Annotated in this window: 99 protein-coding genes, 1 rRNA gene, 3 pseudogenes, 1 riboswitch and 1 other annotated feature; of the genes and pseudogenes, 34 read left to right on the top strand and 69 right to left on the bottom strand. The window is 64.4% G+C overall.

The window, feature by feature from the left end; translation table 11 throughout:
- Positions 1 to 205: hypothetical protein (locus B5G12_RS14770; protein WP_204245660.1), on the top strand; the 205-nt coding region annotated here is incomplete at its 5' end.
- 249 nt (positions 206 to 454) lie between these two features.
- Positions 455 to 2,686: a glycoside hydrolase family 2 protein gene (locus tag B5G12_RS05595; protein WP_087324210.1), complete on the top strand. Its 2,232-nt coding sequence runs from the start codon at positions 455 to 457 to the stop codon at positions 2,684 to 2,686.
- 166 nt (positions 2,687 to 2,852) lie between these two features.
- On the opposite strand, the gene B5G12_RS05600 is transcribed toward B5G12_RS05595, so the two are convergent.
- The 10 genes from B5G12_RS05600 to B5G12_RS05645 all read right to left on the bottom strand — a co-directional run bounded on the left by B5G12_RS05600 (position 2,853) and on the right by B5G12_RS05645 (position 12,452).
- Positions 2,853 to 4,121 carry a cell envelope biogenesis protein TolA gene (locus B5G12_RS05600; protein ID WP_087228255.1) on the bottom strand — a complete coding sequence of 423 codons (1,269 nt, stop codon included), beginning with the start codon at positions 4,119 to 4,121 and terminating at the stop codon, positions 2,853 to 2,855.
- Between the two features lie 15 nt (positions 4,122 to 4,136).
- The gene (locus B5G12_RS05605; protein WP_087228256.1) at positions 4,137 to 4,337 is read right to left on the bottom strand and encodes a hypothetical protein; all 201 of its coding nucleotides are present in this window, start codon (positions 4,335 to 4,337) and stop codon (positions 4,137 to 4,139) included.
- A gap of 17 nt (positions 4,338 to 4,354) precedes the next feature.
- Positions 4,355 to 6,226, bottom strand: a complete 1,872-nt coding sequence (locus B5G12_RS05610) for a hypothetical protein (protein ID WP_087324211.1) — start codon at positions 6,224 to 6,226, stop codon at positions 4,355 to 4,357.
- Between the two features lie 12 nt (positions 6,227 to 6,238).
- Positions 6,239 to 6,619 carry a hypothetical protein gene (locus tag B5G12_RS05615; RefSeq protein WP_087324212.1) on the bottom strand — a complete coding sequence of 127 codons (381 nt, stop codon included), beginning with the start codon at positions 6,617 to 6,619 and terminating at the stop codon, positions 6,239 to 6,241.
- A gap of 65 nt (positions 6,620 to 6,684) precedes the next feature.
- A complete protein-coding gene (locus tag B5G12_RS05620; RefSeq protein WP_087228259.1) occupies positions 6,685 to 6,900 on the bottom strand; it encodes a hypothetical protein in 216 nt (71 codons plus the stop codon).
- 15 nt (positions 6,901 to 6,915) lie between these two features.
- The gene (locus B5G12_RS05625; RefSeq protein ID WP_087228260.1) at positions 6,916 to 7,962 is read right to left on the bottom strand and encodes a N4-gp56 family major capsid protein; all 1,047 of its coding nucleotides are present in this window, start codon (positions 7,960 to 7,962) and stop codon (positions 6,916 to 6,918) included.
- Between the two features lie 59 nt (positions 7,963 to 8,021).
- Entirely contained in the window at positions 8,022 to 8,942 is a 921-nt protein-coding gene (locus B5G12_RS05630; protein ID WP_087324213.1) for a ribosomal-processing cysteine protease Prp, read from the bottom strand.
- Positions 8,939 to 10,726 carry a portal protein gene (locus B5G12_RS05635; protein WP_087324214.1) on the bottom strand — a complete coding sequence of 596 codons (1,788 nt, stop codon included), beginning with the start codon at positions 10,724 to 10,726 and terminating at the stop codon, positions 8,939 to 8,941. Before B5G12_RS05635 ends, B5G12_RS05630 begins: the two co-directional genes overlap by 4 nt.
- A gap of 11 nt (positions 10,727 to 10,737) precedes the next feature.
- Positions 10,738 to 12,129 carry a phage terminase large subunit gene (locus tag B5G12_RS05640; protein WP_242955958.1) on the bottom strand — a complete coding sequence of 464 codons (1,392 nt, stop codon included), beginning with the start codon at positions 12,127 to 12,129 and terminating at the stop codon, positions 10,738 to 10,740.
- 53 nt (positions 12,130 to 12,182) lie between these two features.
- Positions 12,183 to 12,452 carry a hypothetical protein gene (locus B5G12_RS05645; RefSeq protein WP_087324215.1) on the bottom strand — a complete coding sequence of 90 codons (270 nt, stop codon included), beginning with the start codon at positions 12,450 to 12,452 and terminating at the stop codon, positions 12,183 to 12,185.
- Positions 12,453 to 12,671: 219 nt separating this feature from the next.
- Here B5G12_RS05645 and B5G12_RS05650 point away from each other — a divergent pair, with 219 nt between their 5' ends.
- Both B5G12_RS05650 and B5G12_RS05655 read left to right on the top strand, forming a co-directional pair.
- Entirely contained in the window at positions 12,672 to 13,307 is a 636-nt protein-coding gene (locus tag B5G12_RS05650; protein WP_087324216.1) for a DUF3267 domain-containing protein, read from the top strand.
- A 21-nt stretch (positions 13,308 to 13,328) separates the two neighbouring features.
- Positions 13,329 to 14,069, top strand: coding sequence for a histidine phosphatase family protein (locus B5G12_RS05655; RefSeq protein WP_087324217.1), 741 nt, complete (start codon positions 13,329 to 13,331; stop codon positions 14,067 to 14,069).
- Positions 14,070 to 14,159: 90 nt separating this feature from the next.
- Here B5G12_RS05655 and B5G12_RS05660 read toward each other — a convergent pair whose 3' ends face one another.
- From B5G12_RS05660 to B5G12_RS05685, 6 genes and pseudogenes are all read right to left on the bottom strand, one after another.
- Positions 14,160 to 14,714, bottom strand: coding sequence for a hypothetical protein (locus B5G12_RS05660; RefSeq protein WP_144064102.1), 555 nt, complete (start codon positions 14,712 to 14,714; stop codon positions 14,160 to 14,162).
- Between the two features lie 159 nt (positions 14,715 to 14,873).
- Positions 14,874 to 15,881, bottom strand: a complete 1,008-nt coding sequence (locus B5G12_RS14775; RefSeq protein ID WP_204245661.1) for a hypothetical protein — start codon at positions 15,879 to 15,881, stop codon at positions 14,874 to 14,876.
- Between the two features lie 200 nt (positions 15,882 to 16,081).
- Positions 16,082 to 17,323 carry a histidine kinase dimerization/phospho-acceptor domain-containing protein gene (locus B5G12_RS05670; RefSeq protein WP_144064103.1) on the bottom strand — a complete coding sequence of 414 codons (1,242 nt, stop codon included), beginning with the start codon at positions 17,321 to 17,323 and terminating at the stop codon, positions 16,082 to 16,084.
- 72 nt (positions 17,324 to 17,395) lie between these two features.
- Positions 17,396 to 17,576, bottom strand: a pseudogene (locus B5G12_RS05675) (winged helix-turn-helix domain-containing protein); the annotation flags it as partial.
- Positions 17,563 to 17,865 carry a LacI family DNA-binding transcriptional regulator gene (locus B5G12_RS05680; protein ID WP_087324220.1) on the bottom strand — a complete coding sequence of 101 codons (303 nt, stop codon included), beginning with the start codon at positions 17,863 to 17,865 and terminating at the stop codon, positions 17,563 to 17,565. The pseudogene B5G12_RS05675 and the gene B5G12_RS05680, both read right to left, overlap by 14 nt.
- 174 nt (positions 17,866 to 18,039) lie before the next feature.
- Entirely contained in the window at positions 18,040 to 20,823 is a 2,784-nt protein-coding gene (locus B5G12_RS05685; RefSeq protein WP_087324221.1) for an insulinase family protein, read from the bottom strand.
- 365 nt (positions 20,824 to 21,188) lie between these two features.
- Here B5G12_RS05685 and B5G12_RS05690 point away from each other — a divergent pair, with 365 nt between their 5' ends.
- The 8 genes from B5G12_RS05690 (at position 21,189) to B5G12_RS05725 (ending at position 31,242) form a co-directional block, all read left to right on the top strand.
- Positions 21,189 to 22,583, top strand: a complete 1,395-nt coding sequence (locus B5G12_RS05690; protein WP_087324222.1) for an MFS transporter — start codon at positions 21,189 to 21,191, stop codon at positions 22,581 to 22,583.
- Between the two features lie 211 nt (positions 22,584 to 22,794).
- Positions 22,795 to 23,820 carry a glycerophosphodiester phosphodiesterase gene (locus B5G12_RS05695; RefSeq protein WP_158099682.1) on the top strand — a complete coding sequence of 342 codons (1,026 nt, stop codon included), beginning with the start codon at positions 22,795 to 22,797 and terminating at the stop codon, positions 23,818 to 23,820.
- Positions 23,821 to 24,030: 210 nt separating this feature from the next.
- Entirely contained in the window at positions 24,031 to 24,528 is a 498-nt protein-coding gene (locus B5G12_RS05700; protein ID WP_087228275.1) for a MarR family winged helix-turn-helix transcriptional regulator, read from the top strand.
- Positions 24,529 to 24,778: 250 nt separating this feature from the next.
- Positions 24,779 to 26,530, top strand: coding sequence for an ABC transporter ATP-binding protein (locus tag B5G12_RS05705; protein WP_087228276.1), 1,752 nt, complete (start codon positions 24,779 to 24,781; stop codon positions 26,528 to 26,530).
- Positions 26,530 to 28,455 (top strand): ABC transporter ATP-binding protein, encoded by a 1,926-nt coding sequence (locus tag B5G12_RS05710; RefSeq protein ID WP_087324224.1) that lies wholly within the window; start codon positions 26,530 to 26,532, stop codon positions 28,453 to 28,455. The genes B5G12_RS05705 and B5G12_RS05710 overlap by 1 nt, the downstream gene beginning before the upstream one ends.
- 173 nt (positions 28,456 to 28,628) lie before the next feature.
- Positions 28,629 to 29,456 (top strand): Cof-type HAD-IIB family hydrolase, encoded by an 828-nt coding sequence (locus B5G12_RS05715; protein ID WP_087228278.1) that lies wholly within the window; start codon positions 28,629 to 28,631, stop codon positions 29,454 to 29,456.
- A gap of 20 nt (positions 29,457 to 29,476) precedes the next feature.
- Entirely contained in the window at positions 29,477 to 30,481 is a 1,005-nt protein-coding gene (locus B5G12_RS05720) for a 3'-5' exonuclease (RefSeq protein ID WP_087228279.1), read from the top strand.
- Between the two features lie 158 nt (positions 30,482 to 30,639).
- Positions 30,640 to 31,242, top strand: a complete 603-nt coding sequence (locus B5G12_RS05725) for a TVP38/TMEM64 family protein (RefSeq protein WP_087324225.1) — start codon at positions 30,640 to 30,642, stop codon at positions 31,240 to 31,242.
- 50 nt (positions 31,243 to 31,292) lie between these two features.
- Here the strand turns inward: B5G12_RS05725 and B5G12_RS05730 are convergent, their stop codons facing one another.
- The 5 genes from B5G12_RS05730 to B5G12_RS05750 form a co-directional block, all read right to left on the bottom strand.
- Complete coding sequence (locus tag B5G12_RS05730) at positions 31,293 to 32,837, bottom strand: AAA family ATPase (RefSeq protein WP_087324226.1); 1,545 nt, start codon at positions 32,835 to 32,837, stop codon at positions 31,293 to 31,295.
- An 11-nt stretch (positions 32,838 to 32,848) separates the two neighbouring features.
- Positions 32,849 to 34,276, bottom strand: coding sequence for a vWA domain-containing protein (locus B5G12_RS05735; protein WP_087324227.1), 1,428 nt, complete (start codon positions 34,274 to 34,276; stop codon positions 32,849 to 32,851).
- A 29-nt stretch (positions 34,277 to 34,305) separates the two neighbouring features.
- Positions 34,306 to 35,313, bottom strand: a complete 1,008-nt coding sequence (locus tag B5G12_RS05740; protein ID WP_242955951.1) for a leucine-rich repeat protein — start codon at positions 35,311 to 35,313, stop codon at positions 34,306 to 34,308.
- A 75-nt stretch (positions 35,314 to 35,388) separates the two neighbouring features.
- The gene (locus B5G12_RS05745; RefSeq protein WP_087228284.1) at positions 35,389 to 35,790 is read right to left on the bottom strand and encodes an FMN-binding protein; all 402 of its coding nucleotides are present in this window, start codon (positions 35,788 to 35,790) and stop codon (positions 35,389 to 35,391) included.
- Between the two features lie 33 nt (positions 35,791 to 35,823).
- Positions 35,824 to 37,515: a glutamine--tRNA ligase/YqeY domain fusion protein gene (locus B5G12_RS05750; protein WP_087324229.1), complete on the bottom strand. Its 1,692-nt coding sequence runs from the start codon at positions 37,513 to 37,515 to the stop codon at positions 35,824 to 35,826.
- 281 nt (positions 37,516 to 37,796) lie between these two features.
- On the opposite strand from B5G12_RS05750, the gene B5G12_RS05755 reads away from it, so the two are divergent.
- A complete protein-coding gene (locus B5G12_RS05755; protein ID WP_242955953.1) occupies positions 37,797 to 38,681 on the top strand; it encodes a YitT family protein in 885 nt (294 codons plus the stop codon).
- 196 nt (positions 38,682 to 38,877) lie between these two features.
- Entirely contained in the window at positions 38,878 to 39,747 is an 870-nt protein-coding gene (locus B5G12_RS05760) for a phosphoribosylaminoimidazolesuccinocarboxamide synthase (RefSeq protein ID WP_087228286.1), read from the top strand.
- A gap of 81 nt (positions 39,748 to 39,828) precedes the next feature.
- On the opposite strand, the gene B5G12_RS05765 is transcribed toward B5G12_RS05760, so the two are convergent.
- The 3 genes from B5G12_RS05765 to B5G12_RS05775 form a co-directional block, all read right to left on the bottom strand.
- Positions 39,829 to 40,290, bottom strand: a complete 462-nt coding sequence (locus tag B5G12_RS05765; protein ID WP_087324230.1) for an Hsp20/alpha crystallin family protein — start codon at positions 40,288 to 40,290, stop codon at positions 39,829 to 39,831.
- A gap of 351 nt (positions 40,291 to 40,641) precedes the next feature.
- On the bottom strand, positions 40,642 to 41,106 hold the full coding sequence (locus tag B5G12_RS05770) for an Hsp20/alpha crystallin family protein (RefSeq protein ID WP_087228287.1): 465 nt from the start codon (positions 41,104 to 41,106) through the stop codon (positions 40,642 to 40,644).
- Between the two features lie 261 nt (positions 41,107 to 41,367).
- The gene (locus tag B5G12_RS05775; RefSeq protein ID WP_087324231.1) at positions 41,368 to 41,790 is read right to left on the bottom strand and encodes a BlaI/MecI/CopY family transcriptional regulator; all 423 of its coding nucleotides are present in this window, start codon (positions 41,788 to 41,790) and stop codon (positions 41,368 to 41,370) included.
- Positions 41,791 to 42,101: 311 nt separating this feature from the next.
- Between B5G12_RS05775 and serC the strand changes: the two genes are divergently transcribed.
- Entirely contained in the window at positions 42,102 to 43,184 is a 1,083-nt protein-coding gene (gene serC / locus B5G12_RS05780) for a 3-phosphoserine/phosphohydroxythreonine transaminase (protein WP_087324232.1), read from the top strand.
- A gap of 18 nt (positions 43,185 to 43,202) precedes the next feature.
- Positions 43,203 to 44,363: a phosphoglycerate dehydrogenase gene (locus B5G12_RS05785; protein WP_087324233.1), complete on the top strand. Its 1,161-nt coding sequence runs from the start codon at positions 43,203 to 43,205 to the stop codon at positions 44,361 to 44,363.
- Positions 44,364 to 44,438: 75 nt separating this feature from the next.
- Here the strand turns inward: B5G12_RS05785 and B5G12_RS05790 are convergent, their stop codons facing one another.
- The 13 genes from B5G12_RS05790 to B5G12_RS15085 all read right to left on the bottom strand — a co-directional run bounded on the left by B5G12_RS05790 (position 44,439) and on the right by B5G12_RS15085 (position 58,435).
- Complete coding sequence (locus tag B5G12_RS05790; protein WP_087324234.1) at positions 44,439 to 45,917, bottom strand: UDP-N-acetylmuramoyl-L-alanyl-D-glutamate--2,6-diaminopimelate ligase; 1,479 nt, start codon at positions 45,915 to 45,917, stop codon at positions 44,439 to 44,441.
- Between the two features lie 6 nt (positions 45,918 to 45,923).
- Positions 45,924 to 47,318 carry a cell division protein FtsQ/DivIB gene (locus B5G12_RS05795; RefSeq protein ID WP_087324235.1) on the bottom strand — a complete coding sequence of 465 codons (1,395 nt, stop codon included), beginning with the start codon at positions 47,316 to 47,318 and terminating at the stop codon, positions 45,924 to 45,926.
- A 37-nt stretch (positions 47,319 to 47,355) separates the two neighbouring features.
- The gene (gene murG / locus B5G12_RS05800; RefSeq protein WP_087228293.1) at positions 47,356 to 48,483 is read right to left on the bottom strand and encodes an undecaprenyldiphospho-muramoylpentapeptide beta-N-acetylglucosaminyltransferase; all 1,128 of its coding nucleotides are present in this window, start codon (positions 48,481 to 48,483) and stop codon (positions 47,356 to 47,358) included.
- A gap of 30 nt (positions 48,484 to 48,513) precedes the next feature.
- A complete protein-coding gene (locus B5G12_RS05805; RefSeq protein WP_087228294.1) occupies positions 48,514 to 49,839 on the bottom strand; it encodes an FtsW/RodA/SpoVE family cell cycle protein in 1,326 nt (441 codons plus the stop codon).
- A gap of 27 nt (positions 49,840 to 49,866) precedes the next feature.
- Entirely contained in the window at positions 49,867 to 50,889 is a 1,023-nt protein-coding gene (locus B5G12_RS05810) for an MraY family glycosyltransferase (protein WP_087228295.1), read from the bottom strand.
- A gap of 25 nt (positions 50,890 to 50,914) precedes the next feature.
- Positions 50,915 to 52,327 (bottom strand): UDP-N-acetylmuramoyl-tripeptide--D-alanyl-D-alanine ligase, encoded by a 1,413-nt coding sequence (locus B5G12_RS05815; RefSeq protein ID WP_087228296.1) that lies wholly within the window; start codon positions 52,325 to 52,327, stop codon positions 50,915 to 50,917.
- Positions 52,328 to 52,438: 111 nt separating this feature from the next.
- Entirely contained in the window at positions 52,439 to 54,928 is a 2,490-nt protein-coding gene (locus tag B5G12_RS05820; RefSeq protein ID WP_087324236.1) for a peptidoglycan D,D-transpeptidase FtsI family protein, read from the bottom strand.
- 126 nt (positions 54,929 to 55,054) lie between these two features.
- On the bottom strand, positions 55,055 to 55,561 hold the full coding sequence (locus B5G12_RS05825) for a cell division protein FtsL (RefSeq protein WP_087324237.1): 507 nt from the start codon (positions 55,559 to 55,561) through the stop codon (positions 55,055 to 55,057).
- 45 nt (positions 55,562 to 55,606) lie between these two features.
- Complete coding sequence (gene rsmH / locus B5G12_RS05830) at positions 55,607 to 56,575, bottom strand: 16S rRNA (cytosine(1402)-N(4))-methyltransferase RsmH (RefSeq protein WP_087228299.1); 969 nt, start codon at positions 56,573 to 56,575, stop codon at positions 55,607 to 55,609.
- 50 nt (positions 56,576 to 56,625) lie between these two features.
- On the bottom strand, positions 56,626 to 57,045 hold the full coding sequence (mraZ, locus tag B5G12_RS05835; protein ID WP_087228300.1) for a division/cell wall cluster transcriptional repressor MraZ: 420 nt from the start codon (positions 57,043 to 57,045) through the stop codon (positions 56,626 to 56,628).
- A 244-nt stretch (positions 57,046 to 57,289) separates the two neighbouring features.
- Positions 57,290 to 57,751, bottom strand: a complete 462-nt coding sequence (locus B5G12_RS05840) for an ATP synthase subunit B family protein (RefSeq protein WP_087228301.1) — start codon at positions 57,749 to 57,751, stop codon at positions 57,290 to 57,292.
- Positions 57,748 to 58,326: a 16S rRNA (guanine(966)-N(2))-methyltransferase RsmD gene (gene rsmD, locus B5G12_RS05845; RefSeq protein ID WP_087228302.1), complete on the bottom strand. Its 579-nt coding sequence runs from the start codon at positions 58,324 to 58,326 to the stop codon at positions 57,748 to 57,750. The genes B5G12_RS05840 and rsmD overlap by 4 nt, the downstream gene beginning before the upstream one ends.
- Positions 58,307 to 58,435 (bottom strand): hypothetical protein, encoded by a 129-nt coding sequence (locus tag B5G12_RS15085; protein ID WP_275532638.1) that lies wholly within the window; start codon positions 58,433 to 58,435, stop codon positions 58,307 to 58,309. The genes rsmD and B5G12_RS15085 overlap by 20 nt, the downstream gene beginning before the upstream one ends.
- A gap of 116 nt (positions 58,436 to 58,551) precedes the next feature.
- On the opposite strand from B5G12_RS15085, the gene B5G12_RS05850 reads away from it, so the two are divergent.
- The 5 genes from B5G12_RS05850 to B5G12_RS05870 all read left to right on the top strand — a co-directional run bounded on the left by B5G12_RS05850 (position 58,552) and on the right by B5G12_RS05870 (position 63,897).
- Entirely contained in the window at positions 58,552 to 60,960 is a 2,409-nt protein-coding gene (locus tag B5G12_RS05850) for a glycoside hydrolase family 2 protein (RefSeq protein WP_087324238.1), read from the top strand.
- A gap of 139 nt (positions 60,961 to 61,099) precedes the next feature.
- On the top strand, positions 61,100 to 61,495 hold the full coding sequence (locus tag B5G12_RS05855) for a hypothetical protein (RefSeq protein ID WP_087324239.1): 396 nt from the start codon (positions 61,100 to 61,102) through the stop codon (positions 61,493 to 61,495).
- A gap of 3 nt (positions 61,496 to 61,498) precedes the next feature.
- Positions 61,499 to 62,332, top strand: coding sequence for a DUF5685 family protein (locus B5G12_RS05860; RefSeq protein WP_087324240.1), 834 nt, complete (start codon positions 61,499 to 61,501; stop codon positions 62,330 to 62,332).
- Positions 62,333 to 62,444: 112 nt separating this feature from the next.
- Positions 62,445 to 63,191 carry a J domain-containing protein gene (locus B5G12_RS05865; RefSeq protein ID WP_087324241.1) on the top strand — a complete coding sequence of 249 codons (747 nt, stop codon included), beginning with the start codon at positions 62,445 to 62,447 and terminating at the stop codon, positions 63,189 to 63,191.
- A 208-nt stretch (positions 63,192 to 63,399) separates the two neighbouring features.
- Complete coding sequence (locus B5G12_RS05870; RefSeq protein ID WP_087228307.1) at positions 63,400 to 63,897, top strand: pilin; 498 nt, start codon at positions 63,400 to 63,402, stop codon at positions 63,895 to 63,897.
- A 63-nt stretch (positions 63,898 to 63,960) separates the two neighbouring features.
- On the opposite strand, the gene B5G12_RS05875 is transcribed toward B5G12_RS05870, so the two are convergent.
- On the bottom strand, positions 63,961 to 64,164 hold the full coding sequence (locus B5G12_RS05875) for a hypothetical protein (protein ID WP_087324242.1): 204 nt from the start codon (positions 64,162 to 64,164) through the stop codon (positions 63,961 to 63,963).
- Between the two features lie 315 nt (positions 64,165 to 64,479).
- Between B5G12_RS05875 and B5G12_RS05880 the strand changes: the two genes are divergently transcribed.
- The 7 genes and pseudogenes from B5G12_RS05880 to B5G12_RS15215 form a co-directional block, all read left to right on the top strand.
- Entirely contained in the window at positions 64,480 to 65,319 is an 840-nt protein-coding gene (locus tag B5G12_RS05880) for a bifunctional hydroxymethylpyrimidine kinase/phosphomethylpyrimidine kinase (protein ID WP_087324243.1), read from the top strand.
- Positions 65,320 to 65,332: 13 nt separating this feature from the next.
- A complete protein-coding gene (locus B5G12_RS05885; RefSeq protein ID WP_087228328.1) occupies positions 65,333 to 65,839 on the top strand; it encodes a tRNA (cytidine(34)-2'-O)-methyltransferase in 507 nt (168 codons plus the stop codon).
- 10 nt (positions 65,840 to 65,849) lie between these two features.
- Positions 65,850 to 66,719: a DegV family protein gene (locus B5G12_RS05890; protein WP_087324244.1), complete on the top strand. Its 870-nt coding sequence runs from the start codon at positions 65,850 to 65,852 to the stop codon at positions 66,717 to 66,719.
- A gap of 159 nt (positions 66,720 to 66,878) precedes the next feature.
- Positions 66,879 to 66,974, top strand: a riboswitch (PreQ1-III riboswitch).
- Positions 66,975 to 66,982: 8 nt separating this feature from the next.
- A complete protein-coding gene (locus B5G12_RS05895) occupies positions 66,983 to 67,522 on the top strand; it encodes a QueT transporter family protein (RefSeq protein ID WP_242955954.1) in 540 nt (179 codons plus the stop codon).
- A gap of 21 nt (positions 67,523 to 67,543) precedes the next feature.
- Positions 67,544 to 68,185, top strand: coding sequence for an HAD family hydrolase (locus B5G12_RS05900; RefSeq protein WP_087324245.1), 642 nt, complete (start codon positions 67,544 to 67,546; stop codon positions 68,183 to 68,185).
- A 220-nt stretch (positions 68,186 to 68,405) separates the two neighbouring features.
- A pseudogene (secA, locus tag B5G12_RS05905) lies at positions 68,406 to 71,016 on the top strand (preprotein translocase subunit SecA); the annotation flags it as partial.
- 185 nt (positions 71,017 to 71,201) lie between these two features.
- Positions 71,202 to 71,366: pseudogene (locus B5G12_RS15215) on the top strand (SEC-C metal-binding domain-containing protein); the annotation flags it as partial.
- 63 nt (positions 71,367 to 71,429) lie between these two features.
- Here the strand turns inward: B5G12_RS15215 and B5G12_RS05910 are convergent.
- Entirely contained in the window at positions 71,430 to 72,608 is a 1,179-nt protein-coding gene (locus tag B5G12_RS05910) for a phosphopentomutase (protein WP_087324247.1), read from the bottom strand.
- A 295-nt stretch (positions 72,609 to 72,903) separates the two neighbouring features.
- Here B5G12_RS05910 and pyk point away from each other — a divergent pair, with 295 nt between their 5' ends.
- The 3 genes from pyk (at position 72,904) to B5G12_RS05925 (ending at position 75,766) form a co-directional block, all read left to right on the top strand.
- Positions 72,904 to 74,670 (top strand): pyruvate kinase, encoded by a 1,767-nt coding sequence (gene pyk / locus B5G12_RS05915; protein ID WP_087228314.1) that lies wholly within the window; start codon positions 72,904 to 72,906, stop codon positions 74,668 to 74,670.
- A 12-nt stretch (positions 74,671 to 74,682) separates the two neighbouring features.
- Positions 74,683 to 75,135 (top strand): S-ribosylhomocysteine lyase, encoded by a 453-nt coding sequence (locus tag B5G12_RS05920; protein ID WP_087228315.1) that lies wholly within the window; start codon positions 74,683 to 74,685, stop codon positions 75,133 to 75,135.
- Positions 75,136 to 75,274: 139 nt separating this feature from the next.
- Complete coding sequence (locus B5G12_RS05925; RefSeq protein ID WP_158099683.1) at positions 75,275 to 75,766, top strand: leucine-rich repeat domain-containing protein; 492 nt, start codon at positions 75,275 to 75,277, stop codon at positions 75,764 to 75,766.
- A gap of 110 nt (positions 75,767 to 75,876) precedes the next feature.
- Here B5G12_RS05925 and leuB read toward each other — a convergent pair whose 3' ends face one another.
- Genes leuB through B5G12_RS05945 form a run of 4 tightly spaced genes read right to left on the bottom strand, consistent with a single transcriptional unit; the run spans position 75,877 to position 80,425 of the window.
- The gene (leuB, locus tag B5G12_RS05930) at positions 75,877 to 76,953 is read right to left on the bottom strand and encodes a 3-isopropylmalate dehydrogenase (RefSeq protein WP_087232409.1); all 1,077 of its coding nucleotides are present in this window, start codon (positions 76,951 to 76,953) and stop codon (positions 75,877 to 75,879) included.
- 13 nt (positions 76,954 to 76,966) lie between these two features.
- Entirely contained in the window at positions 76,967 to 77,458 is a 492-nt protein-coding gene (gene leuD, locus B5G12_RS05935) for a 3-isopropylmalate dehydratase small subunit (protein ID WP_087324249.1), read from the bottom strand.
- An 18-nt stretch (positions 77,459 to 77,476) separates the two neighbouring features.
- Positions 77,477 to 78,736 (bottom strand): 3-isopropylmalate dehydratase large subunit, encoded by a 1,260-nt coding sequence (gene leuC, locus B5G12_RS05940; RefSeq protein WP_087324250.1) that lies wholly within the window; start codon positions 78,734 to 78,736, stop codon positions 77,477 to 77,479.
- Positions 78,737 to 78,772: 36 nt separating this feature from the next.
- The gene (locus B5G12_RS05945) at positions 78,773 to 80,425 is read right to left on the bottom strand and encodes a 2-isopropylmalate synthase (RefSeq protein ID WP_087232400.1); all 1,653 of its coding nucleotides are present in this window, start codon (positions 80,423 to 80,425) and stop codon (positions 78,773 to 78,775) included.
- A 69-nt stretch (positions 80,426 to 80,494) separates the two neighbouring features.
- Positions 80,495 to 80,761 (bottom strand) — a binding site (T-box leader).
- A 231-nt stretch (positions 80,762 to 80,992) separates the two neighbouring features.
- Here B5G12_RS05945 and B5G12_RS05950 point away from each other — a divergent pair.
- From B5G12_RS05950 to B5G12_RS05960, 3 genes are all read left to right on the top strand, one after another.
- Positions 80,993 to 81,697, top strand: a complete 705-nt coding sequence (locus B5G12_RS05950) for an ABC transporter ATP-binding protein (protein WP_087324251.1) — start codon at positions 80,993 to 80,995, stop codon at positions 81,695 to 81,697.
- Positions 81,698 to 81,703: 6 nt separating this feature from the next.
- Entirely contained in the window at positions 81,704 to 84,967 is a 3,264-nt protein-coding gene (locus tag B5G12_RS05955; RefSeq protein WP_242955955.1) for an FtsX-like permease family protein, read from the top strand.
- Between the two features lie 369 nt (positions 84,968 to 85,336).
- Positions 85,337 to 85,627 carry a hypothetical protein gene (locus tag B5G12_RS05960; RefSeq protein WP_087232394.1) on the top strand — a complete coding sequence of 97 codons (291 nt, stop codon included), beginning with the start codon at positions 85,337 to 85,339 and terminating at the stop codon, positions 85,625 to 85,627.
- 77 nt (positions 85,628 to 85,704) lie between these two features.
- Here B5G12_RS05960 and B5G12_RS05965 read toward each other — a convergent pair whose 3' ends face one another.
- The 26 genes from B5G12_RS05965 to rrf form a co-directional block, all read right to left on the bottom strand.
- Entirely contained in the window at positions 85,705 to 86,247 is a 543-nt protein-coding gene (locus tag B5G12_RS05965; RefSeq protein WP_087232391.1) for a CD1247 N-terminal domain-containing protein, read from the bottom strand.
- Between the two features lie 98 nt (positions 86,248 to 86,345).
- Complete coding sequence (gene efp / locus B5G12_RS05970; protein ID WP_087232388.1) at positions 86,346 to 86,903, bottom strand: elongation factor P; 558 nt, start codon at positions 86,901 to 86,903, stop codon at positions 86,346 to 86,348.
- A gap of 114 nt (positions 86,904 to 87,017) precedes the next feature.
- On the bottom strand, positions 87,018 to 87,854 hold the full coding sequence (locus B5G12_RS05975) for a TIM barrel protein (protein WP_164474876.1): 837 nt from the start codon (positions 87,852 to 87,854) through the stop codon (positions 87,018 to 87,020).
- 32 nt (positions 87,855 to 87,886) lie between these two features.
- Positions 87,887 to 88,390: a YqeG family HAD IIIA-type phosphatase gene (locus B5G12_RS05980; protein WP_087232383.1), complete on the bottom strand. Its 504-nt coding sequence runs from the start codon at positions 88,388 to 88,390 to the stop codon at positions 87,887 to 87,889.
- Positions 88,391 to 88,493: 103 nt separating this feature from the next.
- Positions 88,494 to 88,670 (bottom strand): 30S ribosomal protein S21, encoded by a 177-nt coding sequence (gene rpsU / locus B5G12_RS05985; RefSeq protein ID WP_087170910.1) that lies wholly within the window; start codon positions 88,668 to 88,670, stop codon positions 88,494 to 88,496.
- Positions 88,671 to 88,833: 163 nt separating this feature from the next.
- Positions 88,834 to 91,383 (bottom strand): leucine--tRNA ligase, encoded by a 2,550-nt coding sequence (gene leuS / locus B5G12_RS05990; RefSeq protein WP_087324253.1) that lies wholly within the window; start codon positions 91,381 to 91,383, stop codon positions 88,834 to 88,836.
- A 52-nt stretch (positions 91,384 to 91,435) separates the two neighbouring features.
- The gene (gene rsfS / locus B5G12_RS05995; protein ID WP_087324254.1) at positions 91,436 to 91,840 is read right to left on the bottom strand and encodes a ribosome silencing factor; all 405 of its coding nucleotides are present in this window, start codon (positions 91,838 to 91,840) and stop codon (positions 91,436 to 91,438) included.
- A 36-nt stretch (positions 91,841 to 91,876) separates the two neighbouring features.
- On the bottom strand, positions 91,877 to 93,364 hold the full coding sequence (locus B5G12_RS06000) for an LCP family protein (protein WP_242955956.1): 1,488 nt from the start codon (positions 93,362 to 93,364) through the stop codon (positions 91,877 to 91,879).
- 115 nt (positions 93,365 to 93,479) lie between these two features.
- On the bottom strand, positions 93,480 to 94,070 hold the full coding sequence (gene yqeK / locus B5G12_RS06005; RefSeq protein WP_087324255.1) for a bis(5'-nucleosyl)-tetraphosphatase (symmetrical) YqeK: 591 nt from the start codon (positions 94,068 to 94,070) through the stop codon (positions 93,480 to 93,482).
- A 37-nt stretch (positions 94,071 to 94,107) separates the two neighbouring features.
- A complete protein-coding gene (gene nadD / locus B5G12_RS06010; protein WP_087324256.1) occupies positions 94,108 to 94,776 on the bottom strand; it encodes a nicotinate (nicotinamide) nucleotide adenylyltransferase in 669 nt (222 codons plus the stop codon).
- Entirely contained in the window at positions 94,773 to 95,069 is a 297-nt protein-coding gene (locus B5G12_RS06015) for a YhbY family RNA-binding protein (protein ID WP_087232368.1), read from the bottom strand. The genes nadD and B5G12_RS06015 overlap by 4 nt, the downstream gene beginning before the upstream one ends.
- Before the next feature lie 13 nt (positions 95,070 to 95,082).
- Positions 95,083 to 95,721: an RdgB/HAM1 family non-canonical purine NTP pyrophosphatase gene (gene rdgB / locus B5G12_RS06020; RefSeq protein WP_087232448.1), complete on the bottom strand. Its 639-nt coding sequence runs from the start codon at positions 95,719 to 95,721 to the stop codon at positions 95,083 to 95,085.
- A gap of 2 nt (positions 95,722 to 95,723) precedes the next feature.
- The gene (gene ftsY / locus B5G12_RS06025; RefSeq protein WP_087324257.1) at positions 95,724 to 96,671 is read right to left on the bottom strand and encodes a signal recognition particle-docking protein FtsY; all 948 of its coding nucleotides are present in this window, start codon (positions 96,669 to 96,671) and stop codon (positions 95,724 to 95,726) included.
- Positions 96,672 to 96,709: 38 nt separating this feature from the next.
- On the bottom strand, positions 96,710 to 100,267 hold the full coding sequence (gene smc / locus B5G12_RS06030; protein ID WP_087324258.1) for a chromosome segregation protein SMC: 3,558 nt from the start codon (positions 100,265 to 100,267) through the stop codon (positions 96,710 to 96,712).
- Between the two features lie 3 nt (positions 100,268 to 100,270).
- Complete coding sequence (rnc, locus tag B5G12_RS06035) at positions 100,271 to 100,945, bottom strand: ribonuclease III (protein WP_087232359.1); 675 nt, start codon at positions 100,943 to 100,945, stop codon at positions 100,271 to 100,273.
- A 20-nt stretch (positions 100,946 to 100,965) separates the two neighbouring features.
- Positions 100,966 to 102,003 (bottom strand): phosphate acyltransferase PlsX, encoded by a 1,038-nt coding sequence (gene plsX / locus B5G12_RS06040; protein ID WP_087324259.1) that lies wholly within the window; start codon positions 102,001 to 102,003, stop codon positions 100,966 to 100,968.
- 30 nt (positions 102,004 to 102,033) lie between these two features.
- Complete coding sequence (gene trmFO, locus B5G12_RS06045) at positions 102,034 to 103,395, bottom strand: methylenetetrahydrofolate--tRNA-(uracil(54)-C(5))-methyltransferase (FADH(2)-oxidizing) TrmFO (protein ID WP_087324260.1); 1,362 nt, start codon at positions 103,393 to 103,395, stop codon at positions 102,034 to 102,036.
- An 11-nt stretch (positions 103,396 to 103,406) separates the two neighbouring features.
- The gene (gene topA / locus B5G12_RS06050; RefSeq protein ID WP_087324261.1) at positions 103,407 to 105,491 is read right to left on the bottom strand and encodes a type I DNA topoisomerase; all 2,085 of its coding nucleotides are present in this window, start codon (positions 105,489 to 105,491) and stop codon (positions 103,407 to 103,409) included.
- A 61-nt stretch (positions 105,492 to 105,552) separates the two neighbouring features.
- Entirely contained in the window at positions 105,553 to 106,734 is a 1,182-nt protein-coding gene (dprA, locus tag B5G12_RS06055; RefSeq protein WP_087324262.1) for a DNA-processing protein DprA, read from the bottom strand.
- Positions 106,731 to 107,513, bottom strand: a complete 783-nt coding sequence (locus tag B5G12_RS06060; protein WP_087324263.1) for a TrmH family RNA methyltransferase — start codon at positions 107,511 to 107,513, stop codon at positions 106,731 to 106,733. Before B5G12_RS06060 ends, dprA begins: the two co-directional genes overlap by 4 nt.
- A gap of 164 nt (positions 107,514 to 107,677) precedes the next feature.
- A complete protein-coding gene (gene rplT, locus B5G12_RS06065; protein ID WP_087232341.1) occupies positions 107,678 to 108,028 on the bottom strand; it encodes a 50S ribosomal protein L20 in 351 nt (116 codons plus the stop codon).
- Positions 108,029 to 108,090: 62 nt separating this feature from the next.
- The gene (rpmI, locus tag B5G12_RS06070) at positions 108,091 to 108,294 is read right to left on the bottom strand and encodes a 50S ribosomal protein L35 (RefSeq protein WP_087232338.1); all 204 of its coding nucleotides are present in this window, start codon (positions 108,292 to 108,294) and stop codon (positions 108,091 to 108,093) included.
- A gap of 19 nt (positions 108,295 to 108,313) precedes the next feature.
- On the bottom strand, positions 108,314 to 108,865 hold the full coding sequence (infC, locus tag B5G12_RS06075; protein WP_087232335.1) for a translation initiation factor IF-3: 552 nt from the start codon (positions 108,863 to 108,865) through the stop codon (positions 108,314 to 108,316).
- 900 nt (positions 108,866 to 109,765) lie between these two features.
- Positions 109,766 to 110,434, bottom strand: coding sequence for a P-II family nitrogen regulator (locus B5G12_RS06080; RefSeq protein ID WP_087324264.1), 669 nt, complete (start codon positions 110,432 to 110,434; stop codon positions 109,766 to 109,768).
- Positions 110,435 to 111,967, bottom strand: a complete 1,533-nt coding sequence (locus tag B5G12_RS06085; protein WP_087324265.1) for a DUF1538 domain-containing protein — start codon at positions 111,965 to 111,967, stop codon at positions 110,435 to 110,437. It abuts the gene before it with no gap.
- A 733-nt stretch (positions 111,968 to 112,700) separates the two neighbouring features.
- A 5S ribosomal RNA gene (gene rrf, locus B5G12_RS06090) occupies positions 112,701 to 112,817 on the bottom strand.
- Positions 112,818 to 112,980 lie beyond the last annotated feature (163 nt).

Genomic DNA, 112,980 nt, shown 5'->3' on the forward strand with positions numbered 1-112,980 from the left:
GTATAATTTTTCAAACATAGACCCTAATGCATTTAATGGTGCCGGCTCCAATAGTAAAACGATCAACATTTACAGCAACCTGACCAATGCTGATCAAGAAACTTTTAAATTCTACTTTGACAACCCAGACAAAGTTCAATTCCACCCCTACGAGCAGTGGAACCCCTCTCTCCTGAACCTCCCCGCCCTGCCAAGCCTGTTGTGACGCATACCCCCGGCTCTCGCCTGAAAGCCGGGGGTTTTTGTTTTTTGAATTTTTTATGAACATCATCTAGAATTTCACACCTTGTAAGCAAAGATTATACAGAATTTTCCTAAAATTTTCCTACCTTCCCGCCGCCCAAAGTGATATACTTGTTGCAGCAAAAGTACACACGCTGTCTGGGGGCGGGGCCTTCCCGCTCCCTTCTGTTTCACCGCCTGACACCGCTCAAAGCTGAAAGGAGCATCCCTCATGCGCACTACCACTCTGCTCACCTGTGCACGCTTTGCCAAGGAGGGCGAAGCCTTCGCCCCCGTCTCCCTCCCCCATACCTGGAACGCCAAAGACGGCCAGGACGGCGGCAACGACTACTGGCGGGGCGTAGGCACCTACCAGATCGATCTGCCCGACCCCACCGACGGCAAGCGCCAGTTCATTGAGTTCAAGGGCGCCAATCATGTGGCCACTGTCTACTGCAACGGCCGTCTGCTGGGCCAGCACAAGGGCGGCTTTTCCACCTTCCGCTTTGACCTGACCGCCGCCATGCGGCCCACCGGCAACGTGCTGCGGGTGGACGTGTCCAACGCGCCCTCCGACATCTACCCCCAGACCGCCGACTTCACCTTCTTTGGCGGCCTGTACCGCGAGGTCAGCTTCATCGAGACCGCCCCCGCCCACTTCGACCTGCTCAAGACCGGCACCAGCGCCGTTTTTGTCACCCCCATGGTATCGGGCACCACCCGCCTGGACCTGTTCCCGGTGGACGCCGGCGGCTGCACCGTCTCGGTGGACCTGAAAGACGCCTCCGGCGCCGTGGTGGCCTCCGCCTCCGCCCCCGCCGAGGCCCATACCGTCCTGACCCTTTCGGTCAAGGCGCCCCATCTGTGGAACGGCATGGCCGACCCTTACTGCTATACCGCCGAGGCTTCCCTTCTGCGGGGGGATGAAGTGCTGGACACCGTGGCGGTGGATTACGGTTACCGCTCCTTCCATGTGGACCCCAACACCGGCTTCTGGCTCAACGGCAAAAACACCCCGCTGCACGGCGTGGCCCGCCATCAGGACCGCCTGGACAAGGGCTGGGCCATCAGCCGCGCCGACCACGAGGAGGATATCGCCCTCATCAAGGAGGTGGGCGCCAACACCGTCCGTCTGGCCCACTACCAGCACGACCAATATTTCTACGACCTGTGCGACCATACCGGCTTTGTGGTCTGGGCCGAGATCCCCTTCATCAGCCGCTTTATCCCCGGCCAGGAGGCCCACGACAACACCCTCAGCCAGATGACCGAGCTGGTGGCCCAGAACTACAACCACCCCTCCATCTTCTTCTGGGGCATCTCCAATGAGATCCTCATCGGCAAAGACCGCGAGGACCTGCGCCAGAACCTCCGCGAGGTCAACGCCCTGGCCAAGCGCCTGGACCCCAGCCGCATGACCACCATGGCTCAGGTCACCATGACCCCCATGGAGAGCGAGCACAACATCATCACCGACGTCGAAAGCTACAACCACTATTTCGGCTGGTACTTCGGTGAGGCCGCCGACAACGGCCCCTGGCTGGATCAGTTCCACGCCATGTATCCCGACCGCTGCCTGGGCGTCTCCGAGTACGGCGCTGAGGCCATCCTCAAGTGGCACTCCGCCTACCCCGAAAACCACGACTATACCGAGGAATACGCCTGCGAGTATCACCACGATATGCTCAAGACCTTCGCCGCACGTCCCTATCTGTGGGCCACCCATCTGTGGAATATGTTCGACTTTGCCGCCGACGGCCGCGATGAGGGCGGCGTCCAGGGCCGCAACAACAAGGGCCTTGTCACCTACGACCGCAAGACCAAAAAGGACGCCTTCTACCTCTACAAAGCCTATTGGACCACCGAGCCCATGCTCCATGTCCGCGGCGCCCGCTTTGTGGACCGCGCCCCCGGCGAGCGTGACGTCACCGTCTACACCAACTGCCCCTCGGTCACCCTGATCCTCAACGGCGCCGAGGTGGCCACCCTGGAGGCCGTGGACCACGCCGCCGTCTTTAAGGACGTGCCCCTGAAGGACGGTCCCAATACCGTCAGCGCCCGGTGCGGCGACGTCGCTTCCAATACCATCATCCTCAACGGCGTGGCCGAGCACAACTACGCCTACGACCTGCCCGAGGGCAACGACGCCGCCAACTGGTTCGATGACCCCAAGGCCCGCGAGGCCCGCAAGCCCCTCAACTATCCCGAGGGCTTCTACTCCATCAAGGATAAGGTCACCGACCTGCTGGCCAACAGCGAAACGGCCGCCATCATTCACGACGCCATGGAGGTCTTTTCCAAGAGCAGCATGATGAGCATGATGGGCAGCAGCAAGGAGGACGGCGCCGGCGGCATCATGGGCACCATGCGCCTGACCGATATGATGAAGATGGCGGGCAAGTCCTTCTCCGCCGACATCAAGCGCCAGATCAACGACGCCCTCACCAAGATCCGGAAAGGCTGACCTTTCCCTTCCCTTCTGATTTCCTCTCCATTTTCACATTCCTTTCTTTTCCAACCCTCGCGAAAAGGGGCGCACCCGCAAAGGTGCGTCCCTTTTCAGTATGCCGCAAAACGGCCGCGTTCCCGCACACGCGGTCGGAAATCCCTTCCCCCGGCTGCGCTGCCTCTCACCGGTTCTGCCGCATCACGTCGAACATCTCCTTGATCTCGCTGATGGTATACCCGCGCTCCCGCATGGTCCGTGCAAAGTCGGTGTAATCCATGTCGCTGCCTGCGGTGGGCAGGACGGTGCTCTGGGAGCCGCTGCTCTTGCCGGCGCTCTGGCTGCGGCTGCCCGTGCCCTTTGTGCCGCTGCTGCGGCTGGCCGCCCGCATACTGGCCGCGGCCGCCTCCTGCTGCGCCTGGGACCGCTTGAACGCCCATTCCTCCTGGGCCAGGGCCAGCTTCTGGCTCGTGATGTCGTTGTCGAACCGCTGCTGGGCCAAAGCGTCCTGATACTGCCGCTCGGCGCTCTGGGATTCGTAGGCCTGCTGGGCCAGACCGTCCTGGCGCAGCTGCTCCTGCATCTGCCGCTCCCACGCGGCGTCGGCCTGGGCCGCCTCGTAATCCCGGTTGTCGGCATACATGCTGTATCCGGTCTGTGCCAGTCCGCTCAGCAGCGAACCCAGACCCGTGGTGCCGCTGATGGCCAGCTGCGCGATGTTGCCGATCAGCCCCAGCACGCTCATCACATTGTTGAATCCCTGCTGCTTGCGCGCTGCCTGCTCCTGCTCCTCCTGGCTGTAATAGCCGTACAGGGTGTCCAGACTGGACAGGTAATCGTTGTAGCGGGCGTAGTCCTGGGCCTGGGCGGATTCGTAGGCGTCCTGCTTTTGCTCCAGCTGGGTGTAGTAGTCGTCCAGCTGCCGCTGGTACAGATCCTGCGCGTTCTGTTCCTGCTGGTTCAGGGCGTCCAGCTGATCCATCAGCAGATCCCCTTCGCTGGTATAACTGTCCAGCGCCAGGTTGTACAGGGTGGGGATGATGCTGTTCAGCCCGTTCATCTGCTGCTGGTAGGCCTGCTGGGCGGCGCTGGTGGCGTAGCTGGAACCATAGCCCCCGGTCAGGGCGGCCGCCTGGGCCGCGGCGTCCGTGCTGGCGTCGTGGGCGTTCTGGCGGTAGCTCTGGGCGTACTGACGGTAAATGGGGTCGGCCGCGTGGTCGTAGCTGAAGGTTTTCTGGCTCAGCGCCTTGTCCAGCAGCCCGTCGATCTGCCCCTGGTACTGGCTCTGGTAGGCCCCGGGCCGGCTGGACTGCCACTGCTCCAGGGCGTCGGCAGCCTGGGTCACCGTCTCGCTGGGACGGTACTGGGCCGCGGCCAGGGCATTCTGCACCGCGTCCTTGCTGTTCAGGCCGCTGGTGCTGTATTGGATGGTGGTTTTCTTTTTGGTCGCCATCGGGCTCCTCCTTTCTCATTCGGCGCCGGCGTCCGTCCCCTCCAGGCGGCTGCGCAGCCCCTCCGAAAGGTTCTCGGTGTCGATGTTGCTCAATACGTACTGCAGCTGTTCCTGCATCTGATACAGATAGTTTCGTATCACCCGGGCGTCCTCCGGGTCCATCCGGCTGCTCAGCCGGGGCAGGCCCAGTTTGCTCAGCCCTGCAATGCTTGCCATAGCTTTCCTCCTTTCTCTCACAGGCCGCCCCTGGCCACGGCAAAGGTGCGGCTGGCGCTGCGCAGGGTCAGCTGGCCGGCGCCGGTCAGCCGCAGGCGCATCGTGTCATGCCGCCGGGGCGTCAGGGGGATGTACAGCTTTTCCTTGGCGGTGCGGGCAGCCGCGCTGGCCAGCTTTTCCCAGGGGCCGCCGTCGCAGCTGGCCCACACCGTCAGCGTGGAACCGGGCTGCGCGTCCAGCCGCAGGGTCAGCCTGCACAGGTACTGGTCCTCGTTTTCCTCCAGGCCGATGTCCCCTGTCTCCAGGGCAAAGGGGATGCTCTCCTCGGCCTCTCCCGCCCCGCCCGCCAGGACGGCGTCCTCCTCCCGGGCCGGACCGGCCGCCCACAGGGACTGCCCATCCCAGAGATACAGCTGCCGCCCGCTGGACAGCAGCTCCAGCTGGCCGCTGGGTCCGGGGTCCTCCTGGTGCCACAGCCCCTTTTCGGTGTCGTACACCAGCAGCCGGGCGCCGCTGTCCCGGGCCAGGTAGAGATAATACCGCCCGTCCAGCCAGCCGCCGGCGGCCCGCTGGGCGCCCGCCAGACCGCTGGGGTCCAGCATCCCCGACACCTTCACCGGCAGGCTGCCGTCCCAGGCCATCACCCCTTCCGGGGAGAGATAGTACAGCGTCTCGTTGATGACGCACAGGCTCTCGGCCGCGTATTTGGCCACGCCCCGGCACCGCAGGGAGCTGAGCTGGAAATCGGAGGGCTTGGAGCCGCACAGCTTGTGCAGGGTGTTCTCCTTGAAGAACAGCACCGAGCCCATACAGGTGGCCGCGCCGGTAAAGCTGCCGTCGCTGCCCACCGTCACCGCATAGCTGTCGGCGGCGGTGTTCCGGTAGGAAAACCAGTTGGTGGGGTCCCCCAGCTTGCAGGCGTAGATCACATTTTCGCCGCTGCTGCAGCCCCACACCCGGTTGTCGCACTCGGTCAGATAGTCCAGGTCGGGCACCCGCCGGGTGCAGCTCACCGCCTGCTCCGCCGTATAGGTCAGGGTGCTTTTGCCGTCCAGACTGCTCCAGGAGGCCGACTGCCCGGTCTGGACGATGCGGCCATAGAAGTGCTCCCCGCCCGGGGTGATCCGCACCATCAGCCAGTCCTCTCCCGCATCGTAGAGCACCTTTTCCCCGTCCAGGTCATCGCACAGGCCCGCCGCAGCGGCCGCCGTCCCCTGTATCGTCACGGTGTCCCACACGGCAAACGCTTCACCGATGCCGTCGGAGCGGATCTTGCAGTGATCCAGGGTCACCGCCGTCCACCGCTCCAGCGAACCGCTGTATACTTCCAGGGTGCCGTCGGCGTTCCACGGGCTGGACTGGCTCACCACCTTCAGGAACACTTCCCCGTCCTGGGGGTCTTCGGGTTCCTGGGTGCCCCAGCTGCCCACCGTGTAGGTGTTGCCCTCTCCGTCGCAGGGCACCATCTCCACCGACGCCCCGCCGCCGCTCCAGGCCGCGCCCAGGGGCTTCAGGGTGCCGCCGGCTGTGTCAAAGGCCGCCTTGTCCGGGAAGATCAGCACCCGGGTGCCAAGGCCCACCAGGGTCTTTTTCCCCTCCGACAGCACCCCGGTCAAGACGGTGGGTTCCTCCCCGCTGTCGGGGATGTAGGTCAGGCCACCGCCGCTCACCAGCACAAAGCCGTTCAGATGGTACATCCCGTCCACGTTGGCCAGGGTCCGCAGCTTCCGCCGGGGCGTCCGGGTGGACAGAGCCGGAAAGTCCCGGCTGGAGAAGTTCTCCCCCGCCGCGTATTCCGCCTCGCTGCACCCGAAAGTCTCGTTCAGCCCTCCGAACACCCGCAGCTGCCGGCGGCTGTTTTTGAGGTCGGGCAATTCGGGCAGATACATCCTCTCACCTCCTCACCAGCGCATCCGCCGCACCGGGGGCGGACAGCTGCGCCGCAGCCACGCCGCAAACTCCCCCAGGATCGCGTTGCACCGGGTCATCGCACCCGCATAGCGGTCGTTTTCCCCCAAAGCCGCGTCGATCATGGCGCACAGGTAGTGGGGATACATCCCGTCAAAGGGGAAGGGCACCAGCAGTACGGCGCTGTCCTCAAGCCCTTCTGCCCACAGCCTGTCTGCGCCCACTTCCCCGTAGTCCGCCGCGCCGCCGGGCTCCACCACCCGCGCCCGGATCTCTCCGTCCTGCCGGCGCAGCCATTCCTTCATCTCGTTTTCGCCCACGCTGCAGCCGGGGCGCAGGGCCCTGGCCCGGGCCACCGCTTCGCCTGCCGTCATCTGCAAGCCTCCTTTCTCTGTCATAAAAGGCCCGGCGCTCAGGCCGCTGAACGCCGGGCCGCCGGTCACTTGCCCGCTGCGCCCTCAGCCGCCGCGATGCGGGCCGCAGTCAGGTCGTCCTGCTGCTGGCTGTGCTCCAGCACCTCGGCCACCGAGCGGGGCACTTCCACCTCCACGCCCCTGCGGATCTTGTAATTGACGCCGTTCACGCTGACGAACAGGTCGCTTTTGTAGCGCCCGTTGTCCTTGAACAGCCGGATACGGACCTTTTCTTCTTCCATCTTCCTGCTCCTTTCTCAGTTGGCTGCGGCCGAGGCCGAGTAGCTCGACAGGCTCTCGATCCGCACCATGTACTGCTCCACCAGCCGCTCGGCGGCGCGCATTCCCTTCCAGCCCACGCTGGCGCGCTGGTTCAGGGGGTCGTCGCCATAGCCCAGCTGCTTGACGATGTGCTCCAGGCCCCCGCCCTCCAGCTCGGTGACGCCGTAGGCATGGGCGCCCAGCACCAGGGTGCCAAACACCGCATAGTAGCCGTCGCCGTTGGCCGGGCAGGTCTCGTCCTTCCAGATCTTGGCCTCGCTGGTCTCGATGAAGCGGATGTTGCCCAGTTTGCCGATCTCGCCCCGGTACATGGCCTCGGGGTCGGCGTACTTGTGCACCTCGATCCACTCCTTGCAGGTCTTGAGGTCATAGGCGGCGTAGGGGTGGATGATGGCCACATAGCTGTCCCCCAGGGTGTCGGCGTTCATGGCGCCCAGCTGAGCTGCCGCCTGGAAAAACAGTTTGGGGGTCAGCTTGCAGTCAAGGGTCAGGGCGGTGCGGCTGGTCACCGCCGTCTCGGCGCCGTCCGCCCCCACCTTGGGCGCATAGATCACGTTGGTGCCGCCCGCCAGCACGTCCCGGGTCAGGGAGTCCAGGGTGCGGCCCGCCTGGCTGGCCAGGATGCGGGTGGCCTGCACCACGTTGTTGTCGATGGCGGTCATCTGCAGCACGTCGGTCAGGGGGGTCCAGCCGCCGTACTGGTGCAGATCCGCCGTGATGGTGGAGACGGTCAGGGCCTGGCCGTCGGGGGTCACGCCCTCCTGCAGGGGGACGGTGGCCTTGGGCAGGCTGTCGTACTTGCGGAACTCGATGGTCTTGCCGCCGCCCACCGGCATGGGGTAGTAGTCCGCAAACTGGTCGTGCACCAGCCGGGGCTCGGCCTGGTCGATGAGGCGCTTCTCATAAAAGACCTTCATCTCGTTGGTCATGGTGCCGGTGGTGTTCAGCAGTTTGCTGTCCGTGCCCGAAGCGCCGTCCTCCGCAAACAGCTGCAAGTCAAAGATGGCCTTGTAATCTTTCATCTGTCCTGTTCCTTTCTCTTGTGTATGTGGTTCCGGCCCGCAGGCCGGCCGTACCTTGTTCACAGCCGGATCTTGGCGCCCCGCATCACTTCCCGCTCGATGGCTTCCCTCTGGGCCCGGCTCATCCGGCTGACATCGGGACTGGTGGTGGCCGCGCCGGTGGGGCGCAGGCCGTTTTCGGCCGGACGGACGCCCCGCTCCCGGACCCGGTTCACGACGCCCCGTTCCACGGCCCGGGCGGTGCTCTCCATCAGCCGGTCGTAGTTGGCCGCCCGGTAGGCGTCCCGCATCCGCATCCCCGGCATCCGCATCATCCGGCGCATATCGGGGCTTTTCAGCGCCTCCCGGAAGGAATACCCCGGGTCATACCGGCGCATCTCCGCCTCCTCCCGGGCCCATCTGCGGTGCAGCTCGTGGATCATCCGCAAAAAGGCGCCTGCCTCCCCGATGCCCAGCATGGGAGCGGGCCGCGGCTCCGGGGCCTCCTGTTTTTCTTTTGCTCCGGCCGGCTCCGGAGCCGCAGGTTCCGGGCTGCGCCGCCCGCGGCGTCCCATGGTCCCTTCCGCCATCGCCTGGCGCTTCTGCTCCCGGCTCAGGGCGGGGCCCTGCCCGAACATCTGCAGATCCACCATGCAGGCTTCGCCCTCCCGGCTGGTGTCCGCATAGCGCAGGTTGTCGGGGTAGCGCTCGGCCAGCAGGGCCAGGCCCGCCTTGACCAGGGCAAAGCCCCCTGCCACTTCCGGTCCTTCGGCCCCGGGGCCGGCTGTCACCGACACCCGCGGCCCGTCCGGCCCGTCGGACGCGGCGCTCTCCACACCGGCCCGGTCCGCCGTCATCCACACCAGGGCCTGCATCAGGATGCTGGCGCCGGCGCAGACGATGTCCTGCCCTGCGGGGGCGTAGTTGGCGTGGCCCTTCACGCTCAGCCGGCGGGTCACGCCGTCCGGGCTTTCCAGCTCACTGTAAACTGCTTTGATCATACTTGCTGCCTCCTTGTGTTGGTGTTCATGGCCCGGCGTGCCGCGGCGTCGGGAGCGGCGGGCCTTGCAGCCCGCACCGGCTCCGGCAGGCCCTTCCGGGCCCTCGCCAGCTGCGCCAAACGGGCCAGCTGCTGCTGGGCCGCCTGCAGCTGCCTGGCGAGGGTGCCGTTCTGCCGCACCCGCTGGCGCACCTTCTCGATCCCTTCAAAGTCCATCATCTCCAGAGCCGCCAGGGCGGCGTCCGCGTTGGCGGGGTTGAAGAAACCCAGCTGATAGCACTCCTTGGCCGTCTCGTTCTGGGTCAAGCGGCTGAAGGTGGATTTTTTGGCCGCCGAGATGGTGATGTCGAACACCGGCTCCCGGCTGCCCAGTTCCACCCCGGCCAGGTCTTTCACCGGCACAGGCCGCAGCATGGCGGCGCTGAAGGGCAGGTAGACATTCTGCCCTCTCTCCCCTGTGATCCGGAAGACCCGCTCCTCATCGTAGAACTGCCGCATCAGGTCGATGACCAGGTAACACTCCTGGGCAAAGGCCCGGTAGGCGCTCTTGATCATATCCCGGCTCAGCTTGCTGCCCGCCTCCTGCAGGGCCGCGATGGCCGAAGCCGCCGTCACGCCCCCCGAAGTGCCGCCCTGGCTGATGTCCCGGTTGCCGCTGATCTCCTTCAGCTCGTCCACACGGCTGTTGCGGTAGGTGATGGAGCTGGGCTGCAGCCCGGCGGTCTGCAGCTGGTGGAAACTGTCGTCGCTCAGCCGCCCCGACACATGGATGATGTCCCTGCTCAGGTCGGCCAGCTCATCCTCGTTCACCCCCGCCCCGTCGCTGAGGACATACCGCTGCTTGGAAGCCAGCAGCACGTTCTCGTCCATGGCCTGGTTGATCCGGTCGATGGAGTTCTGGCAGTCCTTCATCACGTCGATGTACCCGAACCCCGCCGGGCTGTCCTCCTCCTGGAACAGCACGTCGAACACAAAGGGATACTTGCCGTGGTCATAAAAGCCGCGCCGAGCCAGCCGGGGATCGTTCTCGCTGGCGTACAGGGGCACCCCGTTGCAGAACTTGCAGTAGTGCACCAGCATCCGGCCGCCCGGACCCGGCTTTTTGTAATACCAGTCCACCACCACGCTCTTGTGGGTGGTGTCGATGCTGTCGTCGTGGATGTACCGCGCCGCGTCGATGGTGCCGCCGGTGCGTCCTTTCAGCTGGGGCCAGCGCTGGGCCAGCTGGTCCGAGTCCTCCAGACTCAGGCTGAAAAAGTGGGGGCTGTCCTGGATGTCCATGACGCCCGGCTCCCAGTACAGCATCAGGATGTTCATCGAGCGGATGGCGATCTCTCCCAGGCCCCCCTGGGCCGAGGGGTCCCAGAAGATCCCCTTGACCCCCGTGCCCTGCTTGAGCTTGCGCCACCAGCTGTCCGAATAGACCTGCTCGTAGCCCGCCTGCTCCAGCACCACCGGCAGCACGCTGGACAGGGTGCGCGCGGCGGTCTCGTCGTCGGCGGCCCGGGGCATCACATTGGGTTCGGGGTAGTTGTCCATGGCGTCGGCATGCTTGCTGGCGATGGAGTTGAACAGCCACCCGCTGGAGGGCTGGGGCTTTGCTTCCATCATCCGGTTTTTGTACTGCTTCCAGTGCGCCATCCTGAACCACAGCTCATTGTCGATCAGCCGCCGGTCCAAAGCAGCCTTGCCCGCCTTGTAGCGGTGCAGCGTGCGCTCGGCCTGGGCCACCTGTTCCGTCCCGATGGCCGGCGCCGGCTGCAAAATATCTTCCTGTTCGCGCATTTTCTTTCACCTCAGATCCTGTAAAATACCGCTTTCCTGCCGGGCCGCAGGTCCAGCGGGTCGTCGGGCGCCGCCGCCGGGCAGGGCCGCGCCGGCGGCGTGATGGGGTTTTCCATCAGGACATACCGGCACTCGTCGTAGATGTGATCCTCCTGCCGGGTATCCACGTCCTCCACATTGCTTTCGTCGTACACCAGCGCCGGGATGGTCCGCACAAAGTGCTTGCAGGTGCGGAACACCTGGAACATGGGCCGGCCCTCCCCGTCAAAGGCCAGGCGGTAATGCAGCTGCATCTTGCCGGCCAGGCGGGTGTTGTCCGCCGCCGTCCAGTGCAGGCGGCCGGGGCTGCGGGCCATCATGTCCGCGATGCTTTCCCCCCGGCTCTCGTCAAAGATGGCCGGGTCCGCCACCCCGCGGATCACCCGTCCCCGCAGCTGGGGGTCGTTCTGCTCCGCCTCCCGGATCCGCCGGGCCTGCTCCACCGGGTCCAGACGCAGCCCTTCGTTGGGCCTGCCGGTGCTGCCGTACAGCTCCTTGATCCGGTAGATCCGCCCTTCCTCGTCCACCGCGTACCACCCCACCGAGAAGGGCCTGGAAAATCCGAAGTCGTAGCCGCGCCAGATCCGCCAGTGGGCCGGGATGGCAAAGGGTTCGATCACATGGGTCCAGCGCTGGTCCCGGTAGTGTTCGGGGTCGTTGCGCCACTCGGTGAACACCTGCCCCGAAAAGCTGTCCCAGCTGCCATACAGAAGCGCCTGCTTTTCCGCTTCGGGCAGGGCCGCCAGGTTGGCCAGATAGTCCGGGTCGTTGGCCAGCAGGGCCGGGTTATCGAACACGGTGGACTGGATGAACACCCTGGCCCGGGTGTAGGTGCGCTGGGTGCCGTCCGGCATCCTCACCTTATACTCCTCCAGGATGGGAGTGCCCGGCGGGGCCGGTGTGATGAACCGCTCCTTCACCCAGCCGTGCCCCACCCCGCCGGGGTTGGTGGTGGCGCGCAGGTAGACCCGCGTGCCGGGCCCTGTGGGACGGTTGCGGCTCATCATGTAGCTGTACTCCTCCCACGCAAAGTGGGTCAGCTCGTCAAAGCCGATGAAGTCGAAGGCTTTGCCCTGGTAGTTGGTGCGGTCCTTGGTGTACTGCATGGCGCCAAAGTAGATCTTGGCCCCGCTGGGGAACACCCACACATGGGCGGTGGCGTTGTACTGCGCCCCCGGGAAGGCCCGCGGATAATAGTTCATGCTCTTGTCCACCAGGTCCGTCAGCTGGGGGAAGGTCTTGCGCAGGATCAGCCCCCGGTAATGGGGGATGTGGGCCTGCCGCAGCGCCTCCACCACCAGCGCGTCGCTCTTGCCGCCTCCCGCCGCGCCTCCATACAGGGCTTCGGGTTCGCTGCGGGCCATGAAAGCCCTCTGCCGGGGCTGGGGCTTCCAGATCACCGGCGCGTGCCGGTCTGTCAATCCGATTCCTCCTTTCCTGCGCAGGCTTCGGGCAAAAGCACGACGCCGCATTCTTTCTGGCCCTCCTCCGGGCTCTGTTCGCCCAGACTCCTGGCCACGGCTGCCAGATCTTTCAGCACGGCGGTGATCTCCTTCAGGGCCTTGATGTCGCCGCCCTGCGTCTTGCGCCGGCCGGCCAGGTCTTTTGCCTCCTGGGCCACAAGGCCGCTCAAAAGGTCGGTGGCCCGCTGCAATTCCGCCAGGCCGCCGCTTTTCTTCCTCGCCATCCCTTTCCTCCTTTCTGCCGTTTCCCGGCTGCCTGGCCACAGGATACCATCTTTTGGCGGCCGGGCACAGTGTGTCCTTTCGGGACATTTTCTCTGCGCCAAAACCCACTCTTTTCTTTTCCAAAAGCGCAGATCCCGCCCCCACTTTCCTCTTTGGCTCTGTTGTGCTACAATAGATTCAAAGCACCCCCACCTTTTTTGATAAGGAGGCTCCTTTCCATGTCCCATCGCGAACGCAGGCTCACCCCTGCTGAACAAAAGCGCAGATCCGCCTTCGAGGCCCTCTGCGCCCAAATGGCCCGCACCGGCTACCGGCAGAAAGATTTTTTGATCGGCATCCTCCAGGCCAACACCCTCTCGATCCTGATCATGCTCCCTTTTCTGGCCCTGGCCGCATGGCTCTATTCTCCTTTCCTTGCCGCGGGGAACAGCTTTTTCCCGGACGCGCAGTTTTTCCTGCTGTTTCTGGCCGTACTGGTCCTGCTGGTGATCCATGAATGCCTCCACGGCCTGACCTGGGCCCTTTTCGCTCCCCGGCACTTTGCCTCCATCTCCTTCGGCGTCATCTGGAAGGCCCTGACCCCCTACTGCACCTGCAGCGCCCCGCTCCGGCGCTGGCAGTACGCTCTGGGCACGGCCATGCCCACCCTGGTGCTGGGGCCCGGCCTCATCCTTGCGGCTGCCGCATTGCATCAGAACTCGCTGTTCCTGCTGGCCGAGATCATGATCCTGGGCGGCGGGGGCGATTTTCTCATCCTTCTCCAGCTGCTCCGCTACCGTCCCGCTTCCCCCGACGTCCTCTGCCTGGACCATCCCTACGAATGCGGCTTTGTCGCCTTTGAAAAGGCCGTCTGATCATCCTGGAGGTATACCGCTATGAAACTGCTCATCATCCGCCACGGCGAACCCGATTACGTCCACGACACCCTCACCGAAAAAGGCTGGCGGGAAGTCCGTCTGCTGGCCCGGCGCATCGCCCCCATGGACGTCAAACAGTATTACGTTTCCCCGTTGGGCCGCGCCCAGGACACCGCCCGCCCCACCCTGGAGCTGGCGGGCCGCACCGCCATCACCTGCGACTGGCTGCGGGAGTTCACCGGCAAGGTGGAAAAGCCCAACCTTCCCGGCCAGCAATCCATCGCCTGGGACTGGCTGCCCCAGGACTGGACCCGGGACGAGCGCTTTTTCTCGGACACCGCCTGGCTGGACAACGAGGTGATGGCCGCCGGCAACGTCCGGCAGGCCTACGAGAACGTCATCACCCACTTCGATGACCTGCTGGCGCAGCACGGCTATGTCCGGCAGGGCCGCCTCTACCATGCCGTCCGCCCCAACAACGACACATTGGTGTTCTTCTGCCACTTCGCCCTGGAATGCGTGCTGCTCAGCCGCCTGCTCAACGCCTCTCCCATGGTGCTGTGGCACGGTTTGTGCGCCGCCCCCTCCTCGGTGACCACCGTGGTGACCGAGGAACGCCGCCCCGGCATCGCCTGTTTCCGGATGCTGCAATTCGGGGATGTGTCCCATCTCCTGGCCCACGGCGAACAGCCTTCCTTCATGGCCCGCTTCTGTGAGTGCTATGGCAATGAGGGCGAGATCGCCGACGACAACGACTGACTGTACAGCAGCAAAAGACCGCCGCGCCAGAAAGCTCTGACGCGGCGGTCTTTCTATTTCTTTATTTCCGTTTTATGCCGGATGCGGCTGTCACTGCTGCACCATCCGGATGACGGCGGCGCCGTCCTGCATGTTCACATCGATGCGGGCCCAGTCCTCGCTGCCGTAGGGCTCGATCTCGGTCTCGGTGCCGTCGCTGTTGATGAGGTACAGGTCATACCCGGCGATGTCCTCCCGGGGGAGCATGACGCTGGCCGTGACCCCCTTCATGGCAGAGACGCCGCTGCTGATGCAGGAGACGGTCATCACCTTCACCCCGTTATCCAGGGTGCCCATGTGGACATAGGTGTCACTGAAGTTGGAGGAGGTGTCGTCCAGCTCGGTAAGGACGCTCTCCCCGTTCACATCTCCGCACTCGGCGCAGATCACATAGTCCTTGGTCTCGCCGTAGGGGCTGGTGAACCGCACCGTCATCTGGGCGTCGTCACTGCCCTCGCAGTCGCTGTACTGGTGGTCCAGCACCTGGGCGGTGTAGCGGGACGTGCCGTCGGTCCCGGCGGCAAAGCTGGACAGGGCGCCTCCCGCCAGCATACAGGCGGACAGGCTGAGCATAGCGGCGGTCTTGATCCAATTCGATTTCATCATAATTCTCACCTTTCTCCCTTTTGGGGTCGTAATACGAACGTTGTTTGTGATGTTGGGTGTCTTTATCTCCAGAGGCATCGCCTCCTTGGGGCTTGCTGCAAGGATACCATCTCCAGCTTGAGCCAGCCTTAACGGCGCCTTGATTTTTCCTGGAACTTTTCAGTCCTTTTTCACCGCCACCAGCACCCGCACCTTGCCTCCGGCGGCGCAGCCCATGCTGTCGTACCAGCCGATCAGGTGGTAGTTCTCGGCGTCCACCTTGGCCAGGGTGGTGGGGTAATACTGGCCCTTGTACCACAGGTACACCTGCATATCGTCGGCGGTCTCGTAGCGGTCCTCCCCGCTCTTTACCCAGGCGGCCCCCAGCTGGTCCACCATCACCGGCATCAGCTGGGTCATGCTGGTCACATCGCCCGAGGCATTGGTGCCCACGGTGATCTCCACCAGCCACCCGGCCGGGAAGTTGAGGCTTTTGTCCACGTGGACCGTCCGGGTCACCCCGTCGGTACAGGCCACAGCCACGCTCTGCTGTACATCGGCGCCGTTGTCCTCGGTCAGGCTGCGGGATGCGCTTTGCACCACCCCGTAAAAGACCGCGTCGGCCTGGTCGCCGGTCAGCACCCGCACCACCTGGTCATCCATCCCCAGCAGCAGGGTCACCACCTGGCCCACTCCGCCGCCGTTGAGGGAGGAGATCTGCGCGGCGGCGGAAGCGGTGCCAATGGTGTATTCCGTCCCCGCCACCGTCACGGCGGTGGGAGCGCTGGCCGAGGGGGACACCGCGGTGATCCGGCCTGCGGCCCGGGTGTCATAGATCCACACGGTGCGTGTGTTCTCGTTGTAATAGTAGACGTCGTACTGCTCCAGCCGGGTCGAGGCCGCAGCCTCATCGTTGCGGTAGACCGCGGCGGGCTCAAAGGGCAGCTGGGTGCTCTCCCCCGCCACGAAGGGGCCTTCCAGGCTGGCAGTCTGGCCCGAGGCCAGGCCGCCCAGCACCACTGCCGTCTGCACAGCGGCGTTGGAACCGCTGGCCGAGGCGGGCGCCGCCAGCATGGAGCACAGCGCGCACACCGCCAGCAGCTTCCATCTGCGCCGGAGCAGGCTGCCCTTGCCGCCTGCGGCGGCCTTTGGGCTGTCCCTGTCCTCCTGTGGCTTTTGCTTGAACATTGTTGCCCCTCCTTTTTGGTTTGCAGCAGAGCCTCTGTTTGGCCCTCCTGACAGAATGCAGTATACAGGGCATTTCTTAAGCTTCCTCCTGAAGAAATCATTAAGACTCCTTTAAGGCGGGTGAACTTTTTATGAATGCCCCCGCGCAGAAAAACGGCGCGGCAGGCAGAAAAACTCCACCTGCCGCGCCGCGGCGTTTCTTATTCCTGTGTGATGGGGAACAGCAGGGTGATGCGGTAATGCCCCGGCTCCCGTTCCACCCGGACATCGGCCTGCATCCGCGCCATCATGGCCTGCACGCTCTCAAAACCCACCCGCGTCCTGTCGGTCCCGGGGGCCTCGGGCAGCGCCTGGTTGGCAAAGGAAAGCCCGGCCCGCGTCTCATCCCGCACATAATCCACTTCCACCGGCTGGGACGGGTCCGCGTACTTGAGCAGGTTGGAGGTGATGTTGTCCAGCACCCGGCGCACATACTGCCCCCGCACCGTCAGCACCACATCCTCGCCGCCCAGCCGGAGGGCGCAGGCAAAGCCGTGCTGCTGCAGCTGTTCGGCCATATCCGCAAGCGGCTCCTCAAAGATCTGGGAAAACCGGGCGGGCGGGTCCATGTCCGCCGGCGCGTCCCGGGTCACCAGCGCATATTCAAACAGGTTGTCCGACATCTGCTTGATCTGCCGGGCCTTGGTGTCGATCTTGGCCAGGTATTCCTGCAGCTGGGCCTGCCCGTCGTACCGGCCTTCCCGCACGATCTCGGTATAGAGCAGCAGGGTGGTCAGGGGGGTGCGCAGGTCGTGGGACATCTCGGTGATCAGGTTTTTGACCCGGGCGTCCGCCTCGGCCTTTTCCTGGTGCTGGCGGTTGAGGGTCTTGCGCATCGAGTCCAGACAGGAGGCCAGGGTGGTCAGCTCGTCCGCCCCCTGCACCGTCACCGGGTGGTCCAGATCGCCCCCCTCCATGGCCTGGATCTCCTCGCTGAGCAGGCAGATGTACCGTACGATCCGCCTGCACCCCAGCAGAAACACCCCCAGGAACAGCGCGATGCACCCCAGCGTCAGCATCCGGGTGGCCAGCATCGCATTGGCCCGCAGCACATCGCAGTAGAGCACCGCGTCCAGCTGTCCGTCGGTAAAGAACACCGGGGCCCGGGGAGTCCAGTCGTAAAAGGGGGCCGCCTGGCCCTCGTGGTTCAGGTCCTGGCGCTCGGGCACAAAGGAGCTGTATACCAGCACGTGGTCCTGATAGAGTTCCAGCAGGGTGAAGTCGTGCTCATCCACCCACCGGGTGATGCCTTCCACGTCGGAGGCGGCCAGCTGTTCCTCGGTCACATAGCTCTGGAAGTCCTCCAGCAGCCGGACCGTCTCCTTCTGGCGCAGGTCGGTCTGTTGGGCGTAAGTCTCCAAAGCCGCCAGCACTACCACCCGCAGCACCATAAACAGCAGCACGCACCCCGCCCCGGTCACCACCAGCAGCCGGATGAACTGGGCCGTCAGCCCTTTGCTCTCAGCCCTTTGCTCTTAGACATCTTCCCCCTCCCCGCCTCCGAAGTGGTAGCCCTTGCCCCACACGGTGCACACGCGCTTGGGGGTTCTGGGGGTCTTTTTCGATCTTGACCCGCAGGTTGCGTATGTGCACCATCACCGTGCCGTTGGACACATAAAAATAGGGCTCGTTCCACACCTTCTCATACAGCGCCTGCAGCGGTATTGACCAGCAGCAGCTGGTAGCCGCTCTCCTCCAGGATGGCCGAGATCCCCTCCACCATCCGGGCGCAGCTCTCACTGGACAGCTTGGGCAGGATCACCAGCACCTGCCGGGTGCGCCGGGTGCGCAGCATCTGGGCCTGGAGGCTGGGCCGGTAACCGGTGGCCGCAGCCGCAGCCTCGATGCGGGCCCGCTTTTCCTCGCTGAGATAGCCGCCGTTGAAATAGCGGCTGACCGCCGCCTTGGATACCCCGGCATAGGCGGCAAACTCGGTGATGTTCATGGACGGCCTCCCCTCCTTTTGGTATCGATCTCACCTTATCTCCAGTATAGCGCGGGCAGCCGGCATAGGCAAGGGTTCGAACCGTCCAGCCCTGCCGCCCTTCATCCGCGGCGGCTTTCCAGGGCGTACAGCCGGTACAGTTTCTGGGCCAGGCCGCCCGCCATCACCGCGCCTTTAGGTCGCGCTCAGGTCCTCCACGGCGTCAAACAGATCCCCGGCCCGCTGGATGGCCTCGCGGCTGCCAAAGGTGCAGCGGACGCCCCGGGCCATCTGCCCGGCCAGGCTGCCGGCCTGCTGCCGCAGCCACTCTGCGGTGACGCCGCACATGGCGGCCCGGTCGGCAGCGGCGATCGGACCGGTGACCCCGCAGAAATACCGGCGGTCCGCCTCCAGTGCCTGCTGGCGGGGCTTGCGGGGCGAATCCACCTGGGCGACCGTGCCCACGATGCACTCGCTCAGGCTCTCGGGGGTGTACTCTTTGGCGGCCAGGACTGCCGGCCCCTGGGCAAACTTCCGGTAGCTGCCTGCGGCATGGGGGTCGCGGTAGGTGTAGATCAGTTCAAATTCCGCCCTGCTGAGCATACCGGCCCCATAGGCGCCGCCCTGCTCCCGGATGGCCTGCCACAGATATTCATAGCTCATCACCCGGCTCAGCACCTTGCGGGCGGCGTCGCCGTTCATCGGCCAGGCCAGTACGTCATAGTTCACCCCGCCCTGGATCAGGAACGCCTCGTTCCGGGCCGGGGGCAGCGGTTCACTGTAAGGCCGGGCCGGGGCGCGGCCCTGGCCGGCAAAGACGCTGCCGGGCAGCAGCTCACGCAGCCGCTGGCAGGCGGCGGCGCTGCCATGGCAGCAGACCGTCAGGCTGCAGCGGCGCAGCAGCTTGTTCCGCACCGCCTCCAGCCGAGCCAGTAGGGCCGGCCAGTCCCGCTGCTCCAGCAGCCTGCATACAAAGCGGTACATATCCACGCCGCCGGTCCGCTCCGCCAAAGCAATATCCACCGAAAAGCTGCGGCCGGCCCGCAGGATGGCATAATCGTGCCCGCTCTGGATGAAATCGTGCTCGAAATCCAGCTTGAGCTGCTCCAAGGTCCGGGCGAGGGCCGTCTCGGCCTGGGCCCCCTCCAGCCTGGTGTCGTACAGCAGTTCGCCCAGCAGCTCCACCGCCTTGTCCAGGTTGCGCTCCAGCAGGCTGGCCCGCGCCTCGAATTTCGCGATGCAGGGCTTCTCCGCCTGGCGTCCCACCCAGTGGTCGATGGTCACAAAGCTCTCGCCCAGCCAGGTGTTCCGCAGGGTGGTCAGCTGGATGGCCGTGTGACTGCCGCTGTCCAGCTCACCCAGCAGGCTGAGCAGCAGGGCGGCATCGCTGACCTCCTCGGGGTCCAGGGCGCCCATATCGTAGTAGAAATTCAGATACAGGCTGCCCGCCGTGGGCCGGGTGACCAAAGTCAGGCCGGCCAGCTGTTCTTCCTCCGCATCCGGGAAGTGGAGCGGTTCGGCCAGGTCGGCCACCGTCAGGGGGTGGTCCAGCTGCAGCTTGCCTTCCTGCCGGGCCGAGGGCCCGTCCTCCGGCTGGGGTTTCTGGGGAACCAGGGTGACTTCCACCGGGTCGGCCTCCAGCAGCTGGGCCAGCAGGCCGGTATACCAGTCGGTGCCCACCTTCTCCCGCAGGAACGCAAAGATCTCCTCCACCCGCAGGTCCGCCATGGGATCCCCTGTGTGCAGCCAGCCGGTCACCGCCTCAATGGCGGCCATCACGCCGTCGGGCAGGTTGCCCGGGCGCTCGGTCACCTGGAACTCCAGGCTATTGATGGAGGCGGTCAGAAGCTCCTGGGGGATGCCCTCGGCGCAGATCTTTTCCACACCGGCCCTGACTGCCGGTGCAAAACGGGCCGCCCGCTCCTGGTCGGTCCCCTTGAGCAGCAGCTCGATCACCGGCTGCTGCACCGAACTGTCAAAGACCACCTGGATATCGGTCCCCAGGCCCTGCTCCAGCAGGTACTTTTTCAGGGGGGACTGGTTGGTGGACAGCAGGGCGTCCAGCAGGATGCTGACGGCCGTCTGCTTTTCCTGCTCCTCAAAACGGCCGGTGTACCAGCCCAGAGCGCACTCCACCGGCACCGTGCCGGGGGTGTCGGTGTAGTAGGGCACCAGCCGCCGGACCCCTGTCTGAGGGACCTGCAGGGGGGTGCGGGGCCGGGGCCCGCTCCGGGGCATTTTGCTCAGATAGTGCTGGTCCAGAAAAGCCAGCTTGTCCGCCATGTCCATCCGGCCATACAGGGTGATGCAGCAGTTATCGGGGCGGTAATGGCGGCGGTAGATCTTGACGTACTGCTCATAGGTCAGCCCCGGGATGGCGGCAGGGTCGCCCCCCGACACAAAGCCGTAGCCGTTGTCCGGGAAAAGGGCCGCGTCCATGGCCGCATCCAGCCGGGCCTCGGGGGAGGCCAGGGCCCCCTGCATCTCATTGTAGACCACCCCGCTGAAGGAGCCGTCCTCCTCCCGGTGCCAGCCCTCCTGCTCAAAGACGCTGCGCTCCTTCATCGCCAGGGGGCAGAACACCGCGTTGAGGTAGACGTCCATCAGGTTGCGGAAGTCGGCCTCATTGGGGGTGGCAAAGGGGTATACCGTCTTGTCCCCAAAGGTCATGGCGTTGAGGAACGATGCCATGCTGCTCTTGACCAGCTGCAGGAAGGGCGATGTGACCGGGTATTTCTCCGATCCTGCCAGCACCGAGTGCTCCAGGATATGGAACACGCCCGTATCGTCGCTGGGGAAGGTGCCGAACCCGATGCCGAAGGCTTTGTTCTCGTCCTGGTTCTCGATCACCAGCACGGCGGCGCCGCTCACATCGTGGGTCAGGGTGGTGGCTGTCCCGTGGAAAAGCTCGCTCTGCTCGGTCTTTATGGTGGTATAGCCGGGCCACTGCCGGCCCGAAAGGCTGTTGGGTTCCTTCATGGCTTTTTCTCCTTGTGTTTTTTCTTTATTGTATCATTCCCGGCCGGGAAAGGCAATCGCCCCGTTTTTCGCCCCATTTCCTGCCTGCAAAGGGGCCATTTCTCTCAAAATAGTGCATCTTGCACAAATACGCAGACGTAATTTCGGCGTCTTTAAACAGGAGGACCATTAAAATGTAGGGATACAGCACAAAATATTTCTAGTTTCTTTTTCCACATTGTGATATACTACGTTACACGGTAACCAATATTCCGCAGCTTTGTACAGTTGTGACTGTGCAAAGTGACGCAATCCACCCGGGCTGTCCCACACAGGGCAGGCGGTACCCTGCCGGCAGCCCCCAGCCAACAAAGGAGTAATCATTTATGGCAAACACCGGAACCACGGCCGTGCGCCCCTTTGGTATGAGGGACAAACTCGGCTACATGTTCGGTGATTTCGGCAACGACTTCACCTTCATGCTATCCTCCAGCTTTATGATGGTGTTCTACACCGATATCATGGGCGTGCCCGCAGCCATCGTCGGCCTGCTGATGATGGTAGCCCGCTTTGTGGACGCCTTCACCGATGTGGCCATGGGCCAGATCGTAGACCGCGCCAAGCCCACCAAGGACGGCCGTTTCCGTCCCTGGATCAAGCGGATGTGCGGACCGGTGGCCATCGCCTCGTTCCTGATCTACCAGTCCGAGTTCGCCGGTATGCCCATGGCCTTCAAGGTGGTGTGGATGTTCGTCACCTACCTGCTGTGGGGCTCCATTTTCTACACCTCCATCAACATCCCCTACGGCTCGATGGCTTCCGCCATTTCGCCCGAGGCCAACGACCGCACCCAGTTGTCCACCTTCCGCAGCATCGGCGCCACCCTGGCCAACCTGGTCATCGGCACCGCCACCCCGCTGCTGGCCTATGAGACCGTCAACGGCACTCCCGTCCTGAGCGGCAGCCGTATGCTGGTCATGGCAGGCCTGTTCAGCGTCTGCGCCATCGTCTGCTATCTGCTGTGCTTCAACCTGACCACCGAGCGTGTCGTCATCCCCGCCAAGACCGAGAAGTTCGAGCCCGTGGTCCTGCTCAAGCGCATCTTCACCAGCCGTTCCCTGCTGGGCATCATCCTGGCGGCCCTGTGCCTGCTGCTGACCATGCTCACCATGACCGGCATGAACCCCTACATCTTCCCCTACTACTTCAAGAACACCGCCGCACAGTCCGCGGTCGCCATGTGCTCCTCCATCGCCTCCCTGGTGGTGGTCGCTCCCCTGGCCACCATGCTGGCTTCCAAGATCGGCAAAAAGGAGACCGCCATCGCCGGCTCCCTGTTCGGCGCCATCGTCTACCTGATCTGCTTCATCCTCCATCCTGAAAGCGGCTGGGTCTACCTGGGCTTCTATACCGTGGCTTATGCCGGCCTGGGCCTGTTCAACACCATCGTCTGGGCTATGATCACCGACGTCATCGACGACAGCGAAGTCAAGAATGGCGTCCGCGAGGACGGCACCATCTACTCGGTGTACTCCTTCGCCCGGAAACTGGGCCAGGCCTTCTCTGCCGGCCTGATCGGCGCTCTGCTGAGCATCATCGGTTACTCCACCGCCACCCAGCAGGACCCCAACGTCCTGAACGGCATCTACACCATCGCCTGCATGGCTCCCATCATCGGCTTTGCCGTCATCGCCCTCGTGCTGTGGTTCGTCTACCCGCTGAGCAAAAAGCGTGTGGATCAGAACGTCGAGACTCTGAAGGCCCGCCGCGCAGGCAAGTAAACCGCCAGCTCATGTTCCTCTCCTGATCGAGAGTAACTCCAAACCTCCTAGCCATAAAACCAGAGGGGCCCCCAGCTGCAAAGCCGGGGGCTTTTCTGCTTCTTCCGCGCCATTTTTGAACCCGCCGGAAACTTTTTGTGAAAACGCTTGCCAATCTTCTCCCGGGCCGCTATACTGATAGACTGAACGTCAAAAAACAGGAGAAACGATTGTGAGGCCCAAAGTCATCGCACACCGGGGCGCATCCCACCTCGCGCCCGAAAATACATTGACCGCCTTCCGGCTGGCCGCCAGCCTGGGGGTGGACGGCATCGAATTTGATACTCTGCTGACCGCAGACGGTCATCTGGTGGTCCATCACGAATACATCACCGACCTGCACGCCGACCAGAAAAAGGTCATCCCCTGGTGTACCCTGGAGCAGCTGCGCGCCCTGGATTTCGGCAGCTGGAAGGACCCCCGTTTCGCCGGGGAAAAGATCCCCACCTTTGCCGAGGCCCTGGAGGCCTGCAGCACGGTGGAGACCATCCAGGTGGAGTTCAAGTCCCCTCTGGGAGCCAACAACACCACCGATCAGGACGCCTTTGCGGAGCTGATCCTGGAGGAGGTGGAAAGCTCCGGCCTGGCGGACAAGATCGTGGTCACCTCGTTCAACCACGGCATCCTGAGCCGGGTGAAAAAGCTGTCTCCCTGCCAGCGGGTGGGGGTGCTGACCCTCAACTCCCTGGACAGCTACCTGTTCCCCCCGCCGGCCCTGCTGCAGGCCATCGGGCTGGAAAACGGCATGGAAGCCGGCCTGCCCAGGGAGGAGGAAGCCACCCAGGCCCTGATGGCCCTCTCCCAGGGACAGCCCCTGGACGAGGAAAACATCACCGCCCGCTGGGTGATGGACCGCATCTGGGCCCTTACCTCCGACCACCCCGGCGAGAACCTGTTCCAGCTGCTGCTGAGTCTGCTGGCCCAGCACGACCTGCCCGCCTATCTGGCCGGCCTGGACTTTGTTCCCGAGGTGGTCAGCTGCCAGTACAACACCTGCTTCCGGGACCGGGACCTTGTGCAGCGGGTGCAGGCCATGGGGATGGAGGCCGCCCCCTGGCCGGTGGACAGCAAGCTGGATCTGCAGAGCATCCTGGATATGCAGCCGGTCTCCATCGTCACCAACCGCCCCGAGCGGCTGCTGCATATGCTGGACCCCGCCTATACCCTTCCTCCCGAGGCCCAGGCCATCCTGGCATGAACCTTTCCCAGCGCTCCCGCGCCCGCCCCAGCCGGCGGTCCGGGGGCGCTTTTTGCGCACCAAATTGTCACCATTTTGCCCTTGACAAAGGAGCTTTGGCGCTCGATAATAGTTTTGTATCGAATTGTTCTTGTCCAGACAGTCCAGGGTGTAAATTGTTCAGCACCCTGCCGACCGGCAAGACAGCCAGCGCAAAGGAGTGCTTCTGTTATGTCCATCAATCCCACACACCTTTCCCCCGACGTCGAGCAGGCTCTGCTGAGCAGACCCGTCAAAGACCTGCCCCAGGTCATCCCGGCTCAGATGCGCCGGGTCAACAACCTCATCTCCCGCCGGGTGAATTATTACAGCCGTCTGAACGGGGTGGAGGATGTCACCGCCATGCATGGGTGGATCCTCGCCTATCTTTACAACTGCCGGGACCGGGAGGTCTTTCAGCGGGATATCGAGCGGGCCTTCTCCATCACCCGCTCCACCGTCACCAACATCCTGCAGCTGATGGAAAAGAAGGGCTATATCCGCCGCATGAGCGTCCCCCAGGACGCCCGCCTCAAGCGCCTGGTCCTCACCGACGCCGGCGCCCTGGCCCACCAGCAGATCATGCTCAGCCTCCGCCAGACCGACCAGTATATCTCCGGCCTGCTGACCGAGGAGGAGAACGCAGAGCTGCTGCGGCTGCTCAACAAACTGCGCGCCGGTCTGGAATAATCCAACGCTGAAATTTCTATGAACAAAATCTGAAACCTTGCCCATACAGGTTGACATCGAACATTTTTTTGGATAGAATGTTCGACGTTGAACAAATTTGTACGCAACCCAACAATAAGAGCTGCGCGTATCCAAAAGCCCAAAGCGCCGACCCCTTTGCCCAAGCGTTCCCATGCCCCGCGGCCGGTGCGTTTGCCGGCAGGCAGACCGGGCCGGAAGGCTTCCCGATACGCCATAGGAGGTATGACCCATGATCAAAAAGCTGGCCTCCCATCTCGGCGAGTACAAGCGCGCCGCGATCATCACGCCGCTTCTGTCGGCGCTGGAAGCCATCATGGACGTCCTTCTCCCGCTGCTGATGTCCTACATCATCGACCAGGGCATCGAAAAGGGAGATATGGACGCCGTCATCAAGTATGGCCTGCTCACCTTCCTGGTGGCGGCCATCGCTCTGGTTCTGGGCCTGTCCGCCGGCCGCTTTGCCGCCAAGGCATCCGCCGGCTACGCAGGCAACCTGCGCGACGCCATGTTTGAGCGCATCCAGCACTATTCCTTCACCAACATCGACAAGTTCTCCACGGCGGGCCTGGTCACCCGTATGACCACCGACGTCACCAACGTGCAGAACGCCTTCCAGATGCTGATGCGGATGTGCGTGCGCGCTCCGGTGCATCTGGTCTTTGCCCTCATCATGTCGGTGATGATCAACCCGCATCTCACCGGCATCTTCCTGGTGGCCATGCTCTTTCTGCTGGTGGTGCTGGGCTGCATCATGCTGCCCACCACCAAGATCTTCGACCGGGTGTTCCGCAACTACGACAACCTGAACGCCTCGGTGCAGGAGAACGTCACCGCCATCCGGGTGGTCAAGAGTTTCGTGCGCGAAAAGCATGAGGACGACAAGTACACCAGGGCCTGCCAGGACCTGTACAACCAGTTCGTCAAGGCGGAAAGCCGCCTCAGCTTCAACAACCCCTCCATGCTGGTGGCCATCTACGGCTGCAACCTGGCCCTGTCCTGGTTCGGCGCCCATTTCGTGCTGGACGGCGTGATCACCACCGGCCAGCTGAACGCCCTGTTCGGCTACGTCATGAACATCCTGGCCTCCCTGATGATGCTGAGCATGGTGTTCGTCATGCTCAGTATGTCGGTGGCCTCCTGCCGCCGCATCATCGAGGTGCTGGACGAAAAGACCGACCTGCCCCCCGCCCAGAAGCCCGTGGATCAGGTGCAGGACGGCAGCGTGGAGTTCGACCACGTCACTTTCAAGTATAAGCACGGCACCGGCAGCCCGGTGCTCAGCGATATCACCTTCCGCATCCGGCCCGGTGAGACGCTGGGCGTCATCGGCGGCACCGGCAGCGCCAAATCCAGCCTGGTGCAACTGATCCCCCGGCTGTACGACGTGGACAGCGGCGCCGTCCGGGTGGGCGGCGTGGATGTGCGCGACTACAACCTGGATGTGCTGCGCCAGGAGGTCTCGATGGTGCTGCAAAAGAACGTCCTGTTCTCAGGCACCATCCTGGACAACCTGCGCTGGGGCGATGAGAACGCCACCGAGGAGGAGTGCATGGAAGCCTGCCGCCTGGCCTGCGCCGACGAGTTCATCCAGCGCTTCCCCGACAAGTACAATACATGGATCGAGCAGGGCGGCACCAACGTCTCGGGCGGCCAGAAACAGCGTCTGTGCATCGCCCGCGCCCTCCTGCGCAAACCCAAGATCCTGATCCTGGACGATTCCACCAGCGCGGTGGACACCGCCACCGACGCCAAGATCCGCCAGGCCTTCCGGGAAAAGCTGCCCGGCACCACCCGCATCATCATCGCCCAGCGCATTTCTTCTGTGCAGGACGCTGACCGCATCCTGGTGCTGGACAACGGCCGGATCGACGGCCTGGGCACCCATGAGGAGCTGCTCGCCACCAACAAGATCTATCAGGAGGTCTACAACAGCCAGACCCAGGGCGGCGGCGACTTCGACAAGCAGGGAGGTGAAGACTGATGGCTGAACAGAACGTGAGAACCATCCATGGCCCCGGCCGCCGCGGCGGTATGGGCCCCCGGCCCAAGGTGGCCAACCCCGGCAAGCTGCTCAAGCGGGTCCTGGGTGAGGTGCTGCGGCACTACACCCCCCACTGCATCGTGGTGCTGATCTGCATTTTCCTCAGCGCCTTTGCCAATGTGCAGGCCAGCCTGTTTTTGCAGACCCTCATCGACGACTACATCGCGCCCATGCTCCAGCAGCAGGACCCCGACTTCGGCCCCCTGATCGGCGCCCTGGCACGGATCGGCTGCATCTATCTGGTGGGCATCCTGGCCGCCTGGGGCAACGCCCGCATCATGGTCAATGTGACCCAGGGCACCATGCGGAACATCCGCATCGAGCTGTTCACCCACATGGAGAGCCTGCCCATCAGCTACTTTGACACCCACCCCCACGGCGACATCATGTCGGTGTATACCAACGACGTGGATACCCTCCGCCAGATGATCAGCCAGAGCATCCCCCAGCTGGTGTCCAGCGTCATCACCATCCTGTCGGTGTTCGTCAGCATGTGCATCCTGGATATCCCCATGACCGTCCTGACCATCTGCATGGTGGCCCTGATGCTGTTCTGCTCCAAAAAGATCAGCGCCCAAAGCGGCAAGTACTTCATCTCCCAGCAGCGGGACCTGGGCGCCGTCAACGGCTACATCGAGGAGATGCTCCAGGGCCAGAAGGTGGTCAAAGTCTTTACCCATGAGGAAAAGACCCTGCAGGGCTTCCGCGAGCTGAACGGCAAGCTGAAGGAAAGCTCCATCCGGGCCAACGGCTACGCCAACATCATGATGCCCGTCAACGCCCAGCTGGGCAACGTCAGCTACGCTTTGTGCGCCCTTCTGGGCGCGGCCCTGGCGGTCAACGGCATCGGCGGGGTCACCCTGGGCACCGTCATGGCCTTCCTGGCCCTGAACAAGAGCTTCAATATGCCCATCAGCCAGGTGTCCATGCAGGCCAACAGCGTCATCATGGCGCTGGCCGGCGCCGAGCGCATCTACGCCATGATGGACGCCCCCAGCGAGACCGACGACGGCTACGTCACCCTGGTCAACGCCAAATACGACAAGGACAACAACCTGGTGGAGAGCGACTCCCGCACCGGCATCTGGGCCTGGAAGCACCCTCACCACGACGGCACTCTGACCTACACCAAGCTGGAGGGCGACATCCGCTTCTTTGACGTGGACTTCGGCTACAATCCCGAAAAGACCGTCCTCCACGACATCAACCTCTACGGCCTGCCCGGCCAGAAGATCGCCTTTGTGGGCTCCACCGGCGCCGGCAAGACCACCATCACCAACCTGATCAACCGCTTCTACGACATCCAGGACGGCAAGATCCGCTACGACGGCATCAACATCCGCAAGATCAAGAAGTCGGACCTGCGGGCCAGCCTGGGCATCGTGCTGCAGGATACCCACCTGTTCACCGGCACCGTCATGGACAACATCCGCTATGGACGCCTGGACGCCACCGACGAGGAGTGTGTGGTGGCCGCCAAGCTGGCCAACGCCGACGGCTTCATCCGCCGCCTGCCCGACGGCTACAACACCATGCTGACCGGCGACGGCGCCAACCTCAGCCAGGGCCAGCGGCAGCTGCTGGCCATCGCCCGGGCGGCCGTGGCCGACCCGCCGGTGCTGATCCTGGACGAAGCCACCAGCTCCATCGACACCCGCACCGAGGCGCTGGTGCAGGCGGGCATGGACGGCCTGATGTATGGCCGCACCACCTTTGTCATCGCCCACCGGCTGTCCACCGTGCGCAACGCCGACTGCATCATCGTGCTGGAACAGGGCCGCATCATCGAGCGCGGCAGCCACGACGAGCTGATCGCCAAGAAAGGCAAATACTACCAGCTGTACACCGGCAACCTGGCCGAGTGACCGCCGGATAACCCCCTTTTCCCCGCCCCCGTCTTTCGTTGGGGCGGGGTTTTTATTCTTTTTCGTGAAAAACCGATTTTTTCTCTTTAAACCTGCGCTCTTTTATTGTACAATAGAAAGTAAGACTGTGAAGGCGGCGCAAGGCTGCCTGGAAGAAGGAGAAACGCTTTTCTATGGCGAAACCGAATATCAAGGTGCTGGCACTGGATCTGGACGGCACCCTCACCAACGACGACAAGCAGATCACCCCCCGCACCCGCGCCGCCCTGGACCAGGCCCTGGCCAAAGGGGTGATGGTGGTGCTGGCTTCCGGCCGCCCCACCGAGGGGGTCACCCCTGTGGCGCGGGATCTTGCCCTGGGCCAGAACGGCCGGGCGGGGGCCATCCTCTCGTACAACGGCGGTGCCATCGTGGACTGCGGCCCCGGGGCCCGCATCCTGTGGCAGCAGGTGCTGCCGGCCCCCATGGTGCCCGCCCTGTGCAGCTTTGCGGCGCAGCAGAACGTGGCCATCGTCACATACAGCCCGGAGGGCATCGTCACCGAGCGTCCCCAGGACCCCTGGGCCATGCGGGAGGGCTTCACCAACAAGCTGCCCATGGTCGGCGTGCCCGACCTGCCCGCCTACGTCAATTACCCGGTCAACAAAATGCTCATCACCCTCGACCCCATCCGGCTGCGGCCGGTGCTGCAGGCCGGCCTGGACCGCTTTGCCGGGCAGATCGACCTGTACCCCTCCAGCCCCTTCTTCATTGAGGCGGTGCCTCTGGGGGTGGCCAAGGACCGCAGCCTGGCGGCCCTGCTGGACCGGATGGGCCTGACCCGGGACAACCTGATGGCCTGCGGCGACGGGATGAACGACCGCTCGATGATCCACTACGCCGGCGTGGGCGTGGCCATGGCCAATGCCGAAGGCCCCGTCAAGGCACAGGCGGACTATATCACGGCAGCGGACAACAACCACGACGGCGTCGCAGAAGCCATCGAGCGCTTTATTTTATAAGAATGGGGAATCATACGATCATGCCTCAGCGAAATTTGGTCATTTTTGATTTGGAATGGAACATCGGCTACCATCCCTATACCTTCAACTACCACGGGGTGGAGCAGACTTTGCGGGGGGAGATCATCGAGATCGGCGCCGCTAGGGTGGATGAGGCGGGCAACGTCCTGGACACCTTCTCGATCCATCTGCGGCCCCGCATCTTCCGCAAACTGCAGCACCACATCGCCAAGGTCACCGGCCTGACCCAGGCCGACCTGGACCGGGGCGAGCCCATCCTGCAGGGGCTGCGCCGGTTCATGAAGTGGTGCGGTCCCGACGCTGAATTTGCCGAGTGGGGTCTGGATGACGTGCCGGTGCTCAAGCAGAACCTCTTTTTATGCAACCTGGACGAGAGCCGCCCCACCGTCTGGTACAACCTGCAGCAGATCTTTCTCAGCCAATACCCCCGCAAGGAGGGGGACGGCCTCACGTTGGAGAGCGTGGTCACCCGGCTGGGGCTGCCCACCGAGCGCCCCTTCCACGACGCGCTGTCCGACGCCCTGTACACCGCCGATATCTGCCGCTGCATCGACCTGGAGCGCGGCCTGGCCGAGTATCCCACCGAGGCCGAATCGCTGCGCCAGAGCCTCTGCCCCGAGCCCGGCGACTACCGGGATTTCCGCCTGTGGGAGGGCAACGTGGAGCAGTTTGCCTGGCGCAACGACCCCCGCATCCTCAGCGCGGCCTGCCCGGTGTGCGGCGCCGCCCTTGTCCCCGATGATATCTGGCTGAAAAAGGGCAGCAACAGCTGGTATACCCTGGCCCAGTGCCCCTGCTGCGCCGGCACCGACAGCGAAGCCGGCCAGGGGGTCTTTCAGCGGTACAAGCTGGCCCGCCGGGACGGCCTGCACTGGACCTATGCCCGGTGCCTCCAGATGCCCACACCCGACCTGCTGGCCCGCTGGCACAAGCAGCGCCGCCAGCAGCTGGAACGGCTGCACGCCGCCGAGGCCCGCGCCGCTGCCGCCAAAGAGGAGGGCTGAGCCCCGCCGCTTTTTGACCCTTCCACCCACAACTTGACAGATCGTTCACCGCTTTGTCATAATGGGAGGGTATACTATAAGCTAGATCCGGAAGATCCAAAGCGGTCTTTGTTCCGGACAAGACCTGAAACCATCCAAGTACGATAGGAGGACGGCGCATGGAAGACATGCTTCAGTATTGGAGCACTCAGATCACATCCCTGGATTTCTGGAAGAACCTGCTGGACAGCTTTGAGGGGCTCGGACCCCTGGTGCCGGTCCTGCTGGCCATGGTGGAATCCTTTGTGCCGCCCCTGCCCCTCATCGCCATCGTGGCGCTCAACGTGGCCGCCCACGGCCCTGTGATGGGTTTTCTGTACAGCTGGTGCGGCGTGGTGGTGGGAGGTGCCATCATGTTCACCTTCTGGCGCAGGGTGGTCAAGCGGTTTTTCTGGCGGTTCGCCAGCCGGTTCGAGCCCATCCGCAAGGCCGAAAAGTGGGTCAGCCACTGCGATGTCCCCACCCTGTTCACCCTGGCCATGCTGCCCTTCACCCCCACCTCCTTTCTGCATCTGGCCTTTGGCATCTCCGACTTTGATTCCCGCCGCTACATCCTGACTTTGCTGGCCGGCAAGGCCGTCATGATCGCCATGATGGCCCTTTTTGGCCAGTCCCTCACCAATGCGCTGGAGAATCCCCTCTACCTGGTGCTGGCCGTCCTTCTGTGGGTGGGGATGTACTTTGCCTCCAAGCTTTTCTGTCAGAAACATCACCTGGACTAAAAATATACAAGGCCCGCACGGATGCTCCGTGCGGGCCTTTTTCTTTGTACTTAACCTTTTGGTCCGCCGTGGCGCAGTTCCTCGGCCGCCAGTTCCCGGTCGAGGGCCGCCTTGCGGTTATCCAGCAGCAGATTCTTGTTGTAGCGGAAGTACCGCTCACAGCCGTTCTCGGCGATGAACGCGTGGGCCGACGGGGAAACGGTCAGCTCGGTGACGAACACCACCATCTCCTGGCTCTCCCCAAACGCCTGCTCCATAAAGTCGAAGGCTGCCTCCAGGGCCGCAGAAGCCTCCTCCTGGCGCTTTTCGCGGTCTGCGGCCAGGGTCTCAAAGTATCCCCGCAGCAGGTCGAAGGCCTCCTGGGTGCCCGCAGCGTGGGCCCGGCGCAAACGTCCTGCCCAGTCCCGCAGGGCGGCCGCCACCCCCAGGCGGCGGGCCAGTCCCTCTTTGTCCAGGGCGCCGGCCGTGCGCTGGCGGGCCGTCTCGGCCTCATAGTCCCCGATCTGCTGCTGGAGCAGGTCCTCCGGATCGGTGGGCTCGGGGTCAGGCAGGGCGGCCAGATCCTGCTTGAGCTGCCGCAGCAGGGCATAGCAGGTGTCGGCCACATCGTTCTCCCGGCAGGAATCCCCAAACCGCGCTTTCAGCCCCGCCAGCAGCAGGCTGACCAGGGACAGCCGCTCGTCAAAGGGAGCCTGCAGCAGCCGCGCAAAGGCCTCCGGCCGGGGCCGCCCGGCCAGGATCTCCTCGACCCCGTAGTCGTCCCGGTACTTATAGTACAGGTCCAGGTAAGAGGCAAAGTCCTCCGCAATGGTCCTGTGCTGCAGATACTGGCGGATGACTTCCTCATCGGCCTGCATCCCCAGCTTTTCGTAGGTGTCCAGCAGATTGGACAGATCCTCCCAGCCCCGGGCCGTGACGAACTGGGCGCCCTCCACGTCGGCGTTGATCTGATAGAAATTCTGGGGATGCAGCTCCAGATAGCTGAGGATGGCCCCATGGACCCCCACCTTGCGGGCATATTCCCGCCAGGCGGGCAGGTCGGGCTGAATGTCCATCCGGCGCACCCGGTCCAGGGTGACGATGTCAAAATCCCGGACCGACTTGTTGTATTCGGGGGGATTGCCCGCCGCCACGATGACCCACCCCGCCGGCACGGCCTGGTTGCCAAAGGTCTTGCACTGCAAAAATTGCAGCATAGTGGGGGCCAGCGTCTCGGACACGCAGTTGATCTCGTCGATGAACAGGATGCCCTCCTGCAGGCCGGTGGCCTCCATCTTCTCATAGATCGAGGCGATGATCTCGCTCATGGTATACTCGGTCACCGACACGTCCCGGTCCCCGTAGTGCTTCTGCCGGATGAAGGGCAAACCCACGGCGCTCTGGCGGGTGTGGTGGGTGATGGTGTAGGCCACCAGCGCCACCCCGCACTCCCGGGCGGCCTGCTCCATGATCTGGGTCTTGCCGATGCCCGGAGGGCCCATCAGCAGGATGGGCCGCTGACGCACCGCCGGGATGGCGTATTCCCCCAGGGCATCCTTGGCCAGATAGGCCCGCACCGTGCGCTCGATCTCTTCCTTTGCACGTTTGATATTCATAGGCTCTCTCCTCACGAATTGTTCAGATCCCGATAGAGATCCTGTTCCTCCTCCAGGGCGGCGGCCAGCCCCTGCGCAGGGGCTGCTTCAGGCCCGGCGAACTCCTCCTCATCCAGCACCACCTTCATGGCCCAGGGAGGCACGCCCGCGTCGTCGAACCGGTCCCCCAAAAAGAGGAAGGCCGCGTCGTAGGGGGGCCGCCGGGTGGGATAGGTCCCCATGCCATCGGTGAAATACAGCAGTCCCCGCAGGTTGTGGAACTTCTTCTCCTCGCACAGCCTGGTCACATAGTCGAAGGCAGGGCGGAAATCGGTGCCGCCGCCCCCCGCCAGCTCAAAGTGATCCATCAGGTCGATCAGTTCCTCCTCGGTGGTGACCAGGTGGTCCCGCTGGACCTTGTTGTCTGCCTGGATGATGTGCAGGTTCATCCGGCGGAAGAAGCTCTCCCGCTGCTTGAGCATGGCGTATGTTTCGGACAAAAAGCTGCGCACCAGGGCCCCCGAGGTGGAATAACTGGTGTCGATCACCAGGGCGATCTCCTCGATCTTTTTGTTCTCCCGCGTCTCCACCGGCTCGATCAGAGGCATATTGCCGTAGACCGACAGGCCGTAGGTGTAAAAGTTCAGATCGAAGGTGTCGGGGTCGAGATGGGGTTCTTCCCGCAGCACGCAGAACCGGCGCAGGAACTCCCGGTAGCTGCTGCGGCTGCGGTTGGCCGCCTTGACTGCCTGGGCCAGGTTCCCCCCGTCCTCCCCGGCTTCCCGGTCGTGCAGCTCCAGCTGGGTCTCCATCCGGTGCCCGATCTTCTGCCAGTCCTTCTGGGCCTGGGGCTGGGGGACCGGCTGGTTGGGCTTGCCGGGCCGGGGCCACAGCCTGTGGTCGTCGGCGTAGAATTCCCGGGCCAGCTGCTTTTGCACCCCGGGGGTCTGGGCCAGCAGCCAGCGGTAGGCCGGGGCTGCCGCCGCCACATGGCCGCCCTCGGTCAGGGCTTCATAGGCCCGGCGGCGGACGTAGGTCAGGGGCCGGGTGATGCTCCTGCGCCCCAGCCCGTCGATGACGTTCTCCACCGCGATGTCGCAGGCGGTGTGCCACAACACCGGGTCGCGTTTCCCCTGCATCCACAGATGGCGAAATACGCAGTGGAATATCGTGTGCAGATACAACCGCTTGAGATACTTCTGGTTCTCCCGGTAGAGCCGCAGCAGGGCGCTGGGCTGGTAGAACAGGCTGACCCCGTCGGTGGCCAGCACCCCGCACCGCTCGTCGGGCACAGGGGTCAGGGCGCCCAGGGCCTGGTCCAAAAAGCGGAAGTCCAGATACAGCTCGCTGCGCAGCACCGCAAGCACCTCGCCGCCCATCCGGGCCTGCCATTCCTCCTGGGTCTCGGGCCGCGCCGACTGAAAGGGCGCGTTGAAGTCAACGGGCGCCTTGCGCGCCATGCAGATCACCTCCGTACAGGATCATCGGCTCAAATATCGTCGAATGTATAGCGCCGCTTGGGCTTTGGCGGGGCAGCCTGGTACTCCGCGTCGGCCAGCAGGGCCGCCGCCTGGGCGTTGCCCGCCTGCCTAGCGCTGGCCGATGCCTGCGCCAGGGCCGGCCCGTCCAGCACCCCCAGATCCAGCAGGGCGCGCAGCCCCTCCTGGTCCTGGGCGCGGATCAGCCCGGCGGCCACCACAGCCCCCTGCTGGGCCAGGAAAGCCCGGTAGCGGCCCGCGGCCTCACCATCCAGCTGCCAGGGATACCGCAGCCGGTCCAAACAGAGCAGGGCCATATAGGCCGGGTCGTCCCCGCCGTGGCCCTGGGCAAAGACGGCGTCGTACTCGCCGCAGAGCAGCCGCCCGTCCCGGAAGCACTGGCGGTAGTGGTATCCCTGCCCCGAGAAGGTGTGCAGCAGGATGTGGGCGGGGGTCTCCTCGATGTCCTCCCAGTATTCGGGGTAGCGGAACGCCCCCTGCACAGCGTCCCCTGCGCGGAACACCGCCCGCAGGTTGCTGGAGATGTTGTTCACCAGGGCAGACAGTCCGGTAGCCTCGTCGGGCGAGGCCTCCAGCACCACCTCGGCCAATTCAAAGCAGTTCAGAAAGACATCGCTGCCCACGGCCAGCGGCCCGCTCCCCACCGTGATCCGGCGCAGGGCCCTGCAATTGTAAAAAGCGCAGCTGCCGATCTCCCGCAGGGTGCCGGGCAGGACGACCTCCTCCAGGAAGCGTCCCGCGGCGGGGTGCAGGTCCTGCCCTTCCTCCGCCGGCACAGCCCGCAGGCTGCCGTCCCGTTCCCGGACACAGCGCAGCAGGGGGCCTTTGGGCTTGTCCCGCACCGTCTCGGCAAAGCAGTAGCCCCCCAGCCCGGCCAGCGGCAGAGGCCCTTTGGGCCCCGGCAGCGTCTGGGGCAGGCAGAGGACGGGACTGTCTCCATAGGCCCTGGCCAGGACCGCCCCGCCCGGGCCCAGGGTGTAGTCAAAGGTATCCAGCATAGGGCCCTCCATCCAAAACAAAGCGCCCCCGCAGCGTCAGTTCTGCCGCCCGGAAGCGCTCTGTGGTTTGTTTCGTCAGCCTGCGGCCGCCTGGGTCAGGCAGTCCTGCATCCCATCCAGGACAGCCTGGCTGGTGTAGGTGCTGCCCGCCACCACGTCCACCCGGTCGGCCGAGCCGGCCTGGGCCAGCTCCTCCGCCAGCTGCGCGGCAGCCACGCCCCCCAGTGCGGGGGTCTCTCCCGAGGCGTCGGCCTGTACGTCCGATACCATCCCGCTGGAGATGGTCACCGTCACCGTCACCTCACTGATGTAGCCCTGCTGCACCGAGGTATACACCCCGTCGTGGAGCAGGACACTGTTCGGGTTCTCTCCTCCGGGCACGGGTCCCGAGCTGCGGATATAAAACAGCAGGCCCACCGCCATCAAAAAGGTGACGACCGCCATCAACAGAGCATTGCGCCAGATCCGTTTGGGCATAAGCGCAAAGCGCCTCCTTTCGTTTTGTCGTTTTTACTGAGGACAGGCAGGCGCCTGTGCGGGCTTGAAGCTGTCCCGCAGGGTGACCACCCGGTTGAACACCCCGGGGTGCTTGGAATCCGGGGTGAAGAAGCCGTTGCGGACGAACTGGAACTTGTCCCCGGGCTTGGCGCCTTCCAGGGCCATCTCCAGCTTGGCCCCCGTGCAAACGGTGACGCTGTCGGGGTTGAGGTAGTCCTTGTAGGTGGTGCCTTCGGGGAGGTTGTTCATGTTCTCGCGGGTGAACAGCTTGTCGTACAGCCGCACCTCCGCCTCGATGCAGTGGTCGGCGCTGACCCAGTGGATGGTGCCCTTCACCTTGCGGCCGTCGGCGGGGCAGCCGCAGCCGGTCTCCAGGTCTGCGGTGCAGTGGATGGCGGTGATCCGGCCCGCCTCATCCTTGTCCACGCCGGTGCAGCGTACGATGTAGGCGCCCATCAGGCGCACTTCGCTGCCCACCGTCAGCCGCTTGAACTTGGGAGGCGGCACCTCGGCAAAGTCCTCCTCCTCGATCCACAGCTCCCGGCTGAAGACTACCTGCCGGGTGGAGCTGTCGCAGGCCTCCCGGTTGGGGTTGTTGGCCAGGGCAAACGTCTCGGTCTGGCCGGCGGGGTAGTTGTCCACCACCAGCTTGACCGGGTGCAGCACCGCCACACGGCGCTGGGCGCACAGGTCCAGCTCACTGCGGACGCAGGCCTCCAGCTGGCGCACATCGATCAGGTTGTCGCACTTGGCGATGCCCGCCTCCCGCACAAAGGTGAAGATGGAGCTGGGGGTATAGCCGCGGCGGCGCAGGCCGCAGAGGGTGGGCATCCGGGGATCGTCCCAGCCGTCCACCATGCCGGTCTCCACCAGTTCGCGCAGATACCGCTTACTCATCACCGTATTGGTGACGTTCAGCCGGGCGAACTCCCGCTGCTTGGGGAACTCGGTGCCAAACAGGTTGGTGATCACCCACTCATACAGGGGGCGGTGGTTCTCAAACTCCAGGCTGCACATGCTGTGGGTGATCCCCTCGATGGCGTCCTGGATGGGGTGGGCAAAGTCGTACATGGGGTAGATGCACCACTTGTCCCCCTGGCGGTGATGGGACTCATACTTGATGCGGTAGATGGCCGGGTCCCGCATATTCATGTTGGGGCTGGCCAGGTCGATCTTGGCGCGCAGGGTCTTTTCCCCTTCCTTGAACTCCCCTGCCCGCATCCGGCGGAACAGGTCCAGGTTCTCCTCGGGGGTACGGTCCCGCCAGGGGGAGGGACGGCTGGGCTTGCCTGCGTCCGAGCCGCGGTACTCCCGCATCTCGTCCCGCGTCAGGTCGTCCACATAGGCCTTGCCTTCCAGGATCAGCTTCTCGGCATAGGCGTAGCACTGCTCAAAGTAGTCGCTGCCATAAAAGACGCCGCCGTTGGGGTCGGCCCCCAGCCAGTGCAGGTCCTCCAGGATGCTGTTCACATACTCCACGTCCTCCCGGGCGGGGTTGGTATCGTCCAGGCGGAGGTTGAACTTGCCCCCATAGGCCTTGGCGATGGACCAGTTGATATAGATCGCCTTGGCGCTGCCAATGTGCAGATAGCCGTTGGGCTCGGGCGGGAATCGGGTATGGATCTCGCTGACCTTGCCCTCGGCCAGGTCGGCGTCAATGATATCGGTCAAAAAGTTTTTGTCTGCCATCTTGTTCTCCCTCATACTGCTCTGTAACGCCTTTGGCCCCAAAGCCGCAGGCAGGCGCGCGGTCAGAATACGCCCCTATAATGGTATATCATACAACATTTTCGCCTTTCCTGCAAGAAGGACCGGCGCAGTTTTCCCTTTTTATTCACCTTCCGTAATTTTTCTGCCGTCCATTCGTGCAGAATGCTTGACATCCGGGGCGAAGTATCGTATAGTTCTGCTTGGTATAAGAAATTCGCGCTTCGGGCTGTCTGTACATTGCAACCCAAAGCACAGGCAAATGAGGAAAAGGAATTATGATAGACCTGGTCAAAAACGCCTTTAAAAAGGAAACCATGCTTGCAAACGTCCGCTTTTTCATCCTGCTCAACCTGGGTCTGGTGCTGACCGCGCTGGGCATCGTCTGGTTCAAGACCCCCAACCACTTTGCCTTCGGGGGCACCTCGGGCCTGTCGGTGCTGCTGTCGGCCCTGTTCCCCCAGTTCAACGTGGGCTTTTTCATGTGGGTGCTGAACATAGCCCTGGTGGTCCTGGGCTTTTTCACCCTGGGCATCAGCTGTATGGGCTGGACCGTCTACTCCTCGATGGCCCTCTCCTTCTACGTCTCCCTGTGTGAAGCCATCTGGCCCATGACCGCCCCCTTCACCAACGACACCCTGCTGGAGCTGATCTTTGCGGTGCTGCTGCCCGCCATCGGCAGCGCCATCGTGTTCAACATCGGCGCTTCCACAGGCGGCACCGATATTGTTGCCCTCATCCTGACCAAACATTCCTCCCTGAACATCGGCACCGCCCTGATGGCCAGCGATATCCTGATCGTCAGCGGCGCGGCCCTCATCTTTGGCGTCCAGACCGGCCTGTACTGTATCCTGGGCCTGATCGGCAAGTCCTTTGTGGTGGACGGCGTCATCGAGAGCATCAACCAGCGCAAGGTGTGCACGGTGGTCACCTCCAACCCCGAGGACGTCACCGACTTCATCCTGGACGAGCTGCACCGCTCGGCCACGGTGGAGGAGGCCCAGGGCGCCTACACCGGCAAGAGCATGACCGTCATCATGACGGTGCTCACCCGCCGGGAGGCCACCCATCTGCGCAACTTTTTGCGGATGAACGACAACCACGCCTTCATCACCATCGTCAACTCCAGCGAGATCATCGGCAAGGGCTTCCGGGCCGTGTGATGATAAGTCATACTTATTCCAAATCTGCCGCCCGAAAGGGCGGCTTTTTTGGGGTTTTTACCAGAATTTGACCCACGCCGGGCAGCAACTCCCCCATTCTGGCGGTAGGAAAATGCCGGCGGATATGATACAATACCCATGGAACCGAAGGCCGCGGCCCCCAGCCGCCCCATGAGAGAAGAAGGAGTGTTTTCTGATGACTGAGTACAAGCCTTTCAAAGAGGGCAAGGTGCGCGAGATCTATGACGTGGGCGATGCCCTGGTCATGGTGGCCACCGACCGTATCTCCGCCTTTGACGTGATCCTCAAGAACAAGATCACCAAAAAGGGCGCCGTCCTGACCCAGATGAGCAAGTTCTGGTTCGACTATACCAAAGACCTGCTGCCCAACCATATGATCTCGGTGGATACCGCCGATATGCCCGCCTTTTTCCGCCAGCCCCAGTTCGAGGGCAACAGCATGCTCTGCCGCAAGCTGACCATGCTGCCCATCGAGTGCATCGTCCGCGGCTACATCACCGGCAGCGGCTGGGCCAGCTACCAGAAGACCGGCAAGGTGTGCGGCATCACCCTGCCCGAGGGCCTGCGGGAGTCGGACAAGCTGCCCGAGCCCATCTACACCCCCAGCACCAAGGCAGATCTGGGCGACCATGACGAGAACATCTCCTACGAGCAGAGCATCGATGTGCTGGAAAAGCACTTCCCCGGCAAGGGCGCAGAGTACGCCCAGAAGCTGCGGGACTACACCGTGGCCCTGTACAAGAAGTGCGCCGACTACGCTTTGAGCCGCGGCATCATCATTGCCGACACCAAGTTTGAGTTCGGCCTGGACGAAGCGGGCAACATCGTGCTGGGCGACGAGATGCTCACCCCCGATTCCTCCCGCTTCTGGCCCCTGGAGGGCTACGAGCCGGGCCACGGCCAGCCCTCCTTCGACAAGCAGTTCGTCCGCGACTGGCTGAAGGCCCATCCCGACAGCGACTACCTGCTGCCCCAGGACGTCATCGACAAGACCATCGCCAAGTACCTGGAAGCTTACCAGCTGCTGACCGGCAAGGAACTGTAATTTTTTGAGTGCAAAAAACGCCCCCGAGAGGTTTTCGCGCCTCTCGGGGGCGTATCGTTTCTGCGTTTTGTGTGCGGGACTTTACTCAATGTCGATGAGGTTGGGATTCACTTTGGGCAGTTCCTTCCTGACCTCGGCGCGGGGCAGGGTGATCTTCAGCACACCGTCCTCAAACTTGGCGTGGATATCCTCCTTCTTGACCGCTTCGCCCACATAGAAGCTGCGGGCGCAGGTGCCCGAGAAAGTCTCACGGCGGACATAGCGGCCGTTCCGGCTCTCATCGTTGGTGTGGCTGCGGACCGCCTGGATGGTCAGGTAACCGTCCTGCAGCTGCATCTGGACATCCTCTTTCTTGCAGCCCGGCAGGTCTACATCCATCTCGTAGCCGCCCTCGACTTCCTTGACGTCGGTCTTCATCATGTTGGCCGCGCGCTTGCCAAAGGTGTTGCGGGTCTCGCGGTTCAGCTCACGGTCCAGCCCTTCAAAGAACGGGTCGAACCAGTCATCGAACAAATTCTCATGAAAAACAGCAGGCAGCAACATACATCAAAACCTCCAATCACAGCCCCTTGCAGGGCCGGTCAATCCATTTCAGCTGCCCAGGCCGGCGGACCTCTGCGGGACTGCTGCGCCCCGCTGCCCTTTCCTCCTGAGCACGGCTTTAGTATAACACCAACTTTTAGCACTGTCAAGTATAGAGTGCTAAAATTAAACAATTGTTCATATTTCATGCAGCCTTTCCGATTTTCAAGCGCTGTACAGTTCTATTGCCAATGTTTGCAGCATTCAGCCAGCGCTCATCGACCGGATCTGCAAAACACAAAATGCCCCCGGGAGGCTTTTCGTCTCCCGGGGGCATCCATTTAAGACGCGCTTTTGGGGGCGCAGCCGCCGTTACTCGATCTCAATGAGATTGGTGTTGGCGGCAGGCAGTTCTTTCTCGGTCTGGGGATGAGGCAGGGTGATCTTCAGCACACCATCCTCAAATTTGGCGCGGACGTCCTCTTTCTTGACGTCCTCACCGACGTAGAAACTGCGGGCGCAGGTACCGGAGAAGCTCTCACGGCGCACATAGCGGCCTTGCTTGTCTTTCTCCTCGTTGCTGTGCGAACGGACCGCCTGGATGGTCAGATAGCCGTTGTTCAGCTCCATCTGGACGTCCTCTTTCTTGCAGCCCGGCAGATCGACGGCCACTTCATAGGTGGTGCCGGTATCCTTGACGTCGGTCTTCATCATGTTCGCGCCGCGCTTACCAAAAACCTGGCGGGACCCGCGGTCCAGCTCCCGATCCATATCCTCAAAGAACGGATCAAACCAATCATCGAACAGATTCTCATGAAAAACAGCAGGCAGAAGCATAAGTCAAACCTCCAATCGCTGCCCTTGCGGGCCGATACTTTACCGCCGGTGTGGAAGGGCCCGGATGCTTTTTACATCCCATCGCCCTTTCTCCTGAGCACGGCTTTAGTATAGCACCAACTTTTAGCACTGTCAAGCACAGAGTGCTAAAATTAATTTTTCTATCACACTCTGTCCATCTTTCATGCAATTTTCCGCGTTTTCAAACGTAGCATCGCAGTTTCAAAAATCCATATCTCTGTCCACAAGTTGCGTCCGCACTCAGAAAAAGGCGTCGTAGCTGTCGTACTCCTCCGCCTCGGCCCGCTTTTCCTCCAGTACGGCGGCAGCCTGCTCCAGCTGGCCGGGGGTCGCCCCGCACTCGCTGACCAGCGCCCGCACCGCCGCTGCCAGATCCCCGCCAAACAGGGTGTCCAGCCGCTCCCGCATACAATAGACCCCATAGGCCCGCCGCGTGACGGTGGGGGTGTAGACATTGCGGTTCGACTCCTTTGTCACCTGCACCCAGCCCTTGGCCTCCAGTCTGCTCAAAAAACTCAGCAGGGTGCCGTCGGCCCAGCCCCGGCTCTCCAGCTGCCGGCCGATCTGCTGCCGTGTGGCCGGGGGCGACGCCTGCCAAAGCGCCAGCAGCACCTGTTCCTCCGCCCCGGACAGGGGTCTGCATCGCTGCGGGATCCCGTACATACGCCCGCTCTCCTTTCTTTTTCTTATACATTTGTCTTGGTTTTATCCATTATACCAGCTTCCGGCCCGGCGCACAAGGGCGCATTCTCCTGTTTTCTTCCCGTTTTTCGCTTATCTTTTACATTTGCATTAGATATTGTATTTGCATGACGTACATTTGTGTGTTCTGCGCCATCACAGCCCCTTTGTGCCGGCCTTTTTGTGCAAAAGAGCTCTTGTTTTTGCCGCCGCAAAACCTTTATACTGTTTTATGTCGATCGCATCTGTTCCGCCGGACACCGGCGGGTTTGGATAGGACGGAGGAATGTACTATGGCACGAGTTTACAATTTCAGCGCCGGTCCCAGCATGCTGCCCGAGCCGGTCCTCAGGAAAGCCCAGGCGGAGCTTCTGGACTACCACGGCAGCGGCCAGAGCGTCATGGAGATGAGCCACCGCAGCAAGTGGTTCGAGCAGATCATCCAGGACACCGAGGCCTCCCTGCGCCGGCTGATGCAGATCCCCGACAACTACAAGGTCGGCTTCTTCCAGGGCGGCGCCACCCAGCAGTTCGCCATGGTGCCCCTCAACTTCATGACCACCGGCAAGGCCGACTACATCGTCACCGGCAACTTCTCCAACCTGGCCGCCAAAGAGGCCGCCAAGTTCGGACAGGTGAACGTGGTGGCCTCCAGCAAGGACAAAAACTTCACCTACATCCCCGACGTCAGCGCCATCCCCTATGACGCCGATGCCAGCTACATCCACATCTGCCAGAACAACACCATCTTCGGCACCCAGTATGTGGAGCTGCCCCAGGTGGACGGCATCCCCCTGGTGGCCGACATGAGCTCGATGATCCTGTCCCGCCCGGTGGATGTCACCCGGTACGGCTGCATCTACTTCGGCGTGCAGAAAAACGTGGCCCCCGCCGGCATGGCCATCGCCATCATCCGGGAGGATCTGCTGGGCCACGCCGCCGACACCGTCCCCACCATGATGAACTACACCACCCTCATCAACAAGGACAGCATGTACAACACCCCGCCCTGCTGGTGCATCTATATGACCGGCCTGGTGCTGGATTACCTCGAGCACGAGGTGGGCGGCCTTGCGGCCATGCAGCAGATCAACGAGGCCAAGGCCAAGGTGCTGTATGACTATCTGGACAGCCAGGACTTCTACCGCAACCCGGTGGAGCACCGCTACCGCAGCACCATGAACGTCACCTTCACCAGCCCCGACCCCGACACCGACAAAAAGTTCTGCGCCCAAGCCGCCGAGGCCGGCCTGGTCAATCTGAAGGGCCATCGCCTGGTGGGCGGTATGCGGGCTTCCATCTACAACGCCATGCCCCCTGCCGGCATCGACAAGCTGGTGGAATTCATGGAAGCGTTCCGCAAGGCCAACGCTTGAGCACAGGAGGGACAGGAAATGTTTACCATTCAGACACTCAACGCCATCAGCCCGGTGGGGCTGGCAAAGCTGCCCAAAAACCTGTTTGAGGTGGCGGTGGACACCGACGCCCCCGACGGCATCCTGGTGCGCAGCGCCGACCTGCTGAACACTGAGTTCAAACCCAATCTGCTGGCCATCGCCCGGGCCGGGGCCGGGGTGAACAACATCCCCCTGGACCGGTGCAGCGAGCAGGGCATCGTGGTGTTCAACACCCCCGGCGCCAACGCCAACGCCGTGGCCGAGCTGGTGGTGGGGATGCTGATCGCAGGCAGCCGCAACGTGCCCGCGGCCTCCGGCTGGGCGCAGGGCCTGGCCGGCGACCCCAACCTGAAAAAGGATGTGGAAAAAGGCAAAAAGCAATTTGTGGGCAATGAGATCGCGGGCAAGACCCTGGGCGTCATCGGTCTGGGCGCCATCGGTTCCCGGGTGGCCAACTGCGCCCTGTCCCTGGGGATGGACGTCTACGGCTACGACCCCTATATTTCCATCGACGCCGCCTGGAACCTCAGCAGCCAGGTGCACCACTGCGTCAACCTGAACGATATGTTGCCCCTGTGCGACTATCTGACCATCCATGTGCCCTATCTGCCCACCACACGGGACACCATCAACGCCCAGACCCTGACCCTGTGCAAGGACGGCGTCAAGCTGCTCAACTACGCCCGGGGCGAGCTGGTGAACAACGCCGCCCTGCTGGAGGCCCTGGAGAGCGGCAAGGTGTCCGTTTATATGACCGACTTCCCCGCCGAGGAACTGCTGGGCAGGCCGGGAGTCATCTGCACCCCCCATCTGGGCGCCTCCACCCCCGAGGCCGAGGACAACTGCGCCATCATGGCCGCCCAGGAGCTGAGCGACTACCTGCGCAACGGCAACATCACCCATTCGGTCAACCTGCCCGATGTGCAGCAGCCCCGGGCCGGGGGCCGGCGGATCTGCGTCATCCACCGCAACGAGCCGGGCATCATCAGCCAGATCACCGCCCTGACCACCGCCGCCAGCCTGAACATCGAGAACATGGTCAACAAGAGCAAAAAGAACATGGCTTACACCATGCTGGATGTCACCGGCGCCATGACCGGCGAGCTGAAGGAAAAGCTTTCCGCCATCCCCGCCGTCATCCGGGTCCGCATCCTGTGACCGCCTGATCCACAAAAATGCCCCCGGGCCTGTCTGCACACCGCAGCGGCCCGGGGGCTTTTTCTCTTGTTTTAATCACTCCAGGCCGGTCTGCCGGGCGTATTCCTCCAGCAGTTCCCGCTCCAGGAAGGGCGTCTTGACCCCCATCCGGTCCCGGTAGGTCTCGTGGCCCTTCCCAATGACAGCGATCAGGTCGCCGGGCTGGGCGTGGTCCACCGCGTAGTGCAGCGCGTCCAGACGGTCGGGGATCTCCACGAACCGGGCGTCGGGGTTGCCCCGCAGCATCCCCTGACGGATGTCGGCCAGGATGTCCTCCACCTTTTCAAAGCGGTTGTTGTCCTCGGTCAGGATGGAGAAATCGGCCATCCGGGCACAGATCTCTCCCATGCCGTACCGCCGCAGTTTGGAGCGGTTGCCGCCGCAGCCAAACACCACCACCAGCCGGTGGGGGTCGTACGCACGCAGGGTGGTCAGCAGGCTCTCGGTGGACACCTCGTTGTGGGCGTAATCCAGCAGGACGGTGAACTTTTTGCTGATGGGCACCAGCTCCACCCGGCCCTTGACCACACAGCGGCCCAGACCGTCGTGGATGGCCTGGTCGGGCAGGTCCAGCACCTTGCCCACCGCCAGGGCCGCCAGGGCGTTGTAGACGCTGAACTGGCCCGGCATATTCACCTTGACGTCCATTTCATCCCGGCCGCTGACGTGGAAGGTCACCCCCAAAAAGTCGTGGGTGCGCAGCAGCTGGCAGTCGCTGGCCCGGTAGTCGGCCCGGCTGTCCATCCCGTAGGTCACCAGGGCGCAGGTATGGCCTTCCAGCAGCGCCTGCGTGTTGGGATCATCGATGTTCACCACGCCCACATCGCACCGCCGGAACAGCTGGCCTTTCCAGCTGCGGTACTCCTCAAAGCTGGCGTGCTCCCCCGGGCCGATGTGGTCGGGAGAGAGGTTGGTGAACACGCCCACCTGGTAGTGGATGCCCGCCACCCGGTCCATCATCAGCCCCTGGCTGGATACCTCCATCACCACCGTGTCGCAGCCCGCGTCCACAAAGGTGCGGAAGTATCTTTGCAGCTCATAGCTCTCGGGGGTGGTGTTGGCGGTCTCCTCGTGGCGGCCCATATAATAGACCCCGTTGGTGCCGATCATCCCCACCTTGCGTCCCGCCGCCTCCAGCACGCTGCGGATCATGTGGGCGGTGGTGGTCTTGCCCTTGGTGCCGGTCACGCCTATCATGGTCATCCGGCGGGCGGGGTTGCCGAACAGGTTGGCGCTCATCAGGGCCATGGCCCGGCGGCTGTTGTCCACTTTCAGCACCGTCACTCCCGCAAGGCCGCTCAGGTCGATGTCGTGCTGGATGACGACGGCCGCCGCCCCTTTGGCCGCGCAGTCGGCGGCAAAGTCGTGGCTGTCCCGCTGGGTGCCCACGATGCAAACGAACAATACCCCCGGGGCTGCCTTCCGGCTGTCATAGACGATGTCGGTGATGTTGGTATCCAGGCTGCCCTGCACCAGCGTACAGGCCACCCCCTGGGTCAACGCGGATAGCTTCATACTGTGTCACTCCTCATTGGTCGTCCCCTCCAGGGGGGCGTCTGTGCCTTCTTGTCCGGCCTCCTGCCCAGCCGTGCCCGGCTGGCCGTCCTGCGGCTGGCCGGACGCTGCCTCGGCGCCATCCTCCGGCGCTGCGGCTGCCGTCTGTTCCGGCGGCAGATAGCCCGAGGGCAGGTCGGGCGTGCCCTGAGCAAAGATGGCCTGCAAGGTGCCGTCGGTCCGCACATGGCTGCAATCCAGCTGGCCGGTGTCGGTCTCGGCGCAGCCCTTGCCCTCTTTGTTCAGCAGCATATATTCGGCGTAGTCCATCTTGTAGTCCAGCTCGTTCAGGGTGCCCAGCAGCACGCTGATCCGGTCCTGATAGAGGAAGGCCAGCTGTTCCACATCGGCGTATTCGATCCGGGTCACGTCCTCCAGCAGGCCGTGCTCCTCCAGCGCCCCCAGCAGGGTCTCCAGGGCCCTCATGCGGCTGTCCGCCGTCTGGCCCGTCTGGCTGTCCGCCGCCTGGCTGGAGGTCTCTCCCTCCGGCGGCGCGGCATAGGCCAGCTGGTCGCCGGGGGTCACGCTCACCGGGTCCCCGCCGTACAGCACCGGCAGCCCCTCGGGCTGCACCGGCTCCGCCGCCAGGATCTTGAGCCCCGCCGACAGGCTGATCCATCCGGTGGGGGTCTGCATGGCATAGGCAGGGGCTGCGGGGGTCACCTGCACCACCACCGTACTGGGGTATACCCGCTGCACCTGGATCTGTTCCAGCAGGGGGAACTCTTTTTCCAGCTGGGCGGCCTTGGCCTCGGGGTCAAAGCTGAAGATGTTCTCCTCCACCTGCACCCCCAAAGCATCCAGGATCTGGCTGCTGGTGTAGGGGCCTGCCTGGGCGATATCTGCCCCGTCGGGGCCGGCCACCCGTATGGCGTTGATCTTGAACAGCATGGTCATGGTCAGGTAGATGCCCGCCCCCGCCACGCACAGCACCAGAAAAGCCGCGGTCAGCCGCCGCATCATCCGGCGGCGGCGCAGCATCTTGCGGGTCACCCGGCGGCGTCTGCGGGCCTCCTGGCGGGGCGGAGCGGGCCGGGCCGGCCGCGCGGCCTGGGGACGTCTGTCCCGGGCGGGACGAGCCGTCTGGGGCCTGCGGCTGTCGCCGCGGGGCGGCCGGGCCCGTCCCCCTGTGGGGAACTGCACCGTATTGTCCCGGCGGGGCGGATGCTCATAAAAGAAGCTGTCCTCCACCCGCTGGCCCGGGCCGCGGCTTTCAAACCGTATCCCTTCGGTATATTGTCCCGGCGTGCGATACGGATCGTTATTCACCGGCCGGCTGGGGGCCGGGCGTCTTGCCTGCCCCTGGGTGCGGCGCGGGACGGCCTGCCCGGCCGGCCTGCGTCTGCGCTGCTTTGCGGGCATACCGCCCCGCCTCCTTTCTCACAAAGTCTGCGGGTCCTTACGGCTCCCGCAGCAGGTCCTGCAGCCGCCGGACGATCTGGTCCAGGCTGTCGTCCACCGACAGGGTGCGGGCATTGCGGCCCATCCGGGCCAGTCTGCCCTCCTCGGCCAGCAGCTGCCGTACCTCGGCCACCAGCTTTTCGCCGGTCAGGTCCTTTTCTTCGATGACCACCGCCGCGTCCACCTTGGCCAGCTCCAGCGCGTTGTAATACTGGTGGTTCTCGGCCACGTTGGGACTGGGGATCAGCACGGAAGCCCGGCCTGCGGCCTCCAGTTCGGCCAGGGTCAGCGCGCCGGCCCGGCTGATCACCAGGTCTGCCGCTGCCAGCAGCTCGGGCATATTGTCGATGTATTCCCGCACCACCAGGTTTTCGCCCCGGGCAAAGCCCTTCTGCTTTTCCAGGTCCCGGAACAACTGCACGCCGTACTGGCCGGTGGCGTGCAGGTGCAGGATGTCCCTGTGCTCCTTCTGCTCCCAGGCGCACAGGTCGGCCACCACCTCATTGATCCGCCTGGCCCCCAGGCTGCCCCCAAAGGACAGGATGACGGTGCGGTCCCCGGCGTGCAGCTTGGCGCGGGCTTCGGCCCGGCGGGCCGCCCATCCAAAGACCTCGGGGCGGACAGGGTTGCCCACCACCACCGTCTTGCCGGGGGCGCCCAGACGGTCCGCCCCGGCCTGCACGGCGGCAAAGACCACATCCACCTCGGGGGCCAGCAGCTTGTTGGTCACCCCGGGGAAGGCGTTCTGTTCGTGAATCGCGGTCTTGATGCCGTGTTTGGCGGCGGCCCGTACCACCGGGCCCGACACATACCCGCCGCAGCCGATCACCAGATCGGGCTGCACCTCTTTGAGGATGGCCCTGCAGCGGGGGCCTGAGCGGGCCAGGTTCCACACCGTGACCAGGTTGCGGCGCAGGTTCTCCAGGGAAGGCCGCCGCTGGAAACCGGTCACCTCGATGTGGTGGAAGGGATAGCCCGCCTGGGTCACCAGACGGTATTCCATCCCCTCTTGCCGGCCCGCAAAATGGATCTCGGCGGCGGGGTCCGCCCTCCGCAGGGCCCCCGCGATGGCCAGAGCCGGGTTGATATGGCCGGCCGTGCCGCCGGCTGCGATCAGTACACGCATATGGATGATTCCTCCTGTCTGCCGGGCTGTTTACAGCTGTGCCCGGTGCTGTGCGCCGGAGCGGCGCAGATTGCCCAGTACGATGGGCGGGCGGGCCGTGGTCTGCCGCACCTGCTCCATCCGGGCGGCCCGGCGTGCCTCGGCGGCCTGGGCGCCGTTGCGCCCGATGTGGATCATGACCCCCATCTCAGCCATCAAAAGCAGCAGGCTGGTGCCGCCCGAGGAAAAGAAGGGCAGGCTGATGCCGGTATTGGGCAGGGTGTTGGTGACGACGGCCACATTGCAGAACACCTGCCAGCCCACCTGGGCCATGATGCCCACCCCCACCAGGGTGCTGAACCGGTCGGACGCCTGGAAGGCGATCAGGAACCCCTGCACCAGCAGCAGCACGAACAGCAGGATGACCACCACGGCCCCCACAAAGCCCAGTTCCTCGCACACCACGCTGAAGATGAAGTCGTTGGTGCACTCGGGCAGCCAGAGCTGCTTTTCCACACTGTTGCCCAGGCCCAGGCCGGTCAGACCGCCCGAGCCGATGGCGTACAGGCTCTGGAGGGTCTGATCGGTCATCTTGTTGAGGTCCTGGGTCCAGCCGTCCAGTCGGTCCTGCAGGTAGGGGATGGAGTCGATGTGGGAGAGGATGGTCTCCAGCAGCAGCACGGCGGCCGCCGCGCCCCCGTAGGTGATGATGCCGCCGCTGCCATTCAGCAGCAGGATGCTGCCCACGATGGCGCACATCAGCACGATGCCCGACATATGGGGTTCCAGCGCCAGCAGCACCACCACCGGCAGCAAAGGCGCCAGGGGAACGGCCAGCTCCCGCACCACCTTCTGGAACAGCCACTGGCCAAAGTTCCCCACAGTCCGCCTGGCCGAAGGATCTCCCTGGGGCCTGGGATGGGGGGTGCGGCTGGCCAGGTGCGCGGTGAGCAGGATCATCTCAAACTTGACCAGCTCGGACACCTGCAGTGTGGGCAGGCCCTTGAAATTCAGCCACCGGCGGCAGCCGTTCAGGGGTTCGCAGAACAGCACCACGATCAGCAGCAGGATGCTGACCAGATACCCCGCCCATACGAATTTGCGGATGAACCGCAAGTCGAAATACGAAAACAGGAACATCACCCCCATGCCGATCAGGGCATAGAGGGCCTGCGATTTGATGTAGTGATAGCTGTCCCCCATGCGGAGGTAGCCCGTGGTATAGCTGGCGCTGAACAGCATCACCAGCCCGAAGATCACGATCAGGATCAGGGTCGCCAGCCAGCTGATCAGCAGCGGGGTCCACGGCCCGGGGTCCCGCTGAAAGACCACCACCGGCCCCCGCGGGTCGGGGTGTCTTCTGTGTGCAACCGCCATAGAAAACCTGCCTTTCTCTCTGCGCGTTCAAAACTGCGCCGTACGCAAAGCGGCCAGGGTGCCTGCCAGCGCCAGAGCGCAAAAGACATAGAAAGCGGCCACCGGGCCGCCCTTTCGGCGCAGCCAGGCGTCCAGGCTGCCCGCCTTGAACAGGGGCCGGCCCCGCATCCGGCGCCACAGCCCCTGCAGCACCGCCGCCAGCCCCTCCGCCCAGAAGGGCAGGCCCAAAGCCAGGGCGATATCCGCCCGTCCGATGGACAGGGGGATCCCCCCCACCGCCCCGGCCAGGAACAGGCAGCCCACCGCCCCGGGCATCAGCCGGGCGGGGTAAAAGTTCCACAGCAGGAACGCCATCAGCGCCCCCGCCAGGGCCGCAGGCAGCACCGCCAGCGGGAAAAATCCCAGGATGGTCTCGGCCCCCATCAGGCCCAGCATGGCCACAAAGGCGGCCCCCGCCACAGCCCCGTCGGTGGGGCCGGCCAGCCGGGCCGATTCGGCCAGGGCCACCAGCATCGCCGCCCACAGGGGCGCCGCAGCGGCCCCCAGCTCGACGTAGCCCGCCAGGGGCACCGTCAGGCCGGTGGGCATATATTCGCCGGCCCACAGAGCGGCCACCGTCACAGCGGCGGCAGCCCCCTCCAAAGCCAGCCGGGGCCCTGTCCGCAGCCCCAGTACCTGCCGGGGCCGCAGCCGGACCAGATCGTCCGCAAGGCCCGCCGCGCCCAGCAGGAAGCCGGCGCTCAGCCCCAGCATCAGACGGCCGGTCAGGCCGCCGCCCAGCAGTTCAGGCTGCACTAGGCAGACCACCACCCAGCCCACGCCCACCGCGGCCAGGGTGCCGATGATGAAGCACAGCCCGCCCATGGTGGGCAGGCCCCGGGGCGGCTGGGGCTGTGGTTCCTCCTTGTCCTTGCTTTGCGGCTGGCCGCCGGGGCCAGTCTCCTTCTCGGGCGGGACGAGGGCCCGCAGCAGCGGGACCAGCAGGTTCCCGACCGCGGTCGTCAGCGCAAACCCCAGCACCGACGCCACGATCAAGGCAAAACGTATCATGTCAGGTTATCTCCGATCGGTCGATTTAGTCTCCGTTCTCTTTCGGACCGTCCTGGGCGGCGGCTGCGGCGTCCTGCAGCTCCTTCATCCGCTCCACGGCGTTTTCCAGGGCCATGGCGCGGCTCCCTTTGAACAGCACCGCATCCCCCGGCTGGGCCGCCTTGGCCAAAAAGCCCGCGATCTCCTCGTAGTTGTTGGCGTGGATGGTGCGGACCCCCTTGGCGGCCGCCACCGTGGCGGTGCGGCGGGCCAGTTCGCCGTAGGTCATCAGCAGGTCGATGTTGCTCCGGGCCACCAGGCGGCCCAGCTCCTCATGGGCGGCACGGGCCTGATCCCCCAGCTCCAGCATATCGGCCAGCACCGCGAAGCGCCGCTTGCAGGGGTACTCCTTGAACATCTCCAGCGCCGCCTGCATACTGTTGGGGTTGGCGTTGTAGCAGTCCTGGATGATCCGCACCCCGTGGCTGTCCATCATCTGCTGGCGCATACCGGTCTGGCGGAACTCCTTCATCAGGCGGATGGCCTCCTTGGGGGTCAGCCCCAGCTGGCTGGCGGCGCAGTAGGCCGCCAGGGCGTTGGCCACATTGTGGCGGCCCAGAGCGGGGATGTGCACCATAAAGCAGCCGTTCTCGGCGTCATCCAGCAAAAAGCTCATCCCGTCGTTTTCCTGCCGGATGGCGGAGGCATACACGTCGGCCTCCTGGCTGGTCATGCTGTACCACACCGGGCGCACATGGGCGGGCAGTTCCGCCTTGCGCAGGAACGGGTCATCGTAGTTGAGGACCAGCGGCGCGCCCTCGGGCATCCCGTCGCAGATCTCCAGCTTGGCCTTGCAGATGTTCTCCTGGCTGCCCAGGTTGCCGATGTGGGACAGGCCGATGCAGGTGATGACCCCCACATCGGGCCGGGCGCAGCGGGACAGCCGGCTGATCTCCCCTGCATGGTTCATCCCCATCTCGATCACCGCATATTGGGTGCTGCCGTCGATCTGGAACAGGGTGCGGGGCAGGCCCAGCTCGTTGTTCTGGTTGCCCTCGGTCTTGATGGTTTGGCCCAGCCCGCTGAGGGCGACGGCGCAGAATTCCTTGGTGGTGGTCTTGCCCACACTGCCGGTCACGCCCACCACTTTGGGGGCGAACTGGGCGCGGTAGTTGGCGCCCATCTGCATCATGGCCTGGTAACTGTCGGGACAGAGGATGGTCTTTTCTTCGGGCACCCCCTCCACCGGGTGGTTCAGCACCACCCAGGCGGCGCCGGCCTCCAGGGCCCGGGCCGCAAAGTCATGCCCGTCAAAGTGCTCTCCAGGGAAAGCCACAAAGACGCACCCGGAGATCACCTCCCGGCTGTCGGTGGTCACCAGGGTGATGTCCTGCCCGTCGGCAAGGCGCTGGGCAGGGACCAGCCCTGCCAGAAGGGTCTTTGCTGCGATGTGTTCCATTCGTTCCTATCCCCTTTCATAATGGTTCTTACAGGATTGCCGCTTTTATTATAAAGCCCTGCGGCAGGCTCTGGCAAGCCGGACGGCCTGCTTTTCGCCCATCCTTCACTTTTAGCCGCAGGTGATGGTGACGATGGTGCCCAGCTGCACCCGGTCGCCGGGGGCGGCGCTCTGGCTCTGTACCAGGCCCTGGCTGTCCCCTTCGATGGTGCAGTTCAGTCCGGCGGCCAGCAGCATCTGCCGGGCAAAGTCGGCGCTCTTGCCGGTCAGGTCGGGCACCTCGGTGGTCTGTCCGCCGTAGCCCTCCGTGTACAGATAGACGGTGGTACCGCTGGGCACGGTGGTGCCCGCCGTGGGATACTGCCAGGTGACCGGGGCGGCGGTGTTGTCGGTGGTGCTCTCCACCAGATGGTGGGCCAGGCCCCGGATGTTCAGGGACACCTGGGCGTTGCTCCACTCGGTGCCCACCAGATTGGGCACCTTGACGGTGGTGCCGCTGCGGTCGATGCCGTCGGTGGCGATGCCCAGATAGGGGGCGATCTCACTGATGATGTTGCCCACCACCGGCGCGGCCAGCACCGAGGAATAGTCGCTGTTGACGTTGTTGGGGTCGTCCAGCATCACATAGACCAGGATCTCCGGGTCGTCTGCCGGCAGCACCGCCACGAAGGAGGCCGCCTTTTTGTAGTCGCCGTCGGCGCGGCGGTCCATGTTCAGCAGCTCGGAGGTGCCCGACTTGCCCCCGATGCGGTAGCCGGCCACATAGGCGCGGTAGCCGCCGCTCTGGGTGGTGCCGTCCCCCACTTCGTACTCCATGATCTGGCGGATGGTCTCGCTGGCCGTCTCGCTGATCACCTGACGGCGGACATTGGCCCCGATCTGCTGCACCACGTTGCCGTTGGCGTCCACGATCTGGTCCACCACATGGGGGGTCACCAGGTATCCCCCGTTGACCGACGCCGCAATAGCGGTGCACACCTGCAGGGGGGTGACCGCCATGGACTGGCCGAAGGCCGAGGACGCCAGCTCCACCTCGCCCATGTTCTGGTCGGTGTAGTACTGCATATAGGACGTCTCGTTGGGCAGGTCCACGCCGGTGCGCTCGGTGAAGCCGAAGGCCTGGAAATAGTCATAGAAGGTCTGCGCACCCAGGCGCTGGCCCAGCTGGATGAAATAGATGTTGCAGCTGTTGCGCAAAGCGTCGGCCAGGTTCTGCATCCCGTGGCTGTGGCGTCCGGCGCAGTGGTAGGTCTGTTTGGCCACGGCATAGGCGCCGGAGCAGTTGAGGGTGGTATTGTAAGAGGCTTTGCCCGAGTCCAGGCCCATGGCGGCGGTGATGACCTTGAACACGCTGCCGGGGTAGTAGAGCTCGGTGATGGTCTTGTTTTTCCACATGATGTCCCGGAAGTAGCCCGAGTAGTCCGCCTCGGGGTCCAGGATGCGGTTGCCCTCCTCGTCGGTGACGTAGCTGCCGTCCTCGTTTTGGAGGTAGATGCCGTACAGTTCGGGTTCCGCCCGCACCAGTTCTTCCAGGTAGGCCTGGTTGGCGGTGTAATTGTTGGGGTCGTTGGGGTCGAAGTCCGGCTTGGAGGCCATGGCCAGGATCCCGCCGGTGTTCACGTCCATGACGATGGCGCAGCCCCGGTTCTCCACCGTGTTGGCCGCCACCGCCTCCACCAGGTATTTCTCCACCACTTCCTGGATGGTGCTGTCCAGCGTCAGCACCAGGCTGTTGCCGTCTTTGGCGTCGTAGGTGACGGCGCTGCTGTCCGCGATGGCGTTGCCCCGGGCGTTGCGGATGGTGATGGTGCGTCCGTCGGTTCCCGACAGCACGTCGTCGTAGGACTTCTCCAGCCCATAGGCCCCGTCGCCGTCCGCGTTGGTGAAGCCCAGCACCGCCGCCGCGAACGCCCCATAGGGGTAGTTGCGCTGGTAGGTGCGGGAGGAGGACACCGACAGCCGACCGGTGCCCTGGGCCGCATTGCGGGTGCTGACGTATTCCTCGATGGATTCCTTCACCGCGTTGTTGGCCTTCTCGGCCAGCACCTGGTAGGAGGAATCGATGCTGCTGAGGGCCGCATACACTTTCTCATACTGCTGGGTGTACTCCGCCGAGGCCGTGTTGACGGAATCCAGGCTGACGCCGTCCCCCGACAGCAGCCGCAGGGTGATCTCCCGGCTGATCTCGGCGCAGGCCGCGGCGTCCAGGGTGCGGACGGTGCTCTCGGTCTCCTGGCCGGCTTCGTCGGTGCCGGTGAGGGTCTGGCTGTTGTACAGTGCGCTGGAATAGCTGGGGTCGCACCAGATGTCCCACACCACGCTGGTGGAGGCCAGCACCTTGCCGGTGGCGTCGTAGATCTCCCCGCGGGTGGCCTGGATGGTGCTGTCCAGCAGCTGCTGGTCGCTGGCGTACCGGCTGAACATCTCGCCGTTGCGGATCTGTATGTTGTACAGGCTGCCCACCACGATGGCGGTCGCCAGCGCCACCGCCCCGATCGAGACGGCCAGCCCCACCTTCCGGGTCCGGGAAGGGATGGGCGCATAATCTGGGTCGCGGCGGAGGGAGCTGCCTTTCCGCCTGCGGTCGTTTGGTTGGTTCATCTGCTTCTCCTGACGGCGGCCCCCGGGCCCCAAAGCTCAAAGGCCGCCTGAAACCGAAAAAGCGTGCGCAGCGGCACGCTTCCCCGGGTGATATGCCTCCCGGTCGCCCTGGGAGGCTCTGCTTTTTTACTGTGCGTCTGCCGGCGGCTCGATGGTGCGCAGCAGGCTGGACATGCCTGCCTGCAGGGTATCGGTCCACTTCTCCACGGCACTCTCGCGGCGGGTCAGAACGCTCTGGTCGTCCAGGCGGATGTAGGTGATCTGGCTGTCGTCGATCTTCATCAGGCCCAGCCGGCCCGCCGCATCCTCGACGCGGTTGATGCTGGACTGGACGTTGATGGTGGTGGTGTAGTAATCATTCTGGCTCTGGGCCGAGACAAGGGCGGCCTTGGCCTGCCGGATGTCCCCGCTCAGCTCTACGATGCGGGCTTCGCTGAACAGCAGCGCCACCGACAGCCCGGCCAGAAGCCCCAGCGCAAGGATCTGCACGCCGTGCTGCATCATGGCCCGGAGGGGTGAAAGACTGCGCTTGCCCCCCTGTTCGACCCGCAGATCTACCCGCCGGCCGGGCTGGGGCGCCGGGCGGCGGACCGTCTGTGCACTGTAATTGTAATCATATGCAGGCTGACCCATGATGTATCCTCTTCCCTTCTGCGCTCGCCCCTGGGGGGCGGCGCCTTACAATTTTTCCAAAACACGCAAATGGGCCGAACGGCTGCGCCGGTTGCCGGCCAGCTCGTCGGGCTTCGCTTCGATGGGTTTGCGGGTGATCAATTTCGCCTTGGCCCTGCCGCCGCAGACACAGACAGGGAACTCAGGCGGGCAGGTGCAGGCGGTCGCCCAGCGGCGGAACTTGTTCTTCACCAGCCTGTCCTCCAAAGAGTGGAAGGTGATGACGCACAGCCTCCCGCCCGGGGCCAGCGCCCCGAAGATGGCCTCCAGTCCGTCATCCAGCGCGTCCAGCTCGTGGTTGACCGCTATGCGCAGCGCCTGAAAGCTGCGCCGGGCCGGGTTCTTATCCTTGCGGCGCACCGCAGGGGGCACGGCCGACGCCACCAGCCCCGCCAGCTGGAGGGTGGTCTGGATGGGGGCCTGGGCACGGGCCTCCTCGATGCGGCCCGCGATCTGCCAGGCATAGGGTTCCTCGCCGTAATCCCGCAGGATGCGGGCCAGCTCCTCCCGGGGGAGGGTGTTCACCAGGTCGGCCGCGCTGGTGCCTTCCTGGCTCATCCGCATATCCAGCGGCGCGTCGGCCCGGTAGGAGAACCCGCGCTCCGCGTCGTCCAGCTGGTGACTGGATACGCCCAGATCCAGCAGGGCGCCGTCGATCTGAGGGATGCCCAGATCGGCCAGAGCCTGCGCCGCATAGCGGAAATTGATCTGCACCACCGTGGCGGGCAGCCCCGCCAGACGCTGGCGTGCGGTCTGCACCGCGTCGGGGTCCTGGTCCAGAGCCACCAGCCTGCCTCCGGCCGCTGCGTCCAGCCGGCTGGCGATGGCCCGGGAATGGCCCGCGCCCCCCGCCGTGCCGTCCAGATAGATGCCGCCGGGCCGGATGGCCAGCCCTTCCAGGCATTCCTCCAGCAGCACCGGCACATGGGCAAACGAGGCCGGGTCAAAAGCCTGCTGTTCCTGTTCCGTGGCCATTGGCCTCGCCCCCTTTCGATCCAAAATCAAAACTACAGCCCGCCCCGGGATCAGATGTGCAGCTCCCGCAGGCGGGCGGCGCGCTGTTCGTTGGTGATGGCGGCGCGGCGGGCGTCCCACCGGGCTGCATCCCAGATCTCCACATGGCTGCGGTTGCCGATCACCGCCGCCGTCCTTTCCAGCCCTGCATACTGCCGCAGGCTGGCGGGCAGCAGGATGCGGCCCTGCTTGTCCGGCGCCACCTCGCAGGCGGTGCTGAACAAGTCCCCCGTGATCTCCCAGCTGGTCACCAGCTCGTCGGCGCCCAGGCGCTGGGAGATGCGTTCCACTTCCTCCATGGGCAGGGCGAACAGGCACTGGTCCAGCCACTCCATCACCACAAAGCTCTCGCCCATCCCCTCCCGGAACCTGGCCGGGAAGTTCAGGCGGCCTTTGGCGTCGATGGTGCAGTCATACCGTCCAAAGAACACTGCCGCCGCCCCCTTTTTGTGGAGCAGGATGGGGACAGCTCCCCACTTCTCCCTACTTTACTCCACTGATACGACTTTATTGTAACAAAACGGGTCACCGATTGCAATAGGTTTCGCCCGACTTTTTCAGTCAATTTCTTTCACAGTGTATAAAATGTACGACTCATTTTTCCCCGGAGCGCATTCTGCGCACAAAAAAGCCCCCTCTGCCCCACAGGGCAGAGGGAGCCAAACGGCATATGGTTTACGGCTGCTTTTTGGGCGGCTGGCGCAGGCTGGAGCGGACGCTCTTGACCTGGGAGGCGTTGGCGATCATGACCTCCTCGGTGTTTTTGAGCATATTGTCGCAGTAGTCTGCGGTGGTCTGGCGCAGGGTGCGGCTCTCGGCCTGGGCCTGGGCCAGGATCTCCGAGGCCCGCTGCTGGGCGTTCTTGACGATCTCCGACTCGCTCACCAGCACCCGGGCCCGCTCTTCCGCCTTGCGGACGATGGCCTGGGCCTGGGCGTTGGCCGAATCCACGATCTGGGCCCGGTCGTTCACGATGGACTGGGCCTGGCGCAGCTCGTTGGGCAGATTGGCCCGCACCTCGTCCAGGTAATCCCGGATCTGGTCCACATCCACGATCCGTTTGCCCCCGCTCAGGGGCACGCTGGCGCTCTCCTGCAGAGCATCCTCGATGGTATCCAGCAGTTCATTCACGTTCATACACACTCTCCCCCTTCCGCTCCGGCCTGGTCTGCCCGGGGCATGGTATAGCGCCACAGCAGCACCCGGCCGTACCGGTACTGCTTGCGCAGGGTCAGCCGGCCCACCTGGGCAGGCAGCACCAGCTTGGCTTCGCTCTCGCACAGGACGATCCCGCCCGGCGCCACAGCCTTCTCCACCAGCGGCAGGATCTCCTCCAGCATCCCCTGGCGGAAGGGCGGGTCCAGCAGCACCAGGTCGAACTGCTCGCGGCAGGCGCCCAGCCAGCGGACGGCGTCCCCCACGCTGACCCGGCTGCGGTCAAACACGCCGCAGGCCTTGCAGTTGCGCATCACGACTGCGGCGGCATCCCGGTCCTGGTCCAAAAAGACGCATCGCGCCGCGCCTCTGGACAAGGCCTCGATGCCCAGCTGGCCGCTGCCTGCAAAAAGATCCAGCACCCGGGCCCCCGGCAGGTCGAACTGGACGATGCTGAACATCGCCTCCTTGACCTGGTCCAGGGTGGGGCGGGTCACATCGGTGCCGGGCAGCGACTCCAGCCGGCGGCCCCGCGCTTCACCTGCGATCACACGCATCTGCATCCGCTCCTTTCAATGGCAGGTTGTTCATTTCATTATTGCAGAGCAGGGCCCGCTTGTCAAGATGCAGGCCGGCGGCCGGCCCCAATGCCTCCGTTTTTGCCAAAATTTCCTCCCGCCGGCCCCGCAAATTCTTTATTCGTTCATATCTTTGTGCTATCATGAAGCTGGTTATGTATGTAAAATCCGGTCCTGTCCGGACACAGAGGAGCCTTGCAACAGATGGAACGCACCGAACATTACGACTGGAACGACGGCTGGCTGTTCACCCCCCAGTTCGACCCCTCGCTGCTGGAACCGGACTGTTCCGGCCTGGAGCTGGAGCCGGTCCGCCTGCCCCACACCGTCAAGTCCCTGCCCTTCAATTACTGCAACGAAAACGACTATCAGATGATCAGCGGCTACCGCCGGGTGTTCACCGCCCCCCGCAGCTGGGAGGGCCGCACCCTGCTTCTGACCATCGGGGCGGCGGCCCATGACGCCACGGTCTACTGCAACGGCCAGCGGGCGGGCCATCACGCCTGCGGCTACACCGCCTTCACCGTCAACCTCACCGGCATGGTGCGGCTGGGGGAGGAAAACGTCCTGGCCATCCGCTGCGACAGCCGCGAGACCCTGGACATCCCGCCCTTCGGGGGCCAGACCGAGGAGCTGACCTACGGGGGGCTGTACCGCGGGGTGGCCCTGGAGGTCAAAGAGAACGCCTGGCTGCGGGATGTGTTCATCCAGGCGGGGGCGGAGGGAGATTTCCGCATCTATTCTGCTGCCGAAGGCGAGACGGTGGGCTGCACCCTGGAGGCCGAGATCCGCGCCCCTTCCGGGCGGCGGGCCGTCTACACCGGGGAACTTTCCCTGCCCATCACCGGCAGCCTGAACGGGGTGCAGCCCTGGAGCTGCGAGCACCCCACCCTCTACACCCTCACCCTGCGGCTGATCCGGCCCGGCACCCTGGGCCTGCCCGACCGCGTGCTGGACCAGAAGGTGATCCGGTTCGGCTTCCGCACCATCCAGTTTGTGGCCGGCGGGCTGTACCTCAACGGCGCCCGGGTGGAGCTGCGGGGGCTGGCCCGCTTCCAGAGCTACCCCTACCAGGGGTACGCCATGCCCGACAGCATCCAGCGGCTGGACGCCCAGGCCCTGCGCAAGGAACTGGGCTGCAACGTGGTGCGGTGCTGCTGTCCGCCCAGCCCGGCCTTCCTGGACGCCTGCGACGAACTGGGCCTGCTGGCCTATGTGGAGATGCCGGGCCGCAGGCACATCGGCGGCCCCGCCTGGAAGGCCCAGGCCCTGCAGAACTGCCGGGAAATGGTCTGCCAGTGCCGCAACCACCCCAGCGTCTTTTTGTGGGGGGTGCGGGTGGCCGGCAGTGCCGACGACGACGCTTTCTACAAAAAGACCAACGAGGCCGCCCGCCGGCTGGACCCCACCCGTCCCACCGCCGGCAGCCGCCGGCTCAAAAAAAGCCATCTGTTCGAGGACGTCTACGCCTACGACGATTTTTCCTTTGGCGGGGCCGGGCCGGGATGCCAGCCCCGGGCCGCCGTCACCCCCGACCTGCGCAAGGGCTACCTGATCAGCGCTTTTGGGGGGATGATGTACCCCACCAAGAGCTTCGACCCCGGCGCCCAGCGTCTGAGCCAGGCCCTGCGGTGCGCCGCCGTGCTGAACGACGCCGCTGCCCAGCAGGGTGTGGCGGGCTGCGTGGGCTGGACCATGGCCGATTACAACACCCATCCCTCCTACGGCAGCGGGGACCATGTCAGCTACCACGGGGTGATGGACCTGTTCCGCAACGAAAAACTGGCGGCAGCCGTCTTTGCCAGCCAGAAGGACCCCCGGGTCCCCTCCGATATCGTATTCCAGGTCTCCCCGGCAGCCGGCTTCGGGGATATGCCCGCGGGCTACCCCGGCGGATGCTGGGCTTTCACCAACGCCGACGCGGTGCGGATGTACCGCGGGCGGGACTTCATCGCCGAGTTCCGGCCTGACCGCCAGGGCCGGTTCGCAGCCCTGGCCCATCCCCCCATCCAGATCGACGATTTCGTGGGGGTGCTGCTGGAAAAATACGAGGGCATCGGCCACAGCGAGGCGGTGCAGCTGGCCGGCTGCCTCAACGCCCTCCGGCGGGATCCCGCCGCCCCTTCCCCCCTGCTGCGGGCCCGGCTGACCCGGCTGCTGCGGACCCTGCGGATGAACGAGGCCACCCTGAGCCGGCTGTACCACACCTATATCGGGGCGCTGGGCGGCCCTGCCGTCCGCTACCAGTTCGACGCCATCTGGAAAGACCGGGTGGTACGCACCATCGTGCAGGAACCGGTGCAGCGGGTCCGGCTGGAATGCACCGTCCGCAACGCCATCCTCACCGACGGTCCCACCTGGGACTGCGCCGCCATCGCCCTGCGCGCCATCGACCAGAACGGCTGCCTGCTTCCCTATTGCAGCGAGGCGGTGCAGCTGACCGTGGAAGGTCCCGCCCAGCTGCTGGGCCCTGCGGTGGTGCCCCTGCGGGGCGGCATGGCGGGCGCCTACCTGGCCACCACCGGCCACCCCGGCCGCGCCACCCTGCATTGCAGGATGGAGGGCGCCCTGCCTACGGAGGCCTCGGTCATCATCCGGCGGAGGGAGGCGTAGACTGTATTTTACGATTGCTTTGCAGTCTGTTCAAAGTTTCATCATTTCCGGCTGGCATACTAAAGGCCGGTATATAAGTACAATGGACGGCCTTTCCGCCCGCCGGGCAAAGGCCATCAAGAATGGAGCCATTTGAGCTATGCGTGAAAAATTCCGTCGTTTTATGGCAGGCCGCTACGGCACCGACGCCCTGAACCAGTTTCTGAGCATCCTGGCCGTGGCGCTGCTGCTGGTCTCGCTGATCACCCGGGTAGGGCTGTTCACCTGGCTGGGCCTGGCAGCCCTGATCTACTGCTATTTCCGCACCTTCAGCCGCAACATTTCCCGCCGCACCGAGGAGAATTACAAGTTCTACACCATGCAGGAGCGGGTCTCGGGCAAGTTCAAGGGGGTCAAGCGCCGCTGGGCCGACCGCAAGACCTACCGCTACTACCGCTGTCCCAAGTGCCGCCAGATGCTGCGGGTGCCCCGGGGCCGGGGCCGGATCGAGATCTCATGCCCCCGGTGCGGCACCCAGTTCATCCGCAAGAGCTGAGCGATGTTTGGCTATATCATCCCGGACCAGCAGGCCATGACCCCCGAGGCCCAGCAGCGCTACCGGACCGCCTATTGCGGGCTGTGCCGGCGCACCGCAGCGCTGCACGGCATGGCCGGCCGGCTGACTTTGAGCTATGACCTGACCTTTCTGGATCTGCTGCTGTGCAGCCTGTACGAGGGCGAGACCCCCGAGACGGTCGAGACCGGCCGCTGCCCGGTGCACATGATCCGCCCCATCCAGTGGCGGTACAGCGGCCCCACCGACTATTGCGCCGACATCGGGCTGGCCCTCCACTATTACAGCGCGAAGGACAAGTGGCAGGACGACCGCAGTCTGCCGGGCCTGGGCTACATGAAGCTGCTGCAGGCCCGCCGCCAGGAGGCGGAGGCGCGCTGGCCCCGTCCGTGCCGCGCCATCACCCGGGGGCTTGCGCAGCTGGCCGAATATGAAGCCGCCGGCTGCGAGGACCTGGACCTGGTGTCCGGGTGCTTTGGGGATCTGATGGCCGAGCTGTTCGATTACAAACAGGACCGCTGGTCGCCCGAGCTGCGGGCTGTGGGCGCGAATCTGGGCAAATACATCTATCTGCTGGACGCATGGGACGATCTGCCCCGGGACCTGCGCCGCGGCTCTTACAACCCCCTCAAGAGCCTGTCCGCCGCCCCCGACTACGAGGAACAGATGCGGGAGATCTTCGAGCTGCTGCTGGCCCAGGCTGCGGCCGCTTTCCGCCGTCTGCCCTGCGTGGAGGACGCCGACCTGCTGGAAAACATCCTCTATTCCGGCGTGTGGCTGAAATATCATGTGGAAAACCGGCGCAGACAGTCCCGATGAAGCCAGTGGGGGCTTGCTTTTTGCGCCTCGATACGCTAGAATAGATAAGATTCTTGAACGAACCAGGGGCCATCCCCCCTTTTGACAGATAGAGACGTGAGGAAGTTATCCCATGAGAGATCCCTATGAGGTACTTGGCATCCAGCGGGGTGCCAGCGAGGAAGAGATCAAAAAGGCCTACCGCGCCAAGTGCAAGCGCTGGCATCCTGACCTGAATCCCAACGACCCGACGGCCGAGGAGCACTTCAAGGAGGTGCAGGCCGCCTACGACGCCATCATGAAGGGGGACACCGGTCCCCAGAACCCCGGCGGCTACGGCCAGCAGGGCTACGGCGGTTACAGCCAGCAGAGCTACCAGCAGGGCGGCTATACCCAGGACGGCTTCGACGGCGGGTTCTACGGCTTCGATCCCTTCGGCTTTGGGTTCGGGGGCTTCGGCACCTACGGCGGGTACAGCCAGCAGGGGCCCAGCGCCTATGCCGGCGACTCCGCCGAGATGCAGGCGGCCCGCAATTTCATCATCAACCGCCGCTATGCGGAGGCCCGCCGCGTGCTGGATGACCAGCGCCAGCGCAGCGCCCGGTGGTACTATTACTCCAGCCTGGCCTACCAGGGTCTGGGCCGCACGGTGGACGCCATGCAGGATGCCCGCCGCGCGGTGCAGATGGAGCCGAACAACAGCGAATACCGCGCAAACCTCGAGCGGATGCAGGGCCCCAGCCAGGCCTACCGGGCCACCCAGAGCACCTACAATCCCGGGGGCGGCATCATGCGGTGGTGCTGGTCCATGATCCTGCTCAACCTGCTGTGCAACTGCTGCTGCGGCAACCGCTTCTTCTACCGGCCCTTCGGCTTCTGATCTCCGTCTTTCCACGCCCCGTCCCTTTGCCAAGAAGGGGCGGGGTTTTGCCGTCTTGGGTCGGGCGCTGTATCCTTGTCCTAAATTTGACGCGCTCTTGACATTTTGGAAAAATGGTGCTATCTTGATAGTGGGGTAGTTTGCACACATTTTCAGCGTTTCGTACCGGACTGCCTGCTTCTGCCCCTGAGGAAAGGATGTTTGAATCATGACCCGTACTTTTTATAGACAGCTGTCGGCGGCGCTGCTGGCGCTGGCCCTGCTGCTGGCCTGCGGGCTGCGCGCGGGGGCGGTGGGCGCTGCGGACAATTTCACCGCCACCCTGCCCGTTTCGGTGACCTTCTGGGAGGAGGACAGCGAAAGCCTCTCGGTGGTCAGCGACGGCGTGGATGACGGCCGCGAAGCCACCCTCATCCGCCAGTCCAACGGCACCTACACCCTGGTGCTGCCCATCCAGACCGTCTCGACGGTGGTGTTCACCGGACACCTGTCCGGGCTGACCATCGGTGACATCCCCTACGACGGGGAAGTGACCGGCAGCTTTGACGACAACACCGCCGTGCTGACCATCCGCAACCTGCCCTCCTCGGTGCTGACGGGCAGCAATGTCAGCCGCTCCCTGCTGGTGACCTGCGCCATCGAGATGGACGTGGACCTGCTGGGCGAGACCACCAAAACCGCCCGGATGTGCATCGCCGTGCTGTAAACGCATCGCCTGCGCGAAAAAGGCTGCGGGGCTCATCGCCTGCCGCAGCCTTTTTTTGCCCGGTCAGAAGCGGTCGATCAGGTCGTTGGCCATCTGGTCCAGACGGCCCACAGCGTGCTCGGCTCCTTTGGCCATCTTGCGGGCCGCCCGGCGTACGCCCCGGGGGTCCTGATGGACTGCGGCCATCACGCCCGCGGCCCCCACTGCGGCCCCTGCCGCCAGGCCCAACAGCATGCCGGCGGCAGATCTCATCTGTTGTTCTTTCATCTCGGTGCCCTCCTTTTTCGTCCAGATCCGCTGCCGCAAAGGCGGCTGCGGTCGTGCATCCGGGAAGCAGAAAGCTTCCCCAACACGTCTTTTAGGGTGTATCTGAAAACTCCCCCACGCTGATCTATTCTACCAAAAAGCACCATCTGCTGCGTTGCATTCGCTTGCATTCCATCGTCAGGAGTGCGGCGCTCATGCGCCTTGCAGCTGGCACTTTTTGGCGAATCTCTCAGCATGTTTGACTTCTCAGATACACCCTAGTATCCCCGCGGGGCGCCGGGATATCCAACCTGTCAAATAAAGGAGGCTTGCCTTTTGTTCCAACCTTCTGAACCCAAAAAAGTCCTGTGCATCCACGACCTGTCCGGGGCGGGGCGGTGCAGTCTGACCGTCATCCTGCCGGTACTGGCCGTGATGGGCGCCCAGCCCATCCCCCTGCCCACCATGCTGCTTTCCACCCATACCGGCGGCCTGGGTGACCCCGCCCGGCAGGACTGCGGGGCCTTTGGCCGCGCCGCCCTGGAGCATTACCGCAGCCTGGGCCTGGAACCCGACTGCATCTACACCGGCTATCTGGGCAGCGAGGACCTGGTCTGCTTAGCCGCCGAGGCTTTCCGTCTGTGGCCCGGCGCGCTCAAGATCGTGGACCCTGTCATGGCGGATGGGGGCAGGCCTTACAGCGGGTTTGGCCCCGGGCTGATCCAGGCGGTGGGGCAGCTGTGCCGCTCCGCCGACCTCATCCTGCCCAACCTCACCGAAGCCCGGCTGCTGCTGGGCCAGGACCCCGCCCTGCCCGAGGGCTCGGTATCGGAGCAGGAGGCCCTTGACCTGGCCGGCCGGCTGACCGGCCTTGCGGGCCGGGCGGTGGTCACCGGGCTGCCCATGGGCAAGTTCGTGGGCTGCGCCGGCGCGGGCGAGGAGCCCTTTGTGGTCCGCCACCTGCACATGGACCGCAGCTTCCCCGGCACCGGGGACCTGTTTGGAGCCATCGTCACCGGGTCGCTGCTGCGGGGCAACGTCCTGAGCGCCGCCGCCGACGCGGCCGCCGGCTTTGTGGCCCAGGCCATCCAGCACACCCCCCGGGACGCCGACACCCGCTGCGGGGTGTGGTTCGAGCCTCTGCTGCCCCGCCTGGCGCCTATGAGGGAGATGTGAAATGGAGGAAAAGATGCCACAGAAACCCACCCTGAACATCGTCCTGGTGGAGCCCCGCATCCCCCAAAACACCGGCAACGTGGCCCGCACCTGCGCCTGCACCGCCTGCCGGCTGCACCTTGTGGGACCGATGGGTTTTGCGATCGACGATAAAAAATTGAAGCACGCGGGGCTTGACTATTGGCCCATGCTTGATATAACATATTATCAGGGACTTGAGGAGTTCTTTGCAAAGAACAGCGGCCCCTATTATTATTTTTCCACCAAAGCGCCGCGCCGCTACACCGACGTGGCCTACCCTGACGGCGCCTACCTGGTGTTTGGCCGGGAGGACGCCGGGCTGCCCGAAGCTCTTCTGGCCGCCAACCAGGACTGGTGCATCCGCCTGCCCATGCGGGAAGGCGCCCGCAGCCTGAATCTGTCCAACAGCGTGGCGGTGGGCGTGTTCGAGGTGCTGCGCCAGTGGGATTTCCCCGAGCTGCTGGACCATGGCCACCTGCGTGATTATGAATGGAAGTGAGGACCTGAGTATGAACAAGACCGCCATCCTGACCGATTCCTCCTGCGACATCCCCCAAGAACTGGCCGACAAATACGGCATCGATATCATGAGCTTCCATATCATGCTGGACGGCGTGGATTACCTGGAGCGGGTCAGCTGCACCAACGAAGAATTTTACGGCCTGATGCGCAAAGCCAAGGGGGTGCCTTCCACCGCCGCCATCACGCCTCTCCAGTTCTGCGAGAAATACTGCCAGTACGTGGATGAGGGCTACACCGACGTGGTGCACATCTGCATCAACCGGTCCGGCTCCTCCACCTACGACAATGCGGTGATCGCCCAGGGGATGCTGCGGGAAGAACGCCCCGAACACAAAATGCGCATCCACCTGCTGGACAGCCACACTTATTCGATGGTGTTCGGCTGGTATGTCTGCGAGCTGGCCCGCAAGCTGCGCAACGGCGCCGAACTGCGCCATGTGGTGCGGGAATTTGAGACCCAGATGGACAAGATGGAGATCGTCCTGGGACCTTACAGCCTGCGCCAGATGAAAAAGAGCGGCCGCATCTCGGCGGCGGCGGCCTTTGCAGGAGAGCTGCTGGGCCTGCGCCCCATCATCACCCTGATCGACGGCAAGACGGTGGTGGAAAGCAAGGTGCGCGGGGACGACAAGGTGATCCCCGCCATGATCGACCTGTGCAAAAAGCGCACCGCCGGGGTGGATGACTTCGAATACATCATCGGCCATACCGGCATCCCTCAGGCCGAGGACCTGCGCCGGGCCTGCAAAAAAGCCTTCGGCCAGGAACCTCTGGTCGTCTTTGAGCTGGGCGGCGTGGTGTCGGCCAACACCGGCCCCGATACTTTGGCCATCGCCTACACCGGCAAGCTGCGCTGAATCTCTTTTTGACCTCCGGGACGTCCCGGCCGGTCTGTGCCCTCTGCGGGGCGCGGACCGACCGGGGCGTTTTTTCTCTTGCCTTGCCGGCCCTTTCTGTGCTATACTATCCGGTAGCGTGCGCACAGGCGCACCCCTCAAATCCAAATAACGTTCTCAGAGCAACTTAGGATTTTAGGCTCCCCGGCAGGACCGCTGCCGGGCCAAACCTCCGGGGGCTGGCGGCCCCGGCAGGTCAAAATCTTTCCGCCGGGAGTATTGCAATGATGCGAAAGGAATCCCTGTCCGTCCTCAAACTGGTCCGCTGCGCGGTGGTGGCCGCCATCTATGTGGCCCTGTGCCTTGGCCTTGCCCCCTTCTCCTACGGGGCCATCCAGGTGCGCGTGGCAGAGGCGCTGTGCCTGCTGCCCATCTTTGGCCCTGAGTATATCATCGGCGTCACCCTGGGCTGCGCTCTGGCCAATCTGCTGGGCTCCACCTTCATCGACGTGGTCTTCGGCACCCTGGCCACCTTCCTGGCCTGCCTGTGCACCTACGCGCTGCGCCGCGCGCGGGTCAAGGGCCTGGCCATCCCGGCGGCTCTGCCCCCCATTTTGTGGAACGCCGCCATCGTGGGGCCCGAGATCGCCATTTTCTTCTCGGACTCCCCCGCCACCCCCGCCCTGGTGCTGTTCAACGCTTTGACGGTGGGCGCCGGCGAAGTGATCAGCTGCGGGGTGCTGGGCGTGGCCCTGGCCCGCCTGATCGAATCGGACCCCCGCCTGCGCCGGCTGTTCTCGGACGAGGGGGTCCGCACCGCCTGACACACCGAAAGGAGGCCCCTTATGGCAGATACAAGCCTGGTCTTTTGGGACTGGAACGGCACCCTGATGGATGACGTCCGTTACAGCGTAGCCTGTCTGAACGGCCTGCTGGAGGAATACGGCTACGAGCAGCGGTATTCGCTGGGGCGCTACCGGGAGATCTTCGGCTTTCCCATCGAGGCCTACTACCGGCGGGCCGGGTTCGACTTTGACCGCGACCCCTATCCCGTTCTGGCCGACAGCTATATGCAGCGCTACAACGCGGACGTGGACGCCTGCCCCCTGACGGCGGGCGCGGCCCGCGCCCTCGAGACGGTGGCGGGCCGGGGCATCCGGCAGGCCATCCTGTCGGTATCCCGTCGGGATTATCTGGTACAGCAGGCCGGCCATCGGGGCATCGGCGGGCTGTTCCAGGAGATGCTGGGGCTGAAGGACATCTACGGCGCCGGCAAGGTGGACCTGGGGCGGCAGTATCTGGCAGGCAGCGGGGCCGACCCCGCCCGCTGCGTCATGGTGGGAGACACCGACCACGACGCCGAGACCGCCCGGGCCATGGGGGTGCGCTGCATCCTCTACACCGGCGGCCACCAGAGCCGCGCCCGTCTGGCCGCCACAGGCTGCCAGCTGATCGACAGCCTGGAACAGCTGCCCGGGCTTTTGTGATCGCGTTTTCTGCCGCCTTGTGCCCCGGCTTTGGGCCGCACAGGGCGGCATTTTTGCTCTGTTCACAGAAATTTTACCTGAAACCGCCCCAAATGTTTGACACCCCTTCCCGCTTTGGTGTATCATAGAGGCGGCGTGCCCGGGCTGCGGCCCGGCTGATCCCGCTTTCAGCATCACTGCTTTTTGATAGACAGACCATCCTGTATTTTGAGGTGAAACTATGTCCCTGGTAGAAAAAATCTTTGGCACCTTCTCGGACCGGGAGTTGAAGAAGATCAACCCCATCACCAAGAAGGTCCTTGACCTGGAGCCCACCTACGCAGCCATGTCCGACGGCGAGCTGCAAGCCCAGACCCCCGCCCTGAAAGAGCGGCTGGCCAAGGGCGAGACGCTGGACGACATCCTGCCCGACGCCTTCGCGGTCTGCCGCGAGGCCGCCTGGCGTGTGCTGGGCATGAAGCACTTCCCGGTGCAGATTACCGGCGGCATCGCCCTGCACCGCGCCAACATCGCCGAGATGCAGACCGGCGAGGGCAAGACCCTGGTGGCCACCCTGCCCGCCTACCTGAACGCCCTCAGCGGCGAAGGGGTGCACGTGGTCACCGTCAACGACTACCTGGCCAAGCGCGACAGCGAGTGGATGGGCAAGCTGTACCGCTGGCTGGGGCTGACGGTGGGCCTGATCGTCCCCGGCCTGGACGGCGCCGCCCGCCGCAAGGCCTACAACGCCGATATCACCTACGGCACCAACAACGAGTTCGGTTTCGACTACCTGCGCGACAACATGGTGACCTACAAGGCCAACATGGTCCAGCGCGGCCATGCCTACGCCATCGTGGACGAGGTGGACTCCATCCTCATCGACGAGGCCCGCACCCCCCTGATCATCTCGGGCCGCGGGGAGGACTCCTCCTCCCTCTACACCCAGGTGGACCAGTTCGTCCGCTCGCTGCGCAAGAGCGTGGTGGTGGAGCTGGAGAGCAAAGAGGAGGCTGACGACCAGGCCGACGGCGACTATGTGGTGGACGAAAAGCACAAGACCGCCACCCTGACCGCCAGCGGCATCCGCAAGGCGGAGGAATATTTCAAGGTGGAGAACCTGGCCGCCGCCGAGAACATGACCCTGGTGCACCACATCGAGCAGGCCATCAAGGCGCACGGCGTCATGAAAAAGGATATCGACTATGTGGTCAAGGACGGCGAGGTCATCATCGTGGACGAGTTCACCGGCCGTCTGATGATCGGACGCCGCTACAATGAGGGCCTGCACCAGGCCATCGAGGCCAAGGAAGGCGTCCACATCGCCTCCGAGAGCAAGACCCTGGCCACCATCACCTTCCAGAACTACTTCCGTATGTACAAAAAGCTGTCCGGCATGACCGGTACAGCCCGCACCGAGGCCACCGAGTTCACCGAGATCTACGGCCTGAACATCGTCACGGTGCCCACCAACAGGCCCAACATCCGCAAGGACTACCCCGACGTGGTCTACTCCACTGTGGCGGGCAAGTACCGCGCCGTCATCGACCAGGTGATGGAGTGCCATGCCAAGGGCCAGCCGGTGCTGGTGGGCACGGTCAGCGTGGAAAAGAGTGAGATCCTGGCCAAGATGCTCCAGAAGCGCACCCGGGACTTCAACGTCCTGAACGCTAAGAATCACGAGCGCGAGGCCGAGATCGTGGCCCAGGCCGGCAAGAAGGGCGCCATCACCATCGCCACCAACATGGCAGGCCGCGGCACCGACATCATGCTGGGCGGCAACGCCGAGTTCATGGCCAAGGCCCAGATGCGCAAGGAGCAGTTCTGTGAAAAGCTGCTCAACCCCGAAGCACCCCAGGACGCCCTGCCCGAGCAGGTGGAGGATCTGCTGATCGAGGCGGACGGCCACAGCGAGACTTCCGACGCCAACATCCTGGCGGCCCGGGCCCGCTTTGACCAGCTGTACCGCCAGTACAAGGAGGAGATCGCCAGCGAGGCCGAGGAAGTGCGGGCCGCAGGCGGCCTGTTCATCATCGGCACCGAGCGCCACGAGAGCCGCCGCATCGACAACCAGCTGCGGGGCCGCGCCGGCCGCCAGGGAGACCCGGGTGCCTCCCGCTTCTACCTGAGCCTGGAGGATGACCTGATGCGCCTGTTCGGAGGCGAGCGGGTCCAGAACCTGATGAACAGCATGGGCCTGGACGAGGATACCCCCATCGAGACCCGGATGATCACCTCCACCATCGAGAGCGCCCAGAAGAAGCTGGAGGGCCGCAATTTCGAGATCCGCAAAAACGTGCTGCGGTACGACGACGTCATGAACCAGCAGCGCGAGATCATCTATGGCCAGCGCCACAAGGTGCTGGACGGCGAGGACGTGAGCGCCGACATCCACAAGATGCTGCGGGACAACGTGGACAGCAGCTGCGCGCTGTTCCTGGCCGGCGAGGACAAGGATACCTGGGACTTCGCCGCCCTGCGCCGCCACTACAACGGCTGGCTGGCCACCGAGAACGACTTCCAGTATACCGACGAGCAGCGCGCCGGGCTGACCCAGCAGGAAGTGGCCGACAGCCTGTACGACCGCGGCATGAAGGTGCTTGCCGACAAGGAAGCCCGCTACGGCGCCCCCCTCATGCGGGAGCTGGAGCGCATCTGCCTGCTGCGCTGCGTGGACCGCTACTGGATGGACCACATCGACAACATGGACCAGCTGCGCAAGGGCATTTCGCTGCGCAGCTACGGCCAGAAGGACCCTGTGGTGGAATACCGCATCGAGGGCTTCGATATGTTCGACCAGATGGTGGACTCCATCCGTGAGGACACCGTCAAGATGCTGCTGATGATCGAGGTGCGCCCGGTGCAGCCCGGCCAGCAGCCTGCCCAGGCTCCGGCCGCCCGGCCCGCTCCCGCCCCTCAGGCAGCCGCACCGGCTGCGCAGGCCCAGCCTGCACCGGCCCGGGCGCCCATCCCGTCGGCCAACCCCAGCTCTGCCGACGTGGCGGCTCTGCGCCAGAAGATGACCGGCCAGAGCGCCGGCGCCAAGGCAGCCGCTGCGGGCCAGGTGGCAGGCGCTGCCAACAAGCCCGTCCGGGTGGGCAAGATCGGCCGCAACGATCCCTGCCCCTGCGGCAGCGGCCTGAAGTGGAAAAAGTGCACCTGCCAGCAGTACCACCCCGACCTCTACCCCTCCAAGAAATAAGCCGATCCTAAAATAAAACGCCCCCGCCCTTCCCAAGAGAAAGGCGGGGGCATTTTGCGGTTCTCAGCAGCGGATCTCGTCCCAGGCGCTCTGGCCGTCCAGGGTGGAGGCGTCTACGCCCAGATAGGAGCAGATGGTCTTGGCGATGGTGCCGAAGCACAGCCGGGTGCCCAGATCGGCGCCGGGGCAAACGTGCTTGCCATACACCAGCCAGGGCACATACTCCCGGGTGTGGTCGGTGGTCTTGGTGTAGGAGGGGTCGCAGCCGTGATCGGCCGTGACCATCAGGATATCATCCTCCCGCATACCGGGCAGAAAGCCCTCCAGGAAGCGGTCGAACTCGGTGGCGGCGGCGGCATAGCCGGCCACGTCGCGCCGGTGACCGTACAGCATATCGAAATCCACCAGGTTGATGAAGGCCAGACCCTCAAAATCCCGGGTCTGCAAAGCCTGGGTGAAGGCGATGCCGTTGGTGTTGCCGGTGGTCTTGATCTTCTCGGTCAGGCCCTGGCCGTCAAAGATATCGTAGATCTTGCCCACCGAGATGACATCCAGTCCCGCCTTCCGGATCAGGTCCAGCATGGTGTCCCGGGGGGGCTTGAGGCTGAGGTCGTGGCGGTTGGTGGTCCGCTTGAAGTTTGCGGCGCAGTCCCCCACAAAGGGCCGTGCAATGACCCGGCCCACCCCGTACTTGCCGGTGAGCATCCGGCGGGCCGTCTCGCAGATGCGGTACAGCTCGGGCACCGGCACCAGTGCTTCGTTGGCCGCCACCTGGAACACGCTGTCGGCGCTGGTGTAGACGATCAGGGCATTCTGGGCCATCGCCTGCTCGCCGTAGTCCTTCAGCACTTCGGTGCCCGAATAGGGCTTGTTGCACAGCACCTTGTAGCCGGTCTTTGCCTCAAAATCGGCGATCAGCTCAGGGGGGAAACCGTCCGGGAAGGTGGGCAGAGGCTCCGGGCTGACCACGCCGGCGATCTCCCAGTGACCGATGGTGGTATCCTTGCCCATGCTCTGCTCCTGCAGGCGGGCGTATGCCCCCAGGGGCGCGGGGTCCTTCTGCCCCACCGTCACCCCGTCGATGTTGAACAGGCCCAGCCTGCCCATGTTGGGGCAATGGAACGCGGGGTGCCCGGCGATGGCCCCCAATGTGTTGGTGCCCTCGTCCCCGAAGGCGGCGGCGTCCGGCTCAGCCCCGATGCCGAAGCTGTCCAAAACGATCAGGAATACACGTTTTGCCATTCTTGATCCATCCTTTCTGCGGCGGGCGGCGGCGCGGCCGGTCCTGCCGGCACTCAGCCCGCCGTATGATGCAATGTTTTTTGCTATTGTACCATATTTTGCGCCGGAGAGAAAGAGGCCCGGTCACCTTCCGCGCCCATTTTGCAGGGCAGCGCGGCTTTTGGGACGGCGGGCAATATTTTACAAAAAATTGCTTGCCCAATTGTATTCATCCCGTTATAATAGGGGTGTATGGAAACAAAGCAAAACCTTATACATACAGCATACAGCAACCGGTTTGCTAGGAGGTATCGCAATGCGCAAAACCAAGATCATCTGCACCCTGGGCCCTTCCACCGATAAGGAGGGCGTGCTGCGGGCGCTGGTGGAAAACGGGATGAACGTGGCCCGTTTCAATTTCTCGCACGGCTCCCACGAGGAGCACAAGGGCCGTTTTGAGGCCCTGAAGGCCATCCGGGAAGAGCTGGACAAGCCTGTGGCGGCCCTGCTGGATACCAAGGGCCCCGAGATCCGCCTCAAGGAGTTCAAGAACGGCTCGGAGGTCCTGGAGGAAGGCCAGACCTTCACCCTGACCACCCGCGAGGTGGAGGGCACCAACGAGATCGTCTCCATCACCTACAAGGACCTGCCCCACGATGTGGCCCCCGGCGGCACCATCATGCTGGACGACGGCCTGATCCAGCTGTCCATCCGGGACGTGTCCGACACCGACATCGTCTGCACCGTGCTGAACAGCGGCAAGATCAAGAACAAGAAGGGCGTCAACGTTCCCGGCGTCCACCTGTCCATGCCCTATATGAGCCAGCGCGACCGGGATGACATCATCTTCGGCATCGAGCAGGGCTTCGATTTCATCGCGGCCTCCTTTGTGCGCACCGCACAGGACGTGTATGAGATCCGCAACCTGCTGAATATGTACGACTCCAAGATCCGCATCATCGCCAAGATCGAGAACCCCGAAGGCGTCGAGAACATCGACAGCATCCTGGCGGCCGCCGACGCGGTGATGGTGGCCCGCGGCGACCTGGGCGTGGAGATCGACTTCTCCGAGCTGCCCAGCATCCAGAAGTCCATCATCGACCGCTCCTACTCCTTCGGCAAGCCCATCGTCACCGCCACCCAGATGCTGGACAGCATGATCAACAACCCCCGTCCCACCCGTGCCGAGATCTCGGACGTGGCCAACGCCATCTACGACGGCACTTCGGCCATCATGCTGTCGGGCGAGACGGCCGCCGGCGCCTATCCGGTGGAGGCCCTCCGCACCATGTCCCAGATCGCCGAGCGCACCGAGGCCGACGCCCACTACCAGGTGCACCGTCTGGGCCGGATGAAGATCAGCGGCACCACTTCGGTCAGCGACGCTACCGCCCACGCCGCCTGCCTCACCGCACAGGACGTCAATGCATCGGCCATCGTCACCGTGTCCGAGTCGGGCAACACCGCCCGCCTGCTGAGCAAATACCGTCCCGACCAGCCCATCATTGCCTTTGTGATGCGGCCCCAGGTGCAGCGCCAGCTGTCCCTTTCCTGGGGCATCACCCCGCTGCTGATGCCTCTGGCCCACAGCACCGACGAACTGATCGAGGTCTCCACCGGCCTGGCTGAGAAGTACGGCTACATCCACAACGGCGAGCTGGCCGTCGTCACCGCCGGCGTGCCGGTGGGCGTCAGCGGCACCACCAACATGGTCAAGATCCACATGGTGGGCAACTGCCTGGCCTCCGGCGTGGGCGTGGGCCGCGAGGACAGCGACAACGCCAGCGCCACCGGCAAAGCCTGCGTCTGCCACACCCTGGACGAGATCAAGGCCCGCTTCAAGCCCGGCATGATCCTGGTGCTGCCCTTCACCAACAACGATATGACCCCCTACATCCGCGACGCCGCCGCCCTGGTGGTGGAGGAGCCCGGCCTCAACAGCCATGCGGCCATTGTGGCCAAAGCCCTGCTCAAGCCCGCCATCGTGGGCGCACAGGGCGCCACCAGCCACATCCGCGACGGCCTGGACATTGCGGTGGACTGCGCTCACGGCAGCGTCCAGTCCCTGCAGAGCCAGGTGTAAGGGGGCGCGGGTATGGAGCGGATCGCCAGCTTTTGCGTGGACCACACCAAACTGATGCCCGGTATGTACCTTTCCCGGCAGGACGGCGACGTGCTGACCTGGGATATCCGGATGAAGCGCCCCAACCAGGGGGACTACCTGTCCACCGGGGCAGCCCACACCATCGAGCATCTGTTTGCCACCTACGCCCGCAACAGTTCGTACAGCCAGGGCGTGGTGTATGTGGGGCCGATGGGCTGCCGCACCGGTTTTTACCTGCTGACGCGCGGGCTGTCCCCTGCCCAGGCCCTCGCGCTCACGGTGGATTCCTTCCGCTTTATGGCCTCGTATGAGGGGCCCATCCCCGGCGCCAGCGAAGTGGAGTGCGGCAACTACCGCGACATGGACCTTCCCGCCGCCCGGGCGGAATGCGCCGCCATGCTGCCGGTCCTGGAGGCCCTGACCGCCGACGGCCTGCACTATTAAGCCGTTTCATCGCTTCCTAAATCTGCAAACAGCCCCCGGCTTTCTTCCGCGAGAAGGCCGGGGGTTTTTTGTGCCAAAAGCGGCCCCTGTCTCTGCCTGTACAGAGCCGGGGGCCGCTTCGTTTTGGGTGTTTGGAAATGTGAAAGCCAAGGAGCAGACCGGGGAAGCGCCAAATTACAACAAAGATTCCATCAAAGTTCTTGATTTGAGCAACTGCACAGGCTTGACCAGCATTGGCGACTATGCATTCGCAGGCAACGACCTGACCTCGATCGACCTGAGCAACACCGAGGTGGCTATCATTCGCTATGGCACATTTTCAGCGTGCGATGAACTGACCGAAGTCAGGTTGCCCAAGGATTTAAAGACCATTGAAGATGGCGCTTCCGGCTCCAGCGCATTTCAGAACTGCAACAGCCTAAAACACATATACTTTTACAATGTCCCAACGATTGGGGCGCAGGTATTTCGTAACTTAAACACAAGCGGCCTCATCATTTATTACCCCAGCTCGTGGAATAGTGATGGTAATAGTTCCCTTAATACCCTCAAACAGCGATTGGGAGACAACGGCGGTCTAACGGAAGGAACTTACACCCTCACCCCCTTCACCTACCCCCTTGGCCTCTGACCCACACAAAAGCCCCCTTTGCAACCCCCACCCAAAGCAAAAACCGTATGCATCCAAGCGGGTGCATACGGCTTTTTTGTTGCGTTCTGTGGCGCTTTTGCGGCGGCTGGTCAATCCATTTCGGCCAGGATGGCGTCGCCCATCGCGGCGCAGCCCAGGCAGGTGCAGCCGGCGGACATATTGTCGGCGGTGCGCAGGCCCTTGTCCAGCACCCGGCCTACGGCCTGCTCGATGCAGTCGGCCTCAGCTGGCATCCCGAAGCTGTACCGCAGCATCATGGCGGCCGACAGGATGCAGGCGGTGGGGTTCACCTTGTCCTGGCCCGCAATGTCGGGGGCCGAGCCGTGGATGGGCTCATAGAGGCCCCGGGTGCCGTCCCCCAGGGAGGAGGAGGGGATCATGCCGATGGAGCCGGTGATCATGGACGCCTCGTCGGACAGGATATCCCCGAACATATTCTCGGTGACGATGACGTCGAACTGGGCCGGGTTTTTGACGATCTGCATGGCGGCGTTGTCCACGAACATCTCACTGTATTCCACGTCCGGGTAATCGTCCTTGATGCGGTGCATCACCGCGCGCCACAGACGGCTGGTGTCCAGCACGTTGGCCTTGTCCACGCAGCACAGCTTTTTGCGGCGCTTTTGGGCGGTCTCAAAGCCGATGCGGCCGATCCGCTCGATCTCGTGCTCCGAATAGGGCATCACGTCCACCGCCTGCTTTTCCCCGCTGGGCAGGGTGTCGGTGCGGTGCTGGCCAAAGTAAACGCCGCCGGTCAGCTCCCGCACGATGATGAAGTCGATGCCCTGGGCCACGATCTCGGGCTTGAGGGGGCTGGCGGGGGCCAGCTGGGGCCAGATCTTGGCCGGGCGGCTGTTGGAGTACAGGCCCATCCCGGCGCGCAGCCGCAGCAGGCCCTTTTCGGGGCGCTGGTCCCCGGGCAGGCCCTCCCACTTGGGGCCGCCCACCGCGCCCAGCAGCACGCTGTCGGCGGCCAGGCATTTGTCCAGCTCGTGCTGGGGCAGCGGGTCGCCGTACTTGTCGATGGCCTCGCCTCCCATCGCGGCGTCGGTGTAGTGGAAGGTATGGCCGTACTTCTCGGCCACCTTGTCCAGCACCCGCACGGCCTGCCGGACGATCTCGGGGCTGGCGCAGTCGCCCCAGATGACAGCGATGTTCTTTTCCATGTCGGACCCTCCCTTACTGCTTTTTGGCCTTGATGGAGTTCATCAGGCCGCCTGCGGCAATGATCTCCTGGATGAAGGGCGGGAAGGGCTCGGCCTGGAAGGCGGCGCCGGTGGTCTCGTCGGTGATGACGCCGGTATCGAAGTCCACGCTGACCACATCCCCCGCCGCGATGGCGTCGGCGGCCGCCGGGCACTCCAGGATGGGCAGGCCGATGTTGATGCTGTTGCGGTAGAAAATGCGGGCAAAGCTCTTGGCGATGACCACCGAGATGCCGCTGGTCTTGATGCACAGGGGGGCGTGCTCCCGGCTGGAGCCGCAGCCGAAGTTCCAGCCGCCCACCATCACGTCGCCGGGCTGCACCTGGTGCACGAAGGTCTTGTCGATGTCCTCCATGCAGTGGGAGGCCAGCTCTTTGGCGTCCTGGGTGTTGAGGTAGCGGGCGGGGATGATGACGTCGGTATCGACGTTGTCGGGGTATTTGAATACATGGCCTTTCGCGTTCATGGCAGTGTGCTCCTCTCGTTAGACCGTTCTGGGGTCGGTGATGACGCCGGTCAGGGCGCTGGCGGCGGCGGTGGCCGGGCTGGCCAGGTACACCTCGCTCTTTACATGGCCCATCCGGCCCACAAAGTTGCGGTTGGTGGTGGACACACACCGCTCGCCCTCAGCCAGGATGCCCATATAGCCGCCCAGGCAGGGGCCGCAGGTGGGGGTGGAGACGATGCAGCCGGCGTCGATGAAGGCTTCGGTCCAGCCCCGGCGGATGCACTCCTTGTACACCGCCATCGTAGCCGGGATGATGATGCCCCGCACGCCCTTTGCGATGTGCTTGCCCTTGAGGATCTCGTAGGCGGCCTCCATGTCCTCCAGGCGGCCGTTGGTGCAGCTGCCGATCACCACCTGGTCGATCTTCACGTCGGCGCCCTCGCTGGCGGGGCGGGTATTCTCGGGCAGGTGGGGCCAGCTGACGGTGGGCACCAGCCGGCTCAGGTCGATCTCGATGGTCTGCTCGTATTCGGCGTCGGGGTCGGCCTCGTAGTAGACGGGGGTGCGCTGGCTGCGGCCCGCCAGGTAGGCTTTGGTCACGTCGTCCACCGGGAAGATGCCGTTCTTGGCGCCCGCCTCGATGGCCATGTTGCACACGCACAGCCGGTCGTCCATCGAGAGGCTGGCCACGCCCGGCCCGGTGAACTCCATCGACTTGTACAGCGCGCCGTCCACCCCGATCCGGCCGATGATGGAGAGGATCAGGTCCTTGCCCGACACCCGCTCGGGCAGGCTGCCGGTGAGGACAAAGCGGATGGCGGCGGGCACCTTGAACCAGGCCATGCCGGTGGCCATCCCGGCGGCCATATCGGTGGAGCCTACGCCGGTGGAGAAGGCGCCCAGCGCGCCGTAGGTGCAGGTGTGGCTGTCGGCGCCGATGACGCAGTCGCCGGCGGTGACGATGCCTTTTTCGGGCAGCAGGGCGTGCTCAATGCCCATCTGGCCCACGTCGTAGAAGTTGAGGATGTCGTACTTGTTTGCAAAGGTGCGGCACTGCTTGGACTGGGCGGCGCTCTTGATGTCCTTGTTGGGCACGAAGTGGTCCAGCACGATGGCCACCCGCTCCTTGTCGAATACGCTGTCAAAGCCGGCCTTTTCAAATTCGTTGATGGCCACCGGGGTGGTGATGTCGTTGCCCAGCACGATATCCAGTCTGGCGTTGATGAGCTGGCCCGCCTTGACCTGTGCGAGCCCCGCGTGGTGTGCCAGGATCTTCTGCGTCAGAGTCATTCCCATGATACGGTTCTCCTCCATTGGTATGATTTTGGCTGCTTACTTGTTGTTGATGGCCGACACCAGCGCCCGGATGCCCGCCACGATGATATCGGTGTCGGTGCCGGCGCCCCAGGTGGTGGTGCCGTCGTTCCACACCAGGCCCACATAGCTGGCGGCCCGGGAGGTGGAGCCGCCGTCCAGGCTGTGCTCCGAATACTGGTCCAGGTGGAAGTCCATCCCGGTGGCGGTCTGGATGGCGTTGGCCACCGCGTCCAGACGGCCGTTGCCGATCGAGACCACCTCGCGGGTGGCGCCGTTCATCTCGAGGGTGACCGACGCGGTGATGCCGCTCTTCTGGATGAAGTGGGCCTCCTTGACGTTGAAGGGCTTTTCCTTGTTCAGGTACTGCTGTTCAAAGATGCGGCAGACCTCTGCGGCGGACAGCTCCTTGTGGCTGTGGTCGGACACGGCCTTGACCTTGTAGCCCAGGTCCTCCCGCATCTTGGGGGGCAGGTTGTAGCCGTAGTTCTGCTCCAGCACAAAGCCGATGCCGCCCTTGCCGCTCTGGCTGTTGATCCGGATGACGTCGGCGTCGTAGGTGCGGCCGATGTCGTGGGGGTCGATGGGGATATAGGGGCAGGTCCAGCGGTGCTCGCCGGTGGCCTTGCGGTAGTTCATCCCCTTTGCAATGGCGTCCTGATGGCTGCCCGAGAAGGCCGCGAACACCAGCTGCCCGGCGTAGGGGGTCCGCTCATAGACGTGCATCCGGGTGACCCGCTCGTACACCTCGCAGATGGCGGGCATATCCGAGAAATCCAGCTTGGGGTCCACCCCGTGACTGTACATATTCAGAGCCAGGGTGATGGCGTCCACGTTGCCGGTGCGCTCGCCGTTGCCGAACAAGCAGCACTCGATCCGCTGGGCGCCCGCCAGCACCGCCAGCTCGGCGCAGGCCACGCCGGTGCCGCGGTCGTTGTGGGGATGGGTGGAGAGGATGACGCTGTCGCGGCTGTGCAGGTGCTTGGAGCAGTATTCGATCTGGCTGGCGTAGACGTGGGGCATACTCATCTCCACCGTCACCGGCAGGTTGATGATCATGGGGCGGTCGGGGGTAGGCTCCATGATGTCGATGACCGCGTTGCACACCTCCAGCGCGTAGTCCGGCTCGGTGCCGGTGAAGCTCTCGGGGCTGTACTCAAACAGGAAATTGCCCTCGTACTCCTGGCTGAGCTGCTTGACCAGCCGGGCGCCGTCGGTGGCGATCTGCTTGATCTCCTCTTTGGACTTGTGGAACACCTGTTCCCGCTGGGCCACCGACGTGGAGTTGTAGAAGTGGATCACGGCCCGGGGCGCGCCCTTGACCGCCTCGAAGGTGCGGCGGATGATGTGGTCGCGGCACTGGGTCAGCACCTGGAGGGTGACGTCCTCCGGCACCATGTTCTGCTCGATCAGCACCCGCAAAAATTCATACTCGGTCTCGCTGGCGGCGGGGAACCCCACCTCGATCTCCTTGAAGCCGATCTTGACCAGCATTTTGAAGAACTCGATCTTTTCCTCCAGGCTCATGGGTACGATCAGGGCCTGGTTGCCGTCCCGCAGGTCCACGCTGCAAAAGGCGGGAGCCGTTTCGATATGATCCTTTTTGACCCAGCTGTCGTAGCCGGCAGGGGCGGGGTAGTATCCGGGTGCGTACTTGGTGGCGTCCATCATGGCAGGTTACCTCCTGTTTTCGAAAAAATGGATGGAAAAAGGCTCTCGTCGCTCAAAGGACCAAAGCCTTTGAGAGACGAGAGCCTGTAAGTCGATACAAGGCGGTCCCGTGGTACCACTCTCTTTGCCGCAGATGATGCGGCCACTCACACGATCAGCCGCCGGGGGCGAATCGCTGCCCCTGTAACGGTGGGCATCCGTCAGAGCCTACTGGGGAATGGCCGTTCAGCTCTGCCGCTCAGGGGCCAGTAACCGGAAACACCCGCGCCGCCTTACACCGACCGGCGGCTCTCTGCAAGCGGGAAGGACCCGTTTTATCCCCTTCAACGCATTTGTATTTTTGAAACTGGGTCTATTGTAGCACGCCGCCGCCCGCAAGTCAAGAGGAGGTTTGCGCACATGCCGTGCGGCCGGGACGGGACGGGCGGCGGTTTTTGGTCCTTATTTGTAAAGTTTGCATTAAAACAATCTGCTTTTGCTTGCAAGTGCAGGGCGATTTGTTGTACTATTAAAATAGAAGCAAAGCGCCCCCGGGCGCAAGGAATGGAAAGCGAAGGTGGTTGTTCTATGGAGCCCTTTGTCAGTTTTACCGATGTGTCAAAATACTACCAGACCGGCAGCGTCCGGGTGGCGGCGGCGGACCACATGACCTTCCATGTCAACAAGGGAGAGTTCTGCATCATCGTGGGGCCTTCGGGCGCCGGCAAGACCACCCTGCTGAATATGCTGGGCGGGATGGACCGCTGCGACGAGGGCCGCATCGTGCTGGACGGGGCACAGGTCAGCCGCTTTGACGAAAAGGAGCTGACCGCCTACCGCCGCTACGACGTGGGATTCGTGTTCCAGTTCTACAATCTGGTGCAGAACCTCACCGCGCTGGAAAACGTGGAGCTGGCCATCGAGATCTGCAAAAATCCCCTGGACCCGGTCCAGACCCTCGAGAGCGTGGGACTGGGCCAGCGGCTGAACAATTTCCCCGCCCAGCTGTCGGGCGGCGAACAGCAGCGGGTCGCCATCGCCCGGGCCCTGGCCAAAAACCCCAAGATCCTGCTGTGCGACGAGCCCACCGGCGCTTTGGACTACAAGACCGGCAAGTCGGTGCTGGCTCTGCTGCAAAACACCTGCCGCACCACAGGGCGCACCGTCATCGTCATCACCCACAACAGCGCCCTGACCGGCATGGCCGACCGGATCGTCCAGGTCCGCAGCGGCCAGATCATCTCCAATGAAGTCAATGAGCACCCTGTTCCGGTGGAAGAGATCGAGTGGTGATGCGCTGTGAAAAAGACCTATCGCAAAAATATGTGGCGGGAACTCGCCGCCAACAAAAGCCGCTTTGCCTCCCTGTTCGGCATCGTACTGCTGGGCGTCATGATGCTGTCGGGCCTGCTCAGCGTGGCCCCCGGTATGCGCCGGGCCGGCCAGACCTGGTATGCCCAGCAGAACGTCTTTGACATCCGGGTGGTGTCCACATTGGGCCTGGGGCAGTCGGACATCGACGCCATCGCGGCGGTGGAAGGGGTCGAGGCCGTGATGCCCGTCAAGTCGGTGGACTGCGAGGGCAGCTATCGCGGCGGCAGCACCCTGGCCATCCGGGTCCAGCAGCTGCCGGTCTACCCCACCCTGCAGGAGGACGCCAACATGAACCGCCTGGTGCTGGAGGAGGGCCGTCTGCCCGGATCCGCCGGGGAATGCGCCGTCCAGGTGCTGGACCAGGGCGCGGCGGGCAGCATCCGGCTGGGGGACGTCATCACCTTCTCGTCGGGCGCGGACGACCTGTCCGCCCAGACCCTCACGGTGGTGGGCTTTGTCACCGACCCCCTCTATTTCTCCACCGAGACCGAGAGCACCACCGCCGGCAACGGCGCCCTGGGCCTGGCGGCCTATGTGGCGGACGGCAGCCTGACGATGGATTACTATACCACCTGTTACATCAAGGCGGCGGGGGCCGGTCCGTACGACAACGATTCCGACGAATACCAGAACGCCGTACAGGCGGTGATGGACCGTCTGGAAGCCATTGCCGGCGCCCAGGCCCGGCAGCGCCGTCAGGACCTGATCCAGCAGGCCCAGGACCAGCTGGACGACGCCCGGGCCGAGTTCGAGCAGCAGGCCGCCGACGCCGAAGCCCAGCTGGCCGACGCCCAGGATCAGCTGGACGAGGCGAAAGCCCAGCTGGAGGCGGGCGAGGCCGAATACCAGAGCGGCACGGCCCAGCTGGAAGCCCAGAAGGCCGCCCTGCCCGGCAATATGGCCAGCGGCGCAGACCAGCTGGTGGCCGCCCAGGCCCAGGTGCTGGACTTTGAAGCGCAGCTGGAACAGATCAAGCAGCTGGTCACCCTCAAGGGGGTGGCCGATCCCCTGCTGGGCTATGCGGAGGACATCCTGCACAACGCCGAGACCGCCCTGGAGGAAGCCGAGCCGGACGACGTCAACTATGTGGAGCTGCGGGACATCCTCAACCGGGCCCAGGCCCTGTACGATTCCACCTACCAGCAGCTGGCCGATTACCAGGCCCAGCTGGACGCGGGCAAACAGCAGATGTATGCCCAGGGGCTGATCTCCTCCCCCAACCTCTCCAACGAGGAGCTGGTGGCCGAAGCCGAAGCCGCCCTGCGCCAGATGAAGCTGCAGGTGCTGGAAGGGCAGCTGGCCCTGAACACCGGCAACGCAGAGGCCTTCACCGCCTTTGACGCGGCCCAGGCCCAGCTGGAGGCCGCACGCCGGCAGCTGGACGAGGGCTGGCAGCAGTACCAGGAGGGCGCGGCCGAATTTGAGACCCAGAAGGCCCAGGCCGAAGCCCAGCTGGCCGACGCGCGCAGGCAGCTGGCCGACGCGGAGGAGCAGGTGGACGACATCGCATCCGGCGAGTGGTATGTGCTGGACCGCAACAGCGTGGTGTCCATCGTGTTCTTTGGACAGAACGCCGACCGCATCGAGTCCATCGCCCGGGTGTTCCCCGTCTTCTTCTTCCTGGTGGCGGCCCTGGTGGCCAGCACCACCATGACCCGCATGGTGGAGGAGAACCGCACCCAGATGGGCACCTTCAAGGCCCTGGGCTACACCGACCGGGAGATCACCGCCAAGTACCTGGTCTACGGCACCACCGCCGGCCTGCTGGGCTGCATCGCGGGTATGCTGCTGGGCTTCTTCGGGGTGCCGTCGGTCATCTGGTGGGCCTACTCCACCGTGTTCGACCTGCCCACCTTCCGGCTGCGGGTCTATCCCCTGCTGGCCGTCCTGAGCGTGGTCATCAGCATCGGCGTGGTGGGCCTGACCACCCTGGCGGCCTGCCGCGTATCCCTGCGGGAAAAGCCCGCCGCCCTGCTTCTGCCCCGCGCCCCCGCCGCAGGCAAGCGGATCTTCCTGGAGCGGGTCAAGCCCCTGTGGCGCCGGATGAGCTTCTCCCAAAAGACCACCGCCCGCAATATGTTCCGCTACAAAAAGCGCTTTTACATGACCGTGCTGGGCGTGGCGGGCTGCACCGCCCTGCTGCTGATCGGCTTTGGCCTGCAGGACTCCATCGTGGAGATCGTCAGCCGGCAGTACGGCTCCATCCAGAAGGCCGACCTGTCCATCTCCCTGAGCAGCGACAAGGCCCTCGAGCTGGAGGGCGGCCTCACCGACACCCTGGCCGCCCGGGATGAGGTGGAGAGCTGGGGCGCCTTCTACACCCGCACCGTCACGGTGGCGGAGGATGCCGCCGGCGCCGGCGAGCTGAGCGTCACCCTGGTGGCCGCCCAGGAGCCCCAGAAGCTGACCGAGTATTTCACCCTGCAAAACGGCGGCAGCCCCCTCATCTTCACCCAGGGCAGCGTGGTGCTGAGCGAAAAGACCGCCGAGCTGCTGGGCGTGGAGGCCGGGGACACCGTCTGGGTGCAGGGCACCGGCGCCTCCTATCTGCCCCTGACCCTGACCGGCGTGACCGAGAACTACCTGGGCGCTTACCTCTACGTCACCCAGGAGACCCTGGAGGTCCTGGTGGACTCCCCCGCCTGGAATACGGTGTACGCCGTCACCAGCTGCAGCTCGGAGACCCAGCGCCAGACCCTGAGCACCGTGCTGCTGGGCTGCAACTACGTCTCCAGCACCGCCTTCACCGCCGACAGCGCCGCCATGTACGACAGCACCATCGCCTGCATCAACTATGTGGTCCTGCTCATCATCGTCTGTGCGGCGGCCCTGGCCGCAGTGGTGCTGTACAACCTCATCAGCGTCAACATCGGCGAGCGCAAAAAGGAGCTGGCCACCATCAAGGTCCTGGGCTTCTTCGACAAGGAGGTCTACCGCTACATCTTCCGGGAGATCGAGCTGCTCAGCGTCATCGGCGCCGCTGTGGGCCTCGCCATTGGCGCGCCCATGCACCAGTTCGTCATCCGGACGGTGGAGTCGGAGCAGATGATGTTCATCCGCAGCCTCGAGCCCACCAGCTTTGTGTACAGCGTGGCGCTGACGCTGCTGTTCACGGTGGCCGTCTGCCGCATGATGCGCCGCCAGGTGCGGGCCATCAGCATGGTGGAGAGCATGAAAGCCCCCGAATAACCGCGTATGTGCGCTGTTTGGCCCCAAAGGAGAGTTTACAAAAGATTCATAGATTCAAAACAGTTTATGTATAAATCTTTGGTATCCTATACTCACAGGAACGGCGGGGCCGCAACCGCCCCCTGTAACACATGATTCCTCCTCATACCAAACCGAATACCGCAAAATGGACCGCCCTGTGCCGCCGCAAGCACGGGGCGGTTTCGTTTGAGCACGGGGCGGTTTCGTTTGGGCCGGCCTTGCACCGATTTATCATTTGTAATACTCTTGCTTTTATGTTATACTAAGATGTATCGGATTCTTTCGGCGGCGGGGCCGGACAGCCTGGCCCTGCCGCAGACTTCAAAAATAAACAAGGGAGGCTTTGGAATGTCCTACAAACCCAAAATGACCTATAAAGGCAAGCCCCTCGTCCGCAAGGACAATGAGCTCTATTACGGCTGGATGACCGATCCCTATGTCCTGCATCTCCAGATCCTGACCACCGCCCCGGTAGACGGGACGGAACTGCCCGACAAGGTGCAGGTGACGCTTTTGTCCACCGACCTGTCCAAATCCATCAAGGAGCGCACAGCCCGCCAGTCGGTGCGGCATGGGCTGTACAACGCTTTGGATATCGGCGCCATCTGGCTCGAAAAAGCCCTGGCCGCCCTCCGCTGACCGCGCCCACGCAAAAAAATCCCCTGCAGAGCCATACGCTCCGCAGGGGTTTTGTTTTTGCAGTGTATGGGGGCGGCTCAGTCCTCCTGGCCGGGCAGATCGATCTCCAGGGGGCGGCCGCAGCTGCCGCAGCGGGCCTTGCCCGACAGCAGGGTGTCCTCGTCCAGCACGTTCACCGCGCCGCAGGCCTGGCAGGTCACCTCATACTGGGCCTGCTCCTGCCCATCGCCGCCGGCTTCCTCGCTGTCTTCGGCCTCGTCCTCCAGGGCCACCTCAAAGGTGCAGCCGCAGTTCGGGCAGAAAGCCTCCCCTGCGTCCAGGTCCTCCTCCGTGACATACACCGTCTCGCCGCAGCCGGGGCAGTCCACCTCGTAGCAGGGCGCATCGGCGTCGTCCTCGTCCTCGTACACGTCGGACTGCAGCTCCTCCACGTCGCCGCGCAGCAGCTCCAGCTGGTCCTCCGCCTGGGTGATATCCTGCTCCATCGCCTTCATGCTGGCGGCCATCTCGGCCAGCAGATCGCCCATCGCGTGGAAGATCTTTCCCTCGCGGGTGGATTCGTCCACCCCCAGGCCCTCCAGCAGGCCCTGCAAATAGGCAGCTTTTTCAACAAGTTCCATACTCTATCCCTCCAGCCAGGGGCGCCGGGACGCCCGCCGATTCAAAAAGCCGGACCGGCGGCAGACGCCGCAAGCCCGGCTGCATTCTGGGTTCCGACTCAGACGCGCTCCATATACTCGCCGGTACGGGTATCGATGCGGATCACGTCGCCCTCGTTGATGAACAGAGGCACACGCAGGGTGGCGCCGGTCTCAACGGTAGCGGGCTTCAGGGTGTTGGTGGCGGTGTTGCCGCGAATGCCCGGCTCGGTCTCGGTGACGGTCAGCTCGATGAAGTTGGGGATCTCGACGCTGAACACCTTGCCCTTGTAGCTCAGCAGCTTGCACACTTCGTTCTCCTTGCAGAACTTGAAGTTGTCGGGCACGTCGCTGGCGTTGACGGGGATGTCGTCGTAGGTCTCGTTGTCCATGAAGTGGTACAGATCGCCGTCCTGGTAGCTGTAAGTCACCTCACGGCGCTCGATGAACGCCTGGGGGAACTTGGCGGTGGGGTTATAGCTGGTCTCGATGACCGCGCCGGTGATGACGTTCTTGGTCTTGGTGCGGACAAAGGCCGCGCCCTTGCCGGGCTTGACGTGCTGGAACTCAACGACCTGGAGAACCTGGCCGTCCTGCTCAAAGGTCACGCCATTGCGAAATTCGCCTGCAGAAATCATAAGGAATTCCTCCATCAATTTAGTATCTCATGCTCACGCATATCTATGAATATTGTACCCAATTGCGCATTGTTTGGCAAGGGGTTTCGGCAAAAAACAGGGCAAAAAGCGCTCTCACAGCTCTTTTTGCTCCCCGGCGCGCCACATCCGGCGCAGCGCGGCGGCGTCCTCAGCCTGGGTGCCGGCGCTTTCGCAGATGATGGTGGGGGCAAGGCCCCGCCGTGCCAGCAGCTCCATCAGCGGCTGCGGCTCGGGGCCGTACTGGGTGTCGGCCAGCGTCCAGTGGCGCTTTTCTCCCCCCGCCGAAAACTCGATGCGGGAGAAGTGGACATGGAACCGGCTGGCCCGCTCGTCCCCCAAAGCCTCGCCCATCCGGTCCAGGATGGCGGCGTAGTCCGCCTGGCTCCGGATGCCGCCCAGGGTGCGGGCGTTCAGGTGCCCGAAGTCGATGCAGGGCACAAGGCGGCGGTCTACGCTGCACAGGGCCAGCACCTCCTCCAGATCGCCCAGCTGGCCGATCTTGCCCATCGTCTCGGGGCAGAGGGTCATGTCCCCGTAGCCGGCCTCATCCAGGGCCTCCATCGCGCGGCGCAGGGTGTCCATCGCCTTGTCCAGGGCGTCGGCACGGCTCTGCTTGCCGCAGCTGCCCGGATGGAAGATCACCCGCCTGCCCCCCAGCGCCCGGCAGACCGCGCAGCTCTGGAGCAGGTAGCGGATGCTGCCCAGGCGCTTTTCCTCCTCCAGGCTGGACATGCTGATGTAGTAGGGGGCGTGCACGCTGAACAGCACCCCCTTTTCGGCCGCCAGGGCGGCCATCTGCCGGGCCTTGTCCTCTCCCAGACGCACTCCGTGCCCGCACTGGTACTCGAAGGCGTCCAGCCCGAACTGCGCCGTATAGGCGGGGATGTCCAGGCTGTTCTTGTAGCCCATGCCGGCAAAGCTGTCCCCCATGCCGGCGGGGCCAAAGCGGATGCGGGGCTGTGTCACAGCAGTTTTCCTCCTTTGTCGTAGTAGGCTTGCCAGTGGCGGCGCTCCCACTTGCGCTTGAGGCGCACCTGCGCCCCCAGGTCGGGGCCCCGGGGCACCACCATCAGGGCCGGGATGCCGTAGAGGGCGGCGGCCAGGCGGTCGGCGTACAGCTGGTCCCCCACCATCGCCATCTGCCGCCGGGACACCCCCAGACGGCGGCGGGCCGCCATCAGCCCAAAGGGCAGGGGCTTGGCCGAGCGGGAGATATACGCAAGGCCCAGGCGGCGTGCAAAGGGTTCCACGCGGCGGCGGGAGCCGTTGGACACCAGCGTCAGGCCCACCCCCGCCTGCCGCATGGCCTCCAGCCAGGCGGCCACGTCGGCGCTCAGCTCCTGGCTGCGGTCGCCGGTGAGGGTGTTGTCGATATCCAGCACCAGGGCCCGCACCCCCTTCTGCGCCAGAAAGGCGGGGGTGATGTGGGTGACATCCTGAAAGACATACTCGGGGGTGATCAGCATAGGGCTGCTCCTTCCGTGCAACAAAAATGGGAGAACCCGCACGGGGTTCTCCCACATCGGCGTTAGCAACGCAGCGGTCCTTTGGACCGTGGGCAAAGCTCAATTACTTGTACTTGCGCTTGCGGGCCGCTTCCGACTTCTTCTTGCGGCGAACAGAGGGCTTCTCGTAAGCCTCGCGCTTACGAACCTCTGCGAGCACGCCACTGCGGGCGGTGCTCCGCTTAAAGCGACGCAGTGCGCTTTCCAGCGACTCGCCCTCTTTAACACGAATTTCCGACATCTTATCCCTCCCTTGGACCGTGAGGCGGGAATTTCGTTGTTACAGAGTAACTAACAGAGACAGTATAGCGCATTTTCGCGTTTCAGTCAACCTTTTTATCAAAGTTTTTCCGGGCCGGTTTCTTAACAATTCGTGAAAACGCCGCGCTCCGGTTTGGCGCTTTTCAGCCCTTGGCCGCCAGATTGACCAGCCGTCCCTTGACGTAGATCTCCTTGACCAGGGTCTTGCCGGCCAGGGCGGCGGCCACCGCCGGCTCGGCTTTGGCCTGGGCGATGGCGTCGTCGGCGGTGATGTCGGCGGGCACGGTCAGGCGCGCCTTGACCTTGCCGTTCACCTGCACGGCGATCTCCACCGTTGCCTCCACGCACTTGGCCTCGTCGTAGGCGGGCCAGGGGTAATAGGCCAGCTGCTGGTCGTGGGTGTGGCCCAGCTTCTCCCACAGCTCCTCGGTCATGTGGGGGGCAAAGGGGTTGAGCAGCTGCACCAGGGTCTCGAACTCGGCCCGGGTGGCGCCGCCGTTGTCGTACAGGGCGTTGACCAGGGTCATCAGCTGGGCGATGGCGGTGTTCATCTTGAGGCCCTCGATGTCGGCGCCCACCTTCTTGATGGTCTGGTGCATCAGGGTCTCGATGGCGGGACGGTAGCCCTCGCCCTCCACCAGCTTCTCGGACAGGCCCCAGACGCGGTCCAAAAAGCGGTTGCAGCCCGCAATGGCCGAAGTCTGCCAGGGCGCCGCCTGTTCAAAGTCGCCCATGAACATCTCGTACAGCCGCATGGTGTCGGCGCCGTAGGCGGCCACCACGTCGTCGGGGTTGACCACGTTGCCCAGGCTTTTGGACATCTTGACCACCGGGTGCCGGGCCATCTCGCCGTACTTCTCCTCCAGGGCGCGCTCGGCGGCCTTCTGGTTGCCGTACTGCTCCAGCAGGGCCTTCTGCTCGTCGGCGGGGAGGTTTGCAAAGTTGTGGGGGTTGAGTCCCAGGATCATGCCGTGGGAGGTGCGCTTCTGGTAGGGCTCTGCGGTGGGCACCACGCCGATGTCATACAGGAACTTGTGCCAGAACCGGCTGTACAGCAGATGCAGGGTGGTGTGCTCCATGCCGCCGTTGTACCAGTCCACCGGAGACCAGTATTCCAGGGCCTCTTTGGAGGCCAGGGCGTCCTGGTTGTGGGGGTCCATATACCGCAGGAAATACCACGAGGAACCGGCCCACTGGGGCATGGTATCGGTCTCCCGCACGGCGGGGCCGCCGCAGCAGGGACAGGTGGTCTTGACCCAGTCGGTGTGGCGGGCCAGGGGGCTCTCGCCGTCGGGGCCCGGCTCAAAGTCCACGATGTCGGGCAAAGTCAGAGGCAGGCTGCTCTCGGGCAGGGGCTGCCAGCCGCACTTGTCGCACTTGACCATCGGGATGGGCTCGCCCCAGTAGCGCTGGCGGCTGAACACCCAGTCCCGCAGCTTGTAGTTGACCTTCTTGTGGCCCTTGCCGTTCTCCTCCAGCCAGGCGGCCATCTTTTCCTTGGCGTCGGTGACCGACAGCCCGTCCAGGAAGCCGGAGTTGACCAGGGTGCCGGTGGCCACGTCGGTGAAGGCCTCTTTGTCCAGGTCGGAGGGCGTCTTGCCCTTGACCACCTCGACGATGGGCAGGCCGAACTTTTTGGCGAACTCCCAGTCGCGGCTGTCGTGGGCCGGCACCGCCATGATGGCGCCGGTGCCGTAGGTGGCCAGGACATAGTCCGAGATGAAGATGGGGATCTGCTTGCCGTTGACCGGGTTGATGCCCATGACGCCGTCCAGCCGCACGCCGGTCTTTTCCTTGTTGATCTCGGTGCGCTCAAAGTCGCTCTTGCGGGCGGCCTCAGCCTGGTAGGCCTTGACCTCGTCCGCGTTGCGGATGACGCCCTCCTCCATCCAGCGGGCCAGCAGGCTGTTCTCGGGGGACAGCACCATGTAGGTGGCGCCGAACAGGGTGTCGCAGCGGGTGGTGTAGACGGTCAGGGTGTCGCCGGTGGTGGTGCCGAAGTCGATCTCGGCGCCGTAGCTGCGGCCGATCCAGTTTTTCTGCTGGGTGACCACGCGGTCGATGTAGTCCAGGCCGTCCAGCCCGTCGATCAGCTTGTCGGCGTAGTCGGTGATCTTCAGCATCCACTGGCTCTTGACCCGGTGCACCACCTCGCTGCCGCACCGCTCGCACACGCCGTTGACCACTTCTTCGTTGGCCAGCACGCACTTGCAGCCGGTGCACCAGTTGACGTTCATCTCTTTCTTGTAGGCCAGGCCGTGCTTGTACAGCTGCAAAAAGATCCACTGGGTCCACTTGTAGTATTCGGGATCGGTGGTGTTGATCTCACGGTCCCAGTCGAAGGAGAAGCCCAGGCTCTTGAGCTGGGCGCGGAAGCGGTCCACATTCTTCTTGGTGACGATGGCCGGATGGATGTGGTTCTTCATGGCGTAGTTTTCGGTGGGCAGGCCAAAGGCGTCCCAGCCCATCGGATACAGCACATTGTACCCGCACTGGCGGCGGCGGCGGGCCACCACGTCCAGGGCGGTGTAGCTGCGGGGATGGCCCACATGCAGCCCGGCGGCGGAGGGGTAAGGGAACTCCACCAGGGCGTAGAACTTGGGTTTTTGGGGATCGATCTCGGCGTGGAAGGTCTTTTCGTCCTCCCAGACCTTCTGCCACTTGGCCTCGACGGCTTTGAAATCGTACTTCATCTTGCAATCAGCTCCCGTTTTACTTCACTTTATAAGACTTTCCCCACAGCGGTCACTGTGCGGCCCCGGCGTCCTCGTCCGCCCCGCCGGCCTCCTCCAGCCAGGCCGAGACGTCCACCGTCTCGGCGTCGGCCCACAGGTGCTCCAGGTCGTAATAGGTGCGGGTGCCCGGCACAAAGACGTGGACGATCACCCCGGAATAGTCCAGCAGGATCCAGTTTTTGGAGTCGAAGCCCTCGGTGTGGTAGGGCTCCACCCCCTGCTGGGACAGCTGGTACTGCACCTCGTCGGCCAGAGCGGCCACCTGGGTGGTGGAGGTGCCCGACGCGATGACAAAATAATCGGTCAGCACCGTCAGATCTTGCACCTTGAGCACCCGGAGCTGCTGGGCCTTTTTCTTGTCCAGGATCTTGGCAATGCGGATGGCAAGGTTCTTGCTGTCGTTCAGGTTTTCCATAAGCTCCCTTTCTTTGAACAGTTTCGTTTGGATCGGTCAGGCGGCCGGCTGCTGGCCCGCCCCTGCGGGCTGGCCGTCGGTGGTCACGGCGCCCTGCACATCGGTGTCACCTTCCAGGATGGCGTCGTCCGATTCCTTGTCCAGCTGGCCCACAAACTGGATGTTGGCGCTGGTGGAGATCGAGCCGTGCGGCCAGTCGTCGGTGACCAGGTTCAGTTCTTCTTCGCTCACCGGGCCGGTGTAGGTGCGGAAATAGGTGTTCAGCAGCTCGGCGATGGAGCCGGCGTCGGGCACCACGCAGGAGTAGCCCGCAGAGGTCTCGGTGGCCCCGATGTAGGGCACGCCGCCCGAAAAGACCGGCGTCTGGGCGATCATGATGTTGGCGCTGTCGATCCGCATGAAGGAGACCGCCAGCTTGCCCAGGGTGACCAGGTCCATATCCGTCTCGATATAGTTGTTGAAAATGATGGGCATCTGGTTGAGGATATCCTGAATGCCCATCGAGCGGGCCCGCTTGAACAGGGCCGCATAGAAATACCGCTGCATATTCAGCCGGTCGATGTCCGAGTTCTCGTACCCTTCCCCGTGCCGGTTGCGCACAAAGAACTCGGCCGACGCGCCGTCCAGGTTGCGGTAGCCCTTGGCCAGGTAGCTGCCGTTGTACTCCATATCGTGGGGGATATACACCTCGATGCCGCCGAAGTTGTCCACCACTTCGGTGAGGGCCTGCATATTGATCGAGACGTAGTAGTCCACCGGCAGCTTGTACTGGTCGTAGATCACCTCGGCCAGGGCGGCGATGCTGCCGCCGTTGGACAGGGCCACCGAGTTGATCTGGTAGTTGGAGGCGCGGTAGGTCTTGCCGCTGGAGAGGGTGACGGTGCGGTTCCCGGTGGTCACCAGGGTGTTGCGGGGGATCTGCAGCATCCGCAGCGCGCCGTTCTTGATATCGAACTGGCAGTAGAGGATCATGTCGGTCATGCCGTCGTTGCTGCCGTCGGCGCCGTAGCCCCGGCCCTCCTCATAGTCGATGCCGCAGACCAGGATGTTCACCACATCCCCCTTGTACTCCTCCAGCGTCTGGATCTCCTCCACGATGGAGGGGGCGTCCGACTCGGGGCGGATGCTCTCCTGGATCCGGCTGACGTAGTTCACCGCGTAGATCACCCCGCAGCCGATGAGGGCCATACAGCCCAGCACCACCGCCAACGGCAGCCACAGGGGGGAACGGCGGCGCTTTTTCTTTTTGCCGCCGCCCTTTTTGCCCCCGGATGAATGGCGGGGCGGCTCCTTGCCGCGCGGCGGGTCCTGGTCCGGAGCGCTGTGCGCTGGCTCCTGCCGGGGCCGGGGCACGGCGTCCCCGGGCTGGGGCCGGAAAAAGCTCTGGCCGTCGTCCTCCTGGGGTGCGTCTGCCTGGGGCGGCACGGGGGGGCGGGGCGGCACGCCGCCGCCACTGGCGCTGCCCCCCGGAGAAGGCATGCCCAGTGAACGGTCTGTATTGATACGGCGGGGCGTTCCACTCATAGTCCAGTCTCCTTCAGGGGCCTGTGTGCACAGGCTGTGTGTCGTTGCCGCCCAAGCGGGCGGCACAGTCTTTTAGTAGTATAGCATTCTCGGGCGGAATCTGCAATCCGTTTTATCAAACCTTCACCTTTCCGTCCTTTTGGGCCGCCGTCTTCCGGATGTCCTCGAGGGTGGCGGCGGACATGGGGTCCAGCGGCCGCCCCCCGTGCCGGACAAAGCCCACCGACTGTTCCAGGGCGGCCAGCATGGCCCGGTCGATGTCCTCGAACTCCAGCCGGCGCAGCTGCTCCACCCCTTCAAAGTCCCGCTCGGCGCAGGTCATGTCGGCCAGGTAGAGGATCTTGTCCAGCAGGGACATCCCCGGCTTGCCGGTGGTGTGGCAGGCCACCGCCGAGAGGATCTCGGGGTCGGTGACCCCCCACTGGGTCTGGGCCAGGATGGCGGCGCACACCCCGTGCCACACGGGGGTGGGGCGGTTCTCGGTGTCGCCGGCGAGATCCGGGTACTGGCGCAGCAGCTCCAGCTGCCGGGCGGTGGGCATCTCCTTGGCGGTATCGTGCAGCAGGGCGGCCAGAGCGGCCTTGTGCGGGTCGGCCCCATAGCGGCCGGCCAGCCGGACGGCCATCTCCTCCACGTTCAGGGTGTGCTGATAGCGCTTGTTGCCCAGGTGTTTGCGGGCCAGGGCCTTTGCTTCCTCAAGATCCATAGAGCAGCCTTCCTTTCCTATACACAGTGACGCGTTTTTACGACTCCCCGGGATGGCGGCAGCGGCGGGGCGGAGCGGGCGGCTCGGGGTGCCGGTACAGCCCCTCCCGGCTTATCACCTGCCGCACCTGCAAAGGCAGCGCGGCGGCGCAGTCCTCGCCGGCAGCCAGGCGCCGGCGTATCTCGCTGCTGGCCATCGGCACGGCCCGGGCCGGCGCCATCAGGATGCGGCTGCCGGACGGGTCCAGGGCGCGGGCCGCCCGGTGCAAAGCGGGGTCGTCCCCGATCTCGCGGCTGACCACCACCAGGCGGGCCAGGCGCAGGATATCCTGCCAGCGGTACCACGCCCGGAACGATTCCAGCATATCGCTGCCCACCGTCAGATAGAGGGTGGCGCCGGGACAGCGTGCCGCCAGCATCTCCAGCGTCAGGACGGTGTAGTTGCGACGGCCCTCCCGGGCCTGGCACACTTCCCAGTCGCTGACGGTCAGCCGGGGCAGGCCGGGCGTTCCTTCCAGCGCATAAAAGCAGCGGCACATCTCCAGCCGCAGCTCGGCCGGGGTGGCGCTGGCCGCCTTGTGGGGGGGCACCCCGGCGGGCATCACCACCACCAGGTCGGGCCGGACCCGCCCGGCTGCGGCGCGCAGATTGTTCAGATGGCCGTTGTGGGGCGGGTCGAAGGTGCCGCCGTACAGCAGCAGTTTCATTTCAGCAAGTCAGCGTAGGCGCTGTCCTTTTTCTTTTGCAGATACAGCACGAACTTGGAGCCGATGACCTGCACGCAGTCGGCGCCGGTGGCCTCGGCCAGCAGCACCGAAGCCTCCCGGGCGTTGTACATGCTGGTCTCCAGCACCTTGAGCTTGATCAGCTCCCGGGCGTCCAGGCAGTTTTTCACCGCGTCGATGAGGGGCTGGTCGATCTCCCCCTTGCCGATCTGAAAGACCGGGTCCATGGTATTGGCCTTGCCGCGCAGGATGGCGCGCTGTTTACTTGTAAGCATGGTGTCTCTCCTTTTATGTCTCGCTCAAAAATGCGGGCAGACGCTTTTCCAGCTCCTCCAGGGCGCGGCCCCGGTGGCTGATGGCGTCCTTCTCCTCGGGGGTCAGCTGGGCGTAGCTGTCGTGTTCGGTGTTGGGCCGCTTGCCGCCCCCCGGCACGCCCCGCTCGTCGGGGATGAACAGGGGGTCGTAGCCAAAGCCGTAGTCCCCGGGCTGCCGGGCAAACGCCACGCGGCCGGGGCACTCCCCCATGCAGGTCAGGGCGCGGCCGTCGGGCATCATCAGGCAGACCGCCGAGACGAATCTCGCCCCCCGCTTTTCCGCGGGCAGGTCCTGCATGACCCGCAGCAGCTTGTCGTTGTTGGCCTCGTCGTCCCCGTGACGGCCGCAGTAGCGGGCGCTGTACACGCCCGGCGCGCCATCCAGCGCGTCCACGCACAGGCCCGAGTCGTCGGCGACGGTGGGCAGACGGCTGGCGGCCGCAAAGGCTGCGGCCTTGATGGCCGCGTTTTCCGCAAAGGTGGAGCCGGTCTCCTCCGGGTCGAGGTCCAATCCCAGCTCCTTCTGGCTGAGCACCTGGTGGCCCTGGGCCTCCAGGATCCGGCGCAGCTCCCTGAGCTTGCCGGGATTGCCGGTGGCTGCACAGATCTTCATGGTCAGCTCCTCCATTTCCGGGGCAGCAGCTCCTCCACGAAGCCCGCCGCATCAAAGGGCAGCAGGTCGTCGATGGCCTCCCCCACCCCGATGAACCGCACCGGCAGGCCCAGCCGCTGCTTGACCGCCACCACGCATCCGCCCTTGGCGGTGCCGTCCAGCTTGGTCAGGATGACCCCGCTGGCGTCGGCGGCGCGGCAGAATTCCCGGGCCTGGCTGATGGCGTTCTGGCCGGTGATGGCGTCCAGCACCAGCAGCGTCTCCAGGCTGGCCTCGGGGGCGGCCTTGCGGACGCTGCGGCTGATCTTGGACAGCTCGGCCATCAGATTGGCCTTGTTGTGCAGCCGTCCGGCCGTATCGGCGATGACCATATCATAGCCCCGGGCCTGGGCCGACTTGACGGTGTCAAAGATGACCGCCGCCGGGTCGGCGCCCTCCCCCGCCTTGACGATGGGGACGCCGGCCCGTCCGGCCCAGATGTCCAGCTGCTCGCTGGCGGCCGCACGGAAGGTGTCGCCGGCGGCCAGCATCACCCGGCGGCCCTGCTCGCGGTAGTAGCTGGCCAGCTTGGCGATGCTGGTGGTCTTGCCCACCCCGTTCACCCCGATCACCAGGATGACGGCGGGATGGCCGTCCAGCTGCATCTCGCGCTCCGGCTCCATCTCCTGGCGCAGGATCTCCCGCAGCGCGTCCATGGCCTGGTCGCCGGTCTTGAGATGCTGGGCTTTCACTTCTTCCCGCAGCCGCTCCACCAGATGCAGGGCCACTTCGGCCCCCACGTCCGCCAGGATCAGCTGCTCCTCCAGCTCGTCGTAGAGATCGTCGGTGATCTCCGCGCCGGTGAGGGTGTTGATGATGCTGCCCCAGAAGCCGGTGCGGGTCTTTCTGAGGCCGTTCTCCATTTTCTCTTTGGTTTTTTCTATGTCTTTCTTTCTGCCGAACAGGCCCATAGGGGAACCTCCTGCCGTTTTGTGGGATGTATGTGCGTTCAGGACACCAGGCTGGCGTCCACATGGTCCAGATCCAGCCGGAGCAGTTTGGACACGCCGTCCTCCTGCATGGTGACCCCATACAGGACGTCGGCGGCCTCCATGGTGCCCCGGCGGTGGGTGATGACGATGAACTGGGTCTTGTCGCTGATCCGCCGCAGATACTGGGCGAAGCGGGTGACGTTGGCGTCGTCCAGGGCGGCCTCGATCTCGTCCAGGATGCAGAAGGGCGAGGGGTTGACCGCCAGGATGGCGAAGTAGATGCTGATGGCCACCAGCGCCCGCTCCCCGCCCGAGAGGGCTTCCAGGTTCCGGATCACCTTGCCCGGCGGGCTGACCTGGATCTCGATGCCGCTGACCAGCACGTCGCCGGGGTCTTCCAGCGCGAGGGCGGCCTGCCCCCCGCCGAACAGCTGGGCGAAGGCCTGGCCGAAATGCCGGTTGATGGCCGCAAAGTTGCGGCTGAAGATCTCCCGCATCTGGCCGTTCAGCTCCCCGATCATCCGCACCAGGCGGTCCTTGCTCTGCTGCACGTCCTCCACCTGGGCTTTCAGGGTCTGGTAGCGGGTCTGTACCTCCTGGTACTCCTCCACCGCCCCCACATTGACGCTGCCCAGGGCGCGGATCCTGCCCCGCACCTCGGCCACCTGGGCCCGCAGGGCGGCCATGGACGAATAGTCCACGCACAGCCCGGCCGCGTCGGTGGGGGTCAGCTGGTACTCGTCCCAGAGCTTGGCGGCCAGCTGGTCGTACTCCCCTTCCGCCGCGCTCTTGCGCTCGGACAGGCGGGCCATCTCACGGCCGGCCTCCTCCCGCTGCTCGGCGGCGGCCCGGGCGGCGGCCTGGGCCCGGGTCTCGGCGGCCTGCTGTTCCAGCCGGCGGTCCGCCGCATCCCGGATGGCGGCCTCTTTCTGGCGGATGGCCTCCCGGCTGCGGGCCGTCTCGTCCTGCACCTGCCCGATGGCCTGGGCAAGGCGGGCGTCCTGCTGTTCCAGCTGCCGGATGTTCTCCTCCAGCTCCCGGCGGCGTGCGCCGGCATCCGCGAGGCGGGCTTCCCAGTCCGCGATGCGGCTGCGGCACAGCTCGGCGTCCTTTTGGCGGGCCAGCTGTTCCAGGCGGGCCGCTTCCAGCCGGCCGGACAGTTCCGACTGCCGGGCCGCAAAGTCATCGTCCCCGGCGCTCAGCTGCTCCAGCTGCCGGGTCAGACCGGCGGCCAGGGCTTCCTGCTGCTGCCTGCGCCCGGACGCGGCTTCGGCGTCCTTCTGCCGGGCGCGGATCTCCTCCTCCAGCGCTTCGGCCCGGGCGGCGGCCTGGGCGGCGGCCTCCCGGCCCTGCTGCACCGCCTGTTCCAGACGCCGGCGTTCGGCGTCGGCCCGCAGCCGGTCGTCGGCGGCGGTGCGCTCTTCGGCCTGGGCGGCGGTCAGGTCGGCGGACACCGCGTCCACCTGGCTCTTGCACTGGGCGGCGCGGACGCCGGCCACCGTGCAGTCCTGCTCCAGGGAGGCGATCTTCTTTTCCAGGTCCCGGATCTCCTGACGCCGGGTGAACAGCCCCGCCGACCGCTGTACGCTGCCGCCGGTGAAGCTGCCGCCCGCGTTGACCACCTGGCCGTCCATGGTGACCACCCGGTTGCGGTAGCCCAGGCTCCGGGCCGCCTTGCCGGCGGCGTGGATGTCCTCCACCACCACCACCCGGCCCAGAAGGTGGGAGACGACGTCCCGGTAGCGCGCGTCGGCCTGCACCAGACTGCTGGCCAGCCGGGCCGAAAGGGGCAGTTCCCCCCGGAACAGCCCGGGCTGGACGGTATCCAGGGGCAGAAAGGTGGCGCGGCCCGCGTTCTTTTGGCGCAGCAGGGCGATGGCGGCTTTGGCGGCCGCCTCGTTTTCCACCACGATGTTCTGCATGGCGGCCCCCAGGGCGGTCTCCACCGCCACCTCGCACCCCGGCTCCACCGTCAGGATGGAGGACACCGGCCCGATGATCCCCCGCAGCCGTCCCCCGGCGGCCGCCTGCATGACGGCGCGGACCGAGTGCTGGTAGCCCTCCATGTTCTTTTCCAGTTCCTGCAATACGGCCAGGCGCTGGGCGGCGGCGTCCCGGCTGCGGATTGCCGTCTGCTGCTCCTCCCGGGCGGCGGCCAGGGCCTTCTGGCGGCTGGCCAGCTTGAGGGAAAGGCCCGCCCGGACGTTGGCCAGCTGCTTCTGGCTTTTGTCCAGCATCTCCAGATAGTGCACCGTATCGGTCAGGCTGGCCTGGTCCTCCGCGAGCTTTGCCTGCTGCTGCCGGGCGGCGTCCTGCGCCTCGGGCAGACGGCCGGCGGCGGCCTGCCGGGCGGCTTCGGCGGCGGCCTCCTCCACACGGGCGGCGGTCTGCTGTGCCGAGGCCTCCGCCAGCCGGCGGCGCAGCTGTTCCTCGAGGGCGCTGGCCGCGTCGGTGCGGCTTTGCAGCTGGGCCAGCTGCTGTTCCAGGCTGTCGATCTGCCCGGAGAGGGCTTCGGCCTGCCGGTCGGCTTCGTCGGCGGCGTCCTTCTGACGCTGGAGCTCCCGGGCGGCGTCCTGCTGGCCGGACAGCCCCTGCTCCAGCTCCTGCCGCAGGGCTTCGGCGCTCTGGCGGCCGTGGGCGCGGTCGTTTTCCAGCACCGCGATGCGGCTGCCGCTGGTGCTGATCTGTTCGGTGATACTGCGGATATCCCCATTCAGGCGCTCGATCTCCACCGTGAGGCGCTGCGCCTGCATACGGATCTCCTCAGCCTCCCGCTGGGCGGCCTTGTCCGCCTGGTCCTGGCGATCGTAGGCGGCCTGGGCGGTCTCGCAGTCCCGGGCCAGCTGCTGTATGGCCGCGCGGGCGGCCCGGATGCCCTCCACCCAGAGCGTCACCTCCAGGCTCTTGCGCCGGGCGGCCAGCTCCAGGTAGGCGCGGGCCTTTCCGGCCTCCTTTTCCAGGGGGCCCACCCGGCTTTCCAGTTCCTGCAAAATGTCCCGCAGCCGCTCCAGATTGGCTTCGGCCCCGGCCAGCCGGTGTTCGGCCTCGGTCTTGCGGTAGCGGTAGCGGGCGATGCCGCAGGCGTCCTCAAAGATCTCCCGCCGCTCGCTGCCCTTGGCGGCCACGATCTCGGCGATCCGGCCCTGGCCGATGATCGAGTAGCCGTCCCGGCCGATGCCGGTATCCAGCAGCAGCTCATAGATATCCTTCAGCCGGCAGGCCTGGCCGTTGATGGTGTACTCGCTGTCCCCCGAGCGGTAATACCGCCGCCCGATGGTCACCTCGCCGGCGTCCAGGTCCAGGGTGTGGGCGGTGTTGTCCAGCGTCAGCCGCACCGATGCATAGCCCATGGCCCCCCGCCGGGCGGCGCCCCCGAAGATGACGTCCTCCATCTTGCCGGCGCTGCGCAGCTGGCGGCTGCTGGTCTCCCCCAGCACCCAGCGCACCGCGTCGGACAGGTTGCTCTTGCCCGAGCCGTTGGGCCCCACCACGGCGGTGACGCCCGGACCGAAGGCGATTTTGACCTTGTCGGGGAAGCTCTTGAACCCCTGGATCTCCAGCTCCTTCAGTACCATGCGTTACTTTTCCTGCAGCACGCCCAGCAGCTTCAGGGCCTCCCGGGCGGCGTGCTGTTCGGCGGCCTTCTTGCTCTTGCCCTCGCCCCGGGCCACGCAGTCCGAGTTGAACCGCACCGCCACCACGAAGTGCTTGTCGTGGTCGGGGCCGGTCTCCTTCTCCACCACATAGCTCAGCCGTTCCTCGGGGTTCTGCTGGACGATCTCCTGCAGGCGGGTCTTGTAGTCGGCCTCGGCGTGCTTGCCCTCGGTGATGAAGGGCAGGATGAACCGGCGGGCCGTCTCCATCCCGCCGTCCAGGTAGAGCGCGGCGATGAGGGCCTCAAAGGCGTCGGACACCACGCTGGGCCTCTCCCGGCCCCCGCAGCGCTCCTCGCCCTTGCCCAGCCGCAGATAGTCCCCCAGGTGGATCTCCTGGGCGAACTGGAACAGGGCCCCCTCGCTGACCAGGCTGGAGCGGATGCGGGTCAGATCGCCCTCGGGCCGGTCGGCGTAGGCGTGGAACAGATAGTCGGCCGACACGATCTGCAGCACGCTGTCCCCCAGGAACTCCAGCCGCTCGTTGTGGGCCACCGGGGTCCGGCTCTCGTTGGCGTAGCTGGTGTGGGTCAGGGCGGTCAGCAGCAGGCCCGGGTCCTTGAAGGTATAACCGATGATCTTTTCAAGCGGATGCGCCATCCGTGCGCCCTCCTTCCGGTTCATTCTTCCGCCCCGCCGGCGGCTTTGGCGGCGGCGTTGGCGGCGGCCACATCGTCCAGGGCGGCCTGCATGGTGCCGCACAGGTCGTTCTCCACGCAGATCTTGGCCTGGCGGATGGCGTTCTTGACCCCCTTGGCCTTGGACGAGCCGTGGGCCTTGATGACCGGCTGCCGTGCCCCCAGGAAGGGCGCGCCGCCGTATTCCTCGCTGTCCATCTGCTTTTTCAGTCCGGCGATGGGGCCGCGCAGCAGCAGATAGGCCAGCTTGGTGGTAAGGCCGGACAGGAACATCTCCTTGATCATCCCCATGATCATCTTGGCCACGCCCTCGGTCAGCTTGAGCACCACGTTGCCGGTGAAGCCGTCGCAGACCACCACGTCCGCGCTGCCGGAGGGCACGTCCCGGGGCTCGATGTTGCCCACAAAGCGGATGCCGGGGGTGGTCTTGAGCTGCTGGTGGGCCTCACGCAGCAGCGGGGTGCCCTTGGACTCCTCGGCGCCGTTGTTCACCAGGGCCACGGCGGGGTCCTTCCGGCCCTCCACCCGCTGCATATAGCAGCTGCCCATGACGGCGAAGGCCTCCAGCATATCCACCCGGCACTCGACGTTGGCGCCGGCGTCCAGAAGCAGGTAGGGCTTTTTCTGGGCGGGGATGAGGGTGGCCAGGGCGGGGCGCTTGATCCCCCGCAGGGTGCGCACGATCAGGCTGGTGCCCACATGGAGCGCGCCGGTGCTGCCGGCCGAGACGAAGGCGTCCCCCTTGCCCTCCTTGAGCATATTCAGGCCCACCACGATGGTGGAATCCTTCTTCTGGCGGACGGCGCGGGCCGGCTCGTCGCACATCTCGATGTTCTCGGAGCAGTGGACCAGCCGGATGCCGTCCAGGGAGATATGGTTGTCGGCGGCCGTCTTGCGGATCAGGGCCTCATCCCCGAGGCCGATGATCTGCACGCCGTATTCCTTGACCGCCTGTGCGGCCCCGTCCAGCGGGGCCAGGGGGGCGTTGTCGCCGCCCATCAGATCCACGATGATTTGCATAGTCTTGTTCCTTTCTGCCTGTTTGCAGGCTCATGCCTGGGCATCCACCCAGCGCTGCATACTGGCCGCCGCCCGCTGGGCCTGGGCCAGGTAGCGCAGGCGCTTGTCCCGGGGACGGTCCTCCAGAGGGGGCAGGATGCCCATATTGGCCCCCATGGGCTGGAAGTGCTTGTTCTCTGTGGTCAGATAGCGCACCAGAGCCCCGCACATGGTGTCGGGCGGGGGCGGCGTATAGGGCCGGCCGTTCAGCCTGGCCCAGATGCTCCGGGCGGCCAGCAGGCCGCAGGCCGCGCTCTCCATATAGCCCTCAAAGCCGGTGATCTGGCCGGCGAAAAAGACGTCGGGGTGCTCTTTCAGGCACAGCTGGGCCGTCAGCACCCGGGGCGCGTCCAGGAAGGTGTTCCGGTGCATCACCCCATAGCGGACGAACTCGGCCCGCTCCAGGCCGGGGATCATCGAGAACACCCGCTTCTGCTCGCCCCATTTGAGGTTGGTCTGGAAGCCCACGATGTTGTACAGGGTGCGCTCGCGGTTCTCGGCCCGCAGCTGGACGTTGGCCCAGGGGCGGTGGCCGGTGCGGGGGTCCACCAGGCCCACCGGCCGCAGCGGCCCGTAGCGCATGGTATCGGCCCCCCGGGCCGCCATCACCTCGATGGGCATACAGCCCTCGTACACCGTCACCGTGTCGGCCTTCTTCCCCACCGCGTCGGGGTCGGGGGCGGCGCACCCCTCCCGGTCAAAGTCGTGGAGGGGCGCCCGCTGGGCGGTCACAAGGGCCTCGTAAAAGGCCTCGTACTCGGCCTTGCTGAAGGGGCAGTTGAGGTAATCCGCCTCCCCCCGGCCGTAGCGGGACGCCGCGAACACCTTGTCGTAGTCGAGGCTCTCGGCGGTGACGATGGGGGCCACCGCGTCGTAAAAGTGGAGCCGGCTGTCCCCGGTCAGACGGGCGATCTCGGCGGCCAGGGCCCCTTCGGTGAGGGGGCCGGTGGCCACCAGCACCGGACGGCCCTGAGGGATCGCGGTCGCCTCCTCGCGGCGGACGGTGATGTTGGGGTGGGCCTCCACCCGGGCGGTGACGGCGGCGCTGAACGCGTCCCGGTCCACGGCCAGGGCGCCGCCGGCCGCCACCCGCACCGACTGGGCCGCCGGCAGAAGGCTCGAACCCATCTGCCGCATCTCCTCTTTCAGCAGGCCGGACGCCGAGTCCAGACGCTCGGCCTTGAGGCTGTTGGAGCAGATCAGCTCGGCAAAGCCGGGGTTTTGGTGGGCGGGGGAAAAGCGGGCCGGCTTCTGCTCCCAGAGGGTGACGGCCACCCCCTGCCCGGCCAGCCAGAGGGCGGCCTCGCAGCCGGCCAGGCCCGCCCCCAGGATATCAATGTGAAATGGATCCATAGTATCTCCTGTCAGGTGTTTTTGGGCGCCGGCATCTCAAAGCCGCAGCCCTCTTTGGCGCAGTAGAGCCGGGAACCGTGGCGGAACAGGGTGGAGCCGCACTTTTCGCACTTCTGGGCCACCGGGGTATCCCAGGTCATGAAGTCGCAGTCGGGGTAGCGCTCGCACCCGTAGTAGATCCGGCCCCGGGCGCTCTTGCGCTCCAGGATCCGGCCCTGGCCGCACTTGGGGCAGATGCCGCCGGTGTCCTTGACCAGGCGCTTGGTGCCCCGGCACTCGGGGAAGCCGCTGCAGGCCAGGAACTTGCCGTACTTGCCCACCTTGATGACCATGGGCCGGCCGCACAGGGGGCAGACCTCGCTGGAGGGCTCGTCGGGCACCTTGATCTTTTTGCCCTCCATATTCTTTTCGGCGGCCTGGAGGCTGGCGTCAAAGCCCTTGTAGAAGGCGTCCACCGTCTGGCGCCAGTCGGCCTTGCCGCTCTCGATCTTGTCCAGGTTCTTCTCCATCTGGGCCGAGAAGTCCACGTCCACGATGTGGGGGAACTGCTCCAGCATCAGTTTGTCCACCGTCCGTCCCAGGGGGGTGGGCTTGAGCTTTTTCTGGTCCCGCTCCACATAGCCCCGGTCGATGATGGTGGTGATGATGGGCGCATAGGTGGAGGGCCGGCCGATGCCGTTCTCCTCCAGGGCCTTGATGAGGGAGGCCTCGGTGTAGCGGGCGGGGGGCTGGGTGAACTTCTGCTCGCTCTTGAGCTGGACCAGATCCAGCCGCTGGCCCTGTTCGAGGGGCGGCAGGGCGGTCTCCTTCTTCTCCTTCTCGTCGGCGGCCTCCTCGTACAGGGCGGTGAAGCCGTCGAAGGTGACCGTAAAGCCGCTGGCCTTGAACCGGTAGGCCCCGCCGCAGACCGTCACCGACACGGTATCCATCTGGCAGTCGGCCATCTGGCTGGCCATGAAGCGGCTCCAGATCATCCGGTAGAGCTTGGCGGTATCCCCCGAGATGCTCTTATCCACCTCGTCGGGGGTCAAGGCCGGCATCGAGGGCCGGATGGCCTCGTGGGCATCCTGGGCGGCGGTGGCGCTTTTGGTCTTCCAGGTGCGCTTGTACGGGCAGATATACGGCTGGCCGTAGGCCCCTTCGATATAGGCCCGGGCGGCGGCCACCGCCTCGTCCGAGATCCGCAGGCTGTCGGTACGCATATAGGTGATGAGGCCCACCGTGCCGTATCCGGCGATGTCCACCCCCTCGTACAGGGTCTGGGCGGCCCGCATGGTGCGGGTGGCGGTGAAGCCCAGACGCCGGGACGCCTCCTGCTGGAGGGTACTGGTGATGAACGCGGGGGTGGGCTGCTTGCTGCGCTTGCCCTTTTTGAGTTCCCCCACCGTGTAGACGGCCCCTTCCAGCCCCTTCTCGATGGCGCGGGCCTCCGCTTCGGTGCGGGGCAGCAGCTTTTTGCCCTTCTCGTCGGCGGCCAGTCGGGCGGTGAACCGCTTGCCGTGGCTGCTCAAGGTGAGGTCCACGTTCCAGTATTCCTCGGGCACGAAGGCTTCGATCTCCTTCTCCCGGTCGTCGATCAGACGGACGGCCACGCTCTGGACCCGGCCCGCCGACAGGCCCCGGCGGATCTTCCGCCACAGAAAGGGGCTGAGCTTATAGCCCACCAGCCGGTCCAGCACCCGGCGGGCCTGCTGGGCGTTGAACAGGTCCTCATTGATGGGCCGGGGATGGGCCATCCCCTCCTTGACCCCCTTCTTGGTGATCTCGTCGAAGGTGACCCGGTTGGGCTGGCTGGGGTCGATGCCCAGCAGCCCGGCCAGATGCCAGCTGATGGCCTCCCCCTCCCGGTCCGGGTCGGTGGCCAGCAGCACGCCGTCGGCCTTCTTGGCCTTGGCTTTCAGCTCCCGGATCAGCTTCTCCTTGCCCTTGATGTTGATGTACTGGGGCGTATAGCCGTGTTCCACATCGATGCCAAGCTGGGAGGTAGGCAGGTCCCGGATATGGCCCATGCTGGCCGTCACCTCGTAGTCCTTGCCCAGATATTTGCCAATGGTCTTCGCCTTTGCGGGCGATTCCACAATAACCAGTTTTGCCATTTCTTACACTTACCTCGGTCTGCCCCCGGCGGCGGGGGCTTTTGTTTCAGGTTCTGCCATTTCAGAGCGAAATATACCGCTGGCCCGGCAGCGGCCCGACTGCGCCGTCCAGCTCCAGCCGCATCAGCAGGGCCGAAAGCTCGGCCGTACCGGCCCGGCAGCAGGCGGAAAGCTCCTCCACGCTGGCCGGACCTCGCTCCAGGCGGTCCAGCACGGCCCGCTCCAGCGTCCCGGCGGCGGCTTCTTTCCGGGCGGCTCTGGGCCGGGCGGGCGCGGGCTTTTGGACCGGGAGCGCAGGCTTCTCCCCGTTCATCCGGCGGAGGATGCCGGCGCCGTCCATCACCAGTTCCGCGCGGCCCTGGGCGATCAGGAGGTTGGAGCCGCGGGAGAGCGTCCGGTCCATCCCGGCGGGCACGGCGTAGATCTTCCGGCCGTACCGCTCGGCGTGTTCCACCGTGGACATGGTGCCGCTCTTTTCCCCGGCCTGCACCACCACCAGCGCCCGGGACAGCCCCGCGATCAGGCGGTTGCGCAGCAGAAAGCCCTTCTTGCCCACGCCGTCCTCACCGGGGGCGTACTCGCCCACCACGCAGCCATGCTCGATCGCCGCGCGGCGCAGCTCGATGGTGCTCTTGGGATAGGGCTTGTCGATGGGCACCCCCTGGACCCCGATGGTGGGGGCCTTCTCGTCCACCGCCGCCTGATGGCAGGCGCCGTCCAGGCCAGTGGCCAGGCCGCTGACGATGACCGCGCCCTGCCGGGCCAGCTGCCGGCCCAGCTCGGAGGCGGCCCACAGGCCGTACTCGTCCGGATGGCGGCTGCCCACCATCCCCACCAGGCTGCCGGCGTTGAGCCAGGACGGGTCCCCGATGCAGTAGAGCACCATCGGCGGGTCGGGCAGGTCCAGAAGGGAGCGGGGGTAATCGGGGCTGCCGTAGGGCAAAATGGCGATCCCCTGCCTGGAGCACTGGTCCAGACGCCTGCGGCAGACCGCCAGGGCCTGCTCGGTATCCCGCAGCCGCTCCTGCTGCCGGGCTCCGCCGCCCAGCATCCGGCCAAATCCCTCGCTGTTCCGGCTCCGCCAGACGGTGATGGGGTCGGCGCCGTACCAGCGGAGGAGATTGCGGGCGTGGGGATGCCCCGGGCCCAGAACGTAGGCCAGCCACAGCCAGCACAGCTGGATATCGGCCTCCTTTGCGCCGGCCTGTCTTGCTTTTTCAACGGTATCAATGGAACGGCTCATACTTCTACCTCCCGGAAATGCCACAACAGGATGCTGCCGGCGATGCCGGCGTTCAAGCTCTCCACACGGTCGGTCATGGGGATACGGACGGCGGCGTCACAGGCCGCGATGGTATCCCCCTCCAGACCCTGGCCCTCGCTGCCCACCACCACGCATACCCCGCCGAGGTGCGCGGCCGGGACCGGGCCAAGGGGTTCGGAATGCTCCAGCGCTGCCGCCAGGCACCGGATGCCCAGCTGCCGCAGCCGCGCCAGCGCCGGGGGCAGCGGCCCGGTCTCGATGACCGGGACCCGCACCGCCGCGCCCATCGAAGCGCGCAGGGTCTTGGGCGCATAGGGCGAGGCGCAGCCCTCCGAGAGGATCACCCCGTCGAAGCCAAAGGCGGCTGCGCTGCGGATGAGGGTGCCCACGTTGCCGGGGTCCTGCACCCGTTCGAGGGCCAGATACCGCCCCCCGCGCCGCACCTCATCCAAGGTATGCTGCGGGGTACGGAACACCCCGAACACTCCCTGCGGGGCGGGCACGCCGGCCAGCTTTTGGGCCACGTGCTCCTCCACCAGGAAGTGCTGCCCGGGCAAGCCGGCCAGTTCCGGGCACTTTTGGGCGGCTGCGGCGGTATAGAACAGCTGCTCCAGCGCCGCGCCCCTGGCCAGCTCGGGGCAGAGTTTGCGCCCCTCCGCGAAAAACCGGCCCTCGCTGCGCCGGAAGCCGGGGCTGTCCGCCAGCTTGCAGGCGTACTTGACCTTCGGGTTGTCGCGGCTGGTGATCTTCTCGTCCATGGTCTCTCCTTTCGGTCCAAAAGCAAAAACAGAGCCGTCCCGGCCGCGCAACGCGGCAGGGCACCGGCCCTGTTCTGTCTGCCTGCCAGGCGTTCAGGGCCTTGCATTCCAACACATACAAAATCGACGCCCGCGTGTGCGCGCGGGCGTCTTGGGAAACTTTATCAGGCGTTCTTGACCGATTCCACCAGAGCGGCAAAGCTCTTGGGGTCGTTGATCGCCATCTCGCTGAGCATCTTGCGGTTCAGCTCGATGCCAGCCTTCTTCAGCCCGGCCATGAAGGTGGAGTAGTTCATGCCCAGAGGACGGACTGCGTTATTGATGCGGCAGATCCACAGGTTGCGGAACTGACGCTTCTTCATGCGGCGGCCAGCCAGAGCGTAGTTGCCGCTCTTCATGACCTGCTGCTTGGCCATCTTGAAATGCTTGCTCTTGGAGCCGTAGAAGCCCTTGGCCAGCTTGAGCATCTTCTTGCGACGTTTGTGGGTCATGGTTGCGCCTTTGATACGTGCCATTTTTTCTTATCTCCTTTTAACGATACAAACGAAATCTCGATCCTGTCACACAAGGGGGCCGATCAGCCGTAGGGCAGCATCCGCTTCAGGGTGGCGGCGTTGGTGCTGTCCACATAGCAGGGCTGACGGTAGCCGCGGGTGGTCTTGGTGGTCTTCTTGGTCAGGATGTGGCTGCGGAAGGCGTGGCCGCGCTTGATCTTGCCGTTCTTGGTGAGCTTGAAGCGCTTCTTTGCGCCGGAATGGGTCTTGAGTTTCATCTTAGCCATTTTCGGTATCCTCCTAGAATCAATCCTTATTGGGTTTTGGTGTCAACAGAATGGACATGGTGCGCCCTTCCAGCACCGGCGGCTTATCCATCGACGCCTGGGGCAAAGCGGCCGCAAAGCGCTTGAGCACGTCTGCGCCCAGGGCGCTGTGGGCCATCTCGCGGCCACGGAAACGGATCGAGGCCTTGACCTTGTGTCCTGCGGCCAGGAACTTGGCCGACTGGGTCACCTTGGTGTTGAAGTCGTTGGTGTCAATATTGAGCGAAAGGCGGGTCTCCTTGACCTCGACCACTTTCTGGTTCTTCTTGGCTTCCTTCTCCTTCTTCTGCTGCTCAAAACGGTATTTGCCGTAGTCCAGCAGCTTGCACACGGGGGGCTTGGCCTGGGGCGCGATCTTGACCAGATCCAGCCCGGCCTCCTCTGCGGCGCGCATGGCGGCCTGAATGCTGACGACGCCCTTTTGTGCTCCGTCCGCACCGATCAGGCGGACTTCCCGATCACGGATCTGACCGTTGATCTCCAGTTCCTTCGTTTTCCCAGTGGTAGCGATTGTCGATGCACCTCCAAACAATAATGTCAACAGAAAACGCGGCCGCCTCATCCAAGGCAGCCGCGCACAGATACACACTCAGCACGCCCTCCTTGCAGAGAGCTTGCGTCCTGTATAGCCCGGGGCCTCTCAAGGGACCCGCAAGGCGAGCGCGGCATGGCCGTAGCTGCTTTCTTTACTCGATGATTGTACCACACCCCTGCGGCGCTGTCAAGGGGGAATGTGGGGCTTTTTTCACGGCAGCGACAGCGAAGCGCGTCCTGTGGACGAAGCAGCGAGCTGTCGCTGGCGCCGCGCTCCGGTTTTTGCAAGCGGGCGCCGACCCGCGCCGCAAAAATCGGCTAAGCGCAAGAGGAAATGCCCTCTTGACAAGCTGCGCCCTGTGTGTATGCGTCCAGAGCGCGACGCATTTTAGCGCTTTTTGGGGGCTTGACAAGCCATGTCTATTGTTTGACACCCAACCAACTGCATGATTTGAATGAAATGCATGGTTTACACGAACGGCGACCGCGTCCTGCGGACGAAACAGGGAGCCGTGAGTGGCGCCGCGCTCCAATTTTTACAAGCATCATCCTTGATGCGCCGGAAAAATTGGTTAAGCGCAAGAGGATTCATTTTCCCTACCCGTAGAAAATCATTCAAATCATGCAAATCATGCACTTTGTACGACACCAAACAAAAAAGCCCCCGCCGGGTGGGCGGGAGCAGTTCACGGGAGTGTCAGACTTTCAAAAAGTCCCGACCGGACGACATGTGCGTACGGTCGGGACACATACAGGGAAATTTGGCGCTGAGAGTGTGCGAGGCCGCAAGGCCGAGTGCGCGGTTCAGCGCTAAATTTTGTCCCCAGGGGGATACCAGGGGGAAGGAATTTCTGTCGCGCGACTGCGCGCAGAAATGGGTTCCCCCTGGAGTATGCCGTCAATCGTCTACCTTGCGCAGGCCGATGACGTCCGAGACGGGCAGCGAAAAGCAGATCGCGCCCGCTTTGGTGCCCGCGCCGGTGGTGGTGTTGATGGCCGACATGATGGCGGCCTTCTGGCCGGCGGGAGCCACGATGTACAGGATGTCCTTCTCCTCCGCCAGGGATACGCCGAAGAACTTCTCGGCCTGTTTTGTGCCGGTGCCGCGTGCGTGCAGCACGGTGCCGCCGCCGGCTCCGGCCGTGCGGGCCGCGTCCATTACGGCGTCCGAATAGCCCGCGTTGAGCACCGCGATGATCAGCTCGTGCTCAAACTGCATGGCGGGCGCGCCCCCGGTGGGGGCCTTGTTGCCTGTCAGGTATGCCAAAGTCCTGCCTCCTCCTACGCTTTTGATGGGGATGGTGAGCATGATGCCGTTGCCCGGGATATCCATGAACAGCTTGCGCTTGGCCGCCCGGATCAGCCGTTTGGTGCTCTCGGCGTCGGCCACCGTGGACACGATGGCCTTTTCAGTGTTGGTCAGGCCATAGATGGACAGCTGTTCGCTGGTGGCGGTGCCCTTGCCCAGCATGACAAGGCCCATGTTCAGCTCCAGGTTCTGGAACAGGGTGGCCAGCTCCTGGATCTGGTCCCGGTCGGTGATGCTGATGATGTAGTTCAGTTCCATTCAGGCCACCTCCTCCCACAGTTCGATGATCTCGTTGTCGCCAAAGGCCGGCATCGCCTGTGCGGCAGGCTGCACCGAGCGGCGCAGCTTGACCACATACACCGCGCCCATCACCTGCACGGTGATGAGGGGCATCAGGGCCACCAGGGCCACCAGGCCGAAGGCGTCGGTCATGACATTGCCCCCCAGGGTGCTGCACGCGCCCATCGCAAAGGGCAGCATAAAGGTGGCCGTCATGGGGCCGGAAGCCACGCCGCCCGAGTCAAAGGCGATGGCGGTAAAGATAGGGGGCACCACGAAGGTCAGGACCAGGGCGAGCAGGTAGCCCGGGACCAGGATCCACAGGATGGGGATACCGGTCAGCACCCGCACCATCGCCAGGCCGTTGGCGGTGGCCACCGCGATGCACAGGCTGCGGCCCATCGCTTTGGCCGAGATGGCGCCGCTGGTCAGGTCCTCGACCTGCTTGTTCAGGACGTGGACGGCCGGTTCGGCGTTGATGATGAACCAGCCCATCAGCACCGCCAATGGCACCAAAAGCAGGCCCATGCCCTGGTTGACCATTTCGCCGCCCAGCACATAGCCCAGGGAGGAGAAGCCCACCCCGACGCCGGTGAGGAACAGCACCAGACCCACATAGGTGTACAGGATACCCACCACGATGCGGGCCAGCTGAGCCACCGGCAGCCGCAGGGCCGCCAACTGGAACAGCAGAAAGAACACGAAGATGGGGGCCAGGGCGGTGGCCACCTCCTCCATATAGCCGGGCAGGGCGGACAGATACCCCCAGCCCAGGCTCATCGAGTCCTCAAACTCCAGAATGACCGTCTCGGAGGAGCCGGCGCTTCCCGGATAGAGGAAGCCCAGCAGCAGCACCGCCAGGATGGGCCCGATGGAGCACAGCGCCACCAGGCCAAAGCTGTCGTCTTTGGCTTTCTCGTCGCTGCGGATGGAGGCCACGCCCACGCCCAGCGCCATGATGAACGGCACCGTCATGGGGCCGGTGGTGACGCCGCCCGAGTCGAAGGACACCGCCAGAAAGCCGGGGTCGGACAGAAAGGCCAGCACAAACACCAGCCCATAGAACGCCAGCAGCAGCCACCGCAGCGGGATGCCCAGCAGGATGCGCACCATACTGACGGCCAAAAACAGGCCGACGCCCACCGACACGGTGGCGATCAGGGCCATCCGGTCGATGCCGGGCACATTGGTGGCCAGGACCTGCAAGTCCGGCTCGGCCACCGTGATGACCACGCCCATGATAAAGCTGAGGGCCAGGATCAGCCAGATGTTCCGCGATTTGGTCAGTCGTGCGCCGATCAGATTGCCGATCTGGCTCATGGATTGCTCCGACCCCAAAGTAAACAGGGCCATACCGGCGATGATCATGACCGTGCCCACCAAAAAGGACAGCATCAGCCCCGACCCCACCGGCACAAAGAAAAAGCAAAGCAGACTGACGATCAGCGCAATGGGCAGCACCGAATCCACAGCCTCCTGCAATTTCTCAGAGAGTGCGTTTTTACGGATCAAATCGTAGCTCCTTTCTTATAAAGAATGTGTATCGTCCCTGTAAAAGTATAGCATATTTTCGGGACAGAGGCAATTCAAAGAGTAAAATGATTCCGGAGTTTCACGATTTGTTTTAATTGTCTCAACAACTGCCGTGACGCTGCCCGCTGGGGCCAGAGGCCGACGCATTTTGGCGCTTTTTTCCCTCTTGACAAGCCATGTCTATTGTTTGATACCGTACCAACTGCATGATTTGAATGAAATGAATGATTTGAATGATTTCTCTACCCGGAGAAAATCATGCAAATCATGCAAATCATGCACTTTGTACGACGCCAAACAAAAAAGCGTCGCGGTTTTGGAAGCGCCGGGGATATTGGAGCGCCGCGCCCGCCAAAGCGGGCGCATTTAGGATTGGAGCGGCGGGAGGCTGAATCCTCTTGCGCTTAGCCGATTTTTGCGGCGCGGGATGGCACCCGCTTGCAAAAACCGGAGCGCGGCGCCACTCACGGCTCCCTGTTTCGTCCGCAGGACGCGGTCGCCGTTCGTGTAAACCATTCATTTCATGCAAATCATTCACTTTGTAAGACATCGAACAACTTAAAAGTCTCGGCCCTCCCCCTCTGGCCCCAGCGGGCAGTGCAAGTAAAACGGATATTAATATAAAAGGTAAAGATAGCCCTCTATCTGTGCACACAGCGCCCAAAAAGCAAAACCCCCAAGGCATACGCCTCAGGGGTTCTGTTTTGAGAGAAGCCGGCATCTACCTATTTTCACAGGCCGTGTCCAGCCAACTATCTTCGGCACAAGTGAGCTTAACTTCTGTGTTCGGAATGGGAACAGGTGGGACCTCACCGTCATCGACACCGGCTGCCCGGAATCTATCTTCCGGACATATCTCTCTATTCTCTTTTCGAAGGACGTGCCTTCAGAACTGAATAATAATCTGCTTTGCAATCAGAGTACAAGTGCTTTTACCTGGTCAAGCCCTCGGTCTATTAGTACACACCTGCTGAATGGATCGCTCCACTTAC

Source organism: Faecalibacterium sp. An58 (genome assembly GCF_002161515.1).
Taxonomy (GTDB): domain Bacteria; phylum Bacillota; class Clostridia; order Oscillospirales; family Ruminococcaceae; genus Faecalibacterium; species Faecalibacterium avium.

Excerpts from the sequence above, each read along its gene's own strand:
- B5G12_RS05595 (WP_087324210.1), top strand. The coding sequence starts at position 455 with ATGCGCACTACCACTCTGCTCACCTGTGCACGCTTTGCCAAGGAGGGC.
- B5G12_RS05600 (WP_087228255.1), bottom strand. The coding sequence starts at position 4,121 with ATGGCGACCAAAAAGAAAACCACCATCCAATACAGCACCAGCGGCCTG.
- B5G12_RS05605 (WP_087228256.1), bottom strand. The coding sequence starts at position 4,337 with ATGGCAAGCATTGCAGGGCTGAGCAAACTGGGCCTGCCCCGGCTGAGC.
- B5G12_RS05610 (WP_087324211.1), bottom strand. The coding sequence starts at position 6,226 with ATGTATCTGCCCGAATTGCCCGACCTCAAAAACAGCCGCCGGCAGCTG.
- B5G12_RS05615 (WP_087324212.1), bottom strand. The coding sequence starts at position 6,619 with ATGACGGCAGGCGAAGCGGTGGCCCGGGCCAGGGCCCTGCGCCCCGGC.
- B5G12_RS05620 (WP_087228259.1), bottom strand. The coding sequence starts at position 6,900 with ATGGAAGAAGAAAAGGTCCGTATCCGGCTGTTCAAGGACAACGGGCGC.
- B5G12_RS05625 (WP_087228260.1), bottom strand. The coding sequence starts at position 7,962 with ATGAAAGATTACAAGGCCATCTTTGACTTGCAGCTGTTTGCGGAGGAC.
- B5G12_RS05630 (WP_087324213.1), bottom strand. The coding sequence starts at position 8,942 with ATGATCAAAGCAGTTTACAGTGAGCTGGAAAGCCCGGACGGCGTGACC.
- B5G12_RS05635 (WP_087324214.1), bottom strand. The coding sequence starts at position 10,726 with ATGCGCGAACAGGAAGATATTTTGCAGCCGGCGCCGGCCATCGGGACG.
- B5G12_RS05640 (WP_242955958.1), bottom strand. The coding sequence starts at position 12,129 with ATGGCCCGCAGCGAACCCGAAGCCCTGTATGGAGGCGCGGCGGGAGGC.
- B5G12_RS05645 (WP_087324215.1), bottom strand. The coding sequence starts at position 12,452 with ATGGCGAGGAAGAAAAGCGGCGGCCTGGCGGAATTGCAGCGGGCCACC.
- B5G12_RS05650 (WP_087324216.1), top strand. The coding sequence starts at position 12,672 with ATGTCCCATCGCGAACGCAGGCTCACCCCTGCTGAACAAAAGCGCAGA.
- B5G12_RS05655 (WP_087324217.1), top strand. The coding sequence starts at position 13,329 with ATGAAACTGCTCATCATCCGCCACGGCGAACCCGATTACGTCCACGAC.
- B5G12_RS05660 (WP_144064102.1), bottom strand. The coding sequence starts at position 14,714 with ATGATGAAATCGAATTGGATCAAGACCGCCGCTATGCTCAGCCTGTCC.
- B5G12_RS14775 (WP_204245661.1), bottom strand. The coding sequence starts at position 15,881 with ATGTTCAAGCAAAAGCCACAGGAGGACAGGGACAGCCCAAAGGCCGCC.
- B5G12_RS05680 (WP_087324220.1), bottom strand. The coding sequence starts at position 17,865 with ATGAACATCACCGAGTTTGCCGCCTATGCCGGGGTATCCAAGGCGGCG.
- B5G12_RS05685 (WP_087324221.1), bottom strand. The coding sequence starts at position 20,823 with ATGAAGGAACCCAACAGCCTTTCGGGCCGGCAGTGGCCCGGCTATACC.
- B5G12_RS05690 (WP_087324222.1), top strand. The coding sequence starts at position 21,189 with ATGGCAAACACCGGAACCACGGCCGTGCGCCCCTTTGGTATGAGGGAC.
- B5G12_RS05700 (WP_087228275.1), top strand. The coding sequence starts at position 24,031 with ATGTCCATCAATCCCACACACCTTTCCCCCGACGTCGAGCAGGCTCTG.
- B5G12_RS05705 (WP_087228276.1), top strand. The coding sequence starts at position 24,779 with ATGATCAAAAAGCTGGCCTCCCATCTCGGCGAGTACAAGCGCGCCGCG.
- B5G12_RS05710 (WP_087324224.1), top strand. The coding sequence starts at position 26,530 with ATGGCTGAACAGAACGTGAGAACCATCCATGGCCCCGGCCGCCGCGGC.
- B5G12_RS05715 (WP_087228278.1), top strand. The coding sequence starts at position 28,629 with ATGGCGAAACCGAATATCAAGGTGCTGGCACTGGATCTGGACGGCACC.
- B5G12_RS05720 (WP_087228279.1), top strand. The coding sequence starts at position 29,477 with ATGCCTCAGCGAAATTTGGTCATTTTTGATTTGGAATGGAACATCGGC.
- B5G12_RS05725 (WP_087324225.1), top strand. The coding sequence starts at position 30,640 with ATGGAAGACATGCTTCAGTATTGGAGCACTCAGATCACATCCCTGGAT.
- B5G12_RS05730 (WP_087324226.1), bottom strand. The coding sequence starts at position 32,837 with ATGAATATCAAACGTGCAAAGGAAGAGATCGAGCGCACGGTGCGGGCC.
- B5G12_RS05735 (WP_087324227.1), bottom strand. The coding sequence starts at position 34,276 with ATGGCGCGCAAGGCGCCCGTTGACTTCAACGCGCCCTTTCAGTCGGCG.
- B5G12_RS05740 (WP_242955951.1), bottom strand. The coding sequence starts at position 35,313 with ATGCTGGATACCTTTGACTACACCCTGGGCCCGGGCGGGGCGGTCCTG.
- B5G12_RS05745 (WP_087228284.1), bottom strand. The coding sequence starts at position 35,790 with ATGCCCAAACGGATCTGGCGCAATGCTCTGTTGATGGCGGTCGTCACC.
- B5G12_RS05750 (WP_087324229.1), bottom strand. The coding sequence starts at position 37,515 with ATGAGGGAGAACAAGATGGCAGACAAAAACTTTTTGACCGATATCATT.
- B5G12_RS05755 (WP_242955953.1), top strand. The coding sequence starts at position 37,797 with ATGATAGACCTGGTCAAAAACGCCTTTAAAAAGGAAACCATGCTTGCA.
- B5G12_RS05760 (WP_087228286.1), top strand. The coding sequence starts at position 38,878 with ATGACTGAGTACAAGCCTTTCAAAGAGGGCAAGGTGCGCGAGATCTAT.
- B5G12_RS05765 (WP_087324230.1), bottom strand. The coding sequence starts at position 40,290 with ATGTTGCTGCCTGCTGTTTTTCATGAGAATTTGTTCGATGACTGGTTC.
- B5G12_RS05770 (WP_087228287.1), bottom strand. The coding sequence starts at position 41,106 with ATGCTTCTGCCTGCTGTTTTTCATGAGAATCTGTTCGATGATTGGTTT.
- B5G12_RS05775 (WP_087324231.1), bottom strand. The coding sequence starts at position 41,790 with ATGTACGGGATCCCGCAGCGATGCAGACCCCTGTCCGGGGCGGAGGAA.
- serC (WP_087324232.1), top strand. The coding sequence starts at position 42,102 with ATGGCACGAGTTTACAATTTCAGCGCCGGTCCCAGCATGCTGCCCGAG.
- B5G12_RS05785 (WP_087324233.1), top strand. The coding sequence starts at position 43,203 with ATGTTTACCATTCAGACACTCAACGCCATCAGCCCGGTGGGGCTGGCA.
- B5G12_RS05790 (WP_087324234.1), bottom strand. The coding sequence starts at position 45,917 with ATGAAGCTATCCGCGTTGACCCAGGGGGTGGCCTGTACGCTGGTGCAG.
- B5G12_RS05795 (WP_087324235.1), bottom strand. The coding sequence starts at position 47,318 with ATGCCCGCAAAGCAGCGCAGACGCAGGCCGGCCGGGCAGGCCGTCCCG.
- murG (WP_087228293.1), bottom strand. The coding sequence starts at position 48,483 with ATGCGTGTACTGATCGCAGCCGGCGGCACGGCCGGCCATATCAACCCG.
- B5G12_RS05805 (WP_087228294.1), bottom strand. The coding sequence starts at position 49,839 with ATGGCGGTTGCACACAGAAGACACCCCGACCCGCGGGGGCCGGTGGTG.
- B5G12_RS05810 (WP_087228295.1), bottom strand. The coding sequence starts at position 50,889 with ATGATACGTTTTGCCTTGATCGTGGCGTCGGTGCTGGGGTTTGCGCTG.
- B5G12_RS05815 (WP_087228296.1), bottom strand. The coding sequence starts at position 52,327 with ATGGAACACATCGCAGCAAAGACCCTTCTGGCAGGGCTGGTCCCTGCC.
- B5G12_RS05820 (WP_087324236.1), bottom strand. The coding sequence starts at position 54,928 with ATGAACCAACCAAACGACCGCAGGCGGAAAGGCAGCTCCCTCCGCCGC.
- B5G12_RS05825 (WP_087324237.1), bottom strand. The coding sequence starts at position 55,561 with ATGGGTCAGCCTGCATATGATTACAATTACAGTGCACAGACGGTCCGC.
- rsmH (WP_087228299.1), bottom strand. The coding sequence starts at position 56,575 with ATGGCCACGGAACAGGAACAGCAGGCTTTTGACCCGGCCTCGTTTGCC.
- B5G12_RS05840 (WP_087228301.1), bottom strand. The coding sequence starts at position 57,751 with ATGAACGTGAATGAACTGCTGGATACCATCGAGGATGCTCTGCAGGAG.
- rsmD (WP_087228302.1), bottom strand. The coding sequence starts at position 58,326 with ATGCGTGTGATCGCAGGTGAAGCGCGGGGCCGCCGGCTGGAGTCGCTG.
- B5G12_RS05850 (WP_087324238.1), top strand. The coding sequence starts at position 58,552 with ATGGAACGCACCGAACATTACGACTGGAACGACGGCTGGCTGTTCACC.
- B5G12_RS05855 (WP_087324239.1), top strand. The coding sequence starts at position 61,100 with ATGCGTGAAAAATTCCGTCGTTTTATGGCAGGCCGCTACGGCACCGAC.
- B5G12_RS05860 (WP_087324240.1), top strand. The coding sequence starts at position 61,499 with ATGTTTGGCTATATCATCCCGGACCAGCAGGCCATGACCCCCGAGGCC.
- B5G12_RS05865 (WP_087324241.1), top strand. The coding sequence starts at position 62,445 with ATGAGAGATCCCTATGAGGTACTTGGCATCCAGCGGGGTGCCAGCGAG.
- B5G12_RS05870 (WP_087228307.1), top strand. The coding sequence starts at position 63,400 with ATGACCCGTACTTTTTATAGACAGCTGTCGGCGGCGCTGCTGGCGCTG.
- B5G12_RS05875 (WP_087324242.1), bottom strand. The coding sequence starts at position 64,164 with ATGAAAGAACAACAGATGAGATCTGCCGCCGGCATGCTGTTGGGCCTG.
- B5G12_RS05885 (WP_087228328.1), top strand. The coding sequence starts at position 65,333 with ATGCCACAGAAACCCACCCTGAACATCGTCCTGGTGGAGCCCCGCATC.
- B5G12_RS05890 (WP_087324244.1), top strand. The coding sequence starts at position 65,850 with ATGAACAAGACCGCCATCCTGACCGATTCCTCCTGCGACATCCCCCAA.
- B5G12_RS05895 (WP_242955954.1), top strand. The coding sequence starts at position 66,983 with ATGATGCGAAAGGAATCCCTGTCCGTCCTCAAACTGGTCCGCTGCGCG.
- B5G12_RS05900 (WP_087324245.1), top strand. The coding sequence starts at position 67,544 with ATGGCAGATACAAGCCTGGTCTTTTGGGACTGGAACGGCACCCTGATG.
- B5G12_RS05910 (WP_087324247.1), bottom strand. The coding sequence starts at position 72,608 with ATGGCAAAACGTGTATTCCTGATCGTTTTGGACAGCTTCGGCATCGGG.
- pyk (WP_087228314.1), top strand. The coding sequence starts at position 72,904 with ATGCGCAAAACCAAGATCATCTGCACCCTGGGCCCTTCCACCGATAAG.
- B5G12_RS05920 (WP_087228315.1), top strand. The coding sequence starts at position 74,683 with ATGGAGCGGATCGCCAGCTTTTGCGTGGACCACACCAAACTGATGCCC.
- leuB (WP_087232409.1), bottom strand. The coding sequence starts at position 76,953 with ATGGAAAAGAACATCGCTGTCATCTGGGGCGACTGCGCCAGCCCCGAG.
- leuD (WP_087324249.1), bottom strand. The coding sequence starts at position 77,458 with ATGAACGCGAAAGGCCATGTATTCAAATACCCCGACAACGTCGATACC.
- leuC (WP_087324250.1), bottom strand. The coding sequence starts at position 78,736 with ATGGGAATGACTCTGACGCAGAAGATCCTGGCACACCACGCGGGGCTC.
- B5G12_RS05945 (WP_087232400.1), bottom strand. The coding sequence starts at position 80,425 with ATGATGGACGCCACCAAGTACGCACCCGGATACTACCCCGCCCCTGCC.
- B5G12_RS05950 (WP_087324251.1), top strand. The coding sequence starts at position 80,993 with ATGGAGCCCTTTGTCAGTTTTACCGATGTGTCAAAATACTACCAGACC.
- B5G12_RS05960 (WP_087232394.1), top strand. The coding sequence starts at position 85,337 with ATGTCCTACAAACCCAAAATGACCTATAAAGGCAAGCCCCTCGTCCGC.
- B5G12_RS05965 (WP_087232391.1), bottom strand. The coding sequence starts at position 86,247 with ATGGAACTTGTTGAAAAAGCTGCCTATTTGCAGGGCCTGCTGGAGGGC.
- efp (WP_087232388.1), bottom strand. The coding sequence starts at position 86,903 with ATGATTTCTGCAGGCGAATTTCGCAATGGCGTGACCTTTGAGCAGGAC.
- B5G12_RS05975 (WP_164474876.1), bottom strand. The coding sequence starts at position 87,854 with ATGGGGGACAGCTTTGCCGGCATGGGCTACAAGAACAGCCTGGACATC.
- B5G12_RS05980 (WP_087232383.1), bottom strand. The coding sequence starts at position 88,390 with ATGCTGATCACCCCCGAGTATGTCTTTCAGGATGTCACCCACATCACC.
- rpsU (WP_087170910.1), bottom strand. The coding sequence starts at position 88,670 with ATGTCGGAAATTCGTGTTAAAGAGGGCGAGTCGCTGGAAAGCGCACTG.
- leuS (WP_087324253.1), bottom strand. The coding sequence starts at position 91,383 with ATGAAGTACGATTTCAAAGCCGTCGAGGCCAAGTGGCAGAAGGTCTGG.
- rsfS (WP_087324254.1), bottom strand. The coding sequence starts at position 91,840 with ATGGAAAACCTGAACGACAGCAAGAACCTTGCCATCCGCATTGCCAAG.
- B5G12_RS06000 (WP_242955956.1), bottom strand. The coding sequence starts at position 93,364 with ATGAGTGGAACGCCCCGCCGTATCAATACAGACCGTTCACTGGGCATG.
- yqeK (WP_087324255.1), bottom strand. The coding sequence starts at position 94,070 with ATGGATCTTGAGGAAGCAAAGGCCCTGGCCCGCAAACACCTGGGCAAC.
- nadD (WP_087324256.1), bottom strand. The coding sequence starts at position 94,776 with ATGAAACTGCTGCTGTACGGCGGCACCTTCGACCCGCCCCACAACGGC.
- B5G12_RS06015 (WP_087232368.1), bottom strand. The coding sequence starts at position 95,069 with ATGCTTACAAGTAAACAGCGCGCCATCCTGCGCGGCAAGGCCAATACC.
- rdgB (WP_087232448.1), bottom strand. The coding sequence starts at position 95,721 with ATGAAGATCTGTGCAGCCACCGGCAATCCCGGCAAGCTCAGGGAGCTG.
- ftsY (WP_087324257.1), bottom strand. The coding sequence starts at position 96,671 with ATGGGCCTGTTCGGCAGAAAGAAAGACATAGAAAAAACCAAAGAGAAA.
- smc (WP_087324258.1), bottom strand. The coding sequence starts at position 100,267 with ATGGTACTGAAGGAGCTGGAGATCCAGGGGTTCAAGAGCTTCCCCGAC.
- rnc (WP_087232359.1), bottom strand. The coding sequence starts at position 100,945 with ATGGCGCATCCGCTTGAAAAGATCATCGGTTATACCTTCAAGGACCCG.
- plsX (WP_087324259.1), bottom strand. The coding sequence starts at position 102,003 with ATGCAAATCATCGTGGATCTGATGGGCGGCGACAACGCCCCCCTGGCC.
- trmFO (WP_087324260.1), bottom strand. The coding sequence starts at position 103,395 with ATGGATCCATTTCACATTGATATCCTGGGGGCGGGCCTGGCCGGCTGC.
- topA (WP_087324261.1), bottom strand. The coding sequence starts at position 105,491 with ATGGCAAAACTGGTTATTGTGGAATCGCCCGCAAAGGCGAAGACCATT.
- dprA (WP_087324262.1), bottom strand. The coding sequence starts at position 106,734 with ATGAGCCGTTCCATTGATACCGTTGAAAAAGCAAGACAGGCCGGCGCA.
- B5G12_RS06060 (WP_087324263.1), bottom strand. The coding sequence starts at position 107,513 with ATGGACGAGAAGATCACCAGCCGCGACAACCCGAAGGTCAAGTACGCC.
- rplT (WP_087232341.1), bottom strand. The coding sequence starts at position 108,028 with ATGGCACGTATCAAAGGCGCAACCATGACCCACAAACGTCGCAAGAAG.
- rpmI (WP_087232338.1), bottom strand. The coding sequence starts at position 108,294 with ATGGCTAAGATGAAACTCAAGACCCATTCCGGCGCAAAGAAGCGCTTC.
- B5G12_RS06080 (WP_087324264.1), bottom strand. The coding sequence starts at position 110,434 with ATGGAACTGAACTACATCATCAGCATCACCGACCGGGACCAGATCCAG.